The following is a 95,722-nucleotide window of genomic DNA, read 5'->3' as shown; positions in this document are numbered from 1 at the left end:
CCTTCGGTGACCGACTCGCCCAGTGCCGGCATGGTGACGGGGGTGCCGTCGCCGCTGCCACCCGAGGAAGCGGGCTGCGCGGGAGCGGATTCGGCGCCGGGTTCCTCCGAGGGAGCCTGCTCGGCCGGTGCCTCTTCGGCGGCGGGTGCGGAGCCGTCGCCGGCTTCCTCGCCGGCGTCACCGATCACGGCCAGTTCGCCACCGATCTCGACCGTGTCGTCCTCCTGGGCGACGATCTTGACCAGCACGCCGGCGGCAGGCGACGGGATCTCGGTGTCGACCTTGTCCGTGGAGACTTCGAGCAGGGGCTCGTCGACTTCGACCGTGTCTCCTTCCTGCTTGAGCCATCGCGTGACAGTTCCCTCGGTGACGCTCTCACCAAGCGCTGGCATCTGGACGGAGAAGGCCATGTCTGTTGACTCCTCGACGGTTGTGTTCGTGTGTGTTGAGTTGTACCGACTCGTGGTCGCCGACCATTGTGTGGTCGTTGACCATTGTGCGCGGGGCAGGGACCCCGTGCCTGCTGGTTCACGTGTTCGGTCGGGCCGATACCGGCGGGGCATGGCCACACCCATCCTTGCACCTATCTTTCGGTGACGTTCGGGGAGGGGCGGGTCACTTCACACCGGGGGTTCGGCTGTTGCCGATCACACCGGTCCTCTCCCTTGCCTCGGGTGAGACCTCCGGAAGAGGACCGGTGTGGGCGATCATCCGTTGGCGGCGACGTCCTCGATCACGGCGAGCATCGTGCGCACGGGCACACCGGTGCCACCCTTACCGACGTAACCGAACGGTCCACCGGTGTTGAACGCCGGGCCCGCGACGTCGATGTGGGCCCACTGCACACCCTCGGGGACGAACTCCTTCAGGAAGATGCCGGCCGTGAGCATGCCTCCCCACCGGTGAGGGGAGACGTTCGCGAGGTCGGCCACACGGGACTCGAGATCGCCGCGCAGTTCCTTCGGGAAGGGCATCGGCCAGCCGTTCTCCCCGACCTCCTGGGACAGCGCGGCCACGCGGTCGCGGAACTCGTCGTGACCCATGACGCCCGGGGTCCGGGTGCCGAGGGCGACCATCTGGGCGCCGGTGAGGGTCGCGGTGTCGACGAGGTAGTCGGGATCGTCCTCGCACGCGCGCACGATGGCGTCGGCGAGGATCAGGCGACCCTCGGCATCGGTATTGATGACCTCGACGGTGGTTCCGCCGTACTGGGTCAGCACGTCGCCCGGCCGCTGCGCCGTGGACGACGGCATGTTCTCGGCCATCGGCACGGTGGCGGTGACATCGGCGGCGACACCGAGCTTCGCGGCGAGCACGACGGTTGCGATCACCGCGGCGGCACCGGCCATGTCGGAGGTCATCGCCTCCATACCGGCGGCGGGCTTGATGGAGATGCCGCCGGTGTCGAAGGTGATGCCCTTGCCCACGAGGGCGACCTTCGGGGCCTTGCGCTTCTTCGACGAGTAGGACAGGCGCACGAGACGCGGGGGACGCGACGATCCCTTGCCGACGCCGACGATGCCGCCGAAGCCCTTCTTCTCGAGTGCCTTCTCGTCGAGGACCTCGACCTTCAGCCCGGCGGCCTCGCCGAGGGCCTTCGCCCGCTCGGCGAACTCGGCCGGGAACAGATGGCTGGGCGGGGTGTTCACGAAGTTCCGGGCCGTCGCGACGGCCTCGGCGATCGCGGTGGCGCGGGTGAGGGCGGACTTGGCGTCGCGGTCGCGGGTCGACGGCACCAGCAGCTCCACCCGCGCGACCGGCCGGGCATCCTCCTTCGGCGCGGACTTCTCCGACCGGAACTCGGTGTAGGTGTAGGCGCCGAGCGCGAACCCTTCCGCCGCGGCACCGAGGTCGACGGCGGACAGCGTGGTCGCGACCGTCTCCACACCTGTCAGTACGCGTGCTGCGGTACCGGCGGAACGGCGGACCTGCTCGGCGTCGATCTTGTCGGCATCACCGAGACCGACGGCGAGGACGCTCGCCACGGGCAGCGACGCGGGTGCCGGCACCCGCGTGAGTTCTTCGCTGCGGCCCGTCGCGCCCACGGCGACCAGGTTGTCGAGCAGTTCACCGAGAACCGCCTCGTCGACCGGTGCGTCACCCGCGAGGATCTCGGGGGTGCCGTCGGCGGAGGTCAGTCCGATCACGAGTACATCGGCTCGCTCGGATACCGAACCGGCGAGAACGAGTTCGGGAAGATCGGGAGTGGGTGCACTCACAGGGCATCTCCTTGGAGCTGATCGGGAACGAGCGAGTCGTTCGCGTGTGGCGTCGTTCGGTGCGAGGGGATCGCCTCGATGTCATCGACCCTAATGACACCGACGCCGGACGTCGCTGTCGGACACGATGGCGGTGGGATAGCGTCGTACGCCATGAGTGACGAGGAACTGAAGCAGGGGCCCATCCACGCCGTGCACGTCGAACTCGGCGCGACATTCGCTCCGTTCGGCGGCTGGGAGATGCCCGTCTCCTACGCGGGGACGGTCGCCGAGCACACGGCCGTGCGCGAGACGGTGGGCCTGTTCGACGTCAGCCACCTGGGCAAAGCGCTCGTCGCCGGGCCGGGCGCCGCGGAGTTCCTGAACACGACCCTCACCAACGACCTCTCCAGGATCGCTCCCGGCAAGGCGCAGTACACGCTGTGCTGCACCGAGAGCGGCGGTGTGGTCGACGACCTGATCGTCTACTACGTCTCCGACGACGAACTCTTCCTCGTTCCCAACGCGGCCAATACGGCCACGGTCGTCGAGATGCTGTCCGCGGCGGTGCCCGCGGGCGTCACTGTGACGAACCAGCATCGGGACCACGCGGTGTTCGCCGTCCAGGGGCCGAGGTCCGCCGACGTCCTCGAAGCGCTGGGACTGCCCACCGACATCGCCTACATGGGGTTCGCCGACGCCGGATACGAGGGTGCTCCGGTGCGGGTGTGCCGCAGCGGATACACCGGTGAGCGCGGTTTCGAGGTGCTGCCTCGCTGGGACGACGCCGAGCGCGTCTTCCGTGCCCTGCTCGAGGCCGTCCGTGCCCAGGGCGGGCAGGCCGCGGGTCTCGGTGCCCGCGACACCCTGCGCACCGAGATGGGCTATGCGCTGCACGGACACGAACTGTCCGTGGACATCTCCCCGCTCCAGGCGCGGGTCGGCTGGGCCGTGGGCTGGAAGAAGCCGCAGTTCTGGGGCCGCGACGCCCTGCTCGGCGAGAAGGAGGCAGGCCCGGCACGGACACTGTGGGGCCTGCGGGCGCTCGACCGCGGTGTCCTGCGTCAGGATCTGACGGTGCTGCGCGACGGTGCCGAGGTCGGCCGGACCACCTCGGGAACCTTCTCGCCGACCCTCAAGATCGGCATCGCCCTCGCACTCCTCGACACCGCCGCCGGACTCGCACCCGGCGACGAAGTGAGCGTGGACGTGCGCGGACGGTCGCTGCGCGCCGAAGTGGTGGCTCCGCCGTTCGTCGAGGACCACACCAGATAGGGCTTCTGCAGGCGGTTGTACCATTGTCCTCCATGACAGGTGTCCTCGAATTCGCCCGCGTCCAGCATCCTTCACCGAGCTCTGCGGAGCGGCGCCAGGAGGTTCTGTCGAATCCCGGTTTCGGGCAGTACTTCACCGATCACATGGTGTCGATCACCTACACCGACGGGATCGGTTGGCACGACGCGAAAGTCGAGCCGTACGCCCCGATCTCCCTGGACCCGGCCGCGATGGTCCTGCACTACGGGCAGGCGATCTTCGAGGGTCTCAAGGCCTACCGGCAGGCCGACGGCAGCATCGCGTCGTTCCGCGTGACCGCCAATGCCGCGCGCATGAACCGGTCCGCGGAGCGGCTCGCGATGCCGTACCTGCCGCCGGAGCTGTTCGTGCAGGCGATCACCGAGCTGGTGGAGGTCGACAACGAGTGGGTTCCGGCCGCGGGCGGCGAGGATTCCCTCTACTTGCGTCCCTTCGCCTTCGCGACCGAGCCGGCTCTCGGCGTGCGGCCCGCGAAGGAGTACACGTTCCTCGTCATCGCGTCCCCGGCGGGTGCCTATTTTCCGCGTGGCGTGAAGCCGGTCAACGTGTGGCTCTCCCGTGAGTACGTGCGTGCCTCACCGGGCGGCACCGGCGCCGCGAAGTTCGCCGGCAACTATGCGGCGTCGCTCGTCGCGCAGGCGCACGCGGCCGAACAGGGCTGTGACCAGGTGGTCTGGCTCGATGCCATCGAGCGCAAGTACGTCGAGGAGATGGGCGGCATGAACCTGTACTTCGTGTACGGGTCCGGCGCCGACGCGCGCCTGGTCACCCCGGAGCTGTCCGGCTCGCTGCTCCCCGGCATCACCCGCGACTCGTTGCTCACCCTCGCCAAGGACTCCGGTCTCGCGGTGGAGGAGCGGCGCATCAGCACCGACGAATGGCGCGAGAAGGCCGCGAGCGGTGAGATCACCGAGGTGTTCGCGTGCGGTACCGCGGCGGTCATCACGCCGGTCGGCAGCGTCAAGGACAAGGACGGCGAGTTCACCATCGCCGACGGCGAGCCCGGCCCGATCACGATGGCCCTGCGCGACACCCTGACGGGCATCCAGCGCGGCACCTTCGCCGACACTCACGGATGGATGACGACACTGCGCAAGTGACGTAGCCACCATCGCAAGGGTGCTGCCGGACTCCGGCAGCACCCTTGCGTCGTTTCCGGAGGGAATGCGATCTACAGCAGGCTCGCCGCCGCCACCGCCACGGCGGCGACCGTGCCCTCGGAGACCGCGCCGAGCACGTCCCCGTTCATGCCCCCGAAGCGCGCGACGCAGTGCCGGGCGAAGACCACCGCCGCGACCAGCACCACCACCATCACCACGAGCGGCCCGGCCCAGACCGGACCGGGCAGGCACACGACCGACAGCACCACGGCCGACAGCGGCCACAGTGCGACCGGCACGACACCCTGGGTGCCCGACACGAGCGCGCCGAAGCCGCTGCCGGGCGCGGCGGGCACCCCGCGTCGGCATGCGACGACCACCGCGACACGTCCGGTGAAGACCGCGAAGGCGACCGCCCACCACGCGTGCGTGTCGGCGAGCGCACCGAACGAAGCGGCCTGCAGACCGAGGACGACGACGAGTGCCACGACGCCGAACGGACCGGCGCCGCCGCTGTGCATCACCTCGCGCGCCCGCTCGGGCGGGCCGTAACAACCGAGACCGTCGGCGGTGTCGCTCAGGCCGTCGACGTGCATCCCGCGGGTACCGACCGCGAGCGCACCGACGCACAACAGGCCCGTCACCAGGGGTGGCGCACCGACGGCCGAGCCGAGCCCGCACACGGTCGCGGCCGCGGCAGCGAGAAGGGCACCGGCGATCGGCGCCGCAGAGATGGCGCGTCCGGCGACCGTCCGATCGATCTCGGCGGGACCCCGTGCGGGCAGGACCGTCAACCACGACAGGGCCAGCGCGACCCCGGCCGGCCAGGCGCGGACCATCAGTCGGTGGCCGCCGGGGTGATCTCGTCACGGGTGCTCACGCCCGCTTCGGAGAAGGTCGCCATCTGCGAGAGAATTGCGACCGCACCCTGCAGAACCGGAAGTGCCGTCACGGCACCCGACCCTTCACCGAGACGCATACCGAGATCGACGATCGGTTCGAGGCGGAGGTGTCGCAGCGCGATGTCGTGCGCGGGCTCGGCCGACCGGTGACCGGACACCCACCAGCGTGCCGCGCCGGGTGCGAGTTCCTCGGCGACCATCGCGGCGGCGGTGACGACGACGCCGTCGAGGATCACCGGCGTCCGGCGGACCGCGGCCTGCGCGAGGAATCCCGCCATCGCGGCGAAGTCCGCGCCCCCGGCGACGCGGAGCAACGCGACGGGATTGCGTACGTGCGGCCGGGCGCGCCACATGGCGTCGCGGATCGCGGTGACCTTGCGCATCCACCCCGCGTCGTCGACGCCGGTGCCGCGGCCGACCGCGGCCACGGGTTCGGTGGAGGTGAGAGTGGCGATGAGAACGGTTGCGGGAGTGGTGTTCCCGATCCCCATATCACCCGCGACGAGCAGATCGGCACCCTCGTCGACCTCGCGGTCGGCGAGCGTGCGGCCGGCTTCGATCGCGCGGACGGTCTCGTCGTGGGTCAGCGCGTCCTCGCGGTCGATGCTGCCGCTCGAGCGCCGGATCTTGAACGCGGACACCTCGGGGGAGGTGTCGCTCTCGACCGCCATGTCGACGACCCGCACGCCTGCCCCGGCGGCTGCGGCGAGCACGTTCACGGCGGCGCCACCCCCGGACAGGTTCGCGACCATCTGCGCGGTGACCTCCGGTGGATAGGCCGAGACCCCGTGGCGCGCGACACCGTGGTCGGCGGCGAAGACCACGACCCGCGGTCGGCGGAAGGGGTGAGGCGGGACCTCGCCCTGACAGGCCGCGACCCAGCACCCGAGATCCTCGAGTCGTCCGAGAGACCCGGCGGGTTTCGTCAGATCCCGCTGACGCTCCTCGGCGGCGACGCGTGCTTCGAGATCGGGCAGGTCGACGCGCGGGAACTCGACGTCGGCGGGGGAATCGGAACCGCTGGTCACAGGTCACCTCTCGGACGGATCTTCACGCCAGAACGCTATCAATCGACCCTCACCGGCAGGAATTCGACGATATGCGTCATTGCTGCCACTTCCGGGTGGCCTTCGTCGCGGAGACGACTCGGCCGCGGCACCGCATGTCGCAGGACATGCAGGCCGCGGCCGAGATCCGGTGGCTACCGCCGGGCGCGTGCGGAGCGCCTCACAACCGAACGGTGCACCACGTCAGACGGCGTCGCCCGGACCGACCCGGGGGAGCGGCGCACGCAGTTTCTTGATCTGGGAGGCACGTACGAAGGCGTACCAGCCGAGCCCGAAGCCGCCGTCCGTCGAATCCGGGAAGCGCTCGCGCACCTTCTTGTTGACCATGCGCCCGAGGTAGATCCCCTCGATGACCATCAGCAGCATCATCACGAACATCGCGAGGGTGACGTACTGCTGCACCACCGGGCCGAGGAACATCGACATGATCAGCACGAGCGCGAGCGGCATGAACAGTCCGACGAGATTGCGCCGGCTGTCGACGAGATCGCGCACGTAGGCGCGCACCGGGCCGCGGTCGCGGGGGAGCAGGAACTTCTCCTCGCCCGCAAGCATCCGGTTGCGGCGCTCGGAGGCATCGGCGCGGCGCTGCGCTGCGGCCGCCTTGCGCTCGTCCTTGCTCTGCGACTTGCGCGCGGCCTTACGCCGCTCGCGTGCTTCCTTCGCGGTCAGGGGAGCGGGAGCGACGGGACCGCGACGGCGGCTCTCGGCGTCGCGCCGTTTGGGCGTCGGGCGCCCTTTGCCGGCGGTCGCTTTCGCGGCCGCGGAGTCGTCGGGAGTCGCGGCCGGGGAGTCCTCGGTCGCAGGAACCTGGTGATCGGCGGAGTCGTCGGAACCACCGCGGCGTAGCAACTTCACACCACCAGGCTATGGGATAGTGGAGAGAAGCGGAAAATCCGCGTGCCATACCACGCTCGGCGCAACTCGTCCACGAGGAATAGATTCCGGCGCGGTACCGTTGAACCATCGGGTTTCGACACGAACGACAGGGAGCGCCCATGACTGTGCAGCAAGAGACCGATACTCACGGCGTCATCCTGACCGAGGCCGCCGCTGCGAAGGCGAAGGCACTGCTCGATCAGGAGGGCCGCGACGACCTCGCTCTGCGTATCGCCGTGCAGCCCGGAGGCTGTGCCGGTCTGCGGTACCAGCTGTTCTTCGACGATCGCACGCTGGACGGAGACCTCACCAAGGAATTCGCCGGTGTGACGCTCGCCGTCGACCGGATGAGTGCGCCGTACGTCGAGGGTGCGTCGATCGACTTCGTCGACACCATCGAGAAGCAGGGCTTCACCATCGACAACCCGAACGCCACGGGGTCGTGCGCCTGCGGCGACTCGTTCAACTGAGGACGCACTTCGGAACCCCGGCGCTTCACGGCGCCGGGGTTCCGTCGTGTCCGCGGTAGTACCGTGGGACCGCTACGGCTCTCCGTGTGAGCAGCCACACCACCCGACATCCGCGGAAAGGCTCAGCCACGTGACCATCGCCGTGACCGGTTCCATCGCCACCGACCACCTCATGCGTTTCCCCGGCCGGTTCGCCGAGCAGCTGCTCGCCGACCAGCTTGCGCACATCTCCCTGAGCTTCCTCGTCGACGACCTCGTCGTCCGGCGCGGCGGAGTGGGAGGCAACATCGCGTTCGCGATGGGCGTCCTCGGCGGAACGCCGGTGCTCGTCGGCGCCGTCGGTGCCGACTTCACCGAGTACCGCACGTGGCTCGAGAACCACGGAGTCGACTGCTCGTCCGTGCGGATCTCGCACACCGCTCACACCGCGCGCTTCGTGTGCACCACCGACCTGGATATGGCGCAGATCGCCTCGTTCTATCCCGGCGCCATGTCCGAGGCCCGTGAGATCTCGATCGCGGACGTGGTGGAGAAGCACGGCGTCGACCTGGTGCTCGTCGGTGCCAACGATCCCGACGCGATGATCCGGCACACCGAGGAGTGCCGCCGGCTCGGGATTCCGTTCGTCGCCGACCCGTCCCAGCAGCTCGCCCGCCTGAACGGCCAGGAGACCGAACAGCTCATCGACGGCGCCGAGTACCTGTTCACCAACGAGTACGAGTGGGGACTGCTACTGCAGAAGACCGGGCTCACCGAGGACGAGGTGCAGGCGAAAGTGGGGATGCGCATCACCACCCTCGGCGGCGACGGTGCGAAGATCGTCGACCGCGACGGCAACACGGTGCAGGTCGGTGTGGTGCCCGAACGCGCCAAGGTCGACCCCACCGGTGTCGGCGACGCCTTCCGCGCCGGCTTCCTGCTCGGCCACCGCTCCGGCCTGAGCATCGAACGCGCCGCGCAGCTCGGCTCGCTGGTCGCGGTCCACGTCCTCGAGACCACCGGCACCCAGGAATGGACCTTCGACCGCACCGACGCTCTCAAGCGTCTCACCGACGCCTACGGCACCGCCGCCGCCGACGAGATCGGTGCGGTTCTCGGCGCCTGACAGCGGACCGGAACGACGAACGGCCGCGAGCCCCGGTGAGGGAGCTCGCGGCCGTGTCTCGTCGTGACCGTCAGATCTCGACCGGGTAGGCCGGTTCCTGGATCTGCGGCACGATGCGCTTCTCCACGAAGATCCCGTGCCAGACCATGAAACACAGCACCGTCCAGAGGCGTCGACTGTGATCGATCGGGCCGGTCCGGTGCTCGTCGAGCATCTTCGCGACGGCAGCCTTGTCGAGCAGATAGTCGGTCTGCGACTCGGCGATCACCTCGTGCGCCCAGTCGAACAGCTCCGTGCCGGCGAGCCAGTGCCGCAGGGGCACCGGGAAGCCCAGCTTCGCGCGGTGCAGCACATGCGGCGGGACGATGCCCTCCAATGCCTGCCTCAACGCGTACTTCGTCGTGTGCTCTGCGAGCCCCCGTCGCTTCGCTCGCCCCGTCGTGATCTTCTGTTCCAACGGCACCTGCGAGGCCACCCGGAACACCTCGGAGTCCAGGAACGGCACACGCAGCTCGAGCGAGTTGGCCATCGTCATCTTGTCGGCCTTGACGAGGATGTCGCCGCGCAGCCAGGTGAACAGATCGAGATGCTGCATCCGGGCCACCGGATCCCAGCCGCTCGACTGCGCGTAGATCGGCGCCGTGACGTCCTGGTGGGTCCACTCGGGACGGAACTCGCGCAGCACCGCCCGCAGCTGCGCGTCGTTGAAGCTGCGGGCGTTGCCGTAGTAGCGCTCCTCGAGCGTCATCGAGCCGCGGTGCAGCAGGCTCTTGCCGCGGGTGCCCTCCGGAATCCGCTCCGACAGCTGCCCGGCAGCCCGGCGCAGCGCGGGCGGGAGGAACTCGAACGGCCGCAGCGACAGCGGCTCGCGGTAGATGGTGTAGCCGCCGAACAGCTCGTCGGCGCCCTCACCGGACAACACGACCTTGACGTGCTTGCGGGCTTCGCGGGCGATGAACCACAGCGGGACGAGCGCGGGGTCGGCCACCGGGTCGTCGAGATACCAGATGATCTCCGGGATCGCCGCGGCGAACTCACTGGGGGAGACGACCCGCACCACGTGCCGGGCGCCGATCGCGGCGGCCGATTCGGCCGCGACGTCGACCTCGGAGTAGCCCTCCCGCTCGAAACCCGCGGTGAAGGTGATGAGTTTCGGGTTGTGGCGCATCGCCAGCGCGGCGATGGCCGTGGAGTCGATGCCGCCCGAGAGGAACGACCCGACGGTGACGTCGGCGCGCATGTGCTTGGCGACCGAGTCCTCGAGGGCCTCGGCGATCTCACGGTAGCGATCCTGCTCCCGGCCGGCGGCGAACGGCCGGACCGGGAAGGTCGAGTGGAAGTACCGCGTGATCTCCGGTTCGGCGCCGGGTGTGAGGCGCGCGTAGCAGCCCGACTCCAGGCGGCGGATCCGCCGGTGCAGCGTCTCGGGCTCGGGAACGTACTGCAGCACCGTGTAGTGCTCGATCGCCCGGGGATCGAGCTCGGTGTCGATGCCGATCACGTCGGCGAGTTCGAGCAGGCTCTTCTTCTCGCTGCCGAAGGCGGTGCCGCCGGTGCCGGTCGCGAGGAACAGCGGCTTGATGCCGAACGGATCGCGGGCGACGAACAACTCGCGGGTGTGCGTGTCCCAGATCGCGAAGGCGAACATGCCCCGCAGGCGCTGGACCGCGCGAACACCCCAGTGGTGGTAGGCCGCGACGATCGTCTCGCTGTCGCCTTCGGTCGCGAAGGAGGTACCGAACGTCTCGGTGAGCTCCTTGCGCAGTTCGAGATAGTTGTAGATCTCACCGTTGAAGGTCAGCGCGTAGCGGTCCGGCTGCTCCGGCGGGCCCCAGCGCAGCGGCTGGTGCGAGTGCGCGATGTCGATGATCGACAGGCGGTTGAATCCGAAGACGAGGTCGGCGTCGTGCCAGGTGCCGTGCTCGTCCGGGCCGCGATGGCGCAGACAGTGCATCGCGGCGTCCACCTTCGCGACGGCCTCGTCGCTGGTGCCCTCAGTGGTCAGAAACCCGAGCAATCCGCACACGCGTGGGTTACCTCATTCCGGTCGGGGTGTCGCGATGAACCCCGGTGGGTGCCCAGCGCGAGACACCTCACCGCGCATGACACCGGGAACTACCACTCGGGGTCCGGCGTTGGTTCTATCGAAGTATGCCGCAGACGGCCGATGCCGGGCAGCCGCGCCCGGTTGCCACCGACGACCGGCCGGCCCACAAGAGAAAACCGACGTCACGAGCCGGGTCTTGCGGTCGAAACGCCCACCCCGACACTTTCTTCGTGCCCCGGCGATGGATAGCGCCCGGGTTTGGTCTACGCTGCGTAGTAATTGGGCCGGCCCTCCGGGTGTGCCCTAGTGGAATTGCGGCGATCAGGAAGGCGTGAACGTGGCGCAAGGTCGGATCCTTCGGCGGTTCGGGCTCGCAGCATCACTCGGCATTGCAGCCTTGGTGCTGACCGGGTGCTCGAGCGAAGAAATCCTTCGTTTCGGCTGGCCGGAGGGCATCACTCCTCAGGCCGAGCGTATGCGTGAACTGTGGACGTGGTCGGTTGTCGCCGCCCTCGTCATGGGAATTCTCGTGTGGGCACTCACCTTCTGGGTGATCATCGCCTACCGGCGTCGGAAGGACGACCCGGAGTTCCCGCGTCAGACGGCATACAACGTGCCTCTGGAACTGGCTTACACCGCGGCGCCGTTCGTCGCCGTGTGTGTGCTCTTCTACTTCACGGTCGTGGTCCAGAACTACGTCCTGGAGAAGGAGGACAACCCGAACGTCGTCGTCGACGTGACGGCGTTCCAGTGGAACTGGAAGTTCGGTTACCGGACGATCGATCTGCAGGACGGCACGGCCCCCTACAACGGCATCGACGAGGTCGCCGAGGAGGCGGTCGCACAGGAGCCGTTCGACCCGTCCACCGCGCACGGTGAATCGGGTGGGGAGCACGAGGCTCCGGGCCCGATCCACGGCAAGCCCACGGAGGATCTGTCCTACCTGCACTACGACAAGATCGAGACGATCGGCACCAGCGAAGAGATTCCGGTGCTCGTTCTTCCCACCGGCAAGCGCATCGAGTTCCAGCTGGCGTCCTCCGACGTCATCCATTCCTTCTGGGTGCCGGAGTTCCTGTTCAAGCGTGACGTGAACCCGAACCCGATCGAGAACAACTCCGATCCGGTCTTCCAGATCTCCGAGATCGATCGTGAGGGCTCGTTCGTCGGCCGCTGCGCCGAGATGTGCGGCACCTACCACGCGATGATGAACTTCGAGGTCCGCGCGGTCAGCCCGGAGGACTTCGCCCGGTACATCGAGCTCCGCAAGCCGGTCGAGGACGGCGGCGAAGGCCTGTCGAACGCTCGTGCGCTCGAAGCCATCGGCCAGAGCCCGATCGCTACCTCGACGACTCCGTTCAAGACCGACCGCACGGACCGGTCGGCGACCGTCGCCGCAGGCGAGTGACGGCCACCTCCACCGACAAGGACAAGTGCTGATATGAAGATCGAAGCCAAGCTCTTCGAGGTCGTGACGGTGTTCTTCGTGCTCGTCGCCATCGTGTACGGCACGTTCACCGGGCTGTCGGACAAGGGCATCGAATGGGCCGGCCTGACGGCCATCGTCCTCTCCGCCGGACTGACCCTGATCGTCGGAACCTACTTCCGTTTCGTCGCACGTCGTCTCGACACCCGTCCCGAGGACTACGAGGACGCGGAGATCAGCGACGGTGCGGGCGACCTCGGTTTCTTCAGTGCGGGTAGCTACTGGCCGATCCTGCTCGCCGGTGCGGCAGCTTTCGCCGCCATCGCGCTGGCCTTCTACCAGCCGTGGATGATCGTCCTCGCAGTCGCACTGATCATCGCCGCAGCCGCCGGACTGGTGTTCGAGTACCATCTCGGACCCGAGAAGCACTGAGCCGACTCTCTCGACGCACACGGGCGCCGCACCTTCGGGTGCGGCGCCCGTGGCGTTTCCGGGAGCTGTCACATTTCCGGGTCCTGGCGGCCGGTGGGCCCGACGGCGGTCAGCGGGTGGCGAGGATGACACTCGCGGTCGCCGCGACGGTCCGATCCGGGTCGGTGGTCAGGACCACGAGAGCGTCGCGGGCAGCCGAGCCCGGGATCTCCGCGAGTGCCTGCGTCAGGCGCAGGCGTACCCGAGCGTCGTCCGCCCCGTCGAGCCCCTGCTGCACGGAACGCACGATCTCCGCGGAGAGGGCCGGCCGATCCGCGAGCCGGCCCAGCACTTCGGCGGCCTCGACGTCCGACCGGCCCTCCACGATCATGTCCACGAGGACGGGGACGGCCGCGTCCACACCCCGCGCCCCGAGCGTCAGAGCCACCATGGCGCGGGCCTTCGCATCATCGTCGCCGAGAGCCTCCTCGAGCAGCGTCGTGGACTCGGGAACACGGAGCTCCGCCAGGGCTGCGATCGCCCGGCGCCGCACTGCTGCCTCGTCCGACCGCAGCCCCGTCGCCAATCCGGGAAGTGCAGTCTCCACCGCGTCCGCGGCTCGGGCGAGCGACCAGCGCAACGCCCCCGCGACGAACGGGTCCTCCTCCGACAGGACCGCTTCGACCAGCGAGGCGACGGGCAATGTCGCGTCCTGGCTCTGGGAGAGGATCGCTTGCTGCCGGCGGGATCCGGAGTCGGATTCGAACGCGCGGAGCAAGGCGACGAGACGCAGGACGTCGTCCCACCCTGTAGGGGAGGCCGAGTCGACATCGTCGAGACGGGCGAGCAACTCTGTCTCGGCGGCAATCCGCTGCCGCGTGTGCCGGATCAGCTCCTGCATCAACTCGGCGGGAGCGAAGTCCGGTTCTCGCAACGCGCGTCCGACCTCGTTCAGCGACAGACCGAGGCTTCGGAGACTCTCCACGTGGAACAGCGTCCGGAGGTCGTCCTCGGTGTACTCGCGGTAACCGCCCGACGTGCGGCCCGTCGGAGTCACGAGGCCCAAGCGGTCGTAGTGGCGCAGCATGCGGCTGCTGACGCCGGACCTTCGCGAGACCTCACCGATCAGCATCGTGTCATTCCCGGATCCCGTCCGCGCCGAGCGCGGCGACCCGCTTCGCGGTCTCCAGCGAGAGGACGAACGCACTGTCGGGATCCACACGGATCCGCTCGGTGGCCTCGGCGTGGGCGCGGACACGAGGATCGGGACTGCCCATCGCCGTGGCCAGCACCGGCACGGCAGCCTCGTCGAGCGCCGCGAGAGCGCGGCCGAGGCTGAGCTGCAGGTCGTGGTCGCCTCGGCCCAGTTGGGCGCCGAGAGCGGCAGCGAGGCCGCTTTCCGCCCCTGGCGGGACGAGTGCGACTGCTGCCCGCCATGCGCCGCGAGCCACCTCGTCGTGCTCGTCCTGGACCATGCGCGCCACTGCCGGCCACGCAACCGGGTCGCCGATCTTCGACAAGGTGTGCAGGGCCTGGCTGCGCGCCTGCGTGGTGTCCGACCGGAGTTCGGCGAGCAGTCGCGGCACGGTCACCTCGACGGGCAGGCGGCACAGTGCCCAGGTCAGCATGTCGCGGACGAAGAAGTCCGGCTCCACCGCACACCGCTCGACGAGCGCCGTCACGGTACGAGGATCGGCCGCGGTGCCCAGCTCGAGTGCTGCGCGCAGTCGTACGGTGGCGTCCTCGGCGGCCAGGGCGCCGGCCGGGACGCGAACGAACGGGTCGTGATGTGTGCTCATGGAAGGCACCTCCTTCGCCGACCCATTCGAGCGCTTGTCACAGTGTCAAGGTCAAGACGTACGTCCCGGACGATATCCGGCGGGGGAGGGGAGAACCGCCTCCGCCTCCGAATGTTCCGGAACGACGAGCGGGGCCCCGGACCGTGAAGGTCCGGGGCCCCGTCGGGTTACGAGCCGCTGGTGCGGATCAGTGCGACTTGTCGGGCAGCTGGGCTGCGCCGTCGCCGTTTCCGTGCACGCGCTCCTGGTACTCGCGGAGCGTGTTGCGGAGCTCGAGCTCTGCCTCGTGGTGGGCGGCCTCGAGCGCGGCCGCTTCGTCGGCCGGGTCGGGGCTCCACCAGCTGCCGGCACCGGGCTTGCCGGCACTGCCGAGGCGGTTCATACGCTTCGGGATCGCGGCACCCTGGTACTCGAGCGGGACCGGGTGGCCGTGCTCGTCCACCGGGCCGAGCGGCTGGTGGATCTCGATGTACTCGCCGGTCGGCAGTCGACGGACGATGCCCGTCTCGATGCCGTGCTCGAGCACCTGGCGGTCGCTGCGCTGCAGACCCAGGCAGAACCGGTACGCGATGTAGTAGGCGAGCGGCGGGAGCAGGACGAGACCGATACGGCCCATCCAGGTCGTCGCGTTGATCGAGATGTCGAACTTGTACGCGATGATGTCGTTGACGCACATGATCGTGGCGACGGCGTAGAACGCCAGGGCCATGAACCCGAGCCCGGTACGGACCGGCACGTCGCGCGGACGCTGCAGCAGGTTGTGGTGCGCGTCGTCCTTCGTGAACTTCTTCTCGATCCACGGGTAGACCGTGAGAACGACGAACACGAGGCCCATGATCAACGCGATCCAGAACGGCTGCGGGATCGTGTACCGGTTGAACAGGTACAGCTCCCAGGCCGGCCAGATACGCGCCATGCCGTCCGTCCACATCATGTAGATGTCGGGCTGGGACCCGGCGGAGACCTGCGACGGGTTGTACGGGCCGATGTTCCAGACCGGGTTGATCTGCAGCAGGCCGGACATCAGGGCGAGGACCGCGAAGGTCATCGCGAAGAACGCACCCGACTTGACGGCGAAGACCGGGAGGATACGAACACCCACGACGTTCTGCTCCGTGCGGCCGGGGCCGGGGAACTGCGTGTGCTTCTGGTACCAGACCAGCGCGAGGTGCGCGGCGATCAGGGCCAGGATGATGCCCGGGACGAGCAGCACGTGCAGCACGTAGAAGCGCGGGATGATCAGCTCACCCGGGAAGTCGCCACCGAAGATCGCCCAGTGCATCCACGAGCCGATGATCGGGATCGACAGCGTGATGCCGGAGAACGCGGCGCGGAGGCCGGTACCGGAGAGCAGGTCGTCGGGAAGCGAGTAGCCGAAGAAGCCCTCGAACATCGCCAGGATGAGCAGCAGGGAGCCGATCACCCAGTTGGCTTCGCGCGGGCGCCGGAATGCACCGGTGAAGAACACGCGGAGCAGGTGGACGACGATCGACGCGGCGAACATCAGGGCTGCCCAGTGGTGGATCTGTCGCACGAACAGACCACCGCGGACCTCGAAGGAGAGGTTCAGGGTCGTCTCGTAGGCACGGGACATACCCACACCGCGCAGCGGCGTGTAGACACCGTCGTAGACGACGTGCGCCATCGACGGATCGAAGAACAGGGTCAGGAAGACACCGGAGATCAACAGGATGATGAAGCTGTAGAGCGCGATCTCACCCAGGAGGAAGGACCAGTGGGTGGGGAACACCTTGTTGATCTGGCGGCGGATGCCGGCGGACAGATGGTAGCGAGAATCGAGATTCTCGCCGATCTGTGCGGCGCGGGACGGGGTTGCAGTACTCACGGGCGACGCTCCCAGAATGCCGGACCGAGTGCCTCGATGAAGTCGCCGTTGGCGACCAGGAAGCCCTCTTCGTTCACTGTAATCGGAAGCTGCGGCAGTGCGCGAGCAGCGGGACCGAAAATCGGCTTGCCGTACTCCAGTGCATCGAACTGCGACTGATGGCACGGGCACAGGATGCGGTGCGTCTGCTGCTCGTAGAGCGAGGTCGGGCAGCCGAGGTGCGTGCAGATCTTCGAGTACGCGAAGTAGTCGCCGTAGTTGAAGCTCTCCTGGCCCTTGCGCTTGACGACACGCTCGGTGTCCTCGGTGCGCAGACGGATGAGCATGACGGCGTTGCGGATGCCGCGCAGGCTCTGCAGCAGGGCGTGATCGTCTCCTCGATCGGACTCGCGGAACGGGAAGACCGTCTCCATGCCGCCGGCGTCGAGGTCCTCCGGGCGCACGAGGACGATGTCCTGGGGACGGCCGGTGTCACGACGCAGGTAGATCGTCTCGCCGGGGTAGCGCGGGGTCCAGCCCGACACCCACAGCGACGACTCGTCGCCCTCGGCCCACGGGTTCTTGATCAGGCCGCCGAGCGGCATGATCAGGCCCAGGCCGAGCGCGCCGCCACCGAAGATGGCAGTGCGCTTGATCAGCTTGCGACGCGGCAGGGTCGACGTGTCGAGCGAATCGGAGAGCTCGGCGACGATCGTCTTGCGATCGACCTCGGAGGATCCGCCGTCGTGCCGATCCTGGATCGACACCTCTTCGGGGATGAACTTCTTGGTGAACTGCACCGCGCCGACACCGATACCGAGGATCGACAGACCGAGGGTCAGGCCGAGCATCGGGGTGTAGAGGCTGTACCAGCCGTAGTTCTTTTCGCCGATGCCCTGGTACTCCCACGGCCAGAACAGGTAGATCGCGATGAACGCGAGACCCGAGATGCCTGCGAGGGCGAACCAGAAGGCGACGTTGCGCTCGGCCCGCTTCTCGGCGCGGGTGCCCTCGACGGGCCACCGGTCCTTGCGGAACGCGACGTCGACGCCGTCGAGGTTGGTGCCGAGCGTGACGAGGTCGTCCCGGCTCATCCGGTCGAGATCGTCGACCGTGTGCTTGTTCGGCGTTTCGCCGCCACTCATGACCTTGCTCCGATCCACAGCGCAGCGCCGACGACGGCGACGATGCCGACGACCCACATGGTCGGCCCTTCGGCACCGGGGCCGAAGCCGCCGAGCCCGTAGCCACCCGGGTCCCTCGTCTCACTGGCGGACTTGATGTACGCGATGATGTCCTGCTTCTCCTCGACCGTCAGCTGACGGTCGGAGAACTTCGGCATGTTCTGGGGGCCGGTGAGCATCGCGGTGTAGATCTGCTGCTCGCTGGCCGGATCCAGGTTCGGTGCGAACTTGCCGGACGACAGCGCGCCGCCGCGTCCGGTGAAGTTGTGGCACGACGCGCAGTTCTGGCGGAAGAGCTCCGAACCGCGTCCGATGTCGTTGCCGCGCAGCGACGACTGGGCGATCTCGCCGTTCTCGTCGCGGATGACCGTCGGGCCTCCGCCGTTGGCCTGGATGTACGCGCCGAGCGCGTCGGTCTGCGCGGCGTCGAACTTCGGATCCTTGCGCAGGGCCTGGGCCTCGTTGCGCATCATCGGCATGCGGCCCGAGGACACCTGGAAGTAGACGGCGGCCTCGCCGACACCGATGAGGGTGGGACCGCGGTCCTGGACACCCTGGAGGTTGACGCCGTGGCAGGTCACGCAGGAGGTCTCGTAGAGCTGCTGACCCTCGCGGATCAGAGCGCTCCGGTCGTCCTGCGCCGTGGCCACCTGCGGGGCAGGCGTCAGCGCGGAGGCGATGAAGCCTGCGCTGAGGAGACCGAGCGCGAGGACCAACGCTCCGGTGACGCGCCGGCGCATCTTGCGCTGGCGGCGGGACTTCGCAGCATCGGCTGCAGAGGATCGACCGGGCATGTCACCCTCGGAGGCGAGAGGTGGGGATGAACTCATCTGTATCCCTTTTTTTATGTCGGGACGGACTGGACGTCAGGGGGCTGCCTGGGCGTTCAGCTGGCTAACGGATGAAATAAATCGTGGCAAACAGCGCGATCCAAACGATGTCGACGAAGTGCCAGTAATACGAAACGACGATGGCTGCAGTGGCCTGTGCAGGCGTGAACTTGCTGACCTTCGTGCGGAACAACAGGAACACGAATGCGATCAGGCCGCCGATGACGTGCAGGCCGTGGAAGCCGGTGGTCATGTAGAACACCGAGCCGTACACGCTGCCCGGGATGGTCGTGCCGTCCTTCACCAGGGTGATGTACTCGTAGCCCTGGCCGAGCACGAAGAAGGTGCCCATGGCGAGGGTGACGATGTACCACCGTCGCAGGCCGAAGACATCGCCGCGCTCGGCGGCGAAGACGCCCAACTGGCAGGTGAAGGAGGAAGCGATCAGCACCGCGGTGATCGGTACCGCCAACCACAGGTTCAAGTGGGTGGGCGGGGGCGGCCACATGCCCTCCGGGGCCTGTGCCCGGGCCACGAAGTACATGGCGAAGAGCCCTGCGAAAAACATGAGCTCACTGGACAACCACACGATGGTGCCGACGCTGACCAGGTTGGGCCGGTTCAACGAGTGCACGCGCTGTGTGATTGCAGATCCTGAAGTCCCTACTGCGCTCGTCACGCTGGCTAGTATGACCCGTCGTAGTACGTCTTGGGCAATCGGGGCCGAAATCGGCGCGTCAGTGCAGGTCTCGAACCTGAATTTCACCAGGTGGGCGCGCGGTGACAGGCACTCCGGAGGGTGCCGCACGGAGCAATTCCGAGGGTCGGGAAGGTCACGTGGGATCGTGAGTGCATGAGTACCGGAAAGGGTCTTCGGGGATGGCTGCGCTCCCTGGTGGGGCGGAGCGCCGAGCCGCTCGACGCGAACCGTGCCGACCTTGTCGTGGTCGTCTCGTCCTTCGACGACGCCGAAGCCTGTTCCACGGCGCTGGATCGCGGGGCCGGGACGAGCCCGTCGTGGCGGTCCGAGGACGAGGCCGTTCTCCGGCATCACCTGGCGTTGCCCGCGGACGCGGTGGACCGGGCCGCGGAGCTGGCCGGCCAGGACGGCTACATCGTGGCCGGGACCGGTGACGGGGACGTCCCGCCCACGGCCGTGGGCGGTGCTTCCGTGATTCTGCAGCGCGTCCAGATCCTCGACGCCCTGCACTGTGCGCAGGAGAAGTCGCGCATGGCCTCGCTCGCGCAGCGGCTCGGCGGAACGGCCCTGGGGTGGGACGCCCTGCAACCGCAGGATTCCGCTGGCTAAGCTGACCGGTCGGAAGAGGGCACGCCGGTGCCCGGTGAGGAGCGAGATGCGGCGAGGGCAGGTGCGATGAACGCGACGCGAGACGCGGACGAGGTGACCCGGAACTGGCCCTCCGTGCTGGGAGCGCTCACCGCCGGACGGAACCTGTCGGCCGACGAGGCGCGATGGGCGATGAGCGAGATCTTCTCCGACAACGCCACGCCCGCCCAGATCGCGGCATTCGGTGTCGCGCTGAAGATGAAGGGCGAGACCCCCGACGAGGTGCGGGCACTCGCCGACACGATGCTCGACTACGCCCGGCTGGTTCCGGTCGACAGCGACGTCGTCGACATCGTGGGCACCGGTGGCGACCGCGCGAACACCGTCAACATCTCGACGATGGCCTCGCTCGTCGTGGCCGCGGCGGGCATCCGGGTCGTCAAGCACGGCAACCGTGCCGCCTCCTCCAAGAGCGGAGGCGCCGACGTGCTCGAGGCTCTCGGCGTGCACATCGACCTGGGGCCCGACGAGGTGGCTCATTCGGTCGCCGAGGCCGGAATCGGATTCTGCTTCGCGCCCGTCTACCACCCGGCACTGCGGTTCGCGGCCGCACCGCGCAAGCAGATCGGCATCCCGACGGTCTTCAACGTCCTCGGTCCACTCACCAATCCGGCCCGGCCGGGTGCCGGTCTGATCGGGTGCGCGTTCGAACCGCTCGTCCCGACCGTCGCAGGCGTGCTCGCGCAGCGCGGCAACTCGGCGCTCGTCGTGCGAGGCGACGACGGACTCGACGAACTGACCACCTCCACGACCTCGCGCGTGCACATCGTCCACGGCGGGAAGGTCCGGGTCGTGACACTCGATCCGCGCGATCTCGGTATCGACCGGGTTCCGCTCGAGGCGCTCCGTGGCGGCGACGCCACGGAGAACGCGGCGATCGCGCGGGCCGTCCTGGCGGGGGAGAAGGGCCCTGTACGTGAGGCCGTGCTTCTCAACGCGGCCGGGGCGATCGCAGCCTTCCGGGGCGTCGACGGCGTTCTCGAGGATGCCCTCACGGCCGGGCTCGAGACGGCGGCAGAGGCGATCGACAGCGGCCGGGCCACGGCCGTCCTGGAGCAGTGGGCCGAGGTCACCACGCGGCTGGGTGCCGGACAGAAATGACCGGAGAAGAGTAAGGACACACGAACGACGGGCCCGCACTGCATCGGTGCGGGCCCGTCGGTCGTCGGTGGTGCTGCGGGGTGTCAGTTCCCGATCGAGAAGCCGGCCTCGACGTCGGCGCTCGAATACGACTGGAAGGCGATGTGGGTGACGGTCTTCGTCACGCCGTCGATCTTGTTGATGCCCCGGGTGACGACATCCGCGATCTTCTCGTGGTCGCGGACGCGGACCACCGCCACGAGGTCGACGTCGCCCGCGCAGGAGTACACCGTGTCGACGCCGTCGAGGTCGGCGACCGCTTGCGCGGTCTCGGGGATACGGTTCGCCTCGGCATCGATCAGGACGATCGCGTTGATCATGGGGGTCTCCTTCAACCTTCCTCGGGGATTGCATCAGCCTAAGCGGTGGGACGAGTCCGCGGAGAGGAGCCTGCGGACCGCGCGGGCCTCACGCGCGAGTTCGGCCCACGCACTCCATCGGCCCGCACCTCGGGTCGGCTCGCACCAGCCCCGGCTCGCACGGACGATGCGGGTGCCCTCACCGTCGAGCCATCGCGCGACCAGACCGATCTCCTCCGGGGACGCGCCGCGCAGCGGTCCCGGTGACGGCCGCACCGTCTCGGCACCGGCGACGATCGCCTCCACGACGGGCATCGGACGCACGCCGCGCGGCGCCACGCCGGCGGACGCGAGCCGGCCTGCGCGGATCACCGCGAACTCCCACCCGCCCTCGGCGCGCGGACGCGCGGCGACGAGTTCGTCGACGGCCGCCAGCGAAGCCAGGCGTTGGGTGCGCCGCAGCGCGACGAGGGCGGCGGCGAGCCGGTCGCGCAGCCGGGCGGCATTCTCGAACAGCTGGTCGCGTACGAGGGTGTCGAGGTGCTCGTGCACCGCCTCGACGGCATCGTCGGCGAGGCCGCGGACGACCGCGCGCACGCCCTCGACCTGGGTTGCATAGGCGGAGGCGTCCTGGACCCCGAAGCGCGCCGCTGCGCAACCCCCGACGGCGACGGGCGGGCAACGGTCGCCGTGACGGGCCGTGCGGCCGATCCTGCGTGTGCACGTGCGCAGACCACACATCTGCGCGAGCAGCGCCGCGACGTCCGCGGCGTCGGCGCGTACCGAGAACGGGCCGATCGCGTCGGGTCCGGGAGTGCGGCTCACAGCGAGGCGCGGAAACGCCTCGTCGGTGAGGATGATCCACCAGCCGCGCATCGGATACTTCGACCGGCGGTTGTACGGAGGGGTGTGTGCGGCGATCAGCCGCAGTTCGCGGACGCCGGCCTCGAGCCCGTGGGCGCATTCGACATGATCGATGCGAGTGGTGAGCGCGACCATCTCCCGCAGCCGCGGCCGCGTCTCGGAGCCCGTGAAATAGGTACGGACGCGACGGTGCAGGTCGACCGCCGTGCCGACGTACAACACCTCGTCGGACGGCCCCCGGAACATGTAGACACCGGGCTTGCGTGGAAGGTGTGCGGCGAGTGCGCGTTTGGCCCGTTGCTCGGCGGTGACCACCGGCATGTAGTCGCGCAACTCGGTGAGGCTGTGGACCCCCTGGTTGCCGACTCGTTCGATGAGGGCGTGCAGCACGTCCACGGTGGCCCGTGCGTCGTCGAGCGCGCGGTGGGTGGGCACGGTGGAGACCCTGAACAGCTCGGCCAGCGCGGAGAGCTTCACCGACGGCGCCTCGTCGCGCCCGAGGACGCGACGGGCCAGCTTGACGGTGCACAGCACCTGGAAGCGGGGCCATGCCAGCCGGCACCGGGCGGCAGCCGCCTGGAGAAATCCGACGTCGAAACCGGCGTTGTGCGCGACGAGCACCGATCCGGACGCGAACTCGAGGAAGGCGGGCAGCACCTCCTCGATCCTGGGGGCCGCGTAGACCATCGCAGTGGTGATGCCGGTGAGTTGCACGATGTACGGAGGAATGGGACGCCCGGGATCGACGAGGGTCGCGAACTCGCCGAGCACCTCGCCGGCACGGATCTTCACCGCACCGATCTCGGTGATGGCGTCCTCGGCTGCCTTCCCGCCGGTCGTCTCGAGGTCGACGACGACGAAGGTGGTGTCGCGCAGGGGTGTGTCGAGCTCGTCGAAACCCAGTTGCACGCCGAGGGCCGATGGTTGCGGCGAGGTCATGCGGCGAGCCTAGGAAGCGACACCGACAACCCACCGGGCGGGCTCCCGAACCCTCACGAGACGAGGATCACACCCTTTTTCTGCCGTCGCGAGAATCGGACGAAGCCCCCGAAAACAGACCGATCGGCCTGCGAGAGAAGCAATCCGGCGAATCGGACGGTCCGTTCCGGCCGGCCTCTCCGGGTAGCGGTGTCCTGACCTGCTTCTTCCGGAGTGGACCCGGACGAATCGGGTAGTGACGTCCTCGGGATGAAAGAGGGCCGGGCAGTGCTCGTTACCGCGCCGTTATCGGACCGTCGCCCTACGGCAGTGTTCTCCCAGGAATCGGTCGAAGCGGTCGGGTGGCGCGGCGGGGCGGTCGACTTCACCGATGCCGTTTCGTAATCTTTTCGAGACCGAGCGGAGAGTTTTCCGCCCCACCCCCGGGTCGGAGCCGCACGGTTACCGCCTAATCGCCCCTCCCCGGCTTCGGGAGTGGCGAGCCGGGGACCCACGTAGTTCTTGGGGTGAATCTCCTCCGCCCGTCGCGGCGAGGAGTAGGGCTGATCTTCCGGCCCGAACCCGTCAGCTAACTCGGTCGGCGGGTGAACGGAAGAAACGGAGAACGTCCCCTCGTGGTTTCGAACAACAGCAAGCGCACCGTCCGGCGCGCCCTTGTCGCCGGTGCCATTGCTCTCGGAGCAGTCACCGTCTCGGCCGGCCCGGCGATGGCCGAGCCCATCAACATTCCCGGTGTCGGAACGTTCGACCTCCCGGCCGGTGTGACCGTGCCGCCGGAGATCGCCAACCTCGTTCCGCCGGCCGCCGAGGGTGCCCCCGCGCCTCAGGCCGCTGCCTTCACCGCCCCCCTCGGCTCCGTCGGACAGCGTGCTGCCGACGCTGCGCAGTCGAAGATCGGCGCCCCCTACGTCTACGGCGCTGCCGGACCGAGCTCCTTCGACTGCTCGGGTCTCGTGCAGTGGGCCTTCAAGCAGGCCGGCCTCAGCGTCCCGCGCACCAGCTACGAGCAGGCGTCCGCCGGTACCCCCATCGATGTCGCGGCTCTCCAGCCCGGCGACGTCGTGTCGTTCTACGGAGGCAGCCACACCGGCATCTACATCGGCGGCGGCAACATCGTGCACGCCTCCACCTCCAGCCAGCCGGTGAAGATCGCGCCGCTGAACTCGATGCCCGTCGACGGAGCGCGTCGCTTCTGACCGCACGTCGCCTCCGATCGGACGGCGTTTCCCGCCTCCGCTCCGACGCATCATCTCCGAGAAGGGTGGGTCCGGTACCAACCGGACCCACCCTTCTCGGATGTCTGCGTGTGCGGCCCGTAGCCATGTCCGTCCGCTGGCACACAAAGTCGCCGCGCGTGATGGCTACTCGCAGGTAGACACAAACCTATGCGATTCCGTAACCTGATCGAGACCTTCGATCGGCAGTTGCGGATGATCGAGGACGCCCGGGAAAGGATTCGAGCCCTCGTGGTTTCCGACAGGACGAAGCACCTCGTGCGAGTGCAGGGCAGGCCGAGAGCGCAGGGCAGGCCGGGAGTACGGGCCGCGCGCCGCCCGGCGCTCGTCGTGGCCCTCGTGATGATGGTCCTCGGTCTCACTCTCGCGCCGGCGGCGGCGCAACCACCGGGGGAGACCCCCGCCGCGCGACTCGACCACCTCGCCGATCTGTCGCGTCGCAGCGAGCAGGCCACCGAAGCGTTGCACGCCGCGGGTGCGGATCTCGAAGCGAAGGTCGCGGCGCAGCAGGAGGCCGATACTCGCGCTGCCCAGGCCGACGAGGCCCTGGCCGGCGCTCGCGCCGACATCGCCCGCTTCAAGCCCACCGTCGACAAGCTCGCGCGGGCCAACTACCGCGGCGCGCGCACCAACCGGCTCTTCGCCGTGATGGTGAGCGACTCGCCTCAGCAGATGCTCGACCAGATGGTGCTGCTCGACGTCCTCGGTGAACAGACCTCGCGCGAGGTCGAAGGGTTCCGGACCGCCACCGCCGCTGCGGCCGAGGCCGCCGTGGCCGCGCAGCACGCCGCCGACGAGGCACATGCCGCCGCCGCGCAGGCCCAGACACTCCGCGACGAACTCCAGCGGCGTCAGGCCGAACTCGAGCAGCAGATCGAGGGAGTTCTCGATGCTTTCGAAGCGCTGAGCGACGCGGAGAAGGCCGAACTCGCCGGCACTCCCTTCCCGCCGGGCCTCGACGCCGAGAAGATCCTGCAGCACCTCGTCCCCGGCAGCAACGGCGCCGCCCTCCGGGCGGCCCTGTCCCGCATCGGCTCCCCGTACGTCTGGGGCGCGACCGGCCCCGATCAGTTCGACTGTTCGGGCCTCATGGTCTGGGCGTACAAGCAGGTCGGCAAGGCGCTGCCCCGCTCCAGTCAGGCCCAGGCGCAGGGCGGCGCCCCCGTCTCCCGCGAGAATCTGCAGCCCGGCGACCTCGTCATCTTCTACGACGATGCCTCCCACGTGGGCATGTACGTCGGCGACGGCAACATGGTGCATGCCTCGACCTTCGGTGTACCGGTGAAGGTCCAGTCGATCGATCGGTTCCCGTTCCACAGCGCCCGCCGGTACTGATTCGCCGCCACGTCGGCGCCGACTGCCGAGGTCGCCCCGGGCGCCGCCCGGACGTCGACCTAGACTGACGCGGTGCCCGCGCGATCGTCCTCTCCCGCCGGTACCCGCCGGTGGGAACGTCTCGGCCTGGCCGGGCTGGTCGTCGCACTGGTCACGGCAGGCCTGCTGCTGGCCGTCGACCCGGCGGACACCGACGACGCCGACAGCCGGGTACGGGCCGAACTGCAGGTCGTGCTGGACGACTGGAGCCGTGCCGTCCGGACCGGCGACGACGCGTTCCTCACCCGGTTGATCGACGCCGCGTCCCCGGCGCTCCTCGCCTCCGAGCGGGAGCGGATCGCGGCAATCGCCTCCGTTCCTCTCACCGACTTCGGGTACGAACTCGCCCCCGACTCGGCGTTGCCCCTGCCGCCCGAGGTCGTCGCCCGGTTCGGCGCCGACGAGGTCCGGGCCCACCGCGTCCACCTCCGGTTCGCTGTGGACGGCATCGACGACGTACCCACCCGCCGGCCCGTGACCGTGCTGTTCGTCCACCGGCCGCACGGCTGGCGGATCGCCGACGACGCGCCGGCCCTCGCCGGGGCGGAGACCGCGACCTGGCGGGGACCGTGGGACCACGGTCCGCTCCACGTCGCGACCGCACAGACCGAGGGCGGACGTTCGCTCGTGATCGGGCACCCGGACAACGCGTCGTTCGTGGACGACCTCGCCGACGACCTGCCGTCCGTGGTGGAGGCCGTCGACGACCTGTGGGGCGACACCTGGCCGCGGCGCGCGCTGGTCGTCGTGACCTCCTCGCGCGAGGAGTTCTCGCACCTCGTCGGGCCGCGGCACGACGGCGACGACATCGCTGCCGTCGCGGTCTCCGACGACGTGGATCACGGGCACGGGATCGCCACCGGTCAGCGCATCGTCTTCAACCCGGCTGCGAGCGAGCGGCTCGACGACACCTCGCGGAGAACCGTGCTCGCCCACGAGACGGTGCACGTCGCCGCGCGGGCCGGCACGGTGGACGGTTCACCGATGTGGGTCCTCGAGGGTTTCGCCGACTACGTCGGCCACCGCGCGACAGCGGAGGAGCTCGACGTCCGGCGGATCGCACCGACGCTGACCCGGCAGGTTCGGTCGTCGGGTGTACCGGTGTCGCTGCCGGCCGACGGCGATTTCACCGGCGAACGCTCGGCGCTCGCCTACGAGACCGCCTGGTCGATCGCCGCGTACACCGCCGACGAGTTCGGACACGACAGGCTGGTCGCCCTGTACCGCGCCCTCGCCGCGGGTCCCGCCACGGACGAGAAGCTCGACGACGTGCTCACCGAACTGCTCGGCGTCGACACCACCGAGTTCGTGGAGGGCTGGGGACGCTGGCTCGGAGGCCGACTCCGCGACACCCACTGACCGGCCCGTGCCGGGGCGGGACCCGTCCACGCGCGCGCGTCCCGCTGCTTCTACGGTGGACCCATGTCGCGAACCCTGCTGGTGACGAACGATTTCCCGCCCCGCCCCGGTGGCATCCAGTCCTATCTGCACGCCTTCGCGAACCAGCTGCCGTCCGACGACCTCGTCGTCTACGCACCGCGCTGGCGCGGCGACAGCCACGTGAAATTCGACGCGCGGGCTCCCTTCGAGGTCGTCCGTCATTCCACGACGCTGATGCTGCCCACCCCCGACGTCGCCCGCCGCGCCACCCGCCTGCTCGTCGAACACGACTGCGACACCGTCTGGTTCGGAGCCGCCGCGCCGCTGGCGTTGCTGGCGCCCGTGATGCGCCGCGCCGGAGCCCACCGCATCGTCGCCAGCACACACGGCCACGAGGTGGGGTGGTCGATGCTGCCCGCCGCCCGCCAGGCCCTGCGGCAGATCGGCGACCATACCGACACCGTCACCTACGTCAGCCGCTACACCCGGGGACGTTTCGCCTCCGCGTTCGGTCCCGAGGCCGGCCTCGAACACCTGCCGTCCGGAGTCGACACGGATGTCTTCCGGCCCGATCCGGGAGCGCGCGCCGACCTGCGGGCACGTTACGGACTCGGCGACCGGCCCACCGTGCTGTGCCTGTCGCGCCTCGTACCGCGCAAGGGGCAGGACGTGCTCATCCGTGCGCTGCCCGCGATCCGCACGCGCATCGACGGTGCCGTCCTCGTCATCGTCGGCGGCGGACCGTACGAGTCGCGACTGCGCGAGCTCGCCCGCCGCGCCGGCGTGGAGGACCATGTCGTGTTCACCGGCACCGTGCCGGCAGCCGAACTCGCCGCGCACCACACCGTCGCCGACGTGTTCGCGATGCCGTGTCGCACCCGCGGCGGCGGTCTCGACGTCGAGGGCCTGGGCATCGTCTACCTCGAGGCGTCCGCGACCGGTGTCCCCGTCGTGGCCGGCAGATCGGGCGGGGCCCCGGAGACGGTGCGGGACGGCCGGACCGGGTACGTCGTCGACGGCACCGCGGTGACGGCGGTCGCCACCGCCGTGTCCGGCATCCTCGCCGATCCCGACCGTGCCGCCGCGATGGGCGCGGCCGGTCGCGAGTGGGTGTCCACCGACTGGAGATGGGACGTCCTGGGAGCGAGATTGCGCGGATATCTCGACGCCGCGACGCCACCGAGCGAGACCGTGGCGCCGTCGGCGGGGTGACCGGACGGGCCGGAGGCGCGATGTGTGAAGCTGTCCTGCGTGAGCAGCATTCAGGTGGCGGATCAGACCTTCGTAGCGGCGCCCCCGGAGCGCATCGCCGAGGAGGTCGCGGCGCCCGATCGGTGGCGTGCCTGGTGGCCCGATCTCACGCTGACCGTGCGTGAGGACCGTGCCGAGAAGGGCATCCGGTGGACGGTGTCGGGCCCGCTCGACGGGACGATGGAAGTGTGGCTCGAACCGGTCCTCGACGGCGCGGTGATCCACTACTTCCTGCACTGCGAACCGGCTGGTGTCCCACCCGAGCGCGTGGCGGGTCTCGACCTCGCCGCCATGAACCGGACGCGCCGGGTCCAGGGAAAGGTGATGACCTTCGAGGTCAAGCAGCGTCTCGAGGCCGGTCGTCCGGCGGGTGAGCCACCGCGCTCCTGACGGACCGAAGTGCCGATACCGTTGTCCGCAGAGTGTGTGATAGACCGTCGGAACGGGACTGATCGGTGTACACCCGAGGGACCGAGAAAGGGAGCCGTCACCACATGGCCGAGAAGACGAAGAGGTCGATCACCATCGACGCGCCGGCCGAGCGTGTCATGAAGGTCATCGCAGATTTCGATGCCTATCCCACCTGGGTGTCGGCGGCGAAGACCGTGGAGGTGGTGGAACACCGCCCCGACGGGCGGGCAGAGCGCGTGCGCTTCGTCCTGGACGCCGGCATCGTCAAGGACACCTACGTCCTGCGGTACAAGTGGGCGCCCGACAACCGCGCCGTGAGCTGGGAGCTCGAGAGCGGCGAGATCCAGAAGGCGCAGTCGGGCTCGTACGTGCTGACCGAGACCGCCGACGGCACCACCGTCGTCGACTACCAGCTCACGGTGGACCTCACGATCCCGATGATCGGTCTGTTCAAGCGCAAGGCGGAGAAGGTCATCACCGACACCGCGCTGAAGGAACTCAAGAAGCAGGTGGAGGGCTGAACGTCCGGCCCGCCCCGGCCCGCGTGCGATGGTTCCTCGGCAAGGGCGGCACCGGGAAGACGACCGTGGCCGCGGCCGAGGCGCTCGCGACCGCCCGCGCGGGGGAGCCCGTGCTCGTCGTCTCGATCGACCAGGCGCACTCGCTCGGCGACGTGCTCGACCTGCCCCCGGCCACGAGCCGGGACGCCGGCGGGTCCGGCATCCGGACCGTCGAGGAGAAACTCGACATGGTGGAGATCGATGCGCTGCAGCTGCTCCGGTCGCGCTATGCGGTCCTCGCATCGATGGCGGCGCTCGCCGGGACCCACGAACACGCCGAGCAGTTCGACCTGCCCGAGCCCGACGAACTGACCGGCCTGCCCGGCGTCCAGGAGCTCCTGGTGCTCTCGGAGGTCGCGCGACTCTCGGACACCGGAAAGTGGTCCCATATCGTCGTCGACGCGCCGGCCTCGGCCGACGCCCTGCGCACTCTCGCCGCGCCGCGCACGGTGGCCGACTATCTGGAGCGGGTCTGGCCGCAGCACAGCCGGGTCGCGGCCACCACCGGCCCCGACCCCCGGACGGCCGTCTTCGTCGCCCTGTTCGACCGGCTGCTCTCGGGCATCGCCGCGGTACGCGACCTGCTCGACGATCGTCGACGCAGCACGGCGGTGATCGTGGCGACGCCCGATCGCGCCGGTCGTGCCGAACTGCGCAGGGTGCGGTCGTGGCTCGCCCTGTCCGGCATCCGGGTCGAGGCGGTCGTGATCAACGGAGTCACTCCCTCGGTGGGTGGATCGGGTGCGGCGGCGCGACTGCTCGCCGACCAGCGGGCCGCGCACGAGGCGGTCGTGGAGGAGATCACGACGACCGTCACCGACGTCCCCGTGATCGTGTGCGAGCGCCGTGCAGCCGAGCCGGTAGGGTTGGAAGCTCTGGAGGAGCTCGCTGCGGCGCTCCGCCGCGACCCACCCGCACCCTTGTCGGACACCGGCGATCCGGTCCGGGTGCAGCACGAATCGGGAACGGGGGTGGAATCGGTGTACGCGATGCGCATGTACCTCCCACTCGCCGACCCCGCGTCCCTGACACTCGGACGCATCGGCGACGACCTGGTCGTCGGCGCCGACGGCATGCGCCGCCGGGTGCGACTCGCGTCGGGGCTGCGGCGGTGCACGGTCTCCGAAGCCGAGTTCGACGGCACCGATCTGGTGGTGCGCTTCGTACCGGATCCGGCGGTGTGGCCGCTGTGAGAGACGATCACGAAGCTCTGCTCTCCGAGCTGTTGCTGCTCGCCGACGCCGTGCTCGACCGCGTCGAGGGTGCGGTGCAGCAGTTCGCCGTCCCACCTGCCGACGACTCCGCTTCCGGGTCGGCAGCGCCTTCGAGCGCTCCTGACTCGGCAGCGACCCCGGGTGGGTGCGCGTGGTGTCCGCTCTGCGCGGCTGCAGCGCTGGTACGCGGCGAGAACCATGAGCTCGTCACCAGGCTGGCGACCAAGTTGGCGGCTCTGATCGCGCTGCTCCGTGAGTTCCTCTCGCAGTTCCTGTCCGCGACCGGCGGCAACCCACCGGAGCCCACGCCCGATCCGCCGACGCGCGAGCGTGCGGCCTTCGTGCCGATCTCCGTCAACGTCCGGCCGTGAGCATCGGCCACGGGAACGGCGCTGTGCTCACGGTGGGGATCGATATCGGTGGAACGAGTATTCGTGCCGCGGCCGTCGATCGGAACGGCGAGGTCGCCGACAGTGTGCGCACGCAGACGCCGTCCTCCGCAGTCGCCCTCGAGAACGCTCTGCATCGTCTCGTCGATCACCTGCGTGGTCGCAACGACATCGCGGCGGTCGGGCTGGGGGTCGCGGGCTTCCTGACCGAAGACCGCACCACGGTGCGGTTCGCGCCCCATCTGCCCTGGCGGGAGACGCCACTCGCGCAGACGCTGACCGCGCGCTTCGGGCTGCCGGTCGTCCTCGAACACGACGCCAACGCCGCAGCCTGGGCCGAGTACCGCTTCGGTGCCGCCGCAGGCAGCGGGATCGCGGTGATGGTGGCACTCGGAACGGGAATCGGTGCTGCCCTGCTGCTCGACGGCAGGATCTATCGCGGTGCGTACGGTGTGGCCCCCGAACTCGGGCACCTGCAGGTCGATCCCGACGGCCGTCCCTGCCCGTGCGGAAAGCGCGGTTGCTGGGAGCGATATTGCAGCGGAACAGGTCTCGTGGACACGACCGTCGAAATGCTCGCGGCGGATCCCGGACGTTCCGTGCTCGCCGGCGAGATCGCCGCGGATCCGGGATCGCTCACCGGACGGCGGATCGCCGGGGCCGCCCACGACGGCGATCCCGTCGCGCTCGCGGCGTTCGACGACTTCGCCCGCAGGCTCGGGCTCGGACTGGCGCTCGTCGCCGACGTCTACGACCCCGAACTCGTCGTCATCGGGGGAGGGGTCTCCGGCTCCGCGCCGCTGTTCCTCGATGCTGCGCGCGAACACTATGCGGCCGTCACCACCGGTGCCGGGCACCGTCCCCTCGCGCGGGTACGGGTGGCGCAGCTCGGTGATGCCGCAGGGCTGATCGGTGCCGCGGATCTGGCCCGCGCCGAGGTGTGCGGAACCCCGTGATCCCGTTCAGCGGATGAGATTATCGTCACGTCGAGGTCGAAAGCGTGGGGTCGGGCACCTCGGTGATGTGCGTGTGGCGGCCGCATCGTCGTAGAGTCGACCGGCGGGCGGTGCTGCACCGATCCGCGTGGGGGGAAGATCGGATTCGGGAAGGATGCCATGTGGTACTGGCTGTTCAAATACGTCCTCCTGGGACCGTTGCTGTGGCTCATAGGTCGTCCGACCTTCGAAGGCGGCGAGAACATTCCGGCGCACGGCCCGGCGATCCTGGCCAGTAATCACCGCGCGGTCCTCGACTCGTTCTACCTTCCCCTCCTCGTGCGACGGCGGATCACCTTCCTGGCCAAGAGCGAGTACTTCACCGGTGCCGGTCCCAAGGGCGCCTTCCAGCGCTGGTTCTTCTCTTCGGTCGGGCAGGTCCCCATCGACCGCACCGGCGCCGATGCCGCGCAGGACGCGCTCAATGCCGGCGTCCGGGTTCTCGGCCAGGGAAAACTGCTCGGCATCTACCCCGAGGGCACCCGCTCACCCGACGGACGTCTCTACAAGGGCAAGACCGGCCTGGCGCGACTGGCGCTCGAGACCGGCGTCCCCGTGATCCCCGTCGCCATGATCGGAACCGACCGGATGAACCCCATCGGCTCGAAGATGTGGCGACCGGCGAAGATCACCGTGCGGATCGGCAAGCCCATCGATTTCTCCCGGTTCGAGGGCATGGGCGGCAACAGGTTCGTCGAGCGCACCGTCACCGACGAGGTCATGTACTCGCTCATGCAGTTGTCGGGCCAGGAGTACGTCGACATCTACGCCGCGACCCTGAAGAGCACCCCGGGCGTGGCGGACGGCCCGGGTACGGCCGGGGAGGCAGGCGCGTCGGAGTCCGAGGCCGTCACCCCGCCGCCGGGCGGTCCCGTCCCGGACCGTATTCCCGACACCCGCGCCGGGTGAGCAGGTGCGCTACTTCTACGACTGTGAATTCATCGAGGACGGTCGCACGATCGAACTCGTCTCGATCGGTGTCGCCTGCGAGGACGGCCGCGAGTTCTACGCGGTGTCGACCGAGTTCGACCCGTCCCGGGCGGGCGCCTGGGTGCGCCGCAACGTGCTGCCGAAGCTGCCGCCCCCGGCGCACCCCGCGTGGAAGTCGCGGTCGAGGATCCGCGACGACCTGCTGAAGTTCCTCGTGCCCCGGCCGGGTATCCGACCCGAGCTGTGGGCATGGATCGGGGCCTACGACCACGTCGTCCTCGCGCAGTTGTGGGGCACGATGCCCGATCTTCCGGACGTCCTGCCCCGCTACACCCGCGAACTCCGGCAGTACTGGGAGGACTCGGGTTGCCCACCCCTGCCTCCGGTTCCGGACGACAATCACGACGCCCTCGCCGACGCCCGCCACAACCTCGCGAAGTTCGAGGCGATCGAGGCCGCTCGTCGTTCACGGTGACGCGGGTAACGGGGTGCTGCGCCGCTCCCGGCCGTCACGCCATATCCTGGACGGGTGAACTGGACTGTCGACGTGCCGATCGACCGCTTGCCCGAACTTCCTCCGTTGCCCGAGGAGCTGCGTGCCAACCTCGACGCGGCGCTCGCGAAACCGGCGCTGCAGCAGCCCGGCTGGCCCGAGGAGCAGGCCGCGGCGATGCGCACCGTGCTCGAGAGCGTGCCCCCCATCACCGTGCCCCGCGAGGTCGAGGAGCTGCAGAACCAGCTCGCCGCCGTCGCCCGCGGTGAAGCCTTCCTCCTGCAGGGCGGCGACTGCGCCGAGACGTTCGCGGACAACACCGAGCCGCACATCAAGGGCAACATCCGCACGTTGCTGCAGATGGCGGTGGTGCTGACCTACGGTGCTTCGACGCCGGTGGTGAAGGTCGCGCGTATCGCCGGCCAGTACGCCAAGCCGCGCTCGTCCGACACCGACGCGCTGGGTCTGCCGTCCTACCGCGGCGACATGGTCAACTCGCTGGTCGCCGATCCGGAGGTGCGCAGGCACGATCCGTCCCGTCTCGTGCGCGCCTACGCGAACGCGAGTGCCGCGATGAACCTCGTGCGTGCTGTCACCGCGGCCGGTGAGGCCGACCTGCACCGCGTGCACGACTGGAACCGGGCCTTCGTCTCGGCCTCGCCTGCCGGGGCCCGCTACGAGGCGCTCGCCTCCGAGATCGATCGCGGCCTGCGGTTCATGGACGCCTGCGGCGTCGTCGACCCGAACCTGCGCGCGGCGACGATCTACGCCAGCCACGAGGCCCTCGTCCTCGACTACGAGCGTGCGATGCTGCGCCTCGACAACTCGGGCGACGAACCGCGCCTGTACGACCTGTCGGCCCACTTCCTGTGGATCGGTGATCGCACCCGTCAGCTCGACGGCGCACACATCGCGTTCGCGGAGCTGCTGTCGAACCCGATCGGCCTGAAGATCGGCCCGTCGACCACCCCGGAGATGGCCGTCGAGTACGTCGAGCGGCTCGACCCGCACAACACGCCGGGCCGGCTCACCCTGATCTCCCGGATGGGGCACTCGAAGGTCCGCGACCTGCTGCCCGGCATCATCGAGCGCGTCGAGTCCACCGGTCACAAGGTGATCTGGCAGTGCGATCCGATGCACGGCAACACCCACGAGGCGTCCACCGGCTACAAGACGCGCCACTTCGACCGCATCGTCGACGAGGTGCAGGGCTTCTTCGAGGTACACCGCGCGCTCGGCACGCATCCCGGTGGCATCCACGTCGAACTCACCGGTGAGAACGTCACCGAATGCCTCGGCGGCGCCCAGGACATCTCCGATCTCGACCTGCACGGTCGTTACGAGACGGCGTGCGATCCGCGCCTGAACACGCAGCAGTCGATCGAACTCGCGTTCCTGGTCGCGGAGATGCTCCGCGGGTAGGCGGGAAACATCTCTCGGATCAGGGCAGTGCGGTCAACGTGATCGTGCTGCCCTGTTCCGCTCTCCGGCCCGCCCCGGGATTCTGGCCGATCACGACCGACCGGTCGGAGTCGCCGAGCTGCCGCACCTCGACCTCGAAGCCGAGCCGGGTGAGTTCTTCGCGGGCCGAGCCCACCGAACGACCCAACAGCGACGGCACCTTCACTGCATCGGATACGAGGAGGGTGACCGTTCCTCCGGCATTGACCTCGTCGCCCTCCGCCGGGTCGGTGCCGGCGACGAGGCCCCCGTCGACGTCGGCGTCGAAGACCTCCCGGATCTCCCCGACGGTCAGTCCCGCATCGTCGAGGATGCGCCGCGCCTCGTCGACCGTGCGTCCGGAGAGATCGGGCAGGGTCACCGGGGGTGATCCCTTGCTCATCACAAGCTTCACCTCGGACCCGACGGGCAGGACGGATCCCGGCGCGGGATCGAGTGCGGCGACGCCTCCCTCGGGCACCGTGGTGCTGAAGGCGGTGCCGCCCTCCACCGGCTCGAAGGTGCGACGCCGCAGTTCGTCCTCGACGACGGATCTCTCCCCGGCGCCGGGGATGGACGGAACGGTGGGCCTGCCGAGCGACACGAGCAGCGCGATCGTGTCGCCGTCGGGCACACGTGATCCTGCGGTGGGATCGGTACCGAGGACGGTGTCGACCGGGACGTCGTCGGAGTACTCGCCTCTGATCTCGCCGGCCAGTCCGGCTGTCTCGATCGCGGAGACGGCGGCGGCCCGGTCGAGCCCCTGCACGGTCGGCACGTCGGTGAGCCGGCCGGCGCCGAGCCACCATCCGGCGATTCCCATGAACAGTGCGAGCACGATGATCGCGGCGATCCAGGCGGCCGCCGAGCGGCGCTGACGGCGACGGTCGGCGGCGTAGTCGGGCCGGGGCGCCACCGCTTCGGTGTCGGGGCGCGGATGGGCGCGGGTCGCGACCCGGGTGGGGTGGGGACGGGTGGTGGGAGCATTCGGGCCGGCGGTGCCCGGCACCGCGGTCTGCACGGTCGTCGGCGCATGTGCGTTCGCCGCCGCGGTGGCGGGCAGTGCCGTGGTCGCGGGGGCGGGAGCGGGACGACCGGTCGCGGAGCCGTCGGAGGTGCGCGCCGGTACGGCGTCGGGATCCACCGGTGCCGGTGGCGTGCGCACGGCCGATCGTCTCGGTGCGGGAACCCGGTAACGCGGCAGGTCGAGCGTCTCGCAGATCTCCCCGAGAGCATCTGCCATCACCTGGGCGTCCGCGTAGCGTTCGGCCGGTTCGCGCTCGGTGGCGCGGCGGACGAAGGCGTCGAGTTCGGGCGGCACCCCGTCGATCGCCGAACTCGGATCGGGCACGTCCTTCTCCACCCGCTGGTACGCCACCGACAGCGAGGTGTCGCCGGTGAAGGGGGTGCGGCCGGTGAGCATCTCGTACACGAGCAGACCGGTCGAGTAGACGTCGCTGCGTGCGTCCGCGCTGCCGACGGTGACCTGTTCGGGAGACAGATAGGCCGCAGTGCCGAGGATCACGCTGCGTGAGGTGGTGGTCGCGGCGGCGACGGCACGGACGAGCCCGAAATCGGCGATCTTCACCTCGCCGTTACCGGAGATGAGGATGTTCTCGGGCTTGATGTCGCGGTGCACGAGACCTGCACGGTGCGCCACGGCCAGGGCACCGAGGACCGGCGCCGCCACCGCGGCCGCGGCGTGAGGCGGCATCGGGCCGCGTTCGCGCAGCAACTCGCGGAGGGTGCCACCTTCGACGAGCTCCATCACGAGGAAGACGTGATCGCCGTCCTGGCCCTGGTCGTACACCGCGACCAGCCCGGGATGGGTCAGCCGCGCGACGGACCTGGCCTCGAACTCGAACCGTGCCAGGAACTGGGGATCCGCCGCGAACTGCGGGTCCATGATCTTCACGGCGACAGGACGGTCGAGGCGCAGATCGGTGCCGCGGTAGACGGTCGACATGCCGCCCCGCGCGATCTGCGATTCGATGCGATAACGCCGGTCGAGCACGACGCCGACCAGTCGGTCGCCTCCAGCGGTCACCCGGTGTACCCCCGTGTCTCGTGCGTGATGGTGGGACGCCGGTACCCGGGCCTTCGAGGTATCGACGTGACGAAGGTCCGGCTCCGCGTGCGCGAAGTGATTTCGTCCCCGTCGATCGTAGCCAGCTCCCGTGGACGGTAGCCGCGTAGCCGCCCGCGCGGGCACAGCGATAACGTGGTGGGGTGAGTGCAATCCCTTACTGCGACGACGTTCTCGACCGCTCCGTCCCCGTGGTGCAGCTCGTCGACGTGGCGAAGACCCTCGGCGTCGCCATCTCGCGTGTCCACCAGATGGTGCGCGACCGGCAGCTGCTGGCGTTCAAACGCGACCGGGTGCCCGTGGTACCCGAGGCCTTCCTCGACGGAGAGGGGGACATCCTCAAGGGCCTTCCCGGTCTGATCGCGGTGCTGCACGACGGTGGTTACCAGGACGACGAGATCCTGCGGTGGTTGTTCGACGAGGACGATTCTCTTCCCGGCGGATACCCCGTGGCCGCGATGCACACGCAATCCGCGCGCGAGGTGATGCGGCGGGCGCAGGCGCTCGCCTTCTGACCCCCCGGCTCTCTCCGGGGTCAGCGGTGCCGGAACAGTGAACCGGTGACGTACTCGGTGAGCATCACCGCGGCGCGCGTGCGGCGAGGAACCGTCGCACGCCGGTCGAGCACCCGGAACCCGCTGCGTTCGACCTCGTCGAGGATCCGCCCGTAGAGCGTGAACGCGGTGCGGATGCCCGGCCGGATCCGGTCGGGGAGTAGCGCCAGGCCGGGCTCGGCCCTGCGGTACTCGGCACGGGTCAGCGCGACCGCGTGGGCGAGAGCCCGGCGGACCCGCGGATCGACCACCCCGGTGCGTCTGCCCTCGCGCAGCAGGTCGAGGTCGACCCCGAACGCCGACCACACTTCGAGCGGGATGTAGACGCGTCCGCGTTCGAGGTCTTCTCCCACGTCGCGGATGAAGTTGGTGAGCTGGAACGCTTCGCCGAGTGCGGCGGCGGCCGGCGCGGCCGCCGGATCGTCGACTCCGAACACGGGAAGCAGTTCGAGCCCGATCACGGCCGCGGAGCCGTACATGTACTTGCGCAGTTCCTCCATCGTCCGATAGTGGGGCCGGAATTCGGGGGTGCCCGGCACGTCCATGCGCATGGACCGGATGAATGCCTCGAAGTAGTCGATCGGGATGCCGTACTGCCCGATCGTGTCGGCGAGTGCGCGGACCACCAGCCCGGTGTCGTCGAGCGGGCCCGGATCGCCCGCGAGCGCGGCGTGCAACCGGGCGCGCGCGTCGTCGACACCGCGGATCGCGGCTTCCGGGTCGTCCACCGCGGTGACGTCGACGATGTCGTCGACATGCCTCGCGAATCCGTAGAGCGCGTGGACGGCGCTTCTGCGCGGGGCCGGCAGCAACCGGGTGGCGAGGTTGTAGGTGCGTCCGTGCTCTGCGGTGAGCTCGGCGCAGTAGGCATAGGCCCGGGCGAGGTCGTCGGTCACGCTCCCGGCGGGACGATCAGGCACGGTCGTCCCGCGCAGCACCCGGGGGCGATGCCGGTCGCGGCCGCAGTCGCAGGCGCAGCGGATCGTAGGTGACCAGAGCGCGGGCCGCGACGATCGAGGCGAACACTGCGAGCGCGACGTGCGCCAGGTTGTACATGCCGATCGACCCGTCGGGGTTGAAGATCAACATGAGCCAGGTCGACAGTGCGACGAGCACCATGAGGAGCCGGGGCGACATCGCGAAGGCCGCGGCGACCGCGAGCGGCCACGAGTAGTACCAGGGCAGTGCGGCGGGCGACAGCAGAGTCACGGCGGTCAGTGCCACGACGATCCCGAAGACCGCGTCGCGTTCGGTGCGGCGGAATCGCCACCACGCCCACACGAGGATCACCACCAGCGCGATCGCGCAGAGCATGCGCGTGATGTCGAGGATCGAGCCGAGACGCCACGGGGTGATCCACGTGACGACGTGGGCCATCATCGTCGGCAACGACAACCAGTTGATGATCTTCGACGAACCGGACAAGGCGGTGAGCCAGCCGATACCGACCCCGGCGAGCAGCGAGGTGCCACCGAAGACCGCGGCGAACACGAGAAGTCCGAGTCCGGTCGCTTTGGCGAACAGACGGACCGGCGCTGCGGGCTCGCGTCCCTCGGCGCGCGCACGGTCGCGTTCGTGGACCATCCACACCCATACCAGGAAGGGCAACGCCAACCCCGCCGTGGCCTTGATCGCGGCGCCGAGCGAGACCAGCGCGATGCCGCCGAGATGGCGGCCCTCGAGGACCAGCACGATGCCGGCGATCATGAGACCGACCATCAGCAGCTCGTTGTGCACGCCCCCGACGAGGTGGATCAGCACGAGCGGGTTCAGAACCGCGAGCCACAGGGCGATCGAGGGATTGCCGCCCATGCGGCGCGCGAGTTTCGGCACGGCCCACGCCATGAGCGCCAGGCCGGGAAGCATGGTCAGGCGCCACAACCACGTTCCCGTGACCACATTGTCGTCGGTGATGGACGTGATGCCCGCACCGAGGAGCAGGTGGACGGGTCCGTAGGGGGTGGTGGTGGTCGTCCACACGTTGCTGACGTTGTCGAGCAGGACACCCGGATTGACCACCGGCCCCACCGCGTACGGATCGAAGCCGTCGCGCAACAGCGCGCCCTGGGCGAGATAGGAATACGCGTCGCGGCTGAACATCGGTGTGGCGAACAGCAGGGGAGCGGTCCACGCGGGCAGCACCGTCCACAGATCGCGTACCGTCACGAGCCCGGCGAGGGCGGCCCGGCCGAGGCGCACCCACGCGCCGATCATGACGAGCACGCCGATCCACAGGATGATCGTCGAGAGCAACTGGCCGTGGCCGAAGCGCAGCCACGACAGGTAGATGCCCTCGAGCAGCGGATCGACCCGGCGGACGCTGCCCGCCCCGAAACTGCCGAAGGTCATGAACACCGCGCCGCACGCGCCGAGCAGCGCGGCATTGCCGGCGGGACTCCTCAGGAATGCATACTTCGAAGGCTCACGTGCCGGTGCGGCCGTCCCCTCCGGCGCGGGCGAGGTCTGCGACTCGGCGTCGGGCGAGGCAGGGGACGACATCGGTACGGTTCCTCCCCCGTGGACGTGGATGCGCGGCGCGCAGATGCTGGCGAACGAGGACAGTTTAGTGGAGACGTGAGGCGCACTGCGCCCGGTATCGCCGCACCCGCGGAAGTGCCCCCGTGTCACCGCGCGCGCGGAACACCGAGCCGTTCGGCGGCGAGTCTTCCGGACAACAGCACCGTGGGCACACCCACACCGGGCACCGTCGCCGAACCCGCGAGCACCACGCCGGGAACGGCCGGGTCGAGATTGCGTCGCCGGAACGGTCCCGTCTGGCGGAAGACGTGCGCGCTCGAGAACGGGCTGCCCGCCTGCATACCACGAGCGTGCCAGGTCGCGGGTGTGTCGATGTGGTCGACGCGGAACCCGTCCGTGATCCCGCCGTATCCGCGGCGGTCGAGGACGTCGAACAGCTCGTTGCGATAGGGCACCGCGAGTTCCGCCCAGGCGAGCGGTGCGCTGTCGAGGTTCGGGCACGGCGCCAGCACCGACAACGGCTCGTGTTCGACGCCCTCGCGGGTGAACCGCAGGTCGGGATCGGACAGTGCGGGCCGGGTGATCAGTAGTGACGGATCGGACATCAGGCGGCCGCGTCCGCGGCTGCGGGTGATCTCGGCGAAGGTGCGGTTCCATGCGGCGCCGAAGTCGATCACATGGTGGTGTTGCGCCGCCCAGCCGCCACTCACCGCGGTGGGGACAGATCCGTGCAGCACCACCGCCGAGGGCGCGGCCAGCGTGCGACGGCGCCGGCGGCGTGGCAGCACGGCGTCGACGACCGGGGTATCGGGGGTCAGGACGGCCGCGTCGCACGGGAAACGATGCCCGTCGCGGGTGCGGACACCGTCGATCCGGCCGCCGGTGACATCGACCGCGGTCACCTCCCGGCCGAGTTCGAGCCGCCCACCGGCCTCGACGAACGCCGCGGCCATCGCGCGGGCGACCGACCGCATACCGCCGTCCACCGCGTACACACCCATCGAGGTGTCCATGTGGGCGATGGCTCCGTAGACCGCGAGGGCCCGTGCCGGAGCGACACCGGCGTACAGCGCCTGGAAGGTGAAGACGCGGCGCAGGCGAGGGTCGGTGATCCTGCGGTTCACCTGCGCGCCCAGCCTGCCGAACCCGCCCAGGCGGAGAAGGCGCACCAGATCGCGCACGGCGGCGGGCGACGAGACCAGGTCGAACGGCGAGTCGAAGTTCGCGTCCATGAAACGGTCGAATTCCGCCTCGAAGATGTCGGCGAGCCAGGACCGCAACCGCAGATAGCGTTGTGCTTCGTCGGGCCCGCACACCCGGGAGATCTCCGCGACCATGGCATCGGGATCCGAGTGCACATCGATCGAGGTGCCGTCGGCGAAGCGCGCGTGATAGGCGGGGGAGAGCTGCCGGGTGCGGAGCGCCGGACGGACGGAGTCCCGGTCGGCGCCCACCGCGGCGAGCGCGTCGTCGATCAACTCGGGCATCGTCAGCACGGTGGCGCCGTTGTCGATCTCGTAGCCCGGCCCGTGATAGCTGCCGACCCGGCCACCGACGTCGTCGGCGCGTTCGAGCACCGTCACGTCCTTGCCGCCGCCACGCAGGTGCAGAGCCGCCGACAGGCCGGCGAGCCCCGCGCCGACCACCACGACCTTCTCGACGCCGGAAACCGTCCGCACCGGTCTCACGCCACCCGGCGGGTCGCCGCGACCGCCGAGTCGCGCAGGAGGGCCTTGCCCTCCTGCGTGGCACCGGACGATTCGAGAGCCTCGAACGCGCTGTCGGTCAACGCGGTGATGCGGTCCTCGATCCGGGCGACGGCACCGAGATCGACGAGCACGGAGCGGAGCTGCTCGACCTGCGAGTCGGACAGGTCGGTGCCGATCGAGGTGCGCAACAACTCGGCCGCTGCCGGATCGGAGCCGTCGGCGGTCTCGAGGGCCAGCGCGTACAGGACCGTGCGTTTGCCGGAGCGCAGATCGTCGCCCGAGGGCTTGCCGGTGACCTCCGGGTCGCCGAAGACCCCGAGCAGGTCGTCGCGCAACTGGAACGCCAGGCCGATGTCGGTGCCGAAGCGGCGGTAGGCATCGATCAGGTCGTCGTCGGCGCCGGCGAGGGCGGCGCCGATATGCAGGGGACGTTCGATCGTGTACGCCGCCGTCTTGAACCGGTTCACCCGCGTCGCGGCCTCCACCGATTCGTCCGCCGCCACCTCGTTGGCGATGTCGAGATACTGCCCGCCGAGCACCTCGGTGCGCATCGCGGCCCAGACCGGCGTCACCCGCGCGACGGTCTCGGGTGCGAGCCCGGCCGAGTGCAGCATGTCGTCCGCCCACACCAGGGCGAGATCGCCGAGCAGGATCGCGACGGATTCGCCGAACTGCTCTGCCTTGCCGTGCCAGCCGGCCTTCCGGTGCTGCTCGGTGAACTCGACGTGCACGGTGGGGAACCCGCGGCGCGTGGTGGAGGCATCGATGATGTCGTCGTGGACGAGCGCCGCGGCCTGCACGAGTTCGAGCGCGGAGCATGCCTGCAGGACGGCCTCTGCGTCCGGGCCCGTCGGATCCCCGCCGGCACCGAGCCAGCCCGTCCACGCGAAACGCGGACGGACCCGCTTGCCGCCGCGGAGCACGAATGCTTCGAGTCTGTCGACGGCCTGCCGGTAGCCACCGCCCACGGAGTCGATCAACGCGGCGCGTGAGGCGAAGAACTGCCGGAGGGAGTCCTCCACACGGTGGGGGAGCTGCTCGGCAAGCAAGTGATCGGCGCCGGTAGACAGGACGGAACCTCCAGGTCGATGGTGACGGCACCTCGGAGACGAGTGGAGCCGGGGCGCCGCGACCAGCCTATCCGCACTCTCGGATCGTCGCCGGTAGCGCCCGCCGCAGCGGCGCCACCTATGCTGGACCGGTGACAAGCGACTTCGTCAGGGCAACCGAGGACGGCGGGATTTCTCGGACCCCGTCGATCGTGGACCGTCTCGGGTCCGCGCGTTCGGGCCGCATTCCGTTCTCCGTCGAGTTCTCCCCGCCTCGCGACGCCGAGGCCGAGGGACGACTGTGGCGTGCCGTGCGGACGTTCGAGCGTCTCGGCCCGGCCTTCGTATCGATGACCTACGGCGCCGGGGGATCCACCCGCGACCGTACGGTTCGGGTCACCGGACGCCTCGCCGAGGAGACCACCCTGCTGCCGGTCGCGCACCTCACGGCCGTCGGGCACAGCATCGACGAACTGCGCGCGATGGTCGGTGCCTACGCCGATCGCGGTATCACCAACATCCTGGCCCTGCGCGGCGACCCGCCGGGTAATCCGCTCGGCGAGTGGGAGAAGCATCCGGAGGGCCTCGAGTACGCCGACGAGCTCGTCCGGTTGGTGCGCGACCTCGGCGACTTCCACGTCGGCGTCGCGTCCTTCCCCGAAGGGCACCACCGGTCCCCGGACCTCGATCACGACACCCGCTATCTCGTGCAGAAGCTGCGCGCGGGCGCCGAGTACTCGATCACCCAGATGTTCTTCGACGTCGAGCACTACCTGCGTCTGCGCGACCGGGTCGTGGCCCACGACGCCGAGCAGGGGCTCAAGCCGATCATCCCCGAGATCATGCCGATCACGTCGCTGCGCTCGGCGCGGCGCAGCCTGGAACTGTCGGGTTCGCAGCTGCCGCCCGTACTCGAGGAGCGCCTGCGGCGGGCGGCGGGCGACGGTCCCGAGGAGGACCGGGCGGCAGTACGCGAGGTGGGCATCGAGGTCGCCACGGAGATGTGCGAGCGTCTGATCTCCGAGGGTGCGCCGTGCCTGCACTTCATCACGCTCAACTTCGCCCGCGCGACCGGCGAGGTGCTCACCCGCCTCGGCTACGAACTCGAGGCTCCCGCCGCGGTGCAGCCGGCCTGAACCGTCCCCGTCCCGGCCCGGTCAGGGGAGGGTGCGGGCCTTCCACGACGCTCGTCCGCTCCGCCGTGCCCGGATCGACGACGCCGTGAGCGCGCCGAAGACCAGGATCGAGGCGGGGTGGGCCGCGGCGTCCAGCAGGTCGCCGGCGAGACGGTCGGGGGCGTCCGGGTGCCGCCGGCCTCCCCGTTCGGTCGTTCGAGCGAGCAGTCGCGACAGCACTCCCGCGGCGGTCCCGGCCAGGCCCCAGCGTCGCGTCCGCGCGTCTCCGAGCAGGGCCGCGGCCGGAGGCACGAGGTACGCGACGAGATACAGCGCCACGACCGCGGCAGCCCCGGCGGGAGAGCCGAACGCCGACCACAGCCAGCGCGTGTAGCCGCCCACCAGCGCGCGGGGTCCGTCGTACATCCGGCACGACGCGAGTCGGCCCGCGGCCGCGACCGTGGTGCGTTCTCCGGTGCGGCGTAGCGCCCGGGCGAGATCGAGATCCTCCGTGGGACTCGCCGCGACCGCCGCGTGCCCGCCGATCGCGGCGTAGACCCGGGCGTCGAAGACGAGGAACTGCCCGCACGCGACCGCCATGGACGGCCGGCGGGTGCGGTGCGAGACCGCGACGGGCAGCAGTGAGAACCACGACCAGAACAGCAGGGGTTGCACGAGGCGCTCGAGCGCAGACCCGGTCCGCTGGTACGGGAACGGCGAGACGAGCGCTGCATTCCGGCGGCGCAGCAGGGTGACGGCGGCGGCGAGCGCATCGGGCGCGAGCCGGACGTCGGCGTCGACGAACAGGACGACTCCCTCGTCCACCACCGAGCCGGCGTGAGCGACCGCTGCGGCGCACGCGGCCGCCTTGCCGGTCCAGCCGGCGGCAGGCGGGTCCGTCGACCGGACGACGGTGATGCGCTCGTCTCCCTCCGCAGCAGCCGCGGCGAGGTCGGCCGTGCCGTCGGACGAATCGTCGTCGAAGACGATCACGCGCAGGGCGCGCAGTCCTCGTTGTGCCCGCAGGTCGGAGACGATCGCACCGATGCGCGGGGCCTCGTCGCGGGCGGGAACGACGACGGTGACCTGCTCGTCGACGACCGGGCCCGGCGCGAGACGGGGGAGCGCGAACCGGTTCGCGACGGCGACCGCCGCGCCGTAGGAGGCGACGAGGGCGCCACCGCTGACGAGTCGCTCCCACGGGGTGGGGGCCGGTCCGCGCGACAGGCCGGTCAGGACCGTGTCCCGCTCGTCGCCGACCACCGCGGCGCCGGATTGCGGGTGAACCAGGCCGTGCCCGCGATGATCAGCGTGACCCCGAAGACGGCTCCGGCCATGATCCCGGCCCAGCCCGCGAAACCGCGCGTGTTGGGATCCGCGTAGCGCACCTCCGCCCGGAGGCTGCTGACCTCACCGGCCGGGAGCTTCCAGGTCACGATCGAATCCGACTCGCGGGTGCCGTTGGTGGTCGCCACCCGGGCCGGGAACGCGATGGTGAACTGGACGTCCGTGCCCTGCGACGGGGCGGACTCGAGGTCCACACGTCCGTTCAGGGCCACGAGGTCGCCGGAACGCTGCAGGTTGAGCTGGAACATGCCCGCGCTCTGGTCGGACATCGTCGCGAGCTGCTGGACATCGCCGAAGGTGAGGTCGTTGAAGAAGACCTGGCTCCCCACGTAGCCGTCCTGCGAGTACTCCTGCACCCGCACCTTCCCGGCCAGAGCCGAAGGGGCGGTGAGCTCGGGGCCGGGATCGTTCTCGTCGGCGGGAATGGTCGCGGCGACGATCTGCCCCGACACGCGGTCGTCGGAGGAGATCCCCATTGTCGCCTGCACGCGCAGGCAACCGGTGAGGAGCGGAACGGCGAGGAGCACGAGCCCCACGACCGCGACGACACGACGGCGGACGGACATGGTGGACGACTGCACGGAGAACATGGTGCCAGGCACGGTCATCCTCGTCGGTTGTTCGGGTCGCTCGCGGCGAGTCGTGCCTCGACCGGCTCCGGGCCGGATCCACTCGCGCCGCGTCCGCGGACGAGCGAGACCAGCAGGGGAACGCCCAGCACACCCATGACGACCAGCCCGTACAGCGCCGAATAGCGGAGCTCGGGGGTGTCGAGGAAGACACTGTGGGCGAGGGCCGAACCGAGCCACGTCCACAGGAACAACGCGATCGGCACGCCGTCGTGCCGGGGCGTGTCGGGGCGGTCCGAACGGGAGTCGACGAGGACGAGCACGGTCGCCATGATCGCGGCGACGAGGAGCCAGCCCGCATAGTTGGTGAGCGGGATGTGCCCGATCCCGGGCAGGCCGCCGGCATTGCACCACGACCAGTGACCGTCCGCGACCATCTGGGGGTCGAGGAAGAGATCCCATCCGAGCATGCCGACGGTGACCGCCGCGACCCGGCCGGGACCGTTGCGGACGAGGCGCGAGGCCACGCACCACACGGGGTACAGACCCGCCGACCAGGCCAGCGGTACCACGAGCGGAACGTCGAGGGCCGCCGGCCCGAGACGGTCGGTGACATAGCTGTAGCAGCCGTAGGGGTAGCCGGTCATCGTGCCGACCACCTCGGACAGGTATCCGATACCGGCCGAACTCACGAACAGGACGACGGCGAAGGTGGGACCGCGGTTCAGCGCCGCATGGACGAGGCAGGCTGCGGTGAGCAGTGTGACGACCGCGACGGTCGCGGCGTCCCGGGCGTCACCCTCGGTGAGGGGATAGGCGATCTGGGCGAGGACCGCGGCGACGGCCGGGACGACGGGAAGGATCGTCCGCCATCGGGCCGGGTGGGCCGGGGCAGGCGCGTAGGTCTCGGTCATCGCGACACCCAGCCCTTCATGCGATCCATGATGCCGCCCCTGGCGTCGGCGAGGGCGACGCGGGCGGCGTTGCGTCCGCTCGCGCCGGAGACACCGCCGCCGGGATGCGTCGAGGCGCCGGTGAGGTAGAGGCCGGGCGCGTCGGGCACCCGATAGCCCGACAGCTCCGGCAGCGGCCGCCACAGGAACATCTGGTCCAGCGACATCTCCACGTGCATGACGTTCCCGCCGAGCAGTCCGAGTTCGCGCTCGATGTCGGCGGGGGTCTGTACGTGGCAATGTTCGACGCCGGCGGTGAAACCGGGAGATCGCGTCTCCATCTCCGCGAGGATGCGATCGGTCTCCGATCGGGCGATGTCCTCCCAGCGTCGCCCGCCCCGCAGCGCGTACGGATGCCATTGGGACCACAGTGTGATCTGGTGTTTGCCGGCGGGCGCGATCGTCGGATCGAGTGCCGAGAAGCTCATCGCGAGAACCGCCGGTCGCGGGGGCAGGTCTCCCGCCATCGCGGCACCGTGGGCCGCCCGCAGGTGGGCGCGGTCGTCGACGAGCAGTTGCAGACCCGAGGTGGTCAGCTCCGGTTCGTCGCACCCGCGGTAGTGCGGCAGCGAATCGGTGCCCAGCCGCAGGACCATGCCGATGCCCGGGCCGACCCGCATGCTGCGCCGCCAGCCTTCGAGCCGGCCGCGGTCGTATCCGCCGCGGTCGAGCAGCTCCAGTGTGGTGAGGACGTGACAGCCGGCGACGACCCTGCGGGCCCGCACGGAGCGTCCCGATGCGGTGCGCACGGTCCACAGATCGCCGGAGCGGCCGATCTCCGTGACGGCGTCGCCGCAGGTCACCGTGCCGCCATCGGAACGCAGTCGGGACAGCAGCGCCTGGGTCAGCGCGCCGCTCCCGCCGACCGCGCGGCCCGGCGGAAGGGTGTGCATGAGGGCCGCGAAGCCCACCATCGCCGCGGTGCCCGGTTCGGACATGGGCGGTCCGGACTGCGCACCGAACCAGGCCAGTGCCGCTTTCAGGGGTTCGTCGTCGAAGTATTCGTCGAGCAGGCTGTCGCCGGTGGTGAGAAAACGGCGGGACAGGGCGCTGCCGCCTTCCCCGGCGTCGAGACCCCAGAACGAGGACAGCAGATGCCGGCCGGTCGGGGGATGGGTGAACGACTTCATCACCGCCGCGCTGCGCGGACCCCAGTCCTGCACGAATCGGCGGTACGCGTCGGCTTCCCGGCGCCCGCACGCGGCCTCGACGGACGCGCAGGTCCGGTCGAGATCGCGGTGGAACACGATGCCGGGGCGGTCGGTGCCTGCGGGCGGCGGCGCGTACGCCCACGGGTCGCAGTCGATGTAGCGCAGTCCGTGGGCGGCGAGATCGAGCTCCTCGACGATTCCCGAGTGGCGGACCATGATGTGGGCCGAGGAACCGCGGTCCACGGCGTATCCGGGGAAGCGCTCGACGGTGGAGACGGCCCCGCCCGGCACGGTGTCGCGTTCGAGCACCTCCACCGACCATCCGTCACGGGCGAGATAGCACGCCGAGACCAGAGCGTTGTGGCCGGATCCGACCACGACGGCGTCGAGGGTGGGGCTCATGGGATACCACTTCCGTCCGGATCGTCGAGCGTGTGGGGGTGATGCGGAACGAGGTCCGGCCCGAGCGGCAGACTCCTGCCGAGCACCGCGAAGGGCCGGGCATCGCCGGTGAAGACGAACCGGCGGACGACATCCTGGAATCCGAACCGACGGTACAGCCGCCACGCCCGGTTGTCCTCGGCCGGCACCTCGGGAGTCGACAGCAGGACGGCTCCTTCCGCACGGTCCCGCAGCAGCGCGTACAGGAGCAGTTCGCCGATGCGGCGTCCCTGCATGTCGGGACGGACGTGCAGTTCGGTGAGCTCGAAGTAGTCGGCGAGGACCCGATCGATCTCCTCGGGAGACCGTCCGGAACGACGCATGCCGGTGCGCACCTGTTGGTTCCACCACTGCCGGCTATCGCCCCGGTAGCCGTACGCGATGCCGACGATCGTGTCGGGCGCCTCGGGGAGAGCGGCGGCGAAGGCCTGCCATCCCGCACGAGCCGAATGCTCGGACCACATCGGCGCCCGGTGGTACTCCGTGCCGCGGGGATAGCGCATCGCCGCGACGTAGACGGACAGCAGCTCGGGGAGGCGCGCACGGAAATCCGCAGGGGAGAGTTCGGTGAGGATTGCGGGGTCGTGGTGGGGATCGGTGGTCATGCGTGACTCGTTCGGGTGGCTCGCGATGTGTCGGAGGTGTTCGGGTCTCGCTGATCGTTCGGGATGACGTGGCCGCTTTCTCTTGACGGGTTGTCGGTGGGTCCAGCTATATTGAATACGTCGAACGCATGTTCGACACCGGTGATCCGGGGATGTTCGAGGGAAGCGAACATCCCCGGATCACCCTGGGGTCTCCCGCTCGGCGTCCGTGTCGGGGATCACTCGAGGACAGTGATCTCCGTTCCTCGGCGTTTCGGCGGGAATACCACCGGATACCGCTCGTTGTAGTGAGTGGTGCGAGCACGCCGAGGAGGTGCGTGAATATGGCCGACGGTCACGTCGCGGGTCGAGGGCCGCGCCGAACGTCTCCCACGCTCGGACCGTCCGCATGCATGGACCGCCCGACCTCGGCGCGCGCAGCGACGCTGTTGCGCAAGGCCGACGATCTGCTCTCGGGTGCCGCCGGTGCCGGCGATCCGGGCGAGAGGTTCCGTCTCGCCTATCTTGCGGCGCTGCGCGGTGCCGGCGCGGTCGTCGCCGCTGCGGAGATGCGCTCCGGGGTCCGGCCGGCGCGCCGGCCGGTCACGCGCAATGCGTGGGCGCTCATGGCGCGAGCCGACGAGTCCTTCGCCGTCTGGGCCGACTACTTCGCCGACCGTTCCGCCACTCGCGCGGCGATCGAGGCGGGCGTCGCGCGGGCCGTCGGAGCCGACGAGTCCGGTGCGTTCTACGACGAGGTGGGTCACTTCCTGCACGACGTGGAGGGTTATCTCGACGCCGAGGCAGAGCCCGAAGTCGGTGTCGGTGGGTGACCTTCGCCTTCTCACGAGGGCTTCGCCGGGCGGGGGACCGAACTCACGTGTGGAGTTTGTGGTCCACATCGACTTCTGCTCGTATTATTGATTCAGGCGGCCGTATCGACGGCCCCCCGCCGGATCCGCCCCACGGATCCGGTGGCCACCGTTTAGTGCCGGGGGAGGTACCGTGCCACTCTCCGAGCACGAGCAGCGCATGCTCGATCAGATCGAGAGCGCGCTCTATGCTGAGGATCCCAAGTTCGCCTCGACCGTGCGTGGTAGCCGGTTGGGGATGGCGTCGAACCGGCGGCGGCTGCAGGCCGGCGCCTTGTTCGTGTTGGGCCTGACGCTGTTGATCGCCGGTGTTGCCCTGCCGCTCAAGCCGGGCGGCTTTCCGATCATCAGTCTGCTCGGGTTCCTCGTGATGTTCGCCGCCGGAGTTCTGTTGCTCCTCGGCGGTCGTCGGCCGTCGGCTTCAGGGGCGACGGGTGGTAGTTCCGCTTCCGGAAAGACCGGCCGAAGTTCCGGCGGCGGCAGGAAGTCCTCGGGTGGTGGCTTCACCAACCGCATGGAAGAGCGGTTCCGGAGGCGTTTCGAGCAGGAGTGACCTCCTCGACCAACAGCTGTATCGACGACGGCGCGACCCACGGGTCGCGCCGTCGTCGTTCTCTGCGGAGTTTCGTACCCCCACCGGTCGTCTCTCCTCCACCGCGCCCCACTCGCCGCCGCCCTCGGCTCCGTTCCCTCTCCCCGCCTCGTCCCACCCGCCCCGTTTTCCCTGGTCGTCTTGCGCTCCGTCCTCGTTTCCCGGGTGGGGACGGTCGTCGACGCGAAGGCGTCGGCCGATGCTGCGCCACCTCCCCGGGGCGTGTCCCCATTTTCCGCCACCTGCTCTGAGCTGGGGATGTGACGGCAACACGCGTGACCGGGCGGCGGTAATCCGTTTCCGGTGGGGCAAAGTGGGGTAATGTGGGGCACGGCGGGACGAGGTGTCCTGCCGCGCGAAGCATCCGTCCGGCAGCGGGGAGGCGCCGAGTGTTCCTCGGTACCTACACCCCCAAGTTGGACGACAAGGGCCGGCTCACGCTGCCGGCGAAGTACCGAGACGAGCTGGCGGGAGGGTTGATGATCACGAAGGGGCAGGATCACAGCCTCACCGTGTTCCCTCGCGACGAGTTCGCCGCCTTGGCGGAACGCGCTGCGAGCGCCTCACGGAGCAACCCCCAGGCACGTGCGTTCCTGCGCAGCCTCGCTTCGGGAACGGACGAGCAGCGACCCGACTCGCAAGGCCGGATCACGCTGTCGGCCGCGCACCGCAGGTATGCCGGTCTCGCCAAGGACTGCGTCGTGATCGGCTCGGTCAGGTACCTCGAGATCTGGGACGCGACGGCATGGGAGACCTACCTTGCCGAACACGAAGAAGACTTCTCGGAAGCGAGAGACGAAGCACTACGCGACATCTTGTAACACCACGGCTCGGGTTGCGCGGCGAGTGCCGCGAGGCCTCTGCCCGATGTGCCGGCCCTGACGCACTTCCCCAGCGCCAGGTACGGACCGGAGGGCCCTGACGCACTTCCCCGGCGTCAGGTCTCTTCGGACTCGGACAGAGACCTCGAGGCATTCGCCGTCTTCCGTATCAACCCCGTGGCGACGAGCAGGGCATCGATACGAGCGACAGGCAGGCACGAGGCACACCACCGTCCACCCGACGAGTACCCCACAGACCGTAAGCGGCCCGAGCAGGATTTCCGGAGGACACATGGTGGACGGCGAGCACGACTCCGTCGATGGTGCGGATGAGGCCACCGGTGCCGATGTGACGTCCCCTGCGGAGTTCGGCCACGTCCCGGTCATGCTCGATCGAGCCGTCGAGATCCTCGGTCCGGCGATCGAGAGTGCCGGACCGGACGGCGAGGGCGCTGTCTTCGTCGACGCGACACTCGGTCTCGGCGGGCACTCCGAACACTTCCTGACGATCTATCCCGGTCTGCGGCTCGTGGGTCTCGACCGCGACCCCGACGCACTGGCGATCGCGCGCGAGCGGCTCGCGCGGTTCTCCGACCGCACCGACTTCGTCCATACCCGCTACGACGGGATCGCCGATGCGCTCGAGAGCGTCGGCCTCGACCGGTACGGCTCGGTCCACGCTGCTCTGTTCGATCTCGGTGTGTCCTCGATGCAGCTCGACGAAGCGGAGCGCGGCTTCGCGTACTCGAAGGACGCTCCGCTCGACATGCGGATGGATCCCACCACCGGCATCACCGCCGCGGATGTCCTCAACACCTACGGTCACGGCGATCTCGCCCGCATCCTGAGCACCTACGGCGAAGAACGGTTCGCCGGCAAGATCGCCTCCGAGATCGTGCGGACCCGGGCCAGGACGCCGTTTCGGACCAGCGGCGAACTCGTCGAACTGCTCTACCGCACGATCCCGGCCGCGACCCGTCGCACCGGTGGTCATCCGGCCAAGCGCACCTTCCAGGCGCTGCGTGTCGAGGTCAACGCCGAGCTCGACTCGCTGCGCGATGCGATCCCCGACGCTCTCGACGCCCTCGCCGTCGGCGGCCGGATCGTCTTCATGTCGTACCAGTCGCTCGAGGACAAGGTCGTCAAGCAGGAGCTGACGCCGCGTTCGAAGTCCCGCAGTCCCGAAGGGCTTCCGGTCGAACTGCCGGGCATGGGGCCGGAACTGCGCATCCTGACCCGCGGCGCCGAGCGGGCGACCGAGGACGAGATCGAGGCCAATCCACGTTCGGCGCCCGTCCGCCTGCGTGCTGCAGAACGAATCGCCAGGAGGTAACCGATGACCGTACAGGTGGCACCCTCGCAGCGCCGGCACTCGGGGCGATCGACGGCAGCGCAGCGTGCCTATCAGAGACGGTCTCAGCGCGCCGCGCAGCTCGGTGTCGAAACGGTCGAGACCCGCGGCCGGACGACGGGTGCCGGGCGTGTCCGCACCCGGATCCCGTTCGTCGCCACCATCATCGCCCTTCTCGGCGTGGGTATGGCCGTGACGTTGTTGCTCACCACCCGCGCGACCGAGGACTCCTACGAGCTGAGCGCGGCGCGTTCCCTCAACGAGGAGCTCGCGCAGAAGCGGGCGGTGCTGCAGCGCGACGTGGCGATGGCCGAGTCGGCTCCCGCCCTCGCGGTCGCCGCGGCGGAGCTGGGCATGATCCCCACCGGGCAGGTCGCGCGGATCGTGGTCGCGCCGGACGGTTCGGTGCAGGTGGTGGGCGATCCGGTCCCGGCCCAGGGTGCGCCGCCGGCTCCGCTCCGTCCGCCGGTCCGGGAGGACGCCCGCGTCCAGACCCCGCTGGCCGGCAGTGCCGGAGCGGAAACCCCGCGGCCGCTCGGTGACGTGAGCGAGGAGCCCCGGCCGCGCACCGAAGCCGACGACACCCGTCGGGCCGCGCCGTCCGCCGACGGCCGGCCGGTCGGCGAGGAGCCGGCACCCGCCCCCGCACCGCAGGCTCCCGTGGGCGCCGTACCGGACGCCGACGGTGCCGCACCTGTGCCGCCCGCGGCGGGACGACCGGTACCCGTGACCGAACTGCCACAAGCCGAGGCGCCCCGCGCCGCGTCGCCCGAAGCGCCCGTCCAGGCCGTGCCGGCGGAACCCGAGGGCGGGCCTCGGTGAACAACCGCTCCACCCCCCGGCGTGCACCGCAACGACGTTCCACCCCGGCGACGCGCGGCGGACGCGCTCGGATGTCCGCGCCGCGCGACCGCACGCAACGTGACAGGACGAGCTTCACCTTCCGCAACAAGTGGGGCCGGATCGGCCTGTTCGGGGCGCTGGGCGTAGCGATCGCGCAGCTGCTGTCCGTGCAGCTCGTCCAGGCTCCCACGTTGTCCGCCGAAGCGGCGAGCCAGCGCACCACCCGGCTCGTCGAACCCGCGACCCGCGGCACCATCGCCGACCGCAACGGCGAACCGCTCGCCTACACCATGGAGGCGAAGGCGCTGACCTTCCAGCCCGTGCGGGTCCGCAAGGAACTCGAGGAGGAACGCGCGAAGGATCCGACCCGGCCGGAGGTCTCGGACTATCTCGAGGGTGTGGCCTCGGCCGTTCACGACGCGCTCGGCGCCGCGGCGCCCGAGAAGGATGTGCTCGAGATGCTCGAGAGTGACGAGACCTTCGTCTACCTCGCCCGAGGCGTCGATCCGGGGGTCGCGGCGGCGATCGTCGACGAGTACGGCAAGGTCGGAACCGAACGTCAGGACATCCGCCTGTACCCGGGTGGTTCCCTCGCCGCCAACCTCGTCGGGGCTACCGGCTGGGACGGACACGGCCTGATCGGGCTCGAAGCATCGATGGACGCCGTGCTCGCGGGCACCGACGGTTCGTCGACCTACGACCGCGGTTCCGACGGTGCCGTGATCCCCGGCAGCTGGCGCGACCGGCAGCCGGCGGTCGACGGTTCGTCCGTCGAGCTCACGATCGACAACGACCTGCAGTACCACGTGCAGCAGGAGGTACAACGCGCGAAGGATCTGTCCGGCGCGAGGAACGCCTCCGCCGTGGTGCTCGACGCGCACACCGGCGAAGTGCTCGCCATGTCCAACGACGGCACCTTCGACCCGTCGATCGGTGTCGCGAACAACCCGCCCGATGCGGAACAGGGCAATCTCGCGGTCAGTTCGCCGTTCGAACCCGGATCCGTGAACAAGATCATCACTGCCGCAGCGGCGATCGAGGACGGGCTCACGCGGCCCGACGAGGTCCTGCAGGTCCCCGGAACGATCACGATGGCCGGCGCGACCGTCAAGGACGCCTGGGATCACGGGGTCGTGCCGTACACCACCACCGGTGTGTTCGGGAAGTCGTCGAACGTCGGGACGCTCATGCTCGCCGAGCGGATCGGCGAGGACCGCTTCGCCGAGATGTTGCGACTGTTCGGACTCGGGCAGCGCACCGATGTCGGCCTGCCCGGCGAATCGTCCGGGCTGCTGCCCAGCCGCGAACAGTGGTCGGGTGGCACCTTCGCGAATCTGCCCATCGGCCAGGGCCTGTCGATGACCCTGCTGCAGATGAGCGCGATCTACCAGACCATCGCGAACGACGGCGAGCGTGTCCCGCCGCGGGTCGTGCGCGCGACGATCGCGCCCGACGGCAGCCGCACCGAGACGCCCCGCCCGGATCCGGTGCGCGTGGTGAGCCCGCAGACCGCCGCGACCGTGCGCGACATGTTCCGCTCCGTCGTCCAGGCCGATACCGGCAACCAGCAGGGCACCGGTACGGGCGCCGCGATCGAGGGCTACCGCATCTCCGGCAAGACCGGCACCGCCCAGCAGATCGACCAGAACTGCAAGTGCTACTCGAACTCCGACTACTGGATCACCTTCGCCGGTATCGCGCCGTCCGACGACCCACGCTACGTCGTCGGCATCATGCTCGACGCCCCGACCCGCAGTTCCGACGGTAGTGGCGGCCAGTCGGCCGCGCCGCTGTTCCGCACCATCGCGTCGTGGTTGTTGCAGCGCGACGGTGTGCCGTTGTCGGCCGAACCGGAGAGCAAGCTGATCCTTCAGGTCGACTGATCACGCGACCACGCGGCCTCGGTACGCTGACACGTCGGTAACGTGACACGACGGTCGTCGCCGAGACCGCAGAACGGGAACGAACCCGGGAACATCCGTCGGAATGCCTGCAGACGAGCTGCAGCGAAGCGAGAGGAAACTGGTGCCTGTGCCATCGAGTCCGGATCCGTCTCCTCCGGAGGAGGGACGGAGACCCGAGCACCCACCGATGACGCAGATCTCGGTCCTCGCCGACGCCATCGGGGCGCGCGTGGAAATCGTGAACCCCGAGGCCGGAGAGGACACGGCCGGCAGGGTCGCGGTCACCGGCATCGACCTCCGTGCCCAGGGCATCCGCCCGGGCGACGTCTTCGCGGCGCTGCCCGGCGCGAAGACCCACGGTGCCTCCTTCGCCGGCACCGCACTCGAACGCGGAGCCGTCGCCGTGCTGACCGACGAGGCCGGCCGCGATCTCGTCGCCGAGGCCACCTCGGATCCGGTCGCGGTCCTCGTCCATCCCGAGCCGCGTGCCGCCCTCGGGGCGGCGTCGGTCACCGTCTACGGCCACCCCTCCCGGAGCATGCAGGTCATCGGCATCACGGGCACGTCCGGTAAGACCACGACGTCCTATCTCGTCGAGGCCGGCTTGGTCGCGGCCGGACGCGTCGTAGGTCTCGTCGGCACCGTGGAGACCCGGATCGAGGGGATCCGCGTGCCGAGCACCCTCACGACCCCCGAGGCGCCGCAGCTGCACGCCCTGTTCGCCGTCATGCGCGAACGCGGTGTCGACACGGTGGTGATGGAAGTCTCCAGCCACGCCCTCGCACTCGGTCGCGTCGACGCCACCGAGTTCGCCGTCGGTGGGTTCACCAACCTGTCCCAGGACCATCTCGACTTCCACAAGGACCTCGACGACTACTTCGGCGCCAAGGCCCGGCTGTTCGCCGAGGACTCGCCGGTCCGGGCCCGCCGCGCGGTGGTGTGCACCGACGACGTGTGGGGACGCCGTATGGCCGAGGTCGCGCGCGCCGGGCGCGACGACGCGACCGCGGTCCGCACCGTCGGTGGTGAGGGTGCTGCCGGTACCGCCGCTGCCGACTGGACCGTCACCGACGAGGTCCCCGACGAGACGGGTGTGCAGCAGTTCACCCTGACCGGTCCGGACGGGATCGCCCGCCGCGCCACCGTCGGCCTGCCGGGCCGCTACAACGTCACCAACGCCGCCCTCGCCGTAGCGCTCTGCGCCGAGGTGGGTGCCGACATCGACGCCGCGATCCGCGGTATCGCCGACGTCGCGGTGCCCGGCCGGGTCGAACGGGTCGAACGCGGACAGGACTTCCTCGCCGTCGTCGACTACGCCCACAAGCCCGCCGCCCTCGACGCGGTCATCGGCACCCTGCGCGCCGCGACCGAGGGACGCATCGCCGTCGTCGTCGGTGCGGGCGGCGACCGCGACCGGACGAAGCGGCCGATCATGGGCGAGGTTGCGGCGCGGGCCGCCGATCTGGTGGTCGTGACCGACGACAACCCACGAACCGAGAACCCCGCTGCCATCCGCGCTGCCGTCCTCGACGGTGCGCACTCCGTGCCGGCCGCCGAACGCGGCGAGATCCTCGAGATCGGCGACCGCGCCGCGGCGATCGACGCCGCGGTCGCGTGGGCCCGTCCGGGCGACGTCGTCCTCGTCGCCGGCAAGGGCCACGAGACGGGGCAGGAGATCGAGGGAGTGAAGCATCCCTTCGACGACCGCGAGGTCCTCGGCGCAGCTCTCGACAAGTACCGGACCGCAGGACCCGACGGTCACCATCCGCCGGCTGCGGGCGGTTCGCATCACGGAGGCAAGGCATGATCCCGATGACACTGGCTCGGATCGCGGAGGTCGTCGGGGGCACCCTGCACGACGTCGACGATCCGTCCGCCGAGGTGACCGGTTCCGTCGAGTTCGACTCGCGACGGATCGGTCCCGGTGGCCTGTTCCTGGCGTTGCCCGGTGCGCGCTCGGACGGCCACGATCACGCCGCGGCCGCCGTCGCCGCCGGTGCGGTGGCGGTCCTGGCCGCACGGCCGGTGGGTGTGCCCGCGATCGTCGTGCCGCCGATTCCGCCGACCGAGACCAACGCCCTCGCGCTCGAACACGACAGCGACGGATCCGGCGCGGCCGTGCTCGCCGGCCTCGCGAAGCTCGCCCGCACCGTGGTGGATACGCTCACGGACGCCGGCCTCACCGTCGTCGGTGTCACCGGTTCGGCGGGCAAGACGTCCACGAAGGACATGATCGCCGCCGTGCTCGCACCGCTCGGTGAGGTCGTCGCCCCGCCCGGATCGTTCAACAACGAACTCGGCCACCCGTGGACCGCCCTGCGCGCCACCGCATCCACTCGCTTCCTCGTCCTCGAGAAGTCGGCACGCGGCCCCGGGCACATCGCGGCCCTGGCCCGCATCGCCCCGCCGCGGATCGGTGTCGTGCTCAACGTCGGCACCGCCCACCTCGGTGAGTTCGGCTCCCAGGAGGTCATCGCCGAGACCAAGGGCGAACTCGTCGAGGCCCTGCCCAGCGCCGCCGACGGGGGAGTCGCGATCCTCAACGCCGACGACACCCTCGTGTCGAAGATGGCGACCCGCACCACCGGTCGCGTCGTGACCGTCGGAACCGGTTCCGGCGCTGCCTACCGCGCCGAGGACATCCACCTCGACGATCAGGCGCGCGCCTCGTTCACCGCCGTCGTTCCCGGCGTCGACGGGCAGGAACAGCGCGTGCCCGTGCGCTTGGCCGTCCACGGCGAACATCAGATCGGCAACGCCCTGTCGGCGATCGCCGTCGCCGTGGAATGCGGTGCGACGGTCCGGCAGGCCGCCGAGGCGCTCGCCACGGCGGGTCCCGTCTCGGCCCACCGCATGGCCGTGCAGACCCGATCCGACGGGGTGACCGTCATCGACGATGCCTACAACGCCAACCCCGACTCGATGCGAGCGGCGGTGAAAGCCCTGGTCACGATGGCGCGGTCGGGCCCCGATCGCCGACGCACCTTCGCGGTGCTGGGGGAGATGGCCGAACTCGGTGAGGACGCCGTCGTCGCCCACGACGCCATCGGAAGGCTCGCGGTCCGCCTCGACGTCACCCGAATCGTCGCCGTCGGGGCCACGCGACCGGTCCGGGGTCTGTTCCAGGGGGCAGTGATGGAAGGATCGTGGGGTGAGGAAGCGAGCCACGTACCCGATGCCGACGCCGCGATCGCGTTGCTGCGCGACGAACTGCAGCCGGGCGACATCGTGCTGGTGAAGGCATCGCAGTCCGTGGGGCTGTGGACCGTCGCCGAGGCCGTCCTCGCGGACGATCCGGCCGGTACCGGAAACGACGACGCTGCTGTGGGGACGGAGGACGCCCGGTGAGACAGATCCTGTTCGCGGCGGGCATCGCGCTCGCAGTCTCGATCCTGCTCACCCCCGTCCTGATCAAGATGTTCTCCCGGCAGGGCTTCGGGCAGGAGATCCGGGTCGAGGGCCCGCAGAGCCATCAGTCCAAGCGCGGCACCCCGACCATGGGCGGCGTCGCCATCCTCGCCGGCCTGTGGGCCGGCTACTGGGGATCGCATCTCATCGGGATGGGATACGACGCCGAAGGTCCTACCGCCTCGGGTCTGCTCGTGCTCGGCCTGACCACGGCGCTCGGCGGCGTCGGATTCCTCGACGACTTCATCAAGATCCGCAAGCAGCGCAACCTGGGCCTGAACAAGACCGCCAAGCTGGTGGGCCAGCTCGTCGTCGCGGTGGCCTTCGGCATCCTCGCCCTGCAGTTCCGCAATGCGGACGGCCTCACCCCGGCCAGCACCGATCTGTCCTATGTGCGCGACATCGCCACGGTCTCGATGGGTTCGATCGTCTTCATCCTGTTCGTGTACCTGCTGGTCAGCGCGTGGTCGAACGCCGTGAACCTCACCGACGGCCTCGACGGCCTCGCCGCCGGTTCCATGGCGCTGGTGCTCGGCGCCTACGTCATCATCACCTTCTGGCAGTACCGCAACGCGTGCGCAGTGGAGCCGACCGCCGGCTGCTACGACGTCCGCGACCCGCTCGACCTCGCGTTGCTGTGCGCCGCCGGTGCCGCTGCCTGCATCGGCTTCCTGTGGTGGAACGCCGCGCCCGCCAAGATCTTCATGGGCGACACCGGCTCGCTCGCCCTCGGCGGCATGCTCGCCGGCCTGTCCATCACCACCCGCACCGAGTTGCTCATGGTGGTCATCGGAGCGCTCTTCGTCACGGAGGCCGCGTCGGTGGTCATCCAGGTCGCGGTGTTCCGATCCAGCCGCAGGCGGGTGTTCAGGATGGCGCCCTTCCACCACCACTTCGAACTCGGCGGATGGGCCGAGACGACGGTGATCATCCGGTTCTGGCTGCTCGCCGCCATCGCCTCGGCCATCGGCCTCGCACTGTTCTACAGCGAGTACCTCGCGGCGATCGGGGACTGACATGACCGACGAACTCGAACGGCTCAGAGGGCGGTCGGTGCTCGTCGCCGGCGCAGGAGTGTCCGGCCGCGCGACGATCGAACCGCTCACCGACCTCGGTGCCCACGTCACCGTCACCGACCGCGACGAGCGGGCACTGGCCGAGTGCGCGGCCCTCGGCGCGCGGACGGTCGACCTCGACACGCTCGTCGACGACTCCGCTGCGCTGCGCGAATTCGCCCTGGTCGTCACGAGTCCCGGATTTCCGCCCGACGCGCCGTTGCTGTCGCGGGCGGCCGGGGCCGCGGTGCCCATCTGGGGCGACATCGAACTGTCCTGGCGCATCGACCGCGCCGAGATCTACGGACCGGCCCGGCGGTGGCTGGTGGTCACCGGGACGAACGGCAAGACCACCACCACCACGATGGTGCACGCGATTCTCGAGGCCGCAGGTCGCAGCAGTGTCGCGTGCGGCAACATCGGTCTCCCCGTGCTCGACGCCCTGCGCCGCGACGACCCGCGCGCCGACGTCCTCGCCGTGGAGTTGTCGTCCTTCCAGCTGCACTGGGCGCCGTCGGTGCGACCCGACGCCGGTGTCGTGCTCAACATCGCCGAGGACCATCTCGACTGGCACGGCGGGATCGAGAACTACATCGAGGCCAAACTCGGGGCTCTCACCGGTGCCGTCGGGGTCCTCGGCCTCGACGATCCGATCGCCGGCGGTCTCCTGGATCGTTCCCGGGCTGTGGTCACCGTGGGTTTCACGCTGGGGTACCCCCAGGAGGGCGAACTCGGCATCAGCGGAGAACTGCTGGTCGACCGGGCGTTCGCGGATTCCGCCGTGCTGGCCCGAGTCGACGACGTGACGCCCCCCGGCCCTGCCGGACTGTCCGATGCCCTCGCGGCCGCCGCCCTCGCACGGGCGATCGACGTGCCCGAGTCGGCGGTACACGACGGTCTGCGACGGCACCGCGTGGGGCCGCACCGCGCCGCGCCGGTCGGGCAGGTCGACGGTGTCGACTACATCGACGATTCGAAGGCGACCAACCCGCATGCGGCCCGCAGTTCGCTCCTCGCGCGCGACCGCGTGGTGTGGATCGCCGGTGGTCTGCTCAAGGGTGCCCGCGTGGACGACCTGGTCGCCGAGGTGGCGCCGCGGCTGTCCGGAGCCGTGCTGCTCGGCCGCGATGCCGGCGACATCGCCGAGGCGCTGACGCGACACGCCCCGCAGGTCCCGGTCGTCGTGGTGGACACGAGCGACGATGAAGCGATGACCGATGCGACGAGCGAGACCGACACGCCTCCGGTGACGAGGATCGCGGCGCCGGGCGCCGACGGACCCACCGCGATGCGCGTGGCGGTCCGGGAAGCGGCCGCTCTCGCCTCGGCGGGAGAGACGGTGCTGCTCGCGCCGGCTGCGGCGTCGCTCGACATGTTCGCCGATTACGCGGAACGCGGCCGGAGCTTCGCGTCCGCAGTCGAGGAACTCCGCGGGGGCGGGACGCACAGGTGACTTCTCGGGCAGGCGCGACTCGGTCGGGGGCAAGCTCCGACGATCCGGTGGTGGGAGCCCGCGGCCGGTTCGGAGCCTGGTTGGCGCGGCCGCTCGCGTCCTTCCACCTCGTGGTGACGATCGCCGTGTTGCTCACCGTGCTCGGACTCGTCATGGTCCTGTCGTCGTCGAGCGTGGGTGCGGTGGCCGCGGCGGGGTCGGCCTACGGGTTGTTCACCTCGCAGTTGATCTTCGCCGCCCTCGGCATGGTGATCTTCTACATCGCGCTGCAGATCCCGGTGCGTCTGATGAGACGGTTCGCCTTCCCCGCGTTCGCGTTCTCGGTCGTGCTGCTGGTGCTCGTGCTCATCCCCGGCATCGGCACCCTCTCCCAGGGCACCCGGGGCTGGTTCGTCATCGCCGGCATCTCGCTGCAGCCGGCCGAGATCGCCAAGATCACCCTCGCGGTGTGGGGCGCGCACCTGCTGGCCTCGCGCCGCGGCGAGAACTCCACCCTCCGCGAGATGCTCGTCCCGCTCGTCCCGGCGGCCCTGCTCGTGACCGGCCTGATCGTGCTGCAGCCCGACCTCGGCACCACCGTCTCGATCGTGATCATCGTGCTGGCCCTGCTGTGGTTCGCGGGCCTGCCCCTCAAGGTGTTCCTCGGCATCGTCGGCACCGCCGGCACGCTCGCGGTGATCCTGGCCCTGACGGCCGGTTACCGCTCGCAGCGCGTGCGGTCCTTCTTCAATCCCGGCGACGACCCCCAGGGCGCCGGTTACCAGGCGCGACAGGCGAAGTTCTCCCTCGCGGACGGCGGCCTGTGGGGTCGCGGGCTCGGCCAGAGCCGCGCGAAGTGGAGCTATCTTCCCAACGCCCACAACGACTTCATCTTCGCGATCATCGGCGAGGAACTCGGCTTCCTCGGCGGGGTGGCCGTCATCGGCCTGTTCGGACTGTTCGCCTATGTCGGACTGCGCATCGCGATGCGCTCGGCCGATCCCTTCCTGCGTCTGTTCACCGCGACGGCGACGACGTGGATCATCGGTCAGGCGTTCATCAACATCGGTTACGTCGTGGGGCTTCTGCCCGTGACCGGTCTGCAGCTGCCGCTCGTGTCGGCCGGTGGCACGTCGACGGCCACCACCCTGCTGATGTTCGGGCTGATCGCGAACGCGGCCAGACACGAACCCGAGGCGATCGCCGCGCTGCATGCGGGGCAGGACGGCCGGTTCGCGCGATTGCTGCGCCTGCGCAAGCCGGAGGCGTACCGGCCCGGTCGCAGACCGGCGCGTACGGCCGCAGCGCGGCAGCCGCGAGCGCGGGTCGCGGTGCCCGAGCGGGCCGCTCCCGCAGCGTCGGGTGGTAGAGGGTCGCGCACGCGGCAGCCTCAGGCGCCGAACGAACGGCAACGTGGAGCGGCGCAGGACCGTCGGGCGTCCGCGGGTCGCGCGCAACCGACGGACGGAACCGGCCGGGCCCGGCGCGCGCAACCCGCGCGGGAACCCGCCCGCGGCAGGCAGCAGACGAACCGCACGACACGCGGATCGAACGGACGAAGCGGAGAGCGAGGGAACCGTAGGTGAGTGGGGAGAGGCCGGCACTGTCGGTGGTGGTGGCCGGAGGTGGTACGGCCGGGCATATCGAACCGGCGCTCGCGGTGGCCGATGCCGTCCGCGCACTCGTGCCCGATGCGCGGATCACGGCGCTCGGCACCGAGCGCGGACTCGAGACGACCCTGGTGCCGCGACGCGGCTACCCACTCGAACTCGTCCCGCCCGTGCCGCTGCCCCGCAAGCCGACGGTGGACCTGCTGAAGCTGCCGGCCCGGGTCGTCGCGTCGGTGCGCCGCACCCGGCAGGTCCTCGACGAGGTCGACGCGGATGTCGTCGTCGGTTTCGGTGGATATGTGGCGTTGCCCGCCTACCTCGCGGCGGAGGCCGGTCCGCTGCGTCGACGCCGTCGCATCCCCGTGATCGTCCACGAGGCCAATGCGAGCGCGGGTATCGCCAACAGGATCGGAGCCCTGAGGGCGGAACGCGTGCTCGCCGCCGTCCCGAACTCGGGAATCGTCCGGCGCGGTGACGCGCAGATCGTGGGGATCCCGGTCCGCTCGTCCATCACCGGTCTCGACCGCGCCGGTCTGCGCGGGGAGGCACGGCGGCACTTCGGTCTGCCCGACGATGTGCCCGTCCTGCTCGTGTTCGGTGGCTCGCAGGGGGCGCGGTCGCTGAACGAGGCCGTGTCCGGAGCGTCCGCCGCGCTCGCGGAGGCCGGCATCGCCGTACTGCACGCGCACGGACCGAAGAACACCGTCGACATCCCCGCCCATCCCGGCCACGTCCGGGCGCCGTACGTCGCCGTGCCCTATCTCGAACGGATGGACCTCGCGTACTCGGCGGCCGACGCGGTGGTGTGCCGATCCGGGGCCATGACGGTCGCGGAGGTCTCCGCGGTGGGTCTGCCCGCGGTGTACGTGCCGCTCCCGCACGGGAACGGCGAACAGGAACTCAACGCCCGTCCGGTCGTCGCGGCGGGCGGCGGAACGATCGTCGCGGACGGCGACCTGAATTCCGATTATGTCGCGACGGACGTGGTGTCGTTGCTCGGCGACGAGCGCAGACTCGTGGAGATGGGGCGCAGCGCCGCGGCCGCCGGTCATCGCAGTGCCGCGGACGAGTTGGCGCGCATAGTGCTCGAGGTTGCCGGAGCGGAACCGAACAGGAGTGAACGATGAGCGCGCAGTTGCCCGCCGAACTCGAGCGGGTGCACATGGTCGGTATCGGTGGCGCCGGGATGTCGGGCATCGCCCGGATCCTGCTCGCGCGCGGGGGACAGGTGTCGGGTTCCGACGCGAAGGAGAGCCGCGGTGTGCTCGCCCTGCGGGCGCGGGGCGCGCAGGTCCGCATCGGGCACGCCGCCGAAGCTCTCGACCTGCTCGACGGCGGTCCCACGGCCCTGGTCACGACGTTCGCCGCGATCCCGCAGAACAATCCCGAACTCGTTGCCGCCCGCGAGCGGGGGATCCCGATCCTGTTGCGCCCCACGGTCCTCGCTTCCCTGATGCGCGGACACCGTACCTTCCTGGTCTCGGGCACACACGGCAAGACCTCGACGACGTCGATGCTCGTCGTCGCGCTGCAGCACTGCGGCTTCGATCCGTCTTTCGCGGTGGGCGGTGAACTCAACGAGTCCGGGACCAACGCGCACCACGGCAGCGGGGACGTCTTCGTCGCCGAAGCCGACGAGAGCGACGGTTCGCTGCTGCAGTACGACCCGAACACCGTCATCGTCACGAACATCGAGGCGGATCACCTCGACTATTTCGGGACGCCGGAGGCGTACACGGCGGTCTTCGACGAGTTCGTCTCCCGCATCGCGCCCGGTGGTCTGCTGGTCGTGTGCCTCGACGACCCCGGATCGGCAGCGCTCGCCGAGCGGGTCGTCGCGCTCGGCCGCGACGACCTGCGGGTCCGGGGCTACGGCACGGCCGACGTCATCGGCACCGAGGGCGACCACCGCGGCGTTCCTGTCGGCGTGCGTCTCCTCGGCTGGGAGGCCAAGGACGTGGGTGGGGTCGCCGAACTCCACCTCGCGGGTGAGGATTCGCCGCGGACGGTGCGACTGTCGGTCCCCGGCCGGCACATGGCGTTGAACGCTCTGGCCGCGCTGCTCGCCGCGCTCGAGGCCGGGGCGCAGGTCGACGAGGCGCTCGAGGGACTGGCCGGTTTCGGCGGAGTGCACCGGCGATTCCAGTACACCGGCCGCGAACACGGCGTGCGGGTGTTCGACGACTACGCCCACCATCCCACCGAGGTCCGGGCTGTCCTGGCGGCCGCGGCCGAACTCGTCGCGGGGGAGCCGCTGCGCTACACCGAGACCGGCACCGAACGGCCCCGGGTGATCGTCGTGTTCCAGCCGCACCTCTATTCGCGCACCGAGGCGTTCGCCACCGAGTTCGGCGCGGCTCTCGACCTCGCCGACGAGGTCGTCGTGCTCGACGTCTACGGCGCCCGGGAGGAACCGATCCCCGGTGTGAGCGGTGCGCTGGTCGCCCGGGCGGTGAGCAGGCCGGTGCACTACCAGCCGAACCTGTCTGCGGTTCCCCGGCAGGTCGCGCGTCTGACCAGGCCCGGAGATGTCGTGATCACGATGGGCGCGGGTGACGTCACGATGCTCGGCAGGCAGATCCTCGACGCACTCCACAGCAAACCGGGGCGCTACCGTCCGGCCGGGTCCTCACCCGAGCCCGGCGGATTCCGTGCTGCCGGTGGCTCCGGACCGGAGCCGATCGACCCGTGACGCCCGCCGCCGTCTCGTCACGTGCACGTCGTGGGCGACCGTCACGAGAGCCTCGTGAACCCGGGGGGCCCAGGGAACGCGGCACCGCCCGCCGCCCGTCGGGCCGGTCGGTGCGGTTGCGGACCGTGCTCGTCGGGGCAGGGATCGTCGTGGTGCTCCTCGGGGCGATCGCGGTGGCCTGGTTGTCGCCGTTGCTGTCCGTGCGGTCGATCGAGGTGACGGGGATCGAGGTCGTCACCTACGACGAAGTGGTCGACGCGCTCGAGGTCGCCGAGGGCACACCGCTGCTGCGGGTCGACACGGCAGCGGCGGCGCAGCGTGTCGCGACGATTCCCCGCGCGGCTTCGGTCCGGGTGCAGCGGGTGTATCCCTCCTCTGTGCGTGTGACGGTCACGGAACGGGAGGCGATGGTCTTCTTCGACGCACCCGACGGCACCCATTCGGTAGACATCGAGGGGGTCGACTTCGCGGTCGAGCCACCACCGATGTTCACCCCGCGACTGGTGACGCCCTCGCCCGGCACGGGTGATCCCATGACCCGCGCTGCCGTGGAGGTGCTCGACATGCTGCCGCCCGAGCTGCGCGTCCAGGTCGAGACGATCGAAGCGCCGACGGCCTCCGACATCTCGCTCGTGCTCACCGACGGGCGTGTCGTGGTGTGGGGTGGAGTCGATCGTTCGGACCGGAAGGCGGCGGTCGTCGGTCCGCTGCTGACACAGCCGGGGGAGCGATTCGACGTGGCGAGTCCCGACCTGCCGACGGTGAGGTGAGGGATCGGTGAAATTCGTGCGGCGTGTCCGGCGCGTCTGCTGGCTAATCCCGGTACCCGTGCCATAGCGTTTCGGACAGCCGCGTTACTTGACATAACCTTCAAGCTGTGGTTGAGGGTTTGTCGAGGCGACGTGCTGCAAGGCCGTCCGACAGACGGACGCGACCGACATGAGCCAGACCCCGACCCAGCACCACCCAGACCCGAGCACCACCCGGAAGCATGCACCACCCGGAACTTCAGGAAGGCGAGAGCACATGACGCCCCCGCACAACTACCTCGCCGTAATCAAGGTCGTCGGTATCGGCGGTGGCGGCGTGAACGCGGTCAACCGCATGATCGAGCAGGGACTCAAGGGAGTCGAGTTCATTGCCGTCAACACCGACGCGCAGGCGCTGCTCATGTCGGATGCCGACGTCAAGCTCGACGTCGGTCGCGAATTGACCCGCGGACTCGGCGCCGGCGCAGACCCGGAGGTCGGCCGCAAGGCCGCCGAAGACCACAAGGACGAGATCGAAGAGGTGCTCAAGGGCGCCGACATGGTCTTCGTGACGGCCGGCGAGGGCGGTGGAACCGGTACCGGCGGTGCACCCGTCGTCGCGAGCATCGCCCGCAAGCTCGGCGCGCTCACCGTCGGTGTCGTCACGCGCCCGTTCTCGTTCGAAGGCAAGCGCCGCGGCAGCCAGGCAGACACCGGAATCCAGACGCTGCGCGAATCCTGCGACACGCTCATCGTCATCCCCAACGACCGGCTCCTGCAGCTCGGCGACGCCGCCGTCAGCCTCATGGACGCCTTCCGTTCCGCCGACGAGGTGCTCCTCAACGGTGTGCAGGGCATCACCGACCTGATCACCACCCCGGGTCTCATCAACGTCGACTTCGCCGACGTCAAGGGCGTCATGTCGGGCGCCGGCTCGGCGTTGATGGGCATCGGCTCGTCGCGCGGTGAGGGACGTGCCATCAAGGCCGCCGAGGCGGCGATCAATTCGCCGCTGCTCGAGGCGTCGATGGAAGGTGCGCGCGGCGTGCTGCTGTCGATCGCCGGCGGATCCGATCTCGGTCTGTTCGAGATCAACGAGGCCGCCTCGCTCGTGCAGGAGGCCGCACACATCGACGCCAACATCATCTTCGGCACGGTCATCGACGACTCGCTCGGCGACGAGGTCCGAGTGACCGTCATCGCTGCCGGGTTCGAGGGCGGAACCCCCGCTCGCCGTCCGGTCGAGGTGGGTCAGCAGCAGCCGGGCCAGTCGCAGCAGCAGCAGCCGCAGCAGTCGCCGCAGCAGCAACAGTCGTCCGGCCGTCCCGGTGCGATCGGTGTCGCCCGCGCCGGTGAACTCGGCCGCCCGGAGCGCGAGCCGGTCGAGCCGGCTCCCGTGCGGGACCCGGCGCCCGTTGCCGGCCAGCCTCCGGCAGGAGGGGGCAACGCACCCCGCAGCGTGGACATCGACGACGACGGTGACGACGACGTCGACGTGCCGATCTTCATGCGCCGTTGACGGCTCCGCATCGCCTGCTGCGCGCGCGCCGGGTCGTGACCACACGGGCCGGTGGGGTGTCCGCAGCTCCGTACGACAGTTTCAACCTCGCCGACCACGTCGGTGACGATCCGGCCGCGGTCGACGCCAACCGGCGGCGACTCGCGTCCGTCATCGGGCTGCCGCCCGAACGCTTCGTCTGGATGGAACAGATCCACAGCCGCAACGTCACCGTGGTCGACGGCCCGGTGACGGGTCCGGTTCCTGCCACCGATGCGCTCGTCACGCGCGAGACCGGGCTCGCGCTCGCGACCCTCAGTGCCGACTGCGTGTCGATCCTGCTGTCCGACGAGGCCGCCGGGGTGATCGCTGCCGTGCACGCCGGTCGTGTCGGTGCGCGCATCGGAATCCTTCCCCGGGTCCTCGACGTCATGGTCGACCTCGGGGCCCGCCCCGAGCACATCGGCGCATTGCTCGGACCGGCGGCGAGCGGACGGAACTACGAGGTGCCTGCGGCCATGAGAGCCGACGTCGAGGCCCACCTGCCGGGCAGCGCGACCCGCACGAGTCGCGGAACGCCCGGTCTCGATCTGCGTGCCGGTCTGCGCCGGCAGCTCGCCGAGCACGGTGTGACGGCCGTGGTCGAGGATCCGCGGTGCACGATCGAGGACACCGCTCTGTTCAGTCACCGGCGTTCGGCACCCACCGGCAGGTTCGCCTCGGTCGTCTGGCTCGAGGAGGCACGCGAGGAGGGGACGGCGTGAGCGTTCCGGCCTCCGAGGACAGGCGCCGCGAACTCGCCGGACGTCTCGCCGCCGTCCGCGAGCGACTGGACGCCGCGGCCCGCGCGGCCGGTCGGGATCCGTCGGAGGTCGCACTGCTCACCGTCACCAAGTTCTTTCCCGCCTCGGACGCCGTGCTCCTCCACGAGCTGGGATGTGACCGCTTCGGCGAATCACGTGAGCAGGAGGCGAGTGCGAAGATCGCCGAGTTCCGGGCGAGTGTGGCCGAGCCGGTCGAGTGGCACATGATCGGGCGGGTGCAGCGCAACAAGGCTCGTGCGGTCTCCCGCTGGGCGCACACGGTGCACTCGGTCGACAGTCTCCGTCTCGTGCACGCCTTCGAGAAGGGTGTGCGGGCGGCGCTCGACGACGGTGAACGCGAGGCCCCGCTGCGAGCCCTGCTGCAGGTCAGCCTCGACGGAGACCGAGAGCGGGGCGGCGTGGTGGCCGAGGATCTTCCGGCCCTCGCGGACGCGGTCGGCGCGTCCGAGGTGCTCGAACTCGGAGGCCTGATGGGTGTCCCACCGCTCGGGTGGGAGCCCGAGCGCGCGTTCGAGCAGCTGCACGGCCTGCATGCACGCCTGCTGGAGGATCACCCCGCGGCCGTGGAGTTGTCCGCAGGGATGTCAGGTGACCTCGAACACGCGGTTCGGTGGGGTTCGACGTGCGTGCGTGTCGGAACGGCGGTCTTGGGGTATCGACCGTTAGCCTGAATGACATCCGCCGCGCGAGGGAAAGGCGATCGATGAGCACACTCCACAAGTTCAAGGCGTACTTCGGGATGGTGCCGCTCGAGGATTACGAGGACGAATACCTCGACGATCCGGCGAGCGGCCGTCGCGACCGCGATCGGGACTACGGCGACGCGCCCTACGGCGGCTACGCGCCGTCGCACCGCGACGAGTACGCCCCGTCGCATCGCGAGGAACCGGTCCGCGAGTTCGAACACGACGCATTCGACCGGTACGAGCCGGCACCCCGCCCGCGGGTCGAGCCCATCACGGCCCGCAGCGCCCGCCCGGCGCCCGCCCCGGCCCGTGCTGTCGCCGGGCGCGCATCCCTGGGTGCCGAGAGCCGGCTCGAGCGCGCCGAACCCCGGCGTGGCGCGCTCTTCGACGAGGGAGGTCCGTTGTCCAAGATCACCACGTTGCGCCCCCGCGACTACAGCGAGGCGCGAACGATCGGTGAGCGTTTCCGCGACGGGACGCCGGTCATCATGGACCTCGTCGAGATGAGCAACGCCGACGCCAAGCGTCTCGTCGACTTCGCGGCCGGACTCGCGTTCGCGCTGCGCGGCTCGTTCGACAAGGTGGCCACCAAGGTCTTCCTGCTCTCGCCCGCCGACATCGACGTCTCCGCGGAGGAGCGGCGGCGCATCGCCGAGACGGGCTTCTACAACCAGCAGTAGTCGACGCGCGATGCGCGGGCGCGTACGGCGCGCCCGGCGTCGCATGCCCGTCGCCGTCCCTCGAGTGTCCCGACACGCCCGGCCATGATGCAGATCACTGCAGGCCGGGCGTTTCGGTTTTGATCGACCCGTCCTCGTCGGGCATTGTGGGCAGGTGGCCGTTTTCGAGGTGCTGTGGTTCCTGCTGTTCATCTTCTGGCTTCTGCTGATCGGACGGATCATCGTCGAGTTCATCAGAACCTTCGCGCGGGAGTGGAAGCCGTCCGGCTTCGTCGTCGTCGTCCTCGAAGCGATCTTCACGGTCACGGACCCGCCGGTGAAGCTGCTGCGGAGGTTGATTCCTCCGCTCAATCTCGGTGGTGTACGGCTCGATCTGTCCATCATGGTCTTGCTGTTCATCGTGTATTTCCTCATGGCATTCCTGCCCAGGGGCGGAGCAGCATGACGCCCCCGCCCGGCGTCGTGCCGGGCAGTCCCGGAGCTGCCGTGTGCCACAATGGAGTGCCATATACAGTGGGTTTTGATACGCGTAACGCACTGTCGATTACTCAGAACGCCTGCTTGACCGCTTACTCGACGCGTGAAGGGATCCTTCCATGCCGCTGACACCAGCTGATGTGCACAATGTCGCGTTCAGCAAGCCTCCGATCGGGAAGCGTGGTTACAACGAGGACGAGGTCGACGCCTTCCTCGATCTCGTCGAGCAGGAGCTGACGAATCTCATCGAGGAGAACGCCGACCTGCGTCAGCGGGTGGCCGAACTCGACCAGGAGCTCGCCGAGGCCAAGAAGGCGCCGCGCACCGCGTCGTCGTCCGCGCCGGCGGCCCCGTCCAAACCGGAACCCGCACGCGTGGTGGAGACGCCCAAGCCGGAGCCCGCTCCGGCGCCGGCCCCCGCTCCGGTCGCCGCGGCACCGTCGAGCGGCGACGCGAGCATGCAGGCCGCCAAGGTCCTCGGACTCGCCCAGGAGATGGCCGACCGGCTCACCGGCGATGCCAAGGCCGAGGCCGAGGAGCTCGTCCGCAACGCCCGGACGAATTCCGAGCAGCTCGTCTCCGATGCCCGCACCCGCAGCGAGGCGATGATCGCCGACGCGCGGCAGAAGTCCGACGCGATGCTCGCCGACGCGCGCACCCGCTCCGAGACGCAGCTGCGTCAGGCCAAGGAGAAGTCCGACGCCCTGCAGGCCGACGCCGAGAAGAAGCACACCGAGATCATGGCGACCATCAACCAGCAGCGTTCCGTGCTGGAGGGTCGTATCGAGCAGCTCAAGACGTTCGAGCGCGAGTACCGGGTCCGTCTGAAGTCCTACCTCGAATCGCAGCTCGAAGAGCTCGAGCAGCGTGGTTCGGCCGTTCCGGTGGACGGCGGACAGGAAGCGTTCAACCAGTCCAACTCGTCGTCGTTCGGGTCGTCGTCCTTCGCGAAGGGCAACAGCTGACCGACGGTCTCCCGGCCTGATGCTGTACGGCCCTGGTGCTGTACCTCGGTAGAGGAGGAGCGTCGTGCTCGTCGTCACGCTGGTACTCGCAGCTGTCGGATTCGGTCTCCTCGTGATCGCGTTGATGACCGGATCCGTGGTCTGGGCATGGGGTTGTATCGCGGTGTGCGTCGTGGGAGCGGTGATCCTGCTCGCGAGCGCACTCGGCGGCCGGAGCTCGGCCGAAGGCGAGTGGGCCGATCCGCGGTCCGCCGGGCAGGCCGGACGTCGCGGCCGGCGCGCACCGCGGCAGCGTCCCGGCGACCGGAATTCGTCGGATCGCTGAAGCGGCCTACAATATGCACCATCGAGTGAAGCTCGATCCCGCGCATGCGGGGCGGCGTCGATCCGGCCATCACCGGGGAGCCTCCGGAAGAACGGCGACCGCCGCGGTCGCTCACTAGAACCGGACGGGTGGGCCCGTCACAGCCCGAACGAGTGGCCGTCCCCACGGGACGTGCAAGCGGGGTGGTACCGCGGTAGCCGTGCACGCGCACGGTGATCGTCCCCGTGCCGAGACGTATCCAGGCACGGAGGAGCCACGCTGTGACCGAGAACCACGCTGCACCGGATCCCACCGCAGCCACCGCCGGCGGTACTGCCGGATATCCGCGCGTCGACTACGACCTGCCGCGCGATTCGGGCGTCGACTTCCCGGCGCTCGAAGAGCGCGTCCTCGCACAGTGGGCCACCGACGGCACCTTCGAGGCGTCCCTGCGTAATCGCGACGGCGCCGACGATTTCGTCTTCTACGACGGCCCGCCCTTCGCGAACGGCCTGCCGCACTACGGGCACCTGCTCACCGGCTACGTCAAGGACGTCGTGCCGCGCTTCCAGACCATGCGCGGCAAGAAGGTCGACCGCCGCTTCGGCTGGGACTGTCACGGTCTGCCCGCCGAACTCGAGGCCGAGAAGCAGCTCGGCATCACCGACAAGTCGCAGATCGACTCGATGGGCCTCGCCGAGTTCAACGCGTACTGCAGGCAGTCGGTGCTGCGCTACACCGGTGAGTGGCGCGACTACGTCACCCGCCAGGCCCGGTGGGTCGACTTCGACAACGACTACAAGACACTCGACCTCGACTTCATGGAGTCGGTCATGTGGGCGTTCAAGTCGCTGTACGAGAAGGGCCTGATCTACCAGGGCTTCCGCGTGCTGCCCTACAGCTGGTACGAGCAGACGCCGCTGTCGAACCAGGAGACCCGCCTCGACGACGCATACAAGATGCGTCAGGACCCGGCGGTCACCGTCGACATGGTGCTGCGCGCCCCCGGCTCCGAACTCGACGGCGCGTGCGCGCTCATCTGGACCACCACGCCCTGGACCCTGCCGTCGAACCTCGCGATCGCGGTACACCCCGAGATCGAGTATGTCGCGGTGCGCGGCGCCGACGCGAAGATCTACCTGCTCGCGCAGGACCGCCTCGGACATTACGCCCGCGAACTCGGCGAGGATCCCGAAGTCCTCGGCCGCTACCGCGGCGCCGACCTCGTCGGCCTCGCCTACGAGCCCCCCTTCGATTTCTTCACCGGGCGGGAGAACGCCCACCAGGTCATCGCCGCCGACTACGTCACCACCGAATCCGGTACCGGAATCGTCCACCTCGCACCGGCCTTCGGTGAGGAGGACATGGAGTACTGCCAGCGCAACGGCATCGAGCTCGTGCAGCCGCTCGACCCGGGCGGCAAGTTCACCTCGATGGTCCCGCCGTACGAGGGCCTGCAGGTCTTCGACGCCAATCCGGTGATCATCAAGGACCTCAAGGCCGCCGGAAAGTTGTTGCGGCACGAGACCATCGAGCACTCCTACCCGCACTCGTGGCGGTCGGGCCAGCCGCTGATCTACATGGCGGTGCCGTCGTGGTTCGTCGCCGTCACCCGCTTCCGCGACCGCATGGTCGAGCTCAATCAGCAGATCACGTGGGTGCCCGAACACATCCGCGACGGTCAGTTCGGCAAGTGGCTCGAAGGTGCCCGCGACTGGAACATCAGCCGTAACCGGTACTGGGGCAGCCCGATCCCCGTGTGGGTGTCGGACGATCCGGAGTACCCGCGCGTCGACGTCTACGGTTCGCTCGACGAACTCGAACGCGACTTCGGCGTGCGGCCCACCGACCTGCACCGGCCGATGATCGACGAACTCACCCGGCCCAACCCCGACGACCCGACCGGCAAGTCGACGATGCGTCGCGTTCCCGAGGTGCTCGACTGCTGGTTCGAGTCCGGTTCCATGCCGTTCGCCCAGGTGCACTACCCCTTCGAGAACCGCGACTGGTTCGACACGCACTATCCGGGCGACTTCATCGTCGAGTACAACGGGCAGACCCGCGGCTGGTTCTACACGCTGCACGTCCTCGCGACCGCACTGTTCGACCGTCCCGCCTTCAAATGTGTTGCTGCCCATGGCATCGTCCTCGGCGACGACGGTCTGAAGATGAGCAAGTCGAAGGGCAACTACCCCGACGTCAACGAGGTCTTCGCCCGCGACGGCTCCGATGCCATGCGGTGGTTCCTCATGTCGTCGCCGATCCTGCGCGGCGGCAACCTCGTCGTCACCGAACAGGGCATCCGCGAGGGCGTACGGCAGGCGCTGCTGCCGCTGTGGAACGCGTGGAGCTTCCTGCAGCTGTACGCGTCGAAGCCGGGCACCTGGCGGACCGATTCGCCGAACGTGCTCGACCGGTACATCCTCGCCAAGCTCGCGCAGACCCGCGAGGTCATCACCGAGGCGCTCGAGACGGTCGACATCGCCGGTGCGTGCGACGAACTGCGCACCTTCTGCGACGCGCTGACCAACTGGTACGTGCGGCGCTCGCGGAACCGGTTCTGGGACGAGGACACCGACGCGATCGACACCCTCCACACGGTGCTCGAGGTCGTCACGCGCCTGGCCGCGCCGTTGCTGCCGATGGCGTCCGAGGTGGTCTGGCGGGGTCTGACCGGGGGCCGGTCGGTGCATCTGGCGGACTGGCCGGCCGCCGACGACCTGCCGTCGGATCCGGCGCTCGTCGCCGCGATGGACGAGGTGCGCGGTGTGTGCTCGACCGTGCTGTCGCTGCGCAAGGCGCAGAAGCTGCGCGTGCGGCTGCCGCTGCCGGAGGTCACGGTCGCAACCCCGGGATCGGCGCACCTCGATCCGTTCGTCGACCTCATCAAGGACGAGGTCAACGTCAAGCGGGTCGTGACGACCGACGACGTCGAGGCCCACGGCCGCTTCGAGGTGGTCGTCAACGCGCGTGCGGCCGGTCCGCGCCTCGGCAAGGACGTGCAGAAGGTCATCAAGGCCGTCAAGGCCGGAGACTGGTCGCAGGCGGAGGACGGTACGGTCACCGCCGCCGGCATCACACTGCTGTCCGAGGAGTACACCAGCCGCCTCGTCGCCGCCGAACCGGAATCCACGGCCGCACTGCCGGGCGGCAACGGGCTGGTGGTCCTCGACACGACGGTCACCGAGGAGCTCGAGGCCGAGGGCTGGGCCAAGGACCGCATCCGCGAATTCCAGGACGCGCGCCGCAATCTCGGACTGGAGGTCTCGGACCGCATCTCGGTGCGGTTCGAAGTTCCGGCCGAGCGTGCGGAATGGGCTGCCCGCCATCGTGATCTGATCGCGGGTGAGATCCTCGCCACGACCTTCGAACTCGGTGCGGCCGAGGGCGACGCGATCGAACTGGGCGAGGGGACGCGCGCGTCGATCGTCAAGGCGTGACTCGTCGCTGGGTGTTGCACCTGGATCTCGACGCGTTCTTCGCGTCCGCCGAGCAGTTGACCCGGCCGACCCTGCGGGGTCGGCCGGTCCTCGTCGGGGGGCTCGGGGCCCGCGGGGTGGTCGCCGGTGCGAGTTACGAGGCCCGCGTCTACGGCGCGCGCTCGGCCATGCCGATGAGTCGGGCACGCCGACTCGTCGGACCGGCTGCGGTCGTGCTGCCTCCGCGCGGCATCCTCTACCGCGAACTGAGCGGACTCGTCTTCGACACCCTGCGCGCCCGGATCCCGATCCTCGAGACCCTCTCGCTCGACGAGGCGTTCGCCGAACCTCCCGAACTGGTGGGTGCCGACGCCGCCGAGGTCGAGTGGTTCTGTTCGGAGCTACGCGAACATGTGAGGGAGAGAACGGGTCTCGTCGCGTCCATCGGAGCGGGGTCGGGCAAGCAGATCGCGAAGATCGGATCCGGTCTCGCGAAACCGGACGGTGTGCTCGTCGTGAGGCCGGAGGGCGAACTCCCGCTGTTGCACGGCCTGCCCGTGCGCAGACTGTGGGGTATCGGCCCGGTGGCCGAGGATCGGTTGCGGCGGCTCGGCATCGAGACGATCGGAGATCTCGCGGCCCTGCCGGTCGCAGAGGCGGCCTCGATCCTCGGCGGCACGGCCGGACCGGGTCTGCACCGGCTCGCCAACGGGTTCGACGACCGGCCCGTCGTCGAGCGCGCAGAGGCGAAACAGGTCAGCGCCGAGACCACTTTCCCGACCGACATCGTCGCGATGCCCGGGTTGAGGCGCGCGATCGCGGCGTCCGCGTCCGCCGCGCATTCCCGGCTGCGCAAGGACGGCCGTGCCGCCCGCACGGTGGTGCTCAAGCTGCGCAAGGCCGACATGTCGGTACTCACCAGGTCGTCGACGCTGCCCTATGCCACCGAGGACGTTCGGGTGCTCACCGCCGCGGCCCAACGTCTCGCGCTCGATCCCCTCGAGATCGGGCCCGTCCGGCTCGTCGGTGTCGGCTATGCGGGTCTGTCCGCGATCGCGCAGGACACGCTGTTCCCCGAACTCGACCGGACGGCGACCGAGGAGTCCGTGCCGGCCGAGGACGACGACGAGGAGGCAGTCGCGTCGAGCGGACCGGCCACCCGCTGGACGCCCGGCGCCGACGTCCGCCATCCCGAGTTCGGGCACGGATGGGTGCAGGGCGCGGGACACGGCGTGGTCACCGTTCGCTTCGAGACCCGCAGCACGGGCGCGGGACCTGCGCGGACGCTCGACGAGAACGATCCGGGGCTCACGGTCGCCGATCCCCTCGCGAGCCTGAACTGAAACACGTTCCCGGCGTCCTCACGGTCCTCTCGCTACCGCCGGGTACTCTTGCGGGCGATCCGCTGCCGGATGACCGAGCACGACGAACGCGTCGTGCACGACCGAACGAGAAGGACGAGAAGTTGAAGCTTCGCAAGATCACCGTCGCCACCGTGGCGCTCGCCGCTGCCCTCACGATGTCCGCCTGCAGCTCGGACGACGGCGGTAGCTCCTCCGAGACCGCGAAGACCAGCACCACCACGACCGCTGCGGCTCCGGTCGCCGACTACCCGCCGGTGCCCTCGCCCGAGGAACTCAACGCCGACCTCGCGCGCGCCTTCGACCTCAACGTCCCGGCGTCCGAGAAGACCGATCTGGTCCAGGGTGCCGAAGAGGATCCCGAGCTGATCAACAAGGTGGCCCAGGCCGCCAACGACGCCGGTGTGCAGGTGAACGTCGTCGATGTGACCGACAACGAGAACGGCACCATCACGGCCGGTGTGGAGATGGCGCTCGCGGGCAGCAACCAGCCGTCCTTCGGCACGGTCGACTTCGTCGCCGAGGACGGCACCTGGAAGGTGTCCAAGGACTACGCGTGCTCCATCGTGATCAACATGGCGCAGCTGCAGTCCCCGGCCTGCGCGTGATGTAGTAACTCGTCCCGAACGACTCGACGGCCGGCACGGAACATCCGCGCCGGCCGTCGCCGTCGTCTCCCTGCTGTTCCGGACTACCGATCCGGGATGGCCCAACCCACCCGGTCGACCTGCGACTGGGACAGCCGCGTTCCGCCATCCGGTTCGACGTAGGTCTGATCGCCGCGCACCGTCAGCTCTCCGCCGACCGGCAGGGGGAGCGACGTGTCGACCGTCATCGACCCCTCACCGGCCATCGTGTACTGCTCGATGTCGAGACGGCCCTGCCCGTTCGGCAGCACCCAGGTGGACTCACGCGGTGTCTGTTCGACCTTCACATCGACCGTGATGCGATCGTCCTCGCGCTCGACGAGCGTCGCCGTCCCCACCTGGTCGAGGGTGATGCCGGCGCTCATCACCTGCTGGTGGACCTCCCACACCGCGCCCACCCCGATCGCTTCCTCCGGGAACGATACGATGCGATAGACGGCCTGGTAGAAGGCCTGCTCGATCGCCGACCGCGCGATGTTCGCCGCGTCGGGAGCAGGTTCGAGGCGCAGCGCGCTGATAGCGCCGGTCGGCCCGATCGTCAATCCTGCTCCGGAGCCTTCGGCATCGGACAGCGCCGACCCGAGCGTCCCGTCCGGCGACGTCGCCGACCCGACCGTGATGTCGACGACGGTGCTCGGATCCTTGTCGGAGATCGCCCGCTCGACCGTGGCCGAGAGCGGGAGAGTCAACTCGGGTGTGGAGAAGTCTTGTTGCGGGTCGGCGCCGACCCGCTGGAAGACCTCGGAGCGGGTGGTCAGGACGACGTTCTGCTGCACCCCCGTCGCGGGAGCGAACCGCACCGCCGTTCGGGGTTCGGCACCCGGGTCGAGCACCGTCGTGGCCACTGCCGACACGGGCACCGTCACCTCCGTCGATGTCGCGGCCGTGACGGCGGGCGCGCCGTCCGAAGGACCGCCGCAAGCGGCGACGAGAGTGGAGATGGACAGCACAGCCGCAAGGGCACACGGCCCCGAGCGGGCGAATCTGGACAGCGCAGGCACGACACCCAGGGTAGCCACGACGGGAGGGGGAACCGCCGCGGTCGTCCGGGTAGGGGATGATGGAACGGTGACGAACGAAGCTCCCCGACCCGACCGCGACGCGGATCCGCCGGTTCCCGGTGGTGCCGACGAACCGGCGCCGTCCCCGTCCACCGGCGTCGGCAGGCGCATGCTGCGACCGCTGCTGCTCGTGGCGCTCGTCGTCTACCTCGCGGATCTGGCGACGAAAGTGCTCGCCGTCCACTACATCGACCCGGCCGACCCGATCTCCATCGTCGGCGACACGGTCACCCTGACGCTGATCCGTAATCCCGGCGCCGCGTTCTCCATGGCCACGGGCATGACCTGGCTGCTCACGCTGGTCGCGATCGCTGTCGTCGTCGGTGTCGTGAAGATCGGCCGGACCTTGAGATCGGGGTGGTGGGCGCTCGGTCTCGCCCTGGTCCTCGGGGGAGCGCTCGGCAATCTCACCGACCGTCTGTTCCGCTCGCCCGGACCGCTCCAGGGCCACGTCGTCGACTTCGTGTCGGTCGGATGGTGGCCGGTGTTCAACGTCGCCGACTCGGCCATCGTGTGCGGAGCGATCCTGCTCGTCGCCCTGACCGTGTTCGGCATCGAACCCGACGGCGGCGCCTCGAAGGGCCGGGACGCGGCACCGGACGAAACGAGAAAGGAATCACACCAGTGAGGGAAACCCGCGCGATGCCCGTACCCGACGGGCTCGACGGGATGCGTGTCGATGCAGGCCTCGCGCGCCTGCTCGGTCTGTCCCGGACCGTGGTCGCCACGCTCACCGAGGAGGGCGCCGTCGTGGTCGACGGTGCGGCCGTGGGCAAGTCCGACCGATTGTCCGGCGGCTCGTGGCTCGAGGTCGAGCTACCCGAGCCGCCCCGTCCCCTGACCATCGAGGCCCAGCCCGTCGAGGGCATGGAGATCCTCTACGCCGACGACGACATCGTCGCCGTCGACAAGCCCGTGGGTGTCGCCGCCCACGCGAGCGTCGGATGGACCGGCCCGACGGTGATCGGCGGTCTCGCCGCCGCCGGATACCGGATTTCCACGTCCGGCGCCCACGAACGGCAGGGCATCGTGCACCGGCTCGACGTGGGTACCTCCGGCGTCATGGTGGTCGCGACATCCGAACGGGCCTACACCGTCCTCAAGCGTGCCTTCAAGGAGCGCACGGTCGAGAAGCGGTACCACGCGCTCGTCCAGGGGCATCCCGACCCGAGCAGCGGTACCATCGACGCGCCCATCGGCCGGCACCGCAGCAGCGACTGGAAGTTCACGGTCACCGCCGACGGGAAACCCAGCGTGACGCACTACGACACGATCGAGGCGTTCCAGGCCGCGAGCCTGCTCGACATCCACCTCGAAACCGGTCGCACCCATCAGATCCGCGTGCACTTCTCGGCGCTGCGTCACCCGTGCTGCGGCGACCTCACCTACGGCGCCGACCCGCGTCTCGCGGCACGTCTCGGTCTCGAACGGCAATGGCTGCATGCCTGCACACTCGGGTTCTCGCATCCCACCCGCGGACATTGGGTCGAGATCACCAGCAAGTACCCGCCGGATCTCGAACACGCACTCGCCGTGTTGCGCAGCGCCTGACCGATGGGACGCGTCCTGCCCTGGGCGGCGGTCGTCGCCCTCGTGGTCGCCGTGCTCGTCGCCGGGTGGACCGCCCCGCCCCGGCCGGCCCCGGTCGGCACCGACACCCTCGGCCCCGACAACGGTGAAGCGGTTGCCGACTACCTGACGCGAGCCGCCGACAGTCTGACCGAGGCGGACGCGGCCGGAGACCTCGAACACTGGGGACTGGTGTCGTTCGCCGACACCGTGGCCGTCGACCGGGTCGTCGAACTCGCCGACGAGGTGCGGGTGGGGCAGGTGCTGCTCCGCGTCCCGCTCGATCGTGTCCAGACACCCCTCGTGCCGGTCGCGGTGCCGGAGAATCCGGAGGCCGTGCGGCGCGCCCCCTCGGTCGCCGCAGGCCGGCTGGGCCTGGTGGAGTTCGGAACGGAACGCGCCGAGCGGATCGCCGCGGTCTCCGCAGAGCGGCTCGCCGCGGGATGCGAGTGCGTCGTCGCGGTGGTCCTCCGCGGTACCGCAGCACAGTTCCGGGCCGTCGCCGACGAACCGGACGTGCGCGCCGTGGAGGTCCTGCCCGCCGACGCGGTCGCGGGACGCTTCGCGGTGACCCCGCTGCTCCCCACCCATGTCGAGGCGGTCGTGCCCGGCCCCGACGACGGGGAGGTGTGATGTCACCGCGGGACGACGGTCCCTTCGGGACGACAGTGCACCGGCGACGCCGTACGGTGATCCGGTGACCGACTCGGGGCGACACGGCGACCCGGGACAACGGAGCCTCGTGCGCACGGGCGTGCTGTGCGGACTCGGCGCCTACGGGTTGTGGGGACTGTTCCCCGCCTACTTCGGTCTGCTCGAACCCGCCGGCGCCGTCGAGATCCTCGCGCATCGCGTGCTGTGGACTCTCGTGCTCATGCTGGTCGTGCTCGGTGTCATGGGCCGTCTGGCCACCCTGCGCGGCCTGTCCGCCCGCACGTGGGGTCTGGTCGCCGCGGCCTCCACTGCGATCGCGATCAACTGGGGCGTGTACATCTACGGTGTGGTCTCGGGCCGGGTGGTCGAGACGGCGCTCGGCTACTTCGTCAACCCCCTCGTCAGCGTGGTGTTCGGGGTCCTGTTCTTCCGCGAACGACTGCGGCCGGCGCAGATCGCCGCGCTGGTGCTGGCGGTGTGTGCGGTGGTGGTGATCACCGTCGACTACGGCAGACCGCCGATCATCGCGCTGACTCTCGCGCTGTCGTTCGCGTCCTACGGAGTGATCAAGAAGATCGTGCCGCTGGACCCGCGGACGTCCCTGGCGGGGGAGGGAGTCGTCGCCGCTCCGTTCGCGCTCGGATACGTGATCTTCCTCGCGGTGACAGGTACCGGAACCTTTCTCGGGCACGGGGTGGATCACACCGCCCTGCTCGTGTCGACGGGTCTGGTGACCGCGGTGCCGCTGCTGCTCTTCGGTGCGGCCGCGCAACGGGTCCCCCTCGCCACGCTCGGCATGCTGCAGTACCTCACGCCGAGTCTGCAGATGGCATGGGGTGTATGGGTGCTCGGGGAGGACATGCCCGCCTCGCGGTGGATCGGTTTCGGACTGATCTGGATCGCGCTGGCGGTGTACAGCACGGACGCACTCGTGCGGGCCCGTCGTCAGCGTGCCGTGGTCACCGCGGAGCCCCGCGCGGCTTAGACTCGTCTCTGCCCACAGACATCCCGGGAGAGGCACGCGTGGCTGACTCGTTCGTTCATCTGCACACCCACACCGAGTACTCGATGCTCGACGGTGCCGCCAAGGTCGGACCGTTGTTCAAAGAGGCCGAACGGCTGGGGATGACGGCCGTCGGCATGACCGACCACGGGAACATGTACGGCGCCAGCGAGTTCTACAACGTCGCGAAGAAGTTCGGCATCAAGCCGATCATCGGTATCGAGGCGTATGTGGCGCCGGAGTCGCGGTTCTCCACCAAGCGTGTGCTGTGGGGCGACCGCAGCCAGAAGTCCGACGACGTCTCCGGCTCGGGTGCCTACACCCACATGACGATGGTCGCCGAGAACTCGACGGGTCTGCGGAACCTGTTCAAGCTGTCCTCGCTCGCCTCGATCGAAGGTCAGCTCGGCAAGTGGGCGCGGATGGACGAAGAGCTCATCGCCCGGCACCACGAGGGCATCATCGCCACCACCGGCTGCCCGTCGGGCGAGATCCAGACGCGTCTGCGCCTCGGTCACGACCGCGAGGCGCTCGAGGCCGCCGCGAAGTGGCAGGAGATCTGGGGCAAGGACAATTTCTTCCTCGAGCTGATGGATCACGGCCTGTCGATCGAGCGTCGGGTGCGTGAGGGTCTGCTCGAGATCGGCCGCAAGCTCGACATCCCGCCGCTGGTGACCAACGACTGCCACTACGTCACCAAGGATGCGGCCGCGAACCACGAGGCGCTGTTGTGCATCCAGACCGGTAAGACGCTCTCCGATCCCACCCGCTTCAAGTTCGACGGCGACGGCTACTACCTCAAGTCGGCCCGGGAGATGCGCGAGCAGTGGGACCGCGAGGTGCCCGACGCGTGCGACAACACGTTGCTCATCGCCGAGCGTGTGCAGTCCTACGACGAGGTGTGGGCCCACCGCGACCGGATGCCGGTCTTCCCGGTGCCGGAAGGGGAGACACAGGCGAGCTGGTTGCACAAGGAGGTCATGCGCGGCCTCGACCGGCGCTTCCCGGCCGGCCCGCCCCGCGAGTACGTCGAGCGCGCCGAGTACGAGATCACGGTCATCAACCAGATGGGCTTTCCGGCGTACTTCCTCGTCGTCGGCGACCTGATCAACCACGCCCGCGAGGTCGGTATCCGCGTCGGACCCGGTCGTGGTTCGGCCGCCGGTTCGCTCGTCGCCTACGCGATGGGTATCACCAACATCGACCCGATCCCGCACGGTCTGCTGTTCGAGCGGTTCCTCAATCCCGAACGTGTGTCGATGCCCGATATCGATATCGACTTCGACGATCGTCGCCGCGGGGAGATGGTGCGGTACGCCACCGAGCGGTGGGGCAACGACAAGGTCGCCCAGGTCATCACGTTCGGCACCATCAAGACCAAGGCCGCGATCAAGGACTCCGCGCGGGTGCAGTTCGGTCAGCCCGGTTTCGCGATCGCCGATCAGATCACCAAGGCGCTGCCGCCGCCGATCATGGCCAAGGACATTCCGGTCTCGGGCATCACCGATCCGAGTCACGAGCGGTACAAGGAGGCCGCCGAGGTCCGTCAGCTGATCGAGTCCAACCCGGACATCAAGAAGATCTACGACACCGCGCTCGGCCTCGAGGGCCTGATCCGCAATGCGGGCGTGCATGCGTGCGCGGTGATCATGTCGTCCGAGCCGCTCATGGACGCGATCCCGCTGTGGAAGCGCGCGCAGGACGGCGCGATCATCACCGGCTGGGACTATCCGTCCTGCGAGGCCATCGGCCTGCTGAAGATGGACTTCCTCGGTCTGCGCAATCTCACCGTCATCGGCGACGCGATCGAGAACATCAAGGTCAATCGCGGGATCGATCTCGACCTCGACACCCTGCCGCTGGAGGATCCGGCGACCTACGAACTGCTCGCGCGCGGCGACACGCTCGGCGTGTTCCAGCTCGACGGCAGCGCCATGCGCGACCTGCTGCGCCGCATGCAGCCCACCGGCTTCGAGGACATCGTCGCCGTGCTCGCGCTGTACCGCCCCGGCCCGATGGGCATGAACGCGCACAACGACTACGCCGACCGGAAGAACGGGCGGCAAGAGGTCAAGCCGATCCACCCCGAACTCGAGGAACCGCTGAAGGACATCCTCGCCGACACCTACGGCCTGATCGTCTACCAGGAGCAGATCATGCAGATCGCTCAGAAGGTGGCCGGGTACTCCCTCGGGCAGGCCGACCTGCTGCGTCGCGCGATGGGCAAGAAGAAGAAGGAGATCCTCGACGAGGCCTACGACGGCTTCGCGCAGGGCATGAAGGACAACGGCTTCTCGCAGGCGGCGATCACGGCGCTGTGGGACACCGTTCTGCCCTTCGCCGGTTACGCGTTCAACAAGTCGCACGCCGCCGGCTACGGCCTCGTGTCGTTCTGGACCGCCTACCTCAAGGCGAACTATCCGGCCGAGTACATGGCCGGGCTGCTCACCTCCGTCGGCGACGACAAGGACAAGGCCGCGGTCTACCTGTCCGACTGCCGCAAGATGGGCATCACCGTACTGCCCCCGGACGTCAACGAGTCGCACACCAACTTCATGTCGGTGGGTGAGGACATCCGGTTCGGCCTCGGCGCGGTCCGCAACGTGGGCGCGAACGTGGTCGCCTCCATCATCAAGGGACGGGAGGAGAAAGGCCGCTACACCGATTTCTCCGACTATCTCAACAAGATCGATACCGTCGCATGCTCGAAGAAGGTCACCGAATCCCTCATCAAGGCAGGAGCTTTCGACTCGCTCGAACACCCGCGTAAGGGATTGATGCTCGTCCACGCCGACGCGATCGATGCGGTGATGAGCACGAAGAAGGCCGAGGCGATCGGCCAGTTCGACCTGTTCGGTGGGGCCGACGCCGACGAGTCCGTCGCCGCGGTGTTCAACGTCCGTATCCCCGAGGAGGAATGGGACACCAAGCATCTTCTCGCTCTCGAACGGGAGATGCTCGGTCTCTACGTCTCCGGGCACCCGCTCAACGGCGTCGAACACGTCCTCGCGTCCCAGGCCGACACCCAGATCCCGGCGATCCTCGAAGGCGCGCTCAAGGACGGCACCCAGGTCACCGTCGGCGGCATTCTCGCCTCCGTGAACCGCCGCATCAACAAGAACGGTCTCGCCTGGGCGTCCGCGCAGCTCGAGGACCTCACAGGTGGCATCGAGGTGCTGTTCTTCCCGCAGTCCTACGCCGTCTACGGTATGGACGTGGTGGAGGACTCGGTGGTCCTCGTCAAGGCCCGGGTGTCCATCCGCGACGACCGGATCTCCCTGATCGCCAACGATCTCGTCGTCCCCGACCTGTCGCAGATCGGGGTGGCGAAGCCGGTCTCGGTGTCCATGCCCACCCGGTTGTGCACCCCCGACAAGGTCGGTGCCCTCAAGAACGTGCTGACGCGTCATCCCGGTTCGTCCGACGTGCATGTGCGGCTCATCACCGGCAGCAAGGTCACGGTTCTCAAGCTCGACGACAGTCTGCGGGTCGAAGCGTCGTCGGCGCTCATGGGCGACCTCAAGGCGCTACTCGGGCCGGGTTGCCTGGCTACCTAGCGGTCTCGCCGCGCGGTCCGAGCACCTCGGCCGGCCGATACGGTTCACACCGAGCACCCTGTACACCCACGCCGAACCGTTGTCCCTTCGTAGAGTGAAAGATCTCGAGTGGGGAGAACGCCATGACCGCCACAGGACCGACGATCACCCCCGCCGTGCGCGGTGGGGCGGCGGCAACGATCGGCGTGGAAGAGGAATTCGTCCTGGTCGACTTCCGTACCGGCCGTCCCCACCTGCGCAGTCTCGAGGTGATCGAGGCCGGACGCGAACTCGGCATCGACCTCACCGTCGAGCTCTCCCGATGCCAGATCGAGACCGCCACCGCGGTGTGTACCCATCCGCAGGACCTACGCGCACAGTTGCACCGCACTCGCGCGGCCGCAGCCGATGCCGCAGCGCGCGCCGGATGCCGGCTGGTCGCGGTCGGAACACCGATTTTCGAGCCTCCGGCGGGATCGATCACCGCCACGCCGCGCTATCAGCGCATGGCACAGCACTTCGGGGGCATCGCCGACGGCGTGATCTGCGGATGCCACGTGCACATCGGTGTCGATGATCGTGACCGCGCGGTACAGCTCATCAACCATCTGCGACCGTGGCTCCCCACCCTGCTGGCGTTGACCGCGAACTCCCCGATCGCCGACGGCCGGGACACCGGCTATGCCAGCTGGCGATACCTGCGATGGGGGCGCTGGCCGAGCGCTGGAGTGCCCCCGCAGTGCACCTCGGCCGCGGATTACGACGCGGCGGTCGAATCGCTGCTCGCCACCGGCACGATCCTGGACCCCCGCATGGTCTATTGGGATGCGCGGATCTCCGCTCGTCATCCGACCGTCGAGATCCGCGTCGCGGATGTACCTGCGACCGTCGAGGAAACCGTCACGCTGGCCACCTTGGTCTATGCGCTGGCCGCCCGGGCGACAGCGGCGATCGAGCGCGGTGAGGCGGCGCCCTCGGTCGGCCGGGAGTTACTGCGCGCAGCGTGCTGGAGAGCCGCCCGGGACGGTCTGGCCGGGCGCGGCGTCGATGTTCACTCTGCGCAGCTGGTTCCGGCTGCGGAATTGATCCGCCGACTGCTCGTCCAGGCAGGGCCGGTCCTCGAGGAACTCGACGCCTATCGATCCGTGCACGACACTCTGGCATCGATCCTGGACTGCGGCAACGGCGCGATCCGGCAACGGCGCATCCGCGAGCATGGCGGCTCCTTCGCGGATGTGATCGCCGATGCGGCACGGCGCACCGTCGAGGGCTGTACGTCCTGATCCACCTCGGACGGTCGGGGATCTCGGACGGTCGGGGATCTCGGCTACTCGGGGATCGAACCGATCGGGCTGCACGAAGCCCGGCCGGACGTCACGGGTGCAGATGGGGACGGTTCGTTCAGGAACGGAACACGCGCCGCTGGAACCGGCGGACCCACCACACGGCGACGGTGACCGCGGCCGCGCCGAGCACGGCACTCTGTGCGCTGGCGGTGACGACGAGGACCACGAGCAGGGTGAGGACGCCCATCGCGAGAGCTTCGAGCTTGTACAGGGGCCAGATCGTCCCGGCGATGTCGACACCGTCGGTGCGCTCGCGAGGGACCCGGGTATCGAGCACGGACATCGCGGTGCACCTCCTGAAGGTCGAGCGGAATACTTTCTTCAGGATAGACGCAGGGAAGAGTTCGGGCCACCGAACTCGGCAATCGAGCGGCGACCGTCACCACGAGCGTGTTGACTGATCGGCATGCCACTGCACGGAGAGTACGAACCGAGTCCCGTCGAATGGAGCGCGAAGCAGGTCGAGGAGTACGAGTCGTCGGGCGGTACCCGCGGCACGACCCTCCAGGGTCGGCCGGTGATCATCCTGACCACGGTCGGGGCGAAGTCCGGCAAGCTCCGCAAGATCCCTCTCATGCGCGTCGAACACGAGGGTGCCTATGCCGCCGTCGCGTCGCTGGGCGGCGCTCCGAAGCATCCGGTCTGGTACCACAACGTCCTGGCGAATCCGCACGTCGAGTTGCGGGACGGCACCGAGATACGGGACATGATCGCTCGCGAGGTCCACGGCGACGAGAAGGCGCAATGGTGGGAACGTGCCGTCGAGGCGTTCCCGCCGTACGCGGAATATCAGGAGAAGACCGACCGTGAGATCCCGCTCTTCGTCCTCGAGCTCGCCGAAGACCCGGAATCGATCGCCGGGGGTGCTGCGGGCGCGTAGCCGATCACGGCGAAGAATCCGAAGATGCTGCCGTCCCCGTGAGGCGGGTCCCGCCGTGGTGGGCGATTCGGGGGAGTGGCAGCATTGACGGGTGACCTCCACTTCGCGAACAGCAGAACCGACGACTGTGACTGCCGTGCCCGGCGCGGCCGACATCGATGCGGCTGCCGAGCGAATTTCGGAGGCGGTCGCCCCGACCCCGCTCGAGCTCAGCCCCCGGCTCTCGGCCCTCGTGGGTGCGAACGTCTACCTCAAGCGTGAGGATCTCACTCGCGTGCGGTCTTTCAAGCTCCGCGGCGCATACAACGCGATGGCACAGCTCGACGCGGCCGAACGCACCGCAGGTGTGGTCACGGCGAGCGCAGGAAACCACGCCCAGGGTGTGGCCTACGCGTGCCGGGTGATGGGAATCCAGGGCCGAATCTACGTGCCCACCCGCACTCCCAAGCAGAAGCGCGACCGGATCCGCGTGCACGGCGGGGACAGCGTCGAACTCATCGGCGTCGGCGACACCTTCGACGCCGCGGCCGCGGCGGCAGCGGACGATGCGCTCCGTACCGGAGCGACGATGATCCCGCCTTTCGACGACGCCCGCACGGCCGCCGGGCAGGGCACGATCGCGCGCGAGATCCTCGAACAACTCGACGGCGATCTCGATGTCGTGCTCGTCCCCGTGGGCGGGGGTGGCCTCGTCGCCGGCGTTGCCGCGTATCTGCGCGAGCGGTCCCCGCGCACGTCGATCGTCGGCGTCGAGCCGGCGGGAGCAGCATCGATGACGGCCGCGCTGGTCGCGGGCGGTCCGGTGACGCTGCCGGAGGTCGAGCCGTTCGTCGACGGCGCCGCGGTCAAACGGATCGGCGACGTTCCCTACGCGGTCGTGTCCGAACTCGGCGCGGAGGTCGTGTCCCATTCGAGCCTGCCGCTCGTGGCCACGCTGCGCCGCGAAGGGCTCGGCCGCGCACCGTTCGGGATGACCCAGATCGACGAGGGTGCGCTGTGCACCACGATGCTCGACCTGTACCAGAACGAAGGCATCATCGCCGAGCCCGCCGGCGCGCTGTCCGTCGCAGCCCTCGACGCGATCTCGGTGCAGCCCGGAGCGAACGTGGTGTGCCTGGTGTCGGGCGGCAACAACGACGTCTCACGCTACGGCGAGATCATCGAGCGGTCGCTCGTCCACCGCGGACTCAAGCACTATTTCCTCGTGGACTTCCCACAGGAGCCCGGTGCGCTGCGCCGGTTCCTGGACGAGGTCCTCGGACCGGACGACGACATCACCCTGTTCGAGTACGTCAAGCGCAACAACCGGGAGACCGGTGCCGCCCTCGTCGGTATCGAACTGGGTGCTGCAGGAGGCCTTTCGTCGCTGCTCCATCGCATGGACGCATCGCCGATCGACGCGCAGCGACTCGAGCCGGGGTCGCCGGCCTATCGTTATCTGACGTAACCGGGCGCCCCGGTCGCGTCAGGAGTGGTGTGCGGTCACCAGTGATTGCACACCCACCACGGGCCCCACCAGTAGCAGTCGGGCCGCCAGTAGTTGTCCCGGTGATGGTCGCGGTCGTAGTTCTTGTCGTGACGGTTGTAGTACTGGTCGTGATCGTGGTGGTCGTAATTTCCGTGGTCATCGTGTCCGCCGCCGACATTCACGATCCCGGGTGCGGTGTCGACGGTCGGGGACGCCGATGCGACTCCGGCGGGAACGAGAACGAGGGCGGTGCCGAGAAATGCGCTCGCCAGAATCTTCCTGGTTTTCATAGGGATTCACCTCGAGAATTCGACGGTACCCGAGACGGTACTCGCTCACTCGTGGCATAATCAACGACTTTTTCGCTCGACGAACGTTATCGCTGGGGCGTGTCCGGAGCCTCGAGGACGGCGAAGGACCAGCCCGGGACGAGCACCGCGGATTCGGTGCGGTTGACGACCGGTTCGTCCCACCACAGCAGCGGCTTCCCGCCGACCGGCACGGTGACGGGATCGGGTCCGAGATTGCAGGCCACGCGGAGCGCCCCGCGGTGCACGACGAGCCACTTCTCCTCGTCGTCGTAGGTCACGTGCACGTGCTCGAGCCAGGGATCGGTGAGCTCGGCGCGGGCTCGCCGGAGCGCGATGAGCGCCCGGTAGCACTCGAGCAATCGGGCGTGCCCGTCCTCGCCGCGTTCGTCCCAGCGCAGTTTCGATCCGACGAAGGTCTCCGGATCCTGCGGGTCGGGTACGTCGGCGGCGTCCCAGCCGTGTTCGGCGAACTCGCGTCGGCGACCCTCGACGACGGCCGCGGCGAGTTCCGGTTCGGGATGCGACGTGAAGTACCGGAAGGGTGTGCTCGCACCCCATTCCTCGCCCATGAACAACATCGGTGTGAACGGTGAGGTGAGTACGAGCGCGGCCTTCAGGGCGAGCTGTCCGGGTTCGAGATAGGCCCCCGGCCGGTCGCCGAGTGCCCGGTTGCCGACCTGGTCGTGCGTGCAGGTGTAGGCGACCAATCCGCTCGCCGGCGTGCGCCGGGTGTCGAGCGGACGTCCGTGGACGCGTCCGCGGAAGGTGGAGTACGTCCCGGCGTGGAAGAAGCCGTGCCCGAGGGTGTACGCGAGGCAGTCCAGGGAGCCGAAGTCGCCGTAGTAGCCCTGTCGTTCACCGGATACCGCCGCGTGGATCGCGTGGTGGACGTCGTCGGCCCACTGCGCGTGCAACCCGTAACCGCCACCGGGCCGCGGGGTGATCATCCGCGGATCGTTCAGGTCCGATTCCGCGATCAGCGACAGGGGACGACCGAGATGGGCGGACAGGCGGAACGTCTCGACCGCCAGTTCCTCGAGGATGTGCGTCGCAGTGTGGTCGACCAGCGCGTGCACGGCGTCCAGGCGGAGCCCGTCGATGTGGAAGTCGCGGAACCAGCGCAGCGCGTTGTCGAGAATGTACTTGCGCACCTCCCCGGAACCCGGACCGTCGAGGTTGATGTTGTCGCCCCAGACGCCCGGTGCCGCGGAGAGATAGGGACCGAAGCGGCCCAGATGGTTCCCGGACGGGCCGAGATGGTTGTAGACGACGTCGAGGACGACCCCGAGACCGCGCGCATGAGCGGCGTCGACGAAACGCTGCAGCGCGTCGGGGCCGCCGTAGGGCTCGTGGACCGCGTACCAGAGCACCCCGTCGTAACCCCATCCGTGGGTGCCGTTGAACGCGTTGAGCGGCATGAGCTCGACGAATTCGACCCCCAGTTCCACGAGTTCGTCGAGTCGGCCGATCGCGGAGTCGAGGGTGCCCTCGGGGGTGAAGGTCCCCACGTGCATCTCGTAGACGATGCTTCCCGTCAGTTGCCGACCGGTCCAGCCGCGATCGGTCCACTTCGTTCCGTCCACCACGTGCAACTGCGACGGCTCGTGCACGCCCTCGGGCTGCCGGGGGGACCGCGGGTCCGGGAGGACCGCCCCGGTGTCGTCGTCGAGCACGAAACCGTATCGGGCGTCGGGGGCGACATCGACGGTGGCACGCCACCAGCCGTCGTCGTCGCGTTGCATGTCGTGGAGCGTTCCGTCGGCGAACAGGCGGACGGACGACGGGATCGGAGCCCAGACCTCGAAGGTGTGCACCCGACCAGCATGCCGTGTCGGCGGCCCCGGTGCAGCGGATGAGGCCGTCGGGAGCCAGGGCTGCGGTGCATCAAATTTTGCTGCAGCTGCAATGCACTCGATACTGTGGAAGTGAACCCGAATCCCGAGCGAGCCCGCCGACGGTACATCTCACCGTTGCGGGAGCAGTCGGCGCGTCGTACCCGCGAGACGATCCGCGACGCCGCGGCGCGCCTGTTCGTCCGCGACGGCTACGTCAGCACCACCGTCAAGAACATCGCGGACGAAGCAGGTGTCGCCGTACGGACCGTGTTCACCGCCTTCCCCGGCGGCAAGGCGGAGATCTTCCGCGAGGCACTCGACCACGCGGTGGCCGGCGACGGCGACCCGCGGGCGGCCACATCGGATCCGGAACCCCACAAGGGAAGCGGCACGGTCTCGCACGTGGATCTGGTGGTCGAGCAGCTGGTCCGCTACGGCACCGCGATGCTCGAACGTGCGGGTGGGCTGCTCATGACCTCCGTGGAATCGTCGGGGGCCGACCCCGACATGCGTCGATTCGCGGCGGACGACGCGAAGGCGACGGCCGAGAACGCCCGTACCCTCGCCGAAGGGCTCGAACACGCCGGCTGGCTGCGTGAGGACGTCACCGTCGAACACGCCGCCGACGTCCTGTTCACCCTGAGTTCCCCGCAGGTACACGCCCTGCTGCGACGCGAGTGCGGATGGGATGTCGATCGGTACCGGCGATGGCTCTCCGGCACCCTCCGCACGACGTTGCTGCGCACACCCGCGCCGTGACGTCGGTGCTCTGCCCGATCGCACCGTGACGGACTCGATTCAGTCGTCGCCGTGATCGTCGAGGTAGAGCCACTCGCCGTTCTCCCGCACGAACCGGCTGTGTTCGCGCATGGAGTCGGGCACGCCGGACGTCGTCCAGTGCGCGCGGAAGTCCACCCTGCCGGTGGTGTGCAGGAATCCGCCACCGGTGGTGTGCACTATCTCGAGCCCCGTCCAACGCTGCTCGGGGTCGAACTCGATCGAGCGCGGACGCGTGGTCGGATGCCAGGTCCGCATCAGGTGCGCCGCATCGCCCACCGTGAATGCCGTGTACCGCGAACGCATCAGCCGCTCCGCGGTCGGGGCGTTCGCGCCGGCCAGCAGTGGCCCACAGCATTCGGACAGGGGTACCCCGCGACCGCACGGGCACGGGGAATCCGGGCGGGTATCGGCTCGGCGCTCGGCTCTGCTCATGGCCACAGTGTCCCCCCAGCCGGTCGCTCGGCCGGCCTCGGGGCGGTGACTGCGGAGGATCGCCACTGCCGGCGACGAGCGCGGTGGTGTGGGGAGCGACCGATGCCGGATCGCGAATGATGTTCTCGGACCGCGCGCTCCGGAGCGTTCCATGATGCACAATGCCGAACATGAACGCGCAGCGCTATGTCGGGGTCGTGGGTCCGGGTGAAGCCACGCCCGAACAGCGACGTATCGCCCGGCAGGTCGGGGGGCTCCTTGCCGGCCGCCGGGCCGTCGTGGTCACCGGCGGCCTGGGTGGGGTGATGGCGGCGGCCTGTCGCGGCGCTGTGGAAGCCGGCGGGACGACCCTCGGTCTGCTACCCGGGGACGACCGTGCCGAGGGTAATCCCTATCTGACGGTGGCCGTTCCCACCGGTCTCGGAGAGATGCGCAACGCGCTGCTCGTGCGCAGCAGCGACGCGTTGATCGCGGTGGGCGGCAGCTGGGGCACGATGAGTGAGATCGCGCTCGCGGTCCGGATCGGCGTTCCGGTCGTCGCCATCGGGGGCTGGAAGATGCCCGCTGCGGGAGTGCTCGACGTCGAGTCGCCCGCCGAGGCCGTCGAGTGCCTGCACGCACTGTTGTGGCGTAAGGATCCGGTGTGATCCGACCGTGGACACGACGAGGGGCGCGAATCCACGAGTCGGCGTCGGCGGGTTCGTACCGTCGGCGGGTTCGCCTGGAACCGGCGGCGGACCCGCCGGTGCCAGGCCGAAGAAGACGCGCGCGACGCCCTCGAACCCTGAACGGCACCTCTATCCGGAATTCCGAACCCGCACGAGCGCTGCCACCGGCAGGGGATCGAGCAGATCGACGATCCGGACCGGCCCGGTGAAGGTGCGTCCGGTCAGGGCATCCGACCATTCGCCGTCCGGCAGGTGAAGAGCCGTGTCCTTCCATCCGGAACGCGACAGCGCCACGGTGTGGCGAGCGGACACCGCGAGCACGTCGAGATCGTCCGGTGCGGGACCACGGCCGAACGCGAGAAGATGCTCGGCGGCCGGGCCGGTGGCGAGTATCGGCACGTAGGCCCCGCCGACGAAGCTCTCCGGACGTTCGCGGCGCAACCGGAGCGCCGTGCGCACGAGCGTGAACTTCGCCGGGGCCGAATCGGGGGCGTCGAGCAGTCGCCGTCGGGCGTCGAAGTCCACCGGCCGCCGATTGTCCGGGTCGACGAGCGAGTCGTCCCACAGTTCGGTGCCCTGATAGACGTCGGGTACACCCGGACCCAGCAGCTGCAGCAACTTCTGGCCGCACGAGACGGCCGCGACGTGCGGTTCGACCTCCGCGACGAACGAGGTCAGCTCGCCCGCGACGGGTCCGTCGAAGATCGCGTCCAGCCAGCCGTCCACGGCGGCCTCGAACTCCTCGTCGACCTCGGTCCACGTGGATCGGGTCCCGTTCTCCCGCAGCGCCTTCTGTGCGTAGGCGTGAACCCGGTCGCGCAGTTCGGCGGTCACCACTCCGTCGAGTGGCCACACCCCGAACAGGGTCTGCCACAGGAACAGTCCGATCGCCGGATCCGGCGCGGGCGCACGGTCGTTCCACGACCCGAGCCGCCGCGACCACTCGTCGGCGACCTGCGAGAGCACACCGATCCTCGCCCGAACGTCCTCGCTGCGCTTGGTGTCGTGGGTCGACAGAGTGGTCATCGCTCGCGACCAGTGCCGAGCCCGCTGGGTCCATGCAAGGTGGAATTCGGCCGGGGAGACGGAGAAACGGCCGGGTTGCCCGCCCACCTCCTGCAGCGAGATCAGCCGCACCGCACGGTAGAACAAGCAGTCCTCGACCGCCTTGGCGGTCGCGGCCCCGCACACCTGGCCGAAGCGGGTCGCGGATTCGTCCCCGAAGGCCATCGCCCGGGCGAACACCGCGAGCGCGGGACCGAGCGAGGGGTGCGAACGGGCGAGATCGCCGACGATGCGCGGCACCAGGGTCGCGAGCGGCGCGTAATCGGCACGATAGACGGGAAGCTGTGCGGCGACGGCGATCACGGCCTCGTGCAGCGTCCCGTCGTCGCATTCGGTGTCGCCGGTCTCACGCCGGATCGCCCGCACGAGCCGGCGTACCTCCGGTGCGAGCCCGTTCCCGAGCACCGACCGCTTGAGGTCGTGTTCGCGTGCGTGCAGCCACGATACGTCGCCCTCTGCGCCGGTGAACCTGCGCGACAAGGCGTTCAGTTCCGGCTCGCCGGACGGATCGACGAAGACCGCCGACAGTTCCCCGAGCGCGTCGTAGCCGGTGGTGCCGTCCACCGGCAGGGTGGCGTCCAACGGCTCGGCGTCGCCGAGGATCTTCTCGATCACGAGCCACCGCTCGGGGCCGATCACCTCGCGCAGACGCGCGAGATAGCCGGCGGGATCGGCGAGACCGTCCGGATGGTCGACGCGGATCCCGTCGACGAGATCGTCGGCGATCCACGACGCGACCTGTTCGTGCGTCGCGTCGAACACCTCCGGATCCTCCACCCGCACGGCGGCGAGATCGTCGACGGTGAAGAAGCGGCGATATCCGATCAGCCCCGAGTTCCACGCCACGAGACGGTAGGCCTGTCGCGCGTGGACCTCCTCGCCGGTGCCGGCGTCGGTTCCGGGGGCGATGGGAAATCTCTTGTCGTAGTAGGCGAGCAGAGGTTCGTCGCCGGAACGGTCGACGGTCAGGTCACGGACGTCGTCGTCGGACCCGAGCACCGGCAGGGCGATCCGTCCGTCCGCGCCGTTGTCGTCGGCGAGGTCGAGATCGAAGAAGGACGCGTACCGGGACCCGGACCCGTGTTTCAGGACGTCCCACCACCAGGCGTTCTGGCGCGGGTCGCTCACACCGACATGGTTGGGGACGATGTCGACGACCAGTCCCATGCCCCGCGCGCGCGCCTCCCGCGACAACCGCTCCAGCCCCTCGCGGCCCCCGAGCGACTCGGAGACCGTGCCGGGATCGACCACGTCGTAACCGTGGGTGGACCCGATCGTCGCGCTGAGGACGGGGGAGAGGTAGACGTGCGAGACCCCGAGGGCGTCGAGGTAGTCGAGCACGGCGACGGCGTCGGCGAAGGTGCACTCGTCGCCGCGCATCTGGAGTCGGTAGGTGGACAGCACCGACGCAGGGTTCCCCGCGCCACCGCCGCTCACACCTGCCGACTCCGTAACGTCCGAGGTCACCGGGTTCTCCGGAGCACCAGCACCGAACGCGCCTGCACCCGCACCGGTTTACCGGCGACGACCGTCTCCTCCCGCAGACCGTCGGGGACGTCGGTGTCGAGCGCGACCGTCCACTCCTCGGCGTGCGGGCCGTCGGGGGTGACGAACTCGATCGGTTCGTGATGGGCGTTGAAGCACATCAGGAACGAGTCGTCGACGACGCGCTGCCCCCGCTGATCGGGCTCGGGGATGCCTTCGCCGTTGAGGAAGACCGCGAGGGACTTGCCGAAGCCGCTGTCCCAGTCCTCCGGCATCATCTCGTCGCCGGCCGGGGTGCGCCACGCGATGTCGCGGGACTGATCACCGCTGCGGATGGGCCGGCCCTCGAAGAACCTGCGCCGCCGGAACACCGGGTGCTCGGTCCGCAGCGCGATCACATGGCGGGTGAACGCGAGCAGTTCGGCGTTGGACTCGGCGAGCGACCAGTCCACCCACGACAGTTCGTTGTCCTGGCAGTACACGTTGTTGTTGCCCTGCTGGGTGCGACCGAACTCGTCGCCGTGGGCGAGCATCGGCGTGCCCTGGGACAGGATCAGCGTCGCGAGCATGTTGCGTTGCTGGCG

87 protein-coding genes and 1 riboswitch (1 of these 88 cut by a window edge) are annotated in these 95,722 nt (G+C 69.5%); of the genes, 56 read left to right on the top strand and 31 right to left on the bottom strand.

The features are described from left to right. Positions 1-410 (bottom strand): biotin/lipoyl-containing protein (locus EQ874_RS22870; protein ID WP_347400865.1); only part of this gene is annotated, 410 nt, incomplete at its 3' end. 297 nt (positions 411-707) lie between these two features. After that, complete coding sequence (locus EQ874_RS06040) at positions 708-2,219, bottom strand: leucyl aminopeptidase (RefSeq protein WP_064064143.1); 1,512 nt, start codon at positions 2,217-2,219, stop codon at positions 708-710. Positions 2,220-2,372: 153 nt separating this feature from the next. Here EQ874_RS06040 and gcvT point away from each other — a divergent pair, with 153 nt between their 5' ends. Next, positions 2,373-3,473: a glycine cleavage system aminomethyltransferase GcvT gene (gcvT, locus tag EQ874_RS06035; protein ID WP_064064144.1), complete on the top strand. Its 1,101-nt coding sequence runs from the start codon at positions 2,373-2,375 to the stop codon at positions 3,471-3,473. Positions 3,474-3,505: 32 nt separating this feature from the next. Next, the gene (locus tag EQ874_RS06030; protein ID WP_016934737.1) at positions 3,506-4,612 is read left to right on the top strand and encodes a branched-chain amino acid aminotransferase; all 1,107 of its coding nucleotides are present in this window, start codon (positions 3,506-3,508) and stop codon (positions 4,610-4,612) included. A 71-nt stretch (positions 4,613-4,683) separates the two neighbouring features. Here EQ874_RS06030 and EQ874_RS06025 read toward each other — a convergent pair whose 3' ends face one another. The 3 genes from EQ874_RS06025 to EQ874_RS06015 form a co-directional block, all read right to left on the bottom strand. Next, positions 4,684-5,451 (bottom strand): adenosylcobinamide-GDP ribazoletransferase, encoded by a 768-nt coding sequence (locus EQ874_RS06025; RefSeq protein ID WP_129976241.1) that lies wholly within the window; start codon positions 5,449-5,451, stop codon positions 4,684-4,686. After that, the gene (cobT, locus tag EQ874_RS06020; RefSeq protein WP_129976239.1) at positions 5,451-6,542 is read right to left on the bottom strand and encodes a nicotinate-nucleotide--dimethylbenzimidazole phosphoribosyltransferase; all 1,092 of its coding nucleotides are present in this window, start codon (positions 6,540-6,542) and stop codon (positions 5,451-5,453) included. Before cobT ends, EQ874_RS06025 begins: the two co-directional genes overlap by 1 nt. A 222-nt stretch (positions 6,543-6,764) precedes the next feature. Continuing rightward, entirely contained in the window at positions 6,765-7,439 is a 675-nt protein-coding gene (locus tag EQ874_RS06015) for a DUF3043 domain-containing protein (RefSeq protein WP_064064147.1), read from the bottom strand. 140 nt (positions 7,440-7,579) lie between these two features. On the opposite strand from EQ874_RS06015, the gene EQ874_RS06010 reads away from it, so the two are divergent. Both EQ874_RS06010 and EQ874_RS06005 read left to right on the top strand, forming a co-directional pair. After that, on the top strand, positions 7,580-7,930 hold the full coding sequence (locus EQ874_RS06010) for an iron-sulfur cluster assembly accessory protein (protein ID WP_006554400.1): 351 nt from the start codon (positions 7,580-7,582) through the stop codon (positions 7,928-7,930). A gap of 130 nt (positions 7,931-8,060) precedes the next feature. Next, positions 8,061-9,035, top strand: a complete 975-nt coding sequence (locus tag EQ874_RS06005; RefSeq protein WP_129976237.1) for a carbohydrate kinase family protein — start codon at positions 8,061-8,063, stop codon at positions 9,033-9,035. A gap of 70 nt (positions 9,036-9,105) precedes the next feature. Here the strand turns inward: EQ874_RS06005 and asnB are convergent, their stop codons facing one another. Beyond that, a complete protein-coding gene (asnB, locus tag EQ874_RS06000) occupies positions 9,106-11,061 on the bottom strand; it encodes an asparagine synthase (glutamine-hydrolyzing) (RefSeq protein WP_129976235.1) in 1,956 nt (651 codons plus the stop codon). A 352-nt stretch (positions 11,062-11,413) separates the two neighbouring features. On the opposite strand from asnB, the gene EQ874_RS05995 reads away from it, so the two are divergent. Both EQ874_RS05995 and EQ874_RS05990 read left to right on the top strand, forming a co-directional pair. Beyond that, positions 11,414-12,490: a cytochrome c oxidase subunit II gene (locus EQ874_RS05995; protein ID WP_084421760.1), complete on the top strand. Its 1,077-nt coding sequence runs from the start codon at positions 11,414-11,416 to the stop codon at positions 12,488-12,490. A 33-nt stretch (positions 12,491-12,523) separates the two neighbouring features. Then, a complete protein-coding gene (locus EQ874_RS05990) occupies positions 12,524-12,940 on the top strand; it encodes a cytochrome c oxidase subunit 4 (protein ID WP_064064151.1) in 417 nt (138 codons plus the stop codon). Between the two features lie 109 nt (positions 12,941-13,049). Here the strand turns inward: EQ874_RS05990 and EQ874_RS05985 are convergent, their stop codons facing one another. The 6 genes from EQ874_RS05985 to EQ874_RS05960 all read right to left on the bottom strand — a co-directional run bounded on the left by EQ874_RS05985 (position 13,050) and on the right by EQ874_RS05960 (position 19,236). After that, entirely contained in the window at positions 13,050-14,051 is a 1,002-nt protein-coding gene (locus tag EQ874_RS05985; protein ID WP_129976233.1) for a MerR family transcriptional regulator, read from the bottom strand. 4 nt (positions 14,052-14,055) lie between these two features. Further along, positions 14,056-14,718: a HEAT repeat domain-containing protein gene (locus EQ874_RS05980; protein ID WP_064064153.1), complete on the bottom strand. Its 663-nt coding sequence runs from the start codon at positions 14,716-14,718 to the stop codon at positions 14,056-14,058. A 187-nt stretch (positions 14,719-14,905) separates the two neighbouring features. Then, positions 14,906-16,564: a cytochrome bc complex cytochrome b subunit gene (locus tag EQ874_RS05975; RefSeq protein ID WP_064064155.1), complete on the bottom strand. Its 1,659-nt coding sequence runs from the start codon at positions 16,562-16,564 to the stop codon at positions 14,906-14,908. Beyond that, complete coding sequence (locus EQ874_RS05970) at positions 16,561-17,688, bottom strand: ubiquinol-cytochrome c reductase iron-sulfur subunit (RefSeq protein WP_064064176.1); 1,128 nt, start codon at positions 17,686-17,688, stop codon at positions 16,561-16,563. The genes EQ874_RS05975 and EQ874_RS05970 overlap by 4 nt, the downstream gene beginning before the upstream one ends. Next, on the bottom strand, positions 17,685-18,521 hold the full coding sequence (locus EQ874_RS05965; protein ID WP_085996974.1) for a cytochrome c: 837 nt from the start codon (positions 18,519-18,521) through the stop codon (positions 17,685-17,687). Before EQ874_RS05965 ends, EQ874_RS05970 begins: the two co-directional genes overlap by 4 nt. Positions 18,522-18,621: 100 nt before the next feature. Continuing rightward, complete coding sequence (locus tag EQ874_RS05960) at positions 18,622-19,236, bottom strand: heme-copper oxidase subunit III (protein ID WP_026003317.1); 615 nt, start codon at positions 19,234-19,236, stop codon at positions 18,622-18,624. Positions 19,237-19,410: 174 nt separating this feature from the next. Here EQ874_RS05960 and EQ874_RS05955 point away from each other — a divergent pair, with 174 nt between their 5' ends. Continuing rightward, positions 19,411-19,866 (top strand): hypothetical protein, encoded by a 456-nt coding sequence (locus tag EQ874_RS05955; RefSeq protein ID WP_129976231.1) that lies wholly within the window; start codon positions 19,411-19,413, stop codon positions 19,864-19,866. Positions 19,867-19,932: 66 nt separating this feature from the next. Continuing rightward, complete coding sequence (gene trpD, locus EQ874_RS05950; RefSeq protein WP_064064158.1) at positions 19,933-21,006, top strand: anthranilate phosphoribosyltransferase; 1,074 nt, start codon at positions 19,933-19,935, stop codon at positions 21,004-21,006. Between the two features lie 83 nt (positions 21,007-21,089). Here the strand turns inward: trpD and EQ874_RS05945 are convergent, their stop codons facing one another. Beyond that, the gene (locus EQ874_RS05945) at positions 21,090-21,365 is read right to left on the bottom strand and encodes an Lrp/AsnC ligand binding domain-containing protein (protein ID WP_016693842.1); all 276 of its coding nucleotides are present in this window, start codon (positions 21,363-21,365) and stop codon (positions 21,090-21,092) included. Between the two features lie 33 nt (positions 21,366-21,398). Beyond that, positions 21,399-23,147: a DEDD exonuclease domain-containing protein gene (locus tag EQ874_RS05940; RefSeq protein WP_084421762.1), complete on the bottom strand. Its 1,749-nt coding sequence runs from the start codon at positions 23,145-23,147 to the stop codon at positions 21,399-21,401. A gap of 435 nt (positions 23,148-23,582) precedes the next feature. Beyond that, positions 23,583-23,746: riboswitch (cyclic di-AMP (ydaO/yuaA leader) on the top strand. A 15-nt stretch (positions 23,747-23,761) separates the two neighbouring features. On the opposite strand from EQ874_RS05940, the gene EQ874_RS05935 reads away from it, so the two are divergent. From EQ874_RS05935 to EQ874_RS05880, 12 genes are all read left to right on the top strand, one after another. Further along, entirely contained in the window at positions 23,762-24,343 is a 582-nt protein-coding gene (locus EQ874_RS05935; protein ID WP_016935484.1) for an NlpC/P60 family protein, read from the top strand. A 381-nt stretch (positions 24,344-24,724) separates the two neighbouring features. Then, positions 24,725-25,717 (top strand): C40 family peptidase, encoded by a 993-nt coding sequence (locus tag EQ874_RS05930; protein ID WP_064064178.1) that lies wholly within the window; start codon positions 24,725-24,727, stop codon positions 25,715-25,717. Positions 25,718-25,789: 72 nt separating this feature from the next. Then, complete coding sequence (locus EQ874_RS05925) at positions 25,790-27,115, top strand: hypothetical protein (protein ID WP_064064159.1); 1,326 nt, start codon at positions 25,790-25,792, stop codon at positions 27,113-27,115. Between the two features lie 63 nt (positions 27,116-27,178). Further along, complete coding sequence (locus EQ874_RS05920; RefSeq protein WP_064064160.1) at positions 27,179-28,348, top strand: glycosyltransferase family 4 protein; 1,170 nt, start codon at positions 27,179-27,181, stop codon at positions 28,346-28,348. Between the two features lie 39 nt (positions 28,349-28,387). Beyond that, positions 28,388-28,777, top strand: coding sequence for a hypothetical protein (locus EQ874_RS05915; protein ID WP_064064179.1), 390 nt, complete (start codon positions 28,388-28,390; stop codon positions 28,775-28,777). 104 nt (positions 28,778-28,881) lie between these two features. Then, a complete protein-coding gene (locus EQ874_RS05910) occupies positions 28,882-29,319 on the top strand; it encodes an SRPBCC family protein (protein WP_129976229.1) in 438 nt (145 codons plus the stop codon). Between the two features lie 23 nt (positions 29,320-29,342). Then, on the top strand, positions 29,343-30,551 hold the full coding sequence (locus EQ874_RS05905) for an ArsA-related P-loop ATPase (protein ID WP_129976227.1): 1,209 nt from the start codon (positions 29,343-29,345) through the stop codon (positions 30,549-30,551). Next, positions 30,539-30,943, top strand: a complete 405-nt coding sequence (locus tag EQ874_RS05900) for a hypothetical protein (protein ID WP_064064163.1) — start codon at positions 30,539-30,541, stop codon at positions 30,941-30,943. The genes EQ874_RS05905 and EQ874_RS05900 overlap by 13 nt, the downstream gene beginning before the upstream one ends. Then, complete coding sequence (locus EQ874_RS05895) at positions 30,940-31,917, top strand: ROK family protein (RefSeq protein ID WP_242496664.1); 978 nt, start codon at positions 30,940-30,942, stop codon at positions 31,915-31,917. Before EQ874_RS05900 ends, EQ874_RS05895 begins: the two co-directional genes overlap by 4 nt. A gap of 159 nt (positions 31,918-32,076) precedes the next feature. Continuing rightward, complete coding sequence (locus EQ874_RS05890; protein WP_129976225.1) at positions 32,077-32,865, top strand: lysophospholipid acyltransferase family protein; 789 nt, start codon at positions 32,077-32,079, stop codon at positions 32,863-32,865. A 4-nt stretch (positions 32,866-32,869) separates the two neighbouring features. Next, the gene (locus EQ874_RS05885) at positions 32,870-33,361 is read left to right on the top strand and encodes a polyadenylate-specific 3'-exoribonuclease AS (RefSeq protein WP_129976223.1); all 492 of its coding nucleotides are present in this window, start codon (positions 32,870-32,872) and stop codon (positions 33,359-33,361) included. Positions 33,362-33,415: 54 nt separating this feature from the next. Next, complete coding sequence (locus tag EQ874_RS05880) at positions 33,416-34,801, top strand: 3-deoxy-7-phosphoheptulonate synthase class II (RefSeq protein WP_016933765.1); 1,386 nt, start codon at positions 33,416-33,418, stop codon at positions 34,799-34,801. Between the two features lie 19 nt (positions 34,802-34,820). Here the strand turns inward: EQ874_RS05880 and pknB are convergent, their stop codons facing one another. Then, positions 34,821-36,866: a Stk1 family PASTA domain-containing Ser/Thr kinase gene (gene pknB, locus EQ874_RS05875; protein WP_129976221.1), complete on the bottom strand. Its 2,046-nt coding sequence runs from the start codon at positions 36,864-36,866 to the stop codon at positions 34,821-34,823. A gap of 182 nt (positions 36,867-37,048) precedes the next feature. Between pknB and EQ874_RS05870 the strand changes: the two genes are divergently transcribed. Beyond that, positions 37,049-37,420, top strand: a complete 372-nt coding sequence (locus tag EQ874_RS05870) for an Rv2175c family DNA-binding protein (protein WP_242496663.1) — start codon at positions 37,049-37,051, stop codon at positions 37,418-37,420. 20 nt (positions 37,421-37,440) lie between these two features. Here the strand turns inward: EQ874_RS05870 and EQ874_RS05865 are convergent, their stop codons facing one another. From EQ874_RS05865 to EQ874_RS05850, 4 genes are all read right to left on the bottom strand, one after another. Further along, a complete protein-coding gene (locus EQ874_RS05865) occupies positions 37,441-38,355 on the bottom strand; it encodes a phytoene/squalene synthase family protein (protein ID WP_129976219.1) in 915 nt (304 codons plus the stop codon). Positions 38,356-38,371: 16 nt separating this feature from the next. Beyond that, entirely contained in the window at positions 38,372-39,958 is a 1,587-nt protein-coding gene (locus EQ874_RS05860; RefSeq protein ID WP_207213499.1) for an alpha-(1->6)-mannopyranosyltransferase A, read from the bottom strand. Positions 39,959-40,083: 125 nt separating this feature from the next. After that, on the bottom strand, positions 40,084-41,616 hold the full coding sequence (crtI, locus tag EQ874_RS05855; RefSeq protein WP_129976215.1) for a phytoene desaturase family protein: 1,533 nt from the start codon (positions 41,614-41,616) through the stop codon (positions 40,084-40,086). 5 nt (positions 41,617-41,621) lie between these two features. Further along, entirely contained in the window at positions 41,622-42,668 is a 1,047-nt protein-coding gene (locus tag EQ874_RS05850; protein ID WP_129976213.1) for a polyprenyl synthetase family protein, read from the bottom strand. A gap of 239 nt (positions 42,669-42,907) precedes the next feature. Here EQ874_RS05850 and metF point away from each other — a divergent pair, with 239 nt between their 5' ends. After that, on the top strand, positions 42,908-43,831 hold the full coding sequence (gene metF, locus EQ874_RS05845; protein ID WP_016935589.1) for a methylenetetrahydrofolate reductase [NAD(P)H]: 924 nt from the start codon (positions 42,908-42,910) through the stop codon (positions 43,829-43,831). 21 nt (positions 43,832-43,852) lie between these two features. Here metF and EQ874_RS05840 read toward each other — a convergent pair whose 3' ends face one another. Genes EQ874_RS05840 through EQ874_RS05820 form a run of 5 tightly spaced genes read right to left on the bottom strand, consistent with a single transcriptional unit; the run spans position 43,853 to position 48,876 of the window. Continuing rightward, on the bottom strand, positions 43,853-45,037 hold the full coding sequence (locus tag EQ874_RS05840; RefSeq protein ID WP_242496683.1) for a glycosyltransferase family 2 protein: 1,185 nt from the start codon (positions 45,035-45,037) through the stop codon (positions 43,853-43,855). 5 nt (positions 45,038-45,042) lie between these two features. Beyond that, positions 45,043-45,765, bottom strand: coding sequence for a DUF3153 domain-containing protein (locus EQ874_RS05835; RefSeq protein ID WP_016934567.1), 723 nt, complete (start codon positions 45,763-45,765; stop codon positions 45,043-45,045). After that, positions 45,762-46,640 (bottom strand): carotenoid biosynthesis protein, encoded by an 879-nt coding sequence (locus tag EQ874_RS05830; RefSeq protein WP_064064014.1) that lies wholly within the window; start codon positions 46,638-46,640, stop codon positions 45,762-45,764. Before EQ874_RS05830 ends, EQ874_RS05835 begins: the two co-directional genes overlap by 4 nt. Further along, positions 46,637-48,232: an NAD(P)/FAD-dependent oxidoreductase gene (locus EQ874_RS05825; RefSeq protein ID WP_115311470.1), complete on the bottom strand. Its 1,596-nt coding sequence runs from the start codon at positions 48,230-48,232 to the stop codon at positions 46,637-46,639. Before EQ874_RS05825 ends, EQ874_RS05830 begins: the two co-directional genes overlap by 4 nt. Then, a complete protein-coding gene (locus EQ874_RS05820; protein ID WP_129976209.1) occupies positions 48,229-48,876 on the bottom strand; it encodes a GNAT family N-acetyltransferase in 648 nt (215 codons plus the stop codon). The genes EQ874_RS05825 and EQ874_RS05820 overlap by 4 nt, the downstream gene beginning before the upstream one ends. Positions 48,877-49,268: 392 nt before the next feature. Between EQ874_RS05820 and EQ874_RS05815 the strand changes: the two genes are divergently transcribed. The 24 genes from EQ874_RS05815 to EQ874_RS05700 all read left to right on the top strand — a co-directional run bounded on the left by EQ874_RS05815 (position 49,269) and on the right by EQ874_RS05700 (position 77,006). Further along, positions 49,269-49,688 (top strand): SAV_6107 family HEPN domain-containing protein, encoded by a 420-nt coding sequence (locus tag EQ874_RS05815; RefSeq protein WP_016934760.1) that lies wholly within the window; start codon positions 49,269-49,271, stop codon positions 49,686-49,688. 172 nt (positions 49,689-49,860) lie between these two features. Next, a complete protein-coding gene (locus EQ874_RS05810) occupies positions 49,861-50,280 on the top strand; it encodes a DUF3040 domain-containing protein (RefSeq protein WP_016934759.1) in 420 nt (139 codons plus the stop codon). Positions 50,281-50,708: 428 nt separating this feature from the next. Further along, positions 50,709-51,140 carry a division/cell wall cluster transcriptional repressor MraZ gene (mraZ, locus tag EQ874_RS05805; protein WP_064065471.1) on the top strand — a complete coding sequence of 144 codons (432 nt, stop codon included), beginning with the start codon at positions 50,709-50,711 and terminating at the stop codon, positions 51,138-51,140. A 292-nt stretch (positions 51,141-51,432) separates the two neighbouring features. Next, the gene (gene rsmH / locus EQ874_RS05800; protein WP_064065470.1) at positions 51,433-52,473 is read left to right on the top strand and encodes a 16S rRNA (cytosine(1402)-N(4))-methyltransferase RsmH; all 1,041 of its coding nucleotides are present in this window, start codon (positions 51,433-51,435) and stop codon (positions 52,471-52,473) included. Between the two features lie 3 nt (positions 52,474-52,476). Further along, entirely contained in the window at positions 52,477-53,313 is an 837-nt protein-coding gene (locus tag EQ874_RS05795) for a hypothetical protein (protein ID WP_129976207.1), read from the top strand. Positions 53,314-53,384: 71 nt separating this feature from the next. Next, positions 53,385-55,217, top strand: a complete 1,833-nt coding sequence (locus EQ874_RS05790) for a penicillin-binding protein 2 (RefSeq protein ID WP_129976205.1) — start codon at positions 53,385-53,387, stop codon at positions 55,215-55,217. 208 nt (positions 55,218-55,425) lie between these two features. Continuing rightward, on the top strand, positions 55,426-57,045 hold the full coding sequence (locus EQ874_RS05785) for a UDP-N-acetylmuramoyl-L-alanyl-D-glutamate--2,6-diaminopimelate ligase (RefSeq protein ID WP_129976203.1): 1,620 nt from the start codon (positions 55,426-55,428) through the stop codon (positions 57,043-57,045). Further along, positions 57,042-58,586: a UDP-N-acetylmuramoyl-tripeptide--D-alanyl-D-alanine ligase gene (gene murF, locus EQ874_RS05780; RefSeq protein ID WP_064065466.1), complete on the top strand. Its 1,545-nt coding sequence runs from the start codon at positions 57,042-57,044 to the stop codon at positions 58,584-58,586. The genes EQ874_RS05785 and murF overlap by 4 nt, the downstream gene beginning before the upstream one ends. Continuing rightward, the gene (gene mraY / locus EQ874_RS05775; RefSeq protein ID WP_016933866.1) at positions 58,583-59,662 is read left to right on the top strand and encodes a phospho-N-acetylmuramoyl-pentapeptide-transferase; all 1,080 of its coding nucleotides are present in this window, start codon (positions 58,583-58,585) and stop codon (positions 59,660-59,662) included. Before murF ends, mraY begins: the two co-directional genes overlap by 4 nt. A gap of 1 nt (position 59,663) precedes the next feature. After that, positions 59,664-61,154, top strand: a complete 1,491-nt coding sequence (gene murD, locus EQ874_RS05770; protein ID WP_129976201.1) for a UDP-N-acetylmuramoyl-L-alanine--D-glutamate ligase — start codon at positions 59,664-59,666, stop codon at positions 61,152-61,154. Between the two features lie 47 nt (positions 61,155-61,201). Next, on the top strand, positions 61,202-62,719 hold the full coding sequence (gene ftsW, locus EQ874_RS05765) for a putative lipid II flippase FtsW (protein ID WP_129976508.1): 1,518 nt from the start codon (positions 61,202-61,204) through the stop codon (positions 62,717-62,719). Continuing rightward, positions 62,716-63,870: an undecaprenyldiphospho-muramoylpentapeptide beta-N-acetylglucosaminyltransferase gene (murG, locus tag EQ874_RS05760; protein WP_129976199.1), complete on the top strand. Its 1,155-nt coding sequence runs from the start codon at positions 62,716-62,718 to the stop codon at positions 63,868-63,870. Before ftsW ends, murG begins: the two co-directional genes overlap by 4 nt. Then, positions 63,867-65,435 (top strand): UDP-N-acetylmuramate--L-alanine ligase, encoded by a 1,569-nt coding sequence (gene murC / locus EQ874_RS05755; RefSeq protein WP_129976197.1) that lies wholly within the window; start codon positions 63,867-63,869, stop codon positions 65,433-65,435. The genes murG and murC overlap by 4 nt, the downstream gene beginning before the upstream one ends. A gap of 110 nt (positions 65,436-65,545) precedes the next feature. After that, positions 65,546-66,205, top strand: coding sequence for an FtsQ-type POTRA domain-containing protein (locus tag EQ874_RS05750; RefSeq protein ID WP_129976195.1), 660 nt, complete (start codon positions 65,546-65,548; stop codon positions 66,203-66,205). Positions 66,206-66,461: 256 nt separating this feature from the next. After that, positions 66,462-67,703, top strand: coding sequence for a cell division protein FtsZ (gene ftsZ / locus EQ874_RS05745; RefSeq protein ID WP_064062923.1), 1,242 nt, complete (start codon positions 66,462-66,464; stop codon positions 67,701-67,703). After that, the gene (gene pgeF / locus EQ874_RS05740; RefSeq protein WP_064062924.1) at positions 67,700-68,446 is read left to right on the top strand and encodes a peptidoglycan editing factor PgeF; all 747 of its coding nucleotides are present in this window, start codon (positions 67,700-67,702) and stop codon (positions 68,444-68,446) included. The genes ftsZ and pgeF overlap by 4 nt, the downstream gene beginning before the upstream one ends. Beyond that, a complete protein-coding gene (locus EQ874_RS05735; protein ID WP_129976193.1) occupies positions 68,443-69,177 on the top strand; it encodes a YggS family pyridoxal phosphate-dependent enzyme in 735 nt (244 codons plus the stop codon). Before pgeF ends, EQ874_RS05735 begins: the two co-directional genes overlap by 4 nt. A 32-nt stretch (positions 69,178-69,209) precedes the next feature. Next, positions 69,210-69,872: a cell division protein SepF gene (locus EQ874_RS05730; protein ID WP_129976191.1), complete on the top strand. Its 663-nt coding sequence runs from the start codon at positions 69,210-69,212 to the stop codon at positions 69,870-69,872. A gap of 154 nt (positions 69,873-70,026) precedes the next feature. Beyond that, entirely contained in the window at positions 70,027-70,317 is a 291-nt protein-coding gene (locus tag EQ874_RS05725) for a YggT family protein (protein WP_006554132.1), read from the top strand. Between the two features lie 151 nt (positions 70,318-70,468). After that, positions 70,469-71,314, top strand: a complete 846-nt coding sequence (locus EQ874_RS05720) for a DivIVA domain-containing protein (protein ID WP_064062926.1) — start codon at positions 70,469-70,471, stop codon at positions 71,312-71,314. A 64-nt stretch (positions 71,315-71,378) separates the two neighbouring features. Then, positions 71,379-71,639, top strand: a complete 261-nt coding sequence (locus EQ874_RS05715) for a hypothetical protein (RefSeq protein WP_064062927.1) — start codon at positions 71,379-71,381, stop codon at positions 71,637-71,639. A gap of 260 nt (positions 71,640-71,899) precedes the next feature. Then, positions 71,900-75,058 carry an isoleucine--tRNA ligase gene (ileS, locus tag EQ874_RS05710; RefSeq protein ID WP_129976189.1) on the top strand — a complete coding sequence of 1,053 codons (3,159 nt, stop codon included), beginning with the start codon at positions 71,900-71,902 and terminating at the stop codon, positions 75,056-75,058. An 11-nt stretch (positions 75,059-75,069) separates the two neighbouring features. Next, on the top strand, positions 75,070-76,380 hold the full coding sequence (locus tag EQ874_RS05705; protein ID WP_016932850.1) for a DNA polymerase IV: 1,311 nt from the start codon (positions 75,070-75,072) through the stop codon (positions 76,378-76,380). Between the two features lie 122 nt (positions 76,381-76,502). After that, on the top strand, positions 76,503-77,006 hold the full coding sequence (locus tag EQ874_RS05700) for a hypothetical protein (protein WP_016932851.1): 504 nt from the start codon (positions 76,503-76,505) through the stop codon (positions 77,004-77,006). An 83-nt stretch (positions 77,007-77,089) separates the two neighbouring features. On the opposite strand, the gene EQ874_RS05695 is transcribed toward EQ874_RS05700, so the two are convergent. Continuing rightward, positions 77,090-78,046, bottom strand: a complete 957-nt coding sequence (locus tag EQ874_RS05695; protein ID WP_242496662.1) for a hypothetical protein — start codon at positions 78,044-78,046, stop codon at positions 77,090-77,092. Positions 78,047-78,113: 67 nt separating this feature from the next. Between EQ874_RS05695 and lspA the strand changes: the two genes are divergently transcribed. The 6 genes from lspA to EQ874_RS05665 all read left to right on the top strand — a co-directional run bounded on the left by lspA (position 78,114) and on the right by EQ874_RS05665 (position 86,151). Continuing rightward, on the top strand, positions 78,114-78,734 hold the full coding sequence (lspA, locus tag EQ874_RS05690; protein ID WP_016935470.1) for a signal peptidase II: 621 nt from the start codon (positions 78,114-78,116) through the stop codon (positions 78,732-78,734). Between the two features lie 14 nt (positions 78,735-78,748). Continuing rightward, positions 78,749-79,657: an RluA family pseudouridine synthase gene (locus tag EQ874_RS05685; RefSeq protein ID WP_016935471.1), complete on the top strand. Its 909-nt coding sequence runs from the start codon at positions 78,749-78,751 to the stop codon at positions 79,655-79,657. Positions 79,658-79,660: 3 nt separating this feature from the next. Then, positions 79,661-80,308, top strand: coding sequence for a hypothetical protein (locus tag EQ874_RS05680; protein ID WP_129976187.1), 648 nt, complete (start codon positions 79,661-79,663; stop codon positions 80,306-80,308). A gap of 109 nt (positions 80,309-80,417) precedes the next feature. Continuing rightward, positions 80,418-81,314: an EamA family transporter RarD gene (gene rarD, locus EQ874_RS05675; protein ID WP_129976506.1), complete on the top strand. Its 897-nt coding sequence runs from the start codon at positions 80,418-80,420 to the stop codon at positions 81,312-81,314. 38 nt (positions 81,315-81,352) lie between these two features. Further along, positions 81,353-84,889, top strand: a complete 3,537-nt coding sequence (dnaE, locus tag EQ874_RS05670) for a DNA polymerase III subunit alpha (RefSeq protein ID WP_129976185.1) — start codon at positions 81,353-81,355, stop codon at positions 84,887-84,889. A 122-nt stretch (positions 84,890-85,011) separates the two neighbouring features. Further along, positions 85,012-86,151 carry a glutamate--cysteine ligase gene (locus tag EQ874_RS05665; RefSeq protein ID WP_129976183.1) on the top strand — a complete coding sequence of 380 codons (1,140 nt, stop codon included), beginning with the start codon at positions 85,012-85,014 and terminating at the stop codon, positions 86,149-86,151. Between the two features lie 118 nt (positions 86,152-86,269). Here the strand turns inward: EQ874_RS05665 and EQ874_RS05660 are convergent, their stop codons facing one another. After that, the gene (locus EQ874_RS05660) at positions 86,270-86,497 is read right to left on the bottom strand and encodes a hypothetical protein (RefSeq protein ID WP_016935389.1); all 228 of its coding nucleotides are present in this window, start codon (positions 86,495-86,497) and stop codon (positions 86,270-86,272) included. Between the two features lie 123 nt (positions 86,498-86,620). Between EQ874_RS05660 and EQ874_RS05655 the strand changes: the two genes are divergently transcribed. Next, the gene (locus EQ874_RS05655) at positions 86,621-87,094 is read left to right on the top strand and encodes a nitroreductase family deazaflavin-dependent oxidoreductase (RefSeq protein WP_016934120.1); all 474 of its coding nucleotides are present in this window, start codon (positions 86,621-86,623) and stop codon (positions 87,092-87,094) included. A gap of 127 nt (positions 87,095-87,221) precedes the next feature. Then, on the top strand, positions 87,222-88,541 hold the full coding sequence (ilvA, locus tag EQ874_RS05650; RefSeq protein ID WP_129976181.1) for a threonine ammonia-lyase IlvA: 1,320 nt from the start codon (positions 87,222-87,224) through the stop codon (positions 88,539-88,541). Between the two features lie 35 nt (positions 88,542-88,576). Here ilvA and EQ874_RS22865 read toward each other — a convergent pair whose 3' ends face one another. Continuing rightward, positions 88,577-88,852, bottom strand: coding sequence for a hypothetical protein (locus tag EQ874_RS22865; protein WP_016934122.1), 276 nt, complete (start codon positions 88,850-88,852; stop codon positions 88,577-88,579). An 86-nt stretch (positions 88,853-88,938) separates the two neighbouring features. Further along, positions 88,939-90,687: a malto-oligosyltrehalose trehalohydrolase gene (gene treZ, locus EQ874_RS05640; protein ID WP_129976179.1), complete on the bottom strand. Its 1,749-nt coding sequence runs from the start codon at positions 90,685-90,687 to the stop codon at positions 88,939-88,941. Between the two features lie 111 nt (positions 90,688-90,798). On the opposite strand from treZ, the gene EQ874_RS05635 reads away from it, so the two are divergent. Beyond that, positions 90,799-91,467 carry a TetR/AcrR family transcriptional regulator gene (locus EQ874_RS05635; RefSeq protein WP_129976177.1) on the top strand — a complete coding sequence of 223 codons (669 nt, stop codon included), beginning with the start codon at positions 90,799-90,801 and terminating at the stop codon, positions 91,465-91,467. A 39-nt stretch (positions 91,468-91,506) separates the two neighbouring features. Here EQ874_RS05635 and EQ874_RS05630 read toward each other — a convergent pair whose 3' ends face one another. Then, a complete protein-coding gene (locus tag EQ874_RS05630) occupies positions 91,507-91,920 on the bottom strand; it encodes a YchJ family metal-binding protein (RefSeq protein ID WP_129976175.1) in 414 nt (137 codons plus the stop codon). Positions 91,921-92,081: 161 nt separating this feature from the next. Here EQ874_RS05630 and EQ874_RS05625 point away from each other — a divergent pair, with 161 nt between their 5' ends. Next, on the top strand, positions 92,082-92,567 hold the full coding sequence (locus EQ874_RS05625; protein ID WP_129976173.1) for a TIGR00725 family protein: 486 nt from the start codon (positions 92,082-92,084) through the stop codon (positions 92,565-92,567). Between the two features lie 150 nt (positions 92,568-92,717). Here the strand turns inward: EQ874_RS05625 and treY are convergent, their stop codons facing one another. Then, complete coding sequence (gene treY, locus EQ874_RS05620) at positions 92,718-95,120, bottom strand: malto-oligosyltrehalose synthase (RefSeq protein ID WP_129976171.1); 2,403 nt, start codon at positions 95,118-95,120, stop codon at positions 92,718-92,720. Further along, positions 95,117-95,722: the end of a glycogen debranching protein GlgX gene (gene glgX / locus EQ874_RS05615; protein ID WP_064062936.1), read on the bottom strand. Its footprint extends 1,668 nt past the window's final position; the window shows 606 of its 2,274 coding nt (coding positions 1,669-2,274); its start codon lies off the right edge, out of view; it ends in the stop codon at positions 95,117-95,119. The genes treY and glgX overlap by 4 nt, the downstream gene beginning before the upstream one ends.

Source organism: Rhodococcus sp. Q1 (assembly GCF_004153645.1).
Taxonomy (GTDB): domain Bacteria; phylum Actinomycetota; class Actinomycetes; order Mycobacteriales; family Mycobacteriaceae; genus Rhodococcus; species Rhodococcus gordoniae.
This window is presented reverse-complemented; position numbering and strand designations above follow the sequence as displayed.

Excerpts from the sequence above, each read along its gene's own strand:
- murC (WP_129976197.1), top strand. The coding sequence starts at position 63,867 with ATGAGCGCGCAGTTGCCCGCCGAACTCGAGCGGGTGCACATGGTCGGT.
- EQ874_RS05920 (WP_064064160.1), top strand. The coding sequence starts at position 27,179 with ATGTCGCGAACCCTGCTGGTGACGAACGATTTCCCGCCCCGCCCCGGT.
- murD (WP_129976201.1), top strand. The coding sequence starts at position 59,664 with ATGACCGACGAACTCGAACGGCTCAGAGGGCGGTCGGTGCTCGTCGCC.
- EQ874_RS05665 (WP_129976183.1), top strand. The coding sequence starts at position 85,012 with ATGACCGCCACAGGACCGACGATCACCCCCGCCGTGCGCGGTGGGGCG.
- EQ874_RS05835 (WP_016934567.1), bottom strand. The coding sequence starts at position 45,765 with ATGACCGTGCCTGGCACCATGTTCTCCGTGCAGTCGTCCACCATGTCC.
- EQ874_RS05970 (WP_064064176.1), bottom strand. The coding sequence starts at position 17,688 with ATGAGTGGCGGCGAAACGCCGAACAAGCACACGGTCGACGATCTCGAC.
- EQ874_RS05785 (WP_129976203.1), top strand. The coding sequence starts at position 55,426 with ATGACGCAGATCTCGGTCCTCGCCGACGCCATCGGGGCGCGCGTGGAA.
- murF (WP_064065466.1), top strand. The coding sequence starts at position 57,042 with ATGATCCCGATGACACTGGCTCGGATCGCGGAGGTCGTCGGGGGCACC.
- EQ874_RS05910 (WP_129976229.1), top strand. The coding sequence starts at position 28,882 with ATGGCCGAGAAGACGAAGAGGTCGATCACCATCGACGCGCCGGCCGAG.
- EQ874_RS05985 (WP_129976233.1), bottom strand. The coding sequence starts at position 14,051 with ATGCTGATCGGTGAGGTCTCGCGAAGGTCCGGCGTCAGCAGCCGCATG.
- EQ874_RS05790 (WP_129976205.1), top strand. The coding sequence starts at position 53,385 with ATGTCCGCGCCGCGCGACCGCACGCAACGTGACAGGACGAGCTTCACC.
- EQ874_RS05830 (WP_064064014.1), bottom strand. The coding sequence starts at position 46,640 with ATGACCGAGACCTACGCGCCTGCCCCGGCCCACCCGGCCCGATGGCGG.
- EQ874_RS05685 (WP_016935471.1), top strand. The coding sequence starts at position 78,749 with ATGCCCGTACCCGACGGGCTCGACGGGATGCGTGTCGATGCAGGCCTC.
- EQ874_RS05795 (WP_129976207.1), top strand. The coding sequence starts at position 52,477 with ATGACCGTACAGGTGGCACCCTCGCAGCGCCGGCACTCGGGGCGATCG.
- EQ874_RS05730 (WP_129976191.1), top strand. The coding sequence starts at position 69,210 with ATGAGCACACTCCACAAGTTCAAGGCGTACTTCGGGATGGTGCCGCTC.
- EQ874_RS05655 (WP_016934120.1), top strand. The coding sequence starts at position 86,621 with ATGCCACTGCACGGAGAGTACGAACCGAGTCCCGTCGAATGGAGCGCG.
- EQ874_RS05930 (WP_064064178.1), top strand. The coding sequence starts at position 24,725 with ATGATGGTCCTCGGTCTCACTCTCGCGCCGGCGGCGGCGCAACCACCG.
- EQ874_RS05890 (WP_129976225.1), top strand. The coding sequence starts at position 32,077 with ATGTGGTACTGGCTGTTCAAATACGTCCTCCTGGGACCGTTGCTGTGG.
- rsmH (WP_064065470.1), top strand. The coding sequence starts at position 51,433 with ATGGTGGACGGCGAGCACGACTCCGTCGATGGTGCGGATGAGGCCACC.
- EQ874_RS06025 (WP_129976241.1), bottom strand. The coding sequence starts at position 5,451 with ATGGTCCGCGCCTGGCCGGCCGGGGTCGCGCTGGCCCTGTCGTGGTTG.
- gcvT (WP_064064144.1), top strand. The coding sequence starts at position 2,373 with ATGAGTGACGAGGAACTGAAGCAGGGGCCCATCCACGCCGTGCACGTC.
- EQ874_RS05820 (WP_129976209.1), bottom strand. The coding sequence starts at position 48,876 with ATGACCACCGATCCCCACCACGACCCCGCAATCCTCACCGAACTCTCC.
- EQ874_RS05680 (WP_129976187.1), top strand. The coding sequence starts at position 79,661 with ATGGGACGCGTCCTGCCCTGGGCGGCGGTCGTCGCCCTCGTGGTCGCC.
- EQ874_RS05720 (WP_064062926.1), top strand. The coding sequence starts at position 70,469 with ATGCCGCTGACACCAGCTGATGTGCACAATGTCGCGTTCAGCAAGCCT.
- EQ874_RS05825 (WP_115311470.1), bottom strand. The coding sequence starts at position 48,232 with ATGAGCCCCACCCTCGACGCCGTCGTGGTCGGATCCGGCCACAACGCT.
- EQ874_RS05625 (WP_129976173.1), top strand. The coding sequence starts at position 92,082 with ATGCCGAACATGAACGCGCAGCGCTATGTCGGGGTCGTGGGTCCGGGT.
- EQ874_RS05660 (WP_016935389.1), bottom strand. The coding sequence starts at position 86,497 with ATGTCCGTGCTCGATACCCGGGTCCCTCGCGAGCGCACCGACGGTGTC.
- EQ874_RS05955 (WP_129976231.1), top strand. The coding sequence starts at position 19,411 with ATGAGTACCGGAAAGGGTCTTCGGGGATGGCTGCGCTCCCTGGTGGGG.
- EQ874_RS05945 (WP_016693842.1), bottom strand. The coding sequence starts at position 21,365 with ATGATCAACGCGATCGTCCTGATCGATGCCGAGGCGAACCGTATCCCC.
- EQ874_RS05980 (WP_064064153.1), bottom strand. The coding sequence starts at position 14,718 with ATGAGCACACATCACGACCCGTTCGTTCGCGTCCCGGCCGGCGCCCTG.
- EQ874_RS06010 (WP_006554400.1), top strand. The coding sequence starts at position 7,580 with ATGACTGTGCAGCAAGAGACCGATACTCACGGCGTCATCCTGACCGAG.
- EQ874_RS05815 (WP_016934760.1), top strand. The coding sequence starts at position 49,269 with ATGGACCGCCCGACCTCGGCGCGCGCAGCGACGCTGTTGCGCAAGGCC.
- EQ874_RS22865 (WP_016934122.1), bottom strand. The coding sequence starts at position 88,852 with ATGAAAACCAGGAAGATTCTGGCGAGCGCATTTCTCGGCACCGCCCTC.
- EQ874_RS05630 (WP_129976175.1), bottom strand. The coding sequence starts at position 91,920 with ATGAGCAGAGCCGAGCGCCGAGCCGATACCCGCCCGGATTCCCCGTGC.
- EQ874_RS05940 (WP_084421762.1), bottom strand. The coding sequence starts at position 23,147 with ATGACCTCGCCGCAACCATCGGCCCTCGGCGTGCAACTGGGTTTCGAC.
- trpD (WP_064064158.1), top strand. The coding sequence starts at position 19,933 with ATGAACGCGACGCGAGACGCGGACGAGGTGACCCGGAACTGGCCCTCC.
- EQ874_RS05990 (WP_064064151.1), top strand. The coding sequence starts at position 12,524 with ATGAAGATCGAAGCCAAGCTCTTCGAGGTCGTGACGGTGTTCTTCGTG.
- EQ874_RS05965 (WP_085996974.1), bottom strand. The coding sequence starts at position 18,521 with ATGCCCGGTCGATCCTCTGCAGCCGATGCTGCGAAGTCCCGCCGCCAG.
- EQ874_RS06030 (WP_016934737.1), top strand. The coding sequence starts at position 3,506 with ATGACAGGTGTCCTCGAATTCGCCCGCGTCCAGCATCCTTCACCGAGC.
- ftsZ (WP_064062923.1), top strand. The coding sequence starts at position 66,462 with ATGACGCCCCCGCACAACTACCTCGCCGTAATCAAGGTCGTCGGTATC.
- EQ874_RS05860 (WP_207213499.1), bottom strand. The coding sequence starts at position 39,958 with ATGTCGTCCCCTGCCTCGCCCGACGCCGAGTCGCAGACCTCGCCCGCG.